This is a genomic window from Flavobacterium sp. DG1-102-2 (assembly GCF_033042555.1).
Classification (GTDB): Bacteria; Bacteroidota; Bacteroidia; order Flavobacteriales; family Flavobacteriaceae; genus Flavobacterium.
Map to the genome: position 1 here is coordinate 173,015 of NZ_JAWLIK010000002.1, position 115,343 is coordinate 288,357.

At 40.8% G+C, this 115,343-nt stretch carries 114 protein-coding genes and 2 tRNA genes; 62 read left to right on the top strand and 54 right to left on the bottom strand.

Annotated features, from left to right (window positions below):
• Positions 1-201 precede the first annotated feature (201 nt).
• From rseP to R1T16_RS04095, 7 genes are all read left to right on the top strand, one after another.
• Complete coding sequence (gene rseP / locus R1T16_RS04065) at positions 202-1,539, top strand: RIP metalloprotease RseP (RefSeq protein WP_317499798.1); 1,338 nt, start codon at positions 202-204, stop codon at positions 1,537-1,539.
• A 152-nt stretch (positions 1,540-1,691) separates the two neighbouring features.
• Positions 1,692-1,765, top strand: a tRNA-Asn gene (locus R1T16_RS04070).
• A 40-nt stretch (positions 1,766-1,805) separates the two neighbouring features.
• A tRNA-Arg gene (locus tag R1T16_RS04075) sits at positions 1,806-1,877 on the top strand.
• Positions 1,878-1,933: 56 nt separating this feature from the next.
• The gene (locus tag R1T16_RS04080) at positions 1,934-2,293 is read left to right on the top strand and encodes a hypothetical protein (protein ID WP_317499799.1); all 360 of its coding nucleotides are present in this window, start codon (positions 1,934-1,936) and stop codon (positions 2,291-2,293) included.
• A gap of 97 nt (positions 2,294-2,390) precedes the next feature.
• Positions 2,391-2,981, top strand: a complete 591-nt coding sequence (locus R1T16_RS04085; protein WP_317499800.1) for a hypothetical protein — start codon at positions 2,391-2,393, stop codon at positions 2,979-2,981.
• 69 nt (positions 2,982-3,050) lie between these two features.
• Positions 3,051-3,881, top strand: a complete 831-nt coding sequence (locus R1T16_RS04090) for an SDR family NAD(P)-dependent oxidoreductase (RefSeq protein ID WP_317499801.1) — start codon at positions 3,051-3,053, stop codon at positions 3,879-3,881.
• The gene (locus R1T16_RS04095; protein WP_317499802.1) at positions 3,881-5,341 is read left to right on the top strand and encodes a class I adenylate-forming enzyme family protein; all 1,461 of its coding nucleotides are present in this window, start codon (positions 3,881-3,883) and stop codon (positions 5,339-5,341) included. The genes R1T16_RS04090 and R1T16_RS04095 overlap by 1 nt, the downstream gene beginning before the upstream one ends.
• Positions 5,342-5,417: 76 nt before the next feature.
• Here the strand turns inward: R1T16_RS04095 and R1T16_RS04100 are convergent, their stop codons facing one another.
• Complete coding sequence (locus R1T16_RS04100; RefSeq protein WP_317499803.1) at positions 5,418-7,283, bottom strand: TonB-dependent receptor plug domain-containing protein; 1,866 nt, start codon at positions 7,281-7,283, stop codon at positions 5,418-5,420.
• A gap of 64 nt (positions 7,284-7,347) precedes the next feature.
• Between R1T16_RS04100 and R1T16_RS04105 the strand changes: the two genes are divergently transcribed.
• Complete coding sequence (locus R1T16_RS04105; RefSeq protein WP_317499804.1) at positions 7,348-8,862, top strand: PLP-dependent aminotransferase family protein; 1,515 nt, start codon at positions 7,348-7,350, stop codon at positions 8,860-8,862.
• Positions 8,863-8,918: 56 nt separating this feature from the next.
• Here R1T16_RS04105 and R1T16_RS04110 read toward each other — a convergent pair whose 3' ends face one another.
• Complete coding sequence (locus R1T16_RS04110) at positions 8,919-9,299, bottom strand: YegP family protein (RefSeq protein WP_317499805.1); 381 nt, start codon at positions 9,297-9,299, stop codon at positions 8,919-8,921.
• A gap of 187 nt (positions 9,300-9,486) precedes the next feature.
• On the bottom strand, positions 9,487-9,696 hold the full coding sequence (locus R1T16_RS04115) for a hypothetical protein (RefSeq protein WP_317499806.1): 210 nt from the start codon (positions 9,694-9,696) through the stop codon (positions 9,487-9,489).
• Positions 9,697-9,926: 230 nt separating this feature from the next.
• Between R1T16_RS04115 and R1T16_RS04120 the strand changes: the two genes are divergently transcribed.
• Positions 9,927-10,499, top strand: coding sequence for a hypothetical protein (locus R1T16_RS04120; RefSeq protein ID WP_317499807.1), 573 nt, complete (start codon positions 9,927-9,929; stop codon positions 10,497-10,499).
• Between the two features lie 21 nt (positions 10,500-10,520).
• Here the strand turns inward: R1T16_RS04120 and R1T16_RS04125 are convergent, their stop codons facing one another.
• The 6 genes from R1T16_RS04125 to R1T16_RS04150 all read right to left on the bottom strand — a co-directional run bounded on the left by R1T16_RS04125 (position 10,521) and on the right by R1T16_RS04150 (position 14,099).
• Entirely contained in the window at positions 10,521-11,468 is a 948-nt protein-coding gene (locus tag R1T16_RS04125; protein WP_317499808.1) for a GNAT family N-acetyltransferase, read from the bottom strand.
• Positions 11,469-11,573: 105 nt separating this feature from the next.
• Positions 11,574-11,912, bottom strand: coding sequence for a hypothetical protein (locus tag R1T16_RS04130; protein ID WP_317499809.1), 339 nt, complete (start codon positions 11,910-11,912; stop codon positions 11,574-11,576).
• A gap of 351 nt (positions 11,913-12,263) precedes the next feature.
• Complete coding sequence (locus R1T16_RS04135; RefSeq protein WP_317499810.1) at positions 12,264-12,437, bottom strand: hypothetical protein; 174 nt, start codon at positions 12,435-12,437, stop codon at positions 12,264-12,266.
• Between the two features lie 98 nt (positions 12,438-12,535).
• Complete coding sequence (locus R1T16_RS04140; protein WP_317499811.1) at positions 12,536-12,829, bottom strand: hypothetical protein; 294 nt, start codon at positions 12,827-12,829, stop codon at positions 12,536-12,538.
• A gap of 82 nt (positions 12,830-12,911) precedes the next feature.
• A complete protein-coding gene (locus R1T16_RS04145; RefSeq protein ID WP_317499812.1) occupies positions 12,912-13,505 on the bottom strand; it encodes a Crp/Fnr family transcriptional regulator in 594 nt (197 codons plus the stop codon).
• Positions 13,506-13,592: 87 nt separating this feature from the next.
• On the bottom strand, positions 13,593-14,099 hold the full coding sequence (locus R1T16_RS04150) for a DinB family protein (protein WP_317499813.1): 507 nt from the start codon (positions 14,097-14,099) through the stop codon (positions 13,593-13,595).
• A 230-nt stretch (positions 14,100-14,329) separates the two neighbouring features.
• On the opposite strand from R1T16_RS04150, the gene R1T16_RS04155 reads away from it, so the two are divergent.
• On the top strand, positions 14,330-15,964 hold the full coding sequence (locus R1T16_RS04155; RefSeq protein ID WP_317499814.1) for an aldehyde dehydrogenase family protein: 1,635 nt from the start codon (positions 14,330-14,332) through the stop codon (positions 15,962-15,964).
• A gap of 436 nt (positions 15,965-16,400) precedes the next feature.
• Positions 16,401-16,577: a hypothetical protein gene (locus R1T16_RS04160; protein ID WP_317499815.1), complete on the top strand. Its 177-nt coding sequence runs from the start codon at positions 16,401-16,403 to the stop codon at positions 16,575-16,577.
• Positions 16,578-17,066: 489 nt separating this feature from the next.
• Here the strand turns inward: R1T16_RS04160 and pdeM are convergent, their stop codons facing one another.
• The 4 genes from pdeM to R1T16_RS04180 form a co-directional block, all read right to left on the bottom strand.
• Positions 17,067-17,717, bottom strand: coding sequence for a ligase-associated DNA damage response endonuclease PdeM (gene pdeM, locus R1T16_RS04165; protein ID WP_317499816.1), 651 nt, complete (start codon positions 17,715-17,717; stop codon positions 17,067-17,069).
• Between the two features lie 107 nt (positions 17,718-17,824).
• Positions 17,825-20,290: a ligase-associated DNA damage response DEXH box helicase gene (locus tag R1T16_RS04170; protein ID WP_317499817.1), complete on the bottom strand. Its 2,466-nt coding sequence runs from the start codon at positions 20,288-20,290 to the stop codon at positions 17,825-17,827.
• A 44-nt stretch (positions 20,291-20,334) separates the two neighbouring features.
• On the bottom strand, positions 20,335-21,939 hold the full coding sequence (locus R1T16_RS04175; RefSeq protein ID WP_317499818.1) for an ATP-dependent DNA ligase: 1,605 nt from the start codon (positions 21,937-21,939) through the stop codon (positions 20,335-20,337).
• 43 nt (positions 21,940-21,982) lie between these two features.
• Positions 21,983-23,029, bottom strand: a complete 1,047-nt coding sequence (locus R1T16_RS04180; RefSeq protein WP_317499819.1) for a ligase-associated DNA damage response exonuclease — start codon at positions 23,027-23,029, stop codon at positions 21,983-21,985.
• Positions 23,030-23,192: 163 nt separating this feature from the next.
• Here R1T16_RS04180 and R1T16_RS04185 point away from each other — a divergent pair, with 163 nt between their 5' ends.
• Positions 23,193-24,683 carry a tetratricopeptide repeat protein gene (locus R1T16_RS04185; RefSeq protein ID WP_317499820.1) on the top strand — a complete coding sequence of 497 codons (1,491 nt, stop codon included), beginning with the start codon at positions 23,193-23,195 and terminating at the stop codon, positions 24,681-24,683.
• A 7-nt stretch (positions 24,684-24,690) separates the two neighbouring features.
• Here R1T16_RS04185 and R1T16_RS04190 read toward each other — a convergent pair whose 3' ends face one another.
• Positions 24,691-24,906, bottom strand: coding sequence for a hypothetical protein (locus R1T16_RS04190; protein WP_317499821.1), 216 nt, complete (start codon positions 24,904-24,906; stop codon positions 24,691-24,693).
• A 145-nt stretch (positions 24,907-25,051) separates the two neighbouring features.
• On the opposite strand from R1T16_RS04190, the gene R1T16_RS04195 reads away from it, so the two are divergent.
• The 7 genes from R1T16_RS04195 (at position 25,052) to R1T16_RS04225 (ending at position 31,878) form a co-directional block, all read left to right on the top strand.
• Positions 25,052-25,522, top strand: coding sequence for a hypothetical protein (locus tag R1T16_RS04195; RefSeq protein WP_317499822.1), 471 nt, complete (start codon positions 25,052-25,054; stop codon positions 25,520-25,522).
• A 185-nt stretch (positions 25,523-25,707) separates the two neighbouring features.
• The gene (locus R1T16_RS04200) at positions 25,708-26,148 is read left to right on the top strand and encodes a hypothetical protein (protein WP_317499823.1); all 441 of its coding nucleotides are present in this window, start codon (positions 25,708-25,710) and stop codon (positions 26,146-26,148) included.
• 169 nt (positions 26,149-26,317) lie between these two features.
• Positions 26,318-26,539 (top strand): helix-turn-helix transcriptional regulator, encoded by a 222-nt coding sequence (locus tag R1T16_RS04205; protein WP_317499824.1) that lies wholly within the window; start codon positions 26,318-26,320, stop codon positions 26,537-26,539.
• A complete protein-coding gene (locus R1T16_RS04210; RefSeq protein WP_317499825.1) occupies positions 26,536-27,798 on the top strand; it encodes a DNA cytosine methyltransferase in 1,263 nt (420 codons plus the stop codon). The genes R1T16_RS04205 and R1T16_RS04210 overlap by 4 nt, the downstream gene beginning before the upstream one ends.
• Positions 27,798-29,762: an McrB family protein gene (locus R1T16_RS04215; RefSeq protein WP_317499826.1), complete on the top strand. Its 1,965-nt coding sequence runs from the start codon at positions 27,798-27,800 to the stop codon at positions 29,760-29,762. The genes R1T16_RS04210 and R1T16_RS04215 overlap by 1 nt, the downstream gene beginning before the upstream one ends.
• Positions 29,759-31,423 carry a hypothetical protein gene (locus R1T16_RS04220; RefSeq protein ID WP_317499827.1) on the top strand — a complete coding sequence of 555 codons (1,665 nt, stop codon included), beginning with the start codon at positions 29,759-29,761 and terminating at the stop codon, positions 31,421-31,423. Before R1T16_RS04215 ends, R1T16_RS04220 begins: the two co-directional genes overlap by 4 nt.
• Positions 31,423-31,878: a very short patch repair endonuclease gene (locus R1T16_RS04225; protein WP_317499828.1), complete on the top strand. Its 456-nt coding sequence runs from the start codon at positions 31,423-31,425 to the stop codon at positions 31,876-31,878. The genes R1T16_RS04220 and R1T16_RS04225 overlap by 1 nt, the downstream gene beginning before the upstream one ends.
• Here R1T16_RS04225 and R1T16_RS04230 read toward each other — a convergent pair.
• Positions 31,859-32,098, bottom strand: coding sequence for a hypothetical protein (locus R1T16_RS04230; RefSeq protein ID WP_317499829.1), 240 nt, complete (start codon positions 32,096-32,098; stop codon positions 31,859-31,861). The genes R1T16_RS04225 and R1T16_RS04230 overlap by 20 nt on opposite strands.
• 468 nt (positions 32,099-32,566) lie before the next feature.
• Here R1T16_RS04230 and R1T16_RS04235 point away from each other — a divergent pair, with 468 nt between their 5' ends.
• The gene (locus tag R1T16_RS04235; protein ID WP_317499830.1) at positions 32,567-33,916 is read left to right on the top strand and encodes an ammonium transporter; all 1,350 of its coding nucleotides are present in this window, start codon (positions 32,567-32,569) and stop codon (positions 33,914-33,916) included.
• An 81-nt stretch (positions 33,917-33,997) separates the two neighbouring features.
• Positions 33,998-34,522 carry a nuclear transport factor 2 family protein gene (locus R1T16_RS04240; protein WP_317499831.1) on the top strand — a complete coding sequence of 175 codons (525 nt, stop codon included), beginning with the start codon at positions 33,998-34,000 and terminating at the stop codon, positions 34,520-34,522.
• Between the two features lie 102 nt (positions 34,523-34,624).
• Here R1T16_RS04240 and R1T16_RS04245 read toward each other — a convergent pair whose 3' ends face one another.
• Positions 34,625-35,575, bottom strand: coding sequence for an L-threonine 3-dehydrogenase (locus R1T16_RS04245; RefSeq protein ID WP_317500046.1), 951 nt, complete (start codon positions 35,573-35,575; stop codon positions 34,625-34,627).
• 258 nt (positions 35,576-35,833) lie between these two features.
• Between R1T16_RS04245 and R1T16_RS04250 the strand changes: the two genes are divergently transcribed.
• The 3 genes from R1T16_RS04250 to R1T16_RS04260 all read left to right on the top strand — a co-directional run bounded on the left by R1T16_RS04250 (position 35,834) and on the right by R1T16_RS04260 (position 40,444).
• The gene (locus R1T16_RS04250; RefSeq protein ID WP_317499832.1) at positions 35,834-36,481 is read left to right on the top strand and encodes a hypothetical protein; all 648 of its coding nucleotides are present in this window, start codon (positions 35,834-35,836) and stop codon (positions 36,479-36,481) included.
• Positions 36,482-36,489: 8 nt separating this feature from the next.
• On the top strand, positions 36,490-39,849 hold the full coding sequence (gene mfd / locus R1T16_RS04255; RefSeq protein ID WP_317499833.1) for a transcription-repair coupling factor: 3,360 nt from the start codon (positions 36,490-36,492) through the stop codon (positions 39,847-39,849).
• Positions 39,850-40,054: 205 nt separating this feature from the next.
• Positions 40,055-40,444, top strand: a complete 390-nt coding sequence (locus R1T16_RS04260; RefSeq protein WP_317499834.1) for a hypothetical protein — start codon at positions 40,055-40,057, stop codon at positions 40,442-40,444.
• Between the two features lie 55 nt (positions 40,445-40,499).
• Here the strand turns inward: R1T16_RS04260 and R1T16_RS04265 are convergent, their stop codons facing one another.
• From R1T16_RS04265 to R1T16_RS04285, 5 genes are all read right to left on the bottom strand, one after another.
• Positions 40,500-41,618, bottom strand: coding sequence for an MBL fold metallo-hydrolase (locus R1T16_RS04265; RefSeq protein ID WP_317499835.1), 1,119 nt, complete (start codon positions 41,616-41,618; stop codon positions 40,500-40,502).
• Positions 41,619-41,674: 56 nt separating this feature from the next.
• Positions 41,675-42,253, bottom strand: a complete 579-nt coding sequence (locus R1T16_RS04270) for a TetR/AcrR family transcriptional regulator (RefSeq protein ID WP_317499836.1) — start codon at positions 42,251-42,253, stop codon at positions 41,675-41,677.
• Between the two features lie 100 nt (positions 42,254-42,353).
• A complete protein-coding gene (locus tag R1T16_RS04275) occupies positions 42,354-43,013 on the bottom strand; it encodes an aspartate kinase (RefSeq protein WP_317499837.1) in 660 nt (219 codons plus the stop codon).
• 231 nt (positions 43,014-43,244) lie between these two features.
• On the bottom strand, positions 43,245-43,604 hold the full coding sequence (locus R1T16_RS04280; RefSeq protein WP_317499838.1) for a YraN family protein: 360 nt from the start codon (positions 43,602-43,604) through the stop codon (positions 43,245-43,247).
• On the bottom strand, positions 43,604-44,563 hold the full coding sequence (locus R1T16_RS04285; protein ID WP_317499839.1) for an LD-carboxypeptidase: 960 nt from the start codon (positions 44,561-44,563) through the stop codon (positions 43,604-43,606). The genes R1T16_RS04280 and R1T16_RS04285 overlap by 1 nt, the downstream gene beginning before the upstream one ends.
• A 317-nt stretch (positions 44,564-44,880) precedes the next feature.
• On the opposite strand from R1T16_RS04285, the gene metG reads away from it, so the two are divergent.
• From metG to R1T16_RS04310, 5 genes are all read left to right on the top strand, one after another.
• Positions 44,881-46,944 (top strand): methionine--tRNA ligase, encoded by a 2,064-nt coding sequence (metG, locus tag R1T16_RS04290; RefSeq protein WP_317499840.1) that lies wholly within the window; start codon positions 44,881-44,883, stop codon positions 46,942-46,944.
• Between the two features lie 150 nt (positions 46,945-47,094).
• Positions 47,095-48,453, top strand: coding sequence for an AAA family ATPase (locus R1T16_RS04295; RefSeq protein WP_411162016.1), 1,359 nt, complete (start codon positions 47,095-47,097; stop codon positions 48,451-48,453).
• Complete coding sequence (locus tag R1T16_RS04300) at positions 48,453-49,139, top strand: RloB family protein (RefSeq protein ID WP_317499842.1); 687 nt, start codon at positions 48,453-48,455, stop codon at positions 49,137-49,139. The genes R1T16_RS04295 and R1T16_RS04300 overlap by 1 nt, the downstream gene beginning before the upstream one ends.
• An 87-nt stretch (positions 49,140-49,226) precedes the next feature.
• Positions 49,227-49,547 (top strand): hypothetical protein, encoded by a 321-nt coding sequence (locus R1T16_RS04305; RefSeq protein WP_317499843.1) that lies wholly within the window; start codon positions 49,227-49,229, stop codon positions 49,545-49,547.
• Positions 49,547-50,446: a histone deacetylase gene (locus R1T16_RS04310; RefSeq protein WP_317499844.1), complete on the top strand. Its 900-nt coding sequence runs from the start codon at positions 49,547-49,549 to the stop codon at positions 50,444-50,446. The genes R1T16_RS04305 and R1T16_RS04310 overlap by 1 nt, the downstream gene beginning before the upstream one ends.
• 96 nt (positions 50,447-50,542) lie before the next feature.
• Here the strand turns inward: R1T16_RS04310 and R1T16_RS04315 are convergent, their stop codons facing one another.
• Complete coding sequence (locus R1T16_RS04315) at positions 50,543-50,875, bottom strand: single-stranded DNA-binding protein (RefSeq protein ID WP_317499845.1); 333 nt, start codon at positions 50,873-50,875, stop codon at positions 50,543-50,545.
• Between the two features lie 327 nt (positions 50,876-51,202).
• On the opposite strand from R1T16_RS04315, the gene R1T16_RS04320 reads away from it, so the two are divergent.
• Genes R1T16_RS04320 through R1T16_RS04330 form a run of 3 tightly spaced genes read left to right on the top strand, consistent with a single transcriptional unit; the run spans position 51,203 to position 54,078 of the window.
• Entirely contained in the window at positions 51,203-52,915 is a 1,713-nt protein-coding gene (locus R1T16_RS04320) for a bifunctional GNAT family N-acetyltransferase/carbon-nitrogen hydrolase family protein (protein WP_317499846.1), read from the top strand.
• Between the two features lie 6 nt (positions 52,916-52,921).
• A complete protein-coding gene (locus tag R1T16_RS04325) occupies positions 52,922-53,275 on the top strand; it encodes a hypothetical protein (protein ID WP_317499847.1) in 354 nt (117 codons plus the stop codon).
• Positions 53,275-54,078, top strand: a complete 804-nt coding sequence (locus R1T16_RS04330) for an SDR family NAD(P)-dependent oxidoreductase (protein WP_317499848.1) — start codon at positions 53,275-53,277, stop codon at positions 54,076-54,078. Before R1T16_RS04325 ends, R1T16_RS04330 begins: the two co-directional genes overlap by 1 nt.
• 407 nt (positions 54,079-54,485) lie before the next feature.
• Here R1T16_RS04330 and R1T16_RS04335 read toward each other — a convergent pair whose 3' ends face one another.
• Both R1T16_RS04335 and R1T16_RS04340 read right to left on the bottom strand, forming a co-directional pair.
• Positions 54,486-55,151, bottom strand: a complete 666-nt coding sequence (locus R1T16_RS04335) for a response regulator (protein WP_317499849.1) — start codon at positions 55,149-55,151, stop codon at positions 54,486-54,488.
• A 147-nt stretch (positions 55,152-55,298) separates the two neighbouring features.
• Positions 55,299-57,365 carry a M13 family metallopeptidase gene (locus R1T16_RS04340; protein WP_411162017.1) on the bottom strand — a complete coding sequence of 689 codons (2,067 nt, stop codon included), beginning with the start codon at positions 57,363-57,365 and terminating at the stop codon, positions 55,299-55,301.
• 165 nt (positions 57,366-57,530) lie between these two features.
• On the opposite strand from R1T16_RS04340, the gene R1T16_RS04345 reads away from it, so the two are divergent.
• Genes R1T16_RS04345 through R1T16_RS04360 form a run of 4 tightly spaced genes read left to right on the top strand, consistent with a single transcriptional unit; the run spans position 57,531 to position 60,761 of the window.
• The gene (locus tag R1T16_RS04345) at positions 57,531-58,223 is read left to right on the top strand and encodes an SCO family protein (protein ID WP_317499850.1); all 693 of its coding nucleotides are present in this window, start codon (positions 57,531-57,533) and stop codon (positions 58,221-58,223) included.
• 54 nt (positions 58,224-58,277) lie between these two features.
• A complete protein-coding gene (locus tag R1T16_RS04350; protein ID WP_317499851.1) occupies positions 58,278-58,517 on the top strand; it encodes a FeoA family protein in 240 nt (79 codons plus the stop codon).
• A complete protein-coding gene (feoB, locus tag R1T16_RS04355) occupies positions 58,517-60,634 on the top strand; it encodes a ferrous iron transport protein B (RefSeq protein WP_317499852.1) in 2,118 nt (705 codons plus the stop codon). The genes R1T16_RS04350 and feoB overlap by 1 nt, the downstream gene beginning before the upstream one ends.
• Before the next feature lie 4 nt (positions 60,635-60,638).
• Positions 60,639-60,761 carry a FeoB-associated Cys-rich membrane protein gene (locus R1T16_RS04360; protein WP_317499853.1) on the top strand — a complete coding sequence of 41 codons (123 nt, stop codon included), beginning with the start codon at positions 60,639-60,641 and terminating at the stop codon, positions 60,759-60,761.
• A gap of 29 nt (positions 60,762-60,790) precedes the next feature.
• On the opposite strand, the gene R1T16_RS04365 is transcribed toward R1T16_RS04360, so the two are convergent.
• The 4 genes from R1T16_RS04365 to R1T16_RS04380 all read right to left on the bottom strand — a co-directional run bounded on the left by R1T16_RS04365 (position 60,791) and on the right by R1T16_RS04380 (position 65,754).
• On the bottom strand, positions 60,791-61,588 hold the full coding sequence (locus R1T16_RS04365; RefSeq protein ID WP_317499854.1) for an AraC family transcriptional regulator: 798 nt from the start codon (positions 61,586-61,588) through the stop codon (positions 60,791-60,793).
• A gap of 102 nt (positions 61,589-61,690) precedes the next feature.
• Complete coding sequence (locus R1T16_RS04370) at positions 61,691-63,001, bottom strand: aldehyde dehydrogenase family protein (RefSeq protein ID WP_317499855.1); 1,311 nt, start codon at positions 62,999-63,001, stop codon at positions 61,691-61,693.
• Between the two features lie 200 nt (positions 63,002-63,201).
• Complete coding sequence (locus R1T16_RS04375; protein WP_317499856.1) at positions 63,202-65,097, bottom strand: Nramp family divalent metal transporter; 1,896 nt, start codon at positions 65,095-65,097, stop codon at positions 63,202-63,204.
• Positions 65,098-65,100: 3 nt separating this feature from the next.
• Positions 65,101-65,754 (bottom strand): metal-dependent transcriptional regulator, encoded by a 654-nt coding sequence (locus R1T16_RS04380; RefSeq protein ID WP_317499857.1) that lies wholly within the window; start codon positions 65,752-65,754, stop codon positions 65,101-65,103.
• A gap of 116 nt (positions 65,755-65,870) precedes the next feature.
• On the opposite strand from R1T16_RS04380, the gene R1T16_RS04385 reads away from it, so the two are divergent.
• From R1T16_RS04385 to R1T16_RS04405, 5 genes are all read left to right on the top strand, one after another.
• Positions 65,871-67,016 carry a lycopene cyclase family protein gene (locus R1T16_RS04385; RefSeq protein WP_317499858.1) on the top strand — a complete coding sequence of 382 codons (1,146 nt, stop codon included), beginning with the start codon at positions 65,871-65,873 and terminating at the stop codon, positions 67,014-67,016.
• Between the two features lie 83 nt (positions 67,017-67,099).
• A complete protein-coding gene (locus R1T16_RS04390) occupies positions 67,100-67,510 on the top strand; it encodes a BrxA/BrxB family bacilliredoxin (protein ID WP_317499859.1) in 411 nt (136 codons plus the stop codon).
• A gap of 134 nt (positions 67,511-67,644) precedes the next feature.
• A complete protein-coding gene (locus tag R1T16_RS04395; RefSeq protein ID WP_317499860.1) occupies positions 67,645-68,379 on the top strand; it encodes a lysophospholipid acyltransferase family protein in 735 nt (244 codons plus the stop codon).
• 7 nt (positions 68,380-68,386) lie between these two features.
• A complete protein-coding gene (locus R1T16_RS04400; protein WP_317499861.1) occupies positions 68,387-69,382 on the top strand; it encodes an acyl-ACP desaturase in 996 nt (331 codons plus the stop codon).
• Between the two features lie 193 nt (positions 69,383-69,575).
• The gene (locus tag R1T16_RS04405) at positions 69,576-70,223 is read left to right on the top strand and encodes an HD domain-containing protein (RefSeq protein ID WP_317499862.1); all 648 of its coding nucleotides are present in this window, start codon (positions 69,576-69,578) and stop codon (positions 70,221-70,223) included.
• Here R1T16_RS04405 and R1T16_RS04410 read toward each other — a convergent pair.
• The gene (locus tag R1T16_RS04410) at positions 70,196-71,716 is read right to left on the bottom strand and encodes a hypothetical protein (RefSeq protein ID WP_317499863.1); all 1,521 of its coding nucleotides are present in this window, start codon (positions 71,714-71,716) and stop codon (positions 70,196-70,198) included. The genes R1T16_RS04405 and R1T16_RS04410 overlap by 28 nt on opposite strands.
• Before the next feature lie 128 nt (positions 71,717-71,844).
• Here R1T16_RS04410 and yiaA point away from each other — a divergent pair, with 128 nt between their 5' ends.
• From yiaA to R1T16_RS04430, 4 genes are all read left to right on the top strand, one after another.
• Positions 71,845-72,318 (top strand): inner membrane protein YiaA, encoded by a 474-nt coding sequence (yiaA, locus tag R1T16_RS04415; protein WP_317499864.1) that lies wholly within the window; start codon positions 71,845-71,847, stop codon positions 72,316-72,318.
• Between the two features lie 74 nt (positions 72,319-72,392).
• Complete coding sequence (locus tag R1T16_RS04420) at positions 72,393-72,710, top strand: hypothetical protein (RefSeq protein ID WP_317499865.1); 318 nt, start codon at positions 72,393-72,395, stop codon at positions 72,708-72,710.
• A gap of 53 nt (positions 72,711-72,763) precedes the next feature.
• Positions 72,764-74,038, top strand: a complete 1,275-nt coding sequence (locus R1T16_RS04425; protein ID WP_317499866.1) for a DUF2157 domain-containing protein — start codon at positions 72,764-72,766, stop codon at positions 74,036-74,038.
• Positions 74,028-74,585 (top strand): GDYXXLXY domain-containing protein, encoded by a 558-nt coding sequence (locus R1T16_RS04430; protein WP_317499867.1) that lies wholly within the window; start codon positions 74,028-74,030, stop codon positions 74,583-74,585. The genes R1T16_RS04425 and R1T16_RS04430 overlap by 11 nt, the downstream gene beginning before the upstream one ends.
• Before the next feature lie 54 nt (positions 74,586-74,639).
• On the opposite strand, the gene R1T16_RS04435 is transcribed toward R1T16_RS04430, so the two are convergent.
• The 7 genes from R1T16_RS04435 to R1T16_RS04465 all read right to left on the bottom strand — a co-directional run bounded on the left by R1T16_RS04435 (position 74,640) and on the right by R1T16_RS04465 (position 81,317).
• Positions 74,640-75,422: an enoyl-CoA hydratase/isomerase family protein gene (locus R1T16_RS04435; RefSeq protein WP_317499868.1), complete on the bottom strand. Its 783-nt coding sequence runs from the start codon at positions 75,420-75,422 to the stop codon at positions 74,640-74,642.
• A complete protein-coding gene (locus R1T16_RS04440; protein WP_317499869.1) occupies positions 75,419-76,939 on the bottom strand; it encodes an ATP-binding protein in 1,521 nt (506 codons plus the stop codon). The genes R1T16_RS04435 and R1T16_RS04440 overlap by 4 nt, the downstream gene beginning before the upstream one ends.
• Complete coding sequence (locus R1T16_RS04445; RefSeq protein ID WP_317499870.1) at positions 76,940-77,485, bottom strand: CopD family protein; 546 nt, start codon at positions 77,483-77,485, stop codon at positions 76,940-76,942.
• Positions 77,485-78,825 (bottom strand): MATE family efflux transporter, encoded by a 1,341-nt coding sequence (locus R1T16_RS04450; protein WP_317499871.1) that lies wholly within the window; start codon positions 78,823-78,825, stop codon positions 77,485-77,487. The genes R1T16_RS04445 and R1T16_RS04450 overlap by 1 nt, the downstream gene beginning before the upstream one ends.
• Positions 78,825-79,856 (bottom strand): ferrochelatase, encoded by a 1,032-nt coding sequence (gene hemH / locus R1T16_RS04455; RefSeq protein ID WP_317499872.1) that lies wholly within the window; start codon positions 79,854-79,856, stop codon positions 78,825-78,827. The genes R1T16_RS04450 and hemH overlap by 1 nt, the downstream gene beginning before the upstream one ends.
• Positions 79,857-79,950: 94 nt before the next feature.
• Positions 79,951-80,316 (bottom strand): hypothetical protein, encoded by a 366-nt coding sequence (locus R1T16_RS04460; RefSeq protein ID WP_317499873.1) that lies wholly within the window; start codon positions 80,314-80,316, stop codon positions 79,951-79,953.
• A 128-nt stretch (positions 80,317-80,444) separates the two neighbouring features.
• Positions 80,445-81,317, bottom strand: a complete 873-nt coding sequence (locus R1T16_RS04465) for an AraC family transcriptional regulator (RefSeq protein ID WP_317499874.1) — start codon at positions 81,315-81,317, stop codon at positions 80,445-80,447.
• 229 nt (positions 81,318-81,546) lie between these two features.
• Here R1T16_RS04465 and hemA point away from each other — a divergent pair, with 229 nt between their 5' ends.
• The 10 genes from hemA (at position 81,547) to R1T16_RS04515 (ending at position 89,978) form a co-directional block, all read left to right on the top strand.
• On the top strand, positions 81,547-82,803 hold the full coding sequence (hemA, locus tag R1T16_RS04470; RefSeq protein WP_317499875.1) for a glutamyl-tRNA reductase: 1,257 nt from the start codon (positions 81,547-81,549) through the stop codon (positions 82,801-82,803).
• Positions 82,800-83,720, top strand: a complete 921-nt coding sequence (hemC, locus tag R1T16_RS04475) for a hydroxymethylbilane synthase (protein WP_317499876.1) — start codon at positions 82,800-82,802, stop codon at positions 83,718-83,720. The genes hemA and hemC overlap by 4 nt, the downstream gene beginning before the upstream one ends.
• A 5-nt stretch (positions 83,721-83,725) precedes the next feature.
• Positions 83,726-84,391, top strand: a complete 666-nt coding sequence (locus tag R1T16_RS04480) for a uroporphyrinogen-III synthase (protein WP_317499877.1) — start codon at positions 83,726-83,728, stop codon at positions 84,389-84,391.
• 117 nt (positions 84,392-84,508) lie between these two features.
• Positions 84,509-85,534, top strand: coding sequence for a uroporphyrinogen decarboxylase (gene hemE, locus R1T16_RS04485; RefSeq protein WP_317499878.1), 1,026 nt, complete (start codon positions 84,509-84,511; stop codon positions 85,532-85,534).
• 77 nt (positions 85,535-85,611) lie between these two features.
• The gene (locus R1T16_RS04490; protein WP_317499879.1) at positions 85,612-85,962 is read left to right on the top strand and encodes a hypothetical protein; all 351 of its coding nucleotides are present in this window, start codon (positions 85,612-85,614) and stop codon (positions 85,960-85,962) included.
• Between the two features lie 59 nt (positions 85,963-86,021).
• Positions 86,022-86,561: a GNAT family protein gene (locus R1T16_RS04495; protein WP_317499880.1), complete on the top strand. Its 540-nt coding sequence runs from the start codon at positions 86,022-86,024 to the stop codon at positions 86,559-86,561.
• On the top strand, positions 86,558-87,460 hold the full coding sequence (gene hemF / locus R1T16_RS04500) for an oxygen-dependent coproporphyrinogen oxidase (RefSeq protein WP_317499881.1): 903 nt from the start codon (positions 86,558-86,560) through the stop codon (positions 87,458-87,460). Before R1T16_RS04495 ends, hemF begins: the two co-directional genes overlap by 4 nt.
• Positions 87,461-87,477: 17 nt before the next feature.
• Complete coding sequence (locus R1T16_RS04505; protein WP_317499882.1) at positions 87,478-88,395, top strand: DUF4421 domain-containing protein; 918 nt, start codon at positions 87,478-87,480, stop codon at positions 88,393-88,395.
• Positions 88,396-88,519: 124 nt separating this feature from the next.
• Positions 88,520-89,515, top strand: a complete 996-nt coding sequence (hemB, locus tag R1T16_RS04510) for a porphobilinogen synthase (protein ID WP_317499883.1) — start codon at positions 88,520-88,522, stop codon at positions 89,513-89,515.
• Positions 89,516-89,573: 58 nt separating this feature from the next.
• The gene (locus R1T16_RS04515; protein ID WP_317499884.1) at positions 89,574-89,978 is read left to right on the top strand and encodes a c-type cytochrome; all 405 of its coding nucleotides are present in this window, start codon (positions 89,574-89,576) and stop codon (positions 89,976-89,978) included.
• Positions 89,979-90,105: 127 nt separating this feature from the next.
• On the opposite strand, the gene R1T16_RS04520 is transcribed toward R1T16_RS04515, so the two are convergent.
• The 9 genes from R1T16_RS04520 to R1T16_RS04560 all read right to left on the bottom strand — a co-directional run bounded on the left by R1T16_RS04520 (position 90,106) and on the right by R1T16_RS04560 (position 99,041).
• On the bottom strand, positions 90,106-90,765 hold the full coding sequence (locus tag R1T16_RS04520) for a 3-oxoacid CoA-transferase subunit B (protein WP_317499885.1): 660 nt from the start codon (positions 90,763-90,765) through the stop codon (positions 90,106-90,108).
• A gap of 2 nt (positions 90,766-90,767) precedes the next feature.
• Positions 90,768-91,469, bottom strand: a complete 702-nt coding sequence (locus R1T16_RS04525) for a CoA transferase subunit A (protein WP_317499886.1) — start codon at positions 91,467-91,469, stop codon at positions 90,768-90,770.
• Positions 91,470-91,534: 65 nt separating this feature from the next.
• Entirely contained in the window at positions 91,535-93,859 is a 2,325-nt protein-coding gene (locus tag R1T16_RS04530) for a penicillin-binding protein 1A (RefSeq protein ID WP_317499887.1), read from the bottom strand.
• Positions 93,860-93,868: 9 nt separating this feature from the next.
• The gene (locus R1T16_RS04535) at positions 93,869-94,378 is read right to left on the bottom strand and encodes a gliding motility lipoprotein GldH (RefSeq protein WP_317499888.1); all 510 of its coding nucleotides are present in this window, start codon (positions 94,376-94,378) and stop codon (positions 93,869-93,871) included.
• The gene (gene ricT, locus R1T16_RS04540; protein WP_317499889.1) at positions 94,341-95,909 is read right to left on the bottom strand and encodes a regulatory iron-sulfur-containing complex subunit RicT; all 1,569 of its coding nucleotides are present in this window, start codon (positions 95,907-95,909) and stop codon (positions 94,341-94,343) included. The genes R1T16_RS04535 and ricT overlap by 38 nt, the downstream gene beginning before the upstream one ends.
• 443 nt (positions 95,910-96,352) lie before the next feature.
• Positions 96,353-97,708: a rhodanese-related sulfurtransferase gene (locus tag R1T16_RS04545; protein WP_317499890.1), complete on the bottom strand. Its 1,356-nt coding sequence runs from the start codon at positions 97,706-97,708 to the stop codon at positions 96,353-96,355.
• 96 nt (positions 97,709-97,804) lie between these two features.
• A complete protein-coding gene (locus R1T16_RS04550) occupies positions 97,805-98,110 on the bottom strand; it encodes a type II toxin-antitoxin system RelE/ParE family toxin (protein WP_317499891.1) in 306 nt (101 codons plus the stop codon).
• The gene (locus tag R1T16_RS04555) at positions 98,101-98,331 is read right to left on the bottom strand and encodes a hypothetical protein (protein WP_317499892.1); all 231 of its coding nucleotides are present in this window, start codon (positions 98,329-98,331) and stop codon (positions 98,101-98,103) included. The genes R1T16_RS04550 and R1T16_RS04555 overlap by 10 nt, the downstream gene beginning before the upstream one ends.
• A 68-nt stretch (positions 98,332-98,399) precedes the next feature.
• Positions 98,400-99,041 carry a hypothetical protein gene (locus R1T16_RS04560; RefSeq protein WP_317499893.1) on the bottom strand — a complete coding sequence of 214 codons (642 nt, stop codon included), beginning with the start codon at positions 99,039-99,041 and terminating at the stop codon, positions 98,400-98,402.
• 141 nt (positions 99,042-99,182) lie between these two features.
• Between R1T16_RS04560 and recA the strand changes: the two genes are divergently transcribed.
• From recA to R1T16_RS04580, 4 genes are all read left to right on the top strand, one after another.
• A complete protein-coding gene (recA, locus tag R1T16_RS04565; protein ID WP_317499894.1) occupies positions 99,183-100,187 on the top strand; it encodes a recombinase RecA in 1,005 nt (334 codons plus the stop codon).
• Positions 100,188-100,290: 103 nt separating this feature from the next.
• On the top strand, positions 100,291-100,716 hold the full coding sequence (locus R1T16_RS04570; RefSeq protein ID WP_317499895.1) for a hypothetical protein: 426 nt from the start codon (positions 100,291-100,293) through the stop codon (positions 100,714-100,716).
• Positions 100,717-100,726: 10 nt separating this feature from the next.
• Complete coding sequence (locus tag R1T16_RS04575) at positions 100,727-101,269, top strand: sigma-70 family RNA polymerase sigma factor (RefSeq protein ID WP_317499896.1); 543 nt, start codon at positions 100,727-100,729, stop codon at positions 101,267-101,269.
• The gene (locus R1T16_RS04580; protein ID WP_317499897.1) at positions 101,266-103,164 is read left to right on the top strand and encodes a hypothetical protein; all 1,899 of its coding nucleotides are present in this window, start codon (positions 101,266-101,268) and stop codon (positions 103,162-103,164) included. The genes R1T16_RS04575 and R1T16_RS04580 overlap by 4 nt, the downstream gene beginning before the upstream one ends.
• Positions 103,165-103,213: 49 nt before the next feature.
• On the opposite strand, the gene R1T16_RS04585 is transcribed toward R1T16_RS04580, so the two are convergent.
• Positions 103,214-103,966 carry a lysophospholipid acyltransferase family protein gene (locus R1T16_RS04585; protein ID WP_317499898.1) on the bottom strand — a complete coding sequence of 251 codons (753 nt, stop codon included), beginning with the start codon at positions 103,964-103,966 and terminating at the stop codon, positions 103,214-103,216.
• 76 nt (positions 103,967-104,042) lie between these two features.
• On the opposite strand from R1T16_RS04585, the gene trpS reads away from it, so the two are divergent.
• On the top strand, positions 104,043-105,014 hold the full coding sequence (gene trpS / locus R1T16_RS04590; protein ID WP_317499899.1) for a tryptophan--tRNA ligase: 972 nt from the start codon (positions 104,043-104,045) through the stop codon (positions 105,012-105,014).
• 96 nt (positions 105,015-105,110) lie between these two features.
• Here the strand turns inward: trpS and dprA are convergent, their stop codons facing one another.
• Positions 105,111-106,214, bottom strand: coding sequence for a DNA-processing protein DprA (gene dprA / locus R1T16_RS04595; protein WP_317499900.1), 1,104 nt, complete (start codon positions 106,212-106,214; stop codon positions 105,111-105,113).
• 100 nt (positions 106,215-106,314) lie between these two features.
• On the opposite strand from dprA, the gene R1T16_RS04600 reads away from it, so the two are divergent.
• Both R1T16_RS04600 and R1T16_RS04605 read left to right on the top strand, forming a co-directional pair.
• Entirely contained in the window at positions 106,315-107,256 is a 942-nt protein-coding gene (locus R1T16_RS04600; RefSeq protein WP_317499901.1) for an SPOR domain-containing protein, read from the top strand.
• A gap of 67 nt (positions 107,257-107,323) precedes the next feature.
• Positions 107,324-107,836 (top strand): acyl-CoA thioesterase, encoded by a 513-nt coding sequence (locus tag R1T16_RS04605; protein ID WP_317499902.1) that lies wholly within the window; start codon positions 107,324-107,326, stop codon positions 107,834-107,836.
• A gap of 32 nt (positions 107,837-107,868) precedes the next feature.
• Here R1T16_RS04605 and R1T16_RS04610 read toward each other — a convergent pair whose 3' ends face one another.
• The 7 genes from R1T16_RS04610 to R1T16_RS04640 form a co-directional block, all read right to left on the bottom strand.
• Positions 107,869-109,125: a murein hydrolase activator EnvC family protein gene (locus R1T16_RS04610; protein WP_317499903.1), complete on the bottom strand. Its 1,257-nt coding sequence runs from the start codon at positions 109,123-109,125 to the stop codon at positions 107,869-107,871.
• 18 nt (positions 109,126-109,143) lie between these two features.
• Positions 109,144-109,920, bottom strand: coding sequence for a DUF4292 domain-containing protein (locus R1T16_RS04615; protein WP_317499904.1), 777 nt, complete (start codon positions 109,918-109,920; stop codon positions 109,144-109,146).
• Entirely contained in the window at positions 109,920-111,284 is a 1,365-nt protein-coding gene (locus tag R1T16_RS04620) for a tetratricopeptide repeat protein (RefSeq protein ID WP_317499905.1), read from the bottom strand. The genes R1T16_RS04615 and R1T16_RS04620 overlap by 1 nt, the downstream gene beginning before the upstream one ends.
• 4 nt (positions 111,285-111,288) lie before the next feature.
• Positions 111,289-112,299, bottom strand: a complete 1,011-nt coding sequence (locus R1T16_RS04625; protein WP_317499907.1) for a sugar phosphate nucleotidyltransferase — start codon at positions 112,297-112,299, stop codon at positions 111,289-111,291.
• Positions 112,300-112,382: 83 nt separating this feature from the next.
• Complete coding sequence (locus R1T16_RS04630) at positions 112,383-113,345, bottom strand: tetratricopeptide repeat protein (RefSeq protein WP_317499908.1); 963 nt, start codon at positions 113,343-113,345, stop codon at positions 112,383-112,385.
• A gap of 19 nt (positions 113,346-113,364) precedes the next feature.
• A complete protein-coding gene (dut, locus tag R1T16_RS04635) occupies positions 113,365-113,799 on the bottom strand; it encodes a dUTP diphosphatase (RefSeq protein WP_317499909.1) in 435 nt (144 codons plus the stop codon).
• A 16-nt stretch (positions 113,800-113,815) separates the two neighbouring features.
• A complete protein-coding gene (locus R1T16_RS04640; protein ID WP_317499910.1) occupies positions 113,816-115,276 on the bottom strand; it encodes an oligosaccharide flippase family protein in 1,461 nt (486 codons plus the stop codon).
• Positions 115,277-115,343 lie beyond the last annotated feature (67 nt).

Genomic DNA, 115,343 nt, shown 5'->3' on the forward strand with positions numbered 1-115,343 from the left:
TATCTTGATGCAATTTAAACATTATTGCTTTAATGAGAAACAATAATGCTTTGCTATGTAAATTTACCTTACAAAATTTAAACCGCACGCCTATTTTTAATTATTAACATACATTTAAACCCACACCTAAAATTAAAATAACGCGTAGTAAACAGAAAACACTATTTTTGTGCGTTTATCAAAGGAAACTAAAACTCTATAATGGATACACTTGTACAGATTGCCCAGTTAGTTCTCATGTTGTCAATACTTGTAATACTACATGAATTTGGGCATTATATAACCGCTAAAATGTTTAAGGTAAGGGTAGAAAAATTCTATCTTTTTATGGATGCCGGATTCTCTCTTTTCAAAAAGAAGATAGGTGAGACCGAGTGGGGCATCGGGTGGCTGCCGGTAGGTGGTTATGTTAAGCTATCCGGAATGATAGATGAAAGCATGGATACCGACCAGATGAAAAGCGAACCAAAACCATGGGAATTCCGTTCTAAACCGGCATGGCAGAGGCTTATCATTATGTTAGGCGGTATCATTGTAAATATTATCCTGGCGTGGTTTATTTATACCGTTGTATACTCTAGTTATGGAAAAAAATATGTAGGTACTGAAAAAGTTCAGCAGAACGGACTTGCCTTTGGCGAAACCGGACTTAACGTTGGTTTCAGGAACGGAGATAAGATACTTAGCGTAGACGGTAAATACCAGCAGCGTTTTGACAGGCTTGTACTTGATGTACTTCTTGGTGATGACATTAAAATACTTCGCGACGGTAAAGAGATGGACATTCGCCTGACCGATGCCAATAAAAAAGAAATTTTAGATAAAGAGGGCAGGGATTTCATAAATCCTATGGTTACTTCTACAGTGGTAGATTCTTTTCCTCAAAAATCATATGCTGCCGAGGCAGGATTAATGCTGGGTGACGTAATTGTTGGCGTAAACGGTAAAAAACTAACGTACAGGGCGCAGGTATCTGAAGCGGCTTACAAAAACAAGGGCGGTTTTATTACGCTTGACATTGAGCGTAACGGAGTACCTCACGAAATTAAAACACAGGTTGACAAGGAAGACGGGACTGTAGGTGTATTCCATAGTCCTGCAGGCAACCCTAAATATACCACGACAGAGCATTACAATTTCTTTACAGCCATTCCTAAGGCGATGGAAGAATCGTACAGCCTGATCGTTTACAATGTTAAGCAGTTTAAGCTTATTCTTCGTCCTTCTACCGGTGCTTACAAGCATGTAAAAAGCGTAGTGGGTATTGCCAGCAATATGCCAACATCGTGGGATTGGGAGTTTTTCTGGAAATTTACAGCGCTGTTTTCAATAGGCCTTGCCTTTATGAATATCCTGCCAATACCGGGATTAGACGGGGGTCATGCCATATTTACAATCGCTGAAATGATAACAGGAAAAAAATTAAATGATAAAGCGGCAAGCATAGTGCAGACTGTAGGTATGGTTATATTATTAAGTCTCATGGTGTTAACTTTCGGTAAAGATATCTATGATATTATAGCTCGAAAATTCTTTTAAATTTTTTCTGTTTTTGTTTGCAAAAACTAAAAATGGTTATATATTTGCACCGCAATAAAGGCAATACGCCAGCAACCAAAACAAGTTCTTTTAGATACATTTTGTAACAACGCTAACAAGAGTTAGAAAAATTACAACAACAATATACAGTTTCCTCCTTAGCTCAGTTGGTTAGAGCATCTGACTGTTAATCAGAGGGTCCTTGGTTCGAGCCCAAGAGGGGGAGCTTCAAAAGGCTATCAGAAATGATGGCCTTTTTTTTTAATGGCCTCGTAGTTCAACGGATAGAATGGGAGTTTCCTAAACTTTTGATCCAAGTTCGATTCTTGGCGAGGCTACAACAAAAAGCAGTACAGCAATGTGCTGCTTTTTTTAGTTAATAAACATCCATATCATGTCGATACACAGGAATTATATTAAGTCATCCAATTTTATGCTTATTTCAGCTGGGTTAGGGGTTATAAATCTTTCACTTATACCTGGAATTTTCGTTAATCCTCCGGCAATTACAGAAGGTTTTTTTGTACTTCTGTTCCTTGTGGGATTAGCTTTCGTAATCCGGAAAGGAATTAGCTGGATTAAATATCTTTTATTAGCTATGATACTAATTGGAGTTATTGCGATACCTGCCATTATAAAAAATCTAAAACAAAATCCAGCCGTTGGAGTTATAAATATAATCCAGACCGTATTTCAGGTTTGGGCTTTAATATTATTGTTTAAAATCCCAAAAGAAAAAGCACAAAACCTCTAAACTTTTGATCAAAATTTTCCCGATAGTTATCGGGATTTGCAAGGCTACAACAAAAAGCAGTACAGCAATGTGCTGCTTTTTTTGTTTATATTCGTTTATGGCAAATAAAATCATGAATCAAAAAAACATCTGTTCAATAGGGCTATTATTTTTTGTTGTAAGCTATATACTGTTTTCGATGGGTTCTAAAGCGGCATGCTTTCAGAAGCCAATAGATTTTGCGCACTGGCTAAATTTAATCGGCGCAGTGTTACTGTTTTCGTTTAACAGGGTATTTCCAAAAAATTCTATTGGCATTGCGTCTTCTTTAGTAACAACTTTAGGTTGTATTGCACATGTAGGGCTCTGTACCATAGATTTTATTATGTGGAGCTATGGGGATAATGATGAAGCCAAAACTGCATTAAGCGAACACATAAGCAATACCCCGTCTATTTTATACCCTTTTATAATTATTGGCCCGTCTTTTCTTTTTACAGGATTAGCCATGCACGCTTTAAACTTTATAAAAACGAATACGGCAAGCGCTTTAATGGTTATAGTGGGAGCTCCCGCAATAGGTTTTTCTTTCTTCATCCTGAAGAACGGGCTATATATGGTGCTAAGCTGCCTGTTGTTTGCCCTTGGATTAACATTACTCCTTTACAGGAAAGAAAATCCAAAGACACTATCGGAGATAACAGATTAGAATGGGACATAATAACAGCACCACTTAGTCAAATTCTTTTTATATTGTTGCATACTAAACAAGACTCCATTGAAATCATTTACAGAACGAGTACTATTTCCGAATGTAAGTATCAATCCTAAAAAATTAGCAAATGCGATCTCCGGAAAGACAATCGTAATAACCGGAGCAAGCTATGGCATTGGAGAAGAGCTGGCATTACTTTTTTCGGGTTATAATGCGCATTTGATACTAGTTGCCCGCACGCAGCAGAAGCTGCAGGCTGTTGCCGATACTGTAATGCAAAACGGGTCTGCGTGCACAATTATTTCTGCCGACCTGTATCTGGAAAATGAAGTGGACAGGGTAATTGAAATACTTAAAGCCCTACCGGGCGGAATTGACATCTTTATATCTAATGCCGGGAAATCTATTACGCGATCTCTTGGCGACTCTTTAGACCGTTATCATGATTTTACCCGAACCAATGCGCTTAACTATCTCGCTCCGGTAAAACTGCTGCTGGCAGCTACGCCTTTATTAAAAGCCGCTAACGGAAAAATTATCAATGTCTCCGCCATTAACGTATTGCTTTTGCCTGCTCCAAAATGGGCCGCTTATCAGGCATCTAAAACGGCGTTTGACCAATGGTTCAGGAGTAATGCCGCCGAATGGAAAATTATGGGTGTACGCATTGCTACGATCTACCTGCCATTAGTCCGTACCCGAATGATGGCGCCTAATAAAAATTATAAGAACTATCCGGCGATGCAGCCAGAACAGGCAGCACTTAGAATTGCGAAGCTTTTATATTCCACAAGATCTTATACCAAACCATGGTGGACAGTTTTTCCCCAAACGGGAAGTTTCTTTGGGCGGTATGTCTGGGAAAAAATATCATTTCTTTACCTTAAGAGATAATGACAGGAACCGTATTCAAATTATGGCATTTTGGCCTTCGTAAAATTATACAGACAATCGCATCTGTAAATAAACACGGATTTACGTTACTGGCACTGCTGGATTCTGTAAGGAATACAAATAGCGGCGAAGCCTGCTTACAGGACGAACATGAGCAATTGACATACAGCGGCCTTTATGCACAGTCAGTCTCAACAGCCGCGTTTATACACAATAAATATAGCATTGCATCAAAAAGTAAAGTTGCCATTATAAGTGCAAACTCTCTCCCTTTTATTAAATCCTTATTTGCGGCATCGGGCCTGGGAGCCGATATTTTTTTACTAAACCCTAACCAAAATAAAGAATATTACAGTCACTTCTTCGGCACACAAAAAATTGACCTTATCATTAGCAAATCCTCCATTGCCGAACATTTTACAGCTTACAAGATTCCATTTTTAAGTTTTAATACAATTCCGAAATACTACTCAGAGATAGCTGCGCCAAACATCACTAGGAGAAAGAAGAGCGCGGTAATTATTTTATCAAGCGGCTCAAAAGGGAAGCCCAAGCCCGAAAAAAGAAAACTTGCCGCCCTTAAATACTTAAATCCTTTATTGGATATTATAGAAAAACTGGAATTGAGAAAACACAGGTCGGTACTGATATCTGTACCCATATTTCATGGGTATGGCTTTGCTGCGCTATTACTATCGGTCTTTATGGGCAAAAAAATATACTTAACCAACAAATTTGACGCACAAAAAACAGCAGCTATTGCTGCAAAAAATGATATTGACTGCTGGATTGCCGTACCGTTGATGATACAAAAAGTACTCGGCTTAAAAGAAACTATCAATATAAAAAGCATTATTTCAGGGGGTGATACACTATCCGCTGCTCTAATAAAAAACATTCAACAAACCGAAGGAATAAAAATATTTAACCTGTATGGGACTTCGGAAACCGGAGTATGCACGATTGCAACCGATGAAGACCTAAGAAAACACCCTAATACAATAGGCAAGGTAATAACAGGCGTTAAAACAAGGTTGGCTGATAATGACGGGAGTATAAATATGTCTGACAAAACAGGTTTGCTATCTATTAAATGCAGCTGGTCGTCAGACGATAAAAACGGCTATGTTGCAACAGGAGATTTGGTTTCAAAAAATAGCGATGGCTACTACTTTTATAAAGGCAGGAACGATGATATGATTATCATTGGCGGCGAGAACGTGTATCCTGTAGAATTGGAAAATAGTATTTACAAGCATCCAGCCATTGCATGGGTAAAAGCAAGCAGTACAATAGATGAATATCGGTCAGTTAAAATGCACGTTGATATTGTAATACATTCCAATTCTTCCTTAGAAACTGAAGAATTTCTAAGCTGGTTATCGGGCAGGGTACCTAATTACATGATCCCAAAGTCGGTAAACTTTCTTGATCAAGTCCGGGTTTCAAAACTTATGTAACGAATACCTGTTAATTATAAATGAAAAAGCCCAACAGCAGTACTGTCGGGCTTCTTCATTATATCGGGGGGAACTATTAAAAACTTACAAACTTTGCTCCTACGCTGAACCATCTTGCCGGCAGCGGGATAGCCCCTGCTTCAAAATAAGTCGTGTTAAAGATGTTTTGTGCATCGGCAAAAATCGTGAACTTATTGATCTTCTGGCTTATCCTGAAATCATTGATCCAGTACGATGCTCCTGTTGCCCTTTCATTATATCGGGTTGCAAAAAGTACCGAGAATTTATTGTACTGGAAATCTACTGTATTTGTTACCTGATTTCTTAGCGACGAAATAAGATATTTAGAATCTACATCTAGCTGTATGTCTTTAAATTCTGATTCAAGGTAAGTATAAGCAAGGCTAATATTTAATTTTGCCTGGTTAGAAAACTCAAAGCCATACGCCGACCTCATGTTTACACCATTCGTATTAAGGTTACCAAAGTTCTGGCTCTGCCACGGTTCTGTTGTAACGGCACGGGTCCAGTCGATAAAATTAGTAATTGTCCTGTAAAAATAATTGGCGTTAAAGCTAAAGGCTTTCTTTGTGTATTTGAATCCGGCTTCGCTTTGAAAAGCGTTTTCTGACTTAAGGTCAGGATTTCCAATATTACCCGGGCGCTGGTCAAGGTACAGGTCTGTAAAAGACGGTATACGCTGGCTTGTGCCAATGTTTGCAATGATCTTGAAAGCATCGTTTACGGCATAGCTGGCATCAAGTCCGGGATATACCTGCCACTTATAGTCTGAATTGTAGTTAAGGTATGAGCCTATGTTTACATTAAACTTGTCTGAAAACTGAGTCCGGTACTCTACATACATGCCTATGTTGCTTCGGTTATGCTCGCCTATGCTCGATGAATTTATATCTTCATTACGGGCTTCAGCGCCAAAACCAAGCTCTCCCTTATTCATTTTATACGTTGTGTTTATTTCTGCCGCAATTGAGTTTGTGTAGTGCTGGCTTCTGCCTGAATTTAGGTTAGCAATACCAAAATAACGGTAATCATCATAGTTATACCTATAGCTTACACGCGGCGCAAGTGACCATTTTTCTGAAACATTATGTTTAGATTGTACAGAGGCAAATGTAGTCTGGACCACCTCGCTAGAATTTCTGTCGCCCGGTGATGCGTAGAACCCATTGGCGCCAAATCCGTTATTAATATAGCCAAATGAGCTTAATATCTCATTACGGTCGTTTATCTGGATATTACCCTGGTAAAACAATTTATTATTTTCAAAACCGGTATTATAGCGGTACCCATTGCTTTTGTCGTGCGATGCAAAGATGGAATGCTGGTGTTTGCCTTTAGCAATAACGCCGCCAGCCTGAATTCCCCTGCCGTAAAAGGTGTCGCCGGTATCCTGTGTGTCCTTCTCAAAGTTTGAACCTGCATAGGTACTAACCAAAAATCCTGAATCTGTTGGCTTTTTGGTAATAATATTGATAGCTCCAGTTAGGCTGTTGATACCATATATCCTTGCTGCAGGACCGCGAATGATCTCTATCCTTTCTATAACCTCAACAGGTAATGGCAGGTTTAGCATATTGTGCGCAGTTTGCGAATCTATTATTTTTGCACCGTTCAGTAGAACAACCGTCTGCTCAAAACTGCCTCCGTCTATGCTTATGTCTGCCTGACTGCCAAAAGGCCCTCTCTGTCTTACGTCAACGCCGTTAGCATATTGCAGCACCTCGTTAATTGTCCTGGCAGGCAGTTTTTCAATTACCGCCTTATCAATAATGTATACATTCCTGTTTTGTTTAGATATAGGCGTGCTAAAGCGGTTCTCGCTAATTATAACCTCATTTATTGTAGTTGTGCTGTCTTGCTCGGTTTGTGCATATAAGCTTATACCGGTTAACAACAGTGACGCAAAATAAAATTTTTTCATCGTTTAAAATTTTTATCAAAAGTAGTACCTTGCCGTACCACTAAAGTATACCAGTTTTATAATAATGGATAGTCCGGTTCAAATTCCTTTTAAAAGTTTTATTATCCTCAAACCGCAGGATGCTACTGCACTGTATCTCCAGATCGTATTTGAATTTATCAAGGCCATACAAATGGGGCTGCTACCCGAAGGCACAAAACTTCCGGGGACACGAGAGTTATGCAAGGTATTGGCGGTAAACAGGAATACGCTTATCAAGTCATTCCAGGATTTAGAATCGCAGGGATGGATAGAGATCATTGCTAATAAAGGTACTTTCATTCTATCGCAGGCAAATCACAACCCCAGGGCAGAAGTAGATCATCGTACTGAAAGGAAAACACCGAAAGTTACTCCAAGTTTTGATTTTTCAAGGTCAACAATTCTTGAAAATCCTGTTGAAAGCACTACTATGCCCTACCGCTTTAATGACGGCCTGCCCGATATAAGGCTTATACAGACTGATGTGCTGGCAAGGCTGTATGTTGCTAAACTTAAAAGGCAGAGCAGCACAAAAACCTGGGAACAGATGCAAAACAAGTCCCACCAAAATTTCAAGACCACATTCTCTAATTATCTAAATCTTACACGCGGTATCCGTATTGGTACGGCCAATCTGCTTACCACCGCGAGCCACGAAATAAGCCTGTATCTAGTTGCCAAAGTGCTCCTTGCTCAAGGCGATAAAGTTGTGGTAGCTTCACCAGGGTACTACAAATCTACCATGACGCTTTCTGATACAGGGGCGCACATCATACCGATACCCACCGATAAAGGCGGCATAAGCACCAAACATTTAAAAAACATCTGTCGAGAGAATACCATAAGGGCATTATACCTTACGTCAAACTATCATTATCCTACCACTACCCCGCTCAGCGCTAAACGCAGGATCGAGCTGTTTGAACTCGCAGATCAATATGGGTTTGTCGTTATAGAAGACGATTATGACTACGATTTTCATTACGATAACAACCCTGTGCTGCCTTTGGCTGCTTTTGACAGTAATGACAGGGTTATTTACATTGGGTCTTTTGGGCGGTCGTTACCGGCGGGGTTTGGCTACGGATTTGTGGCAGCGCCTGCAGGATTCATTACAGAGCTTGAAAAACATCTCAATATAATGGAACCGGGAATTGACGTAATAAAAGAACAGGCCCTGACCGACTGGATAAATAATGGAGAGGTGCATCGTTTGGCTAAAAAGAATAAAAAAGCGTACAGGGACCGCAGGGACTATTTTGCAGCACTATTAATCGAGAATCTGAAAGGGAAAATCAAATTCAGTATCCCTACACGGGGGCTTGCGATTTGGGTTGAATGGGTCAATATCTTTAACCTGATACAGCTTCAGAAGGAATGTGCTAAAAATGGTTTGTTCCTGCCGAAGACCATTTTGTACCAAACAAAAAATCTCACCGCTACCCGTCTTGGCTTTGGGCATTTAAATACGGAAGAAATGGCGCAGGCCATAGCTATCTTAAGCAGATCATTTGACGCTGTGATTGAGGAAAACAGTAAATTGCCAGATATATTTTGATATAGCACGATAACAAAAAAACAGTACCATTAAGTACTGCTTTTCAATTTGATATTCTATACCGTCTCCCGATCGGCAAACACAAGGCCGGCGTCAGGAAACACAAAGTCGTTTTCAGAAAAATCGAGGATTTCGGCTGTAAGTACATACTTTACAACCTCATTTATACCTTTGGCAAGCATAAGCTCAGTAGAATATTTTCGACTGGTGGCCAATACGAGTCCGCCTTTGGACAAACGGAAAAAGTATTTGCCCGATGGTGTACTGTTTCTCGTAAAGGCAAACAGGTCTATATTATCCCTAATTCCTGCAATTATAAGCTCACAGTCTGATTTTTGCTTACAGCTGAGGCTGGTAAAAATAGTTTTACCCTTTCTGGATGTAAAAACAAATTTATACTCCCCGTTAAATCGTTTGCTGATTACAAACATCCCCATAAGCCAGATCTCCTCTTTGTAAATTTAATTAAACACTAATCTTCCTTGAGGGAATATGGCAAAATTAAACGAATTAAATCCTCTTTAAGCAGCCACTGGGCAATACTTATCAAGAAAATAAACTGCCTTTCCTAACGATTTACACATCAGGAAAATACATGGCACGACATATAAATTGCCGGATTTATTAAGCGCTTAAAGGAATTTGAGGATAAATTGACTTCAGGTTTTTTTTGAAGTTTATCATTGCATCCTCTGTATCAGATAAGATCTTATAACGTGATCCGCCTTCATAAGACGTTCTTTCAAAAGTCAGGTTGTTTCTTTTTAGCAGGCGCTCAATTAGGTTATGGTCTATAACGTGCTTGTACAAAGTTCTAAAAATAGTGATATGCATGGCTGTAATATTTTTGGGTTATTATCTTATTTATCAGGCTCAATTGTCATCAATTATCGATGAAGTATCTAACCTGCTTTATAAAGGTAAAGAGAAACTTTTTTGTGAGGATAAGCCTTAATAAAATTTTAGCATAAATATAATCCCACCTTACATTATCATAACTATGACTCCCTTTTTGTACATTACAATTTATATTATATTTACATACTTAAACCAAACCACTACTAATGAAATCATTACCGCTTATATTTTTGTTGATAGTATCTTTATCCTGCAAAAAAGAAAATACAGCACAAGAAAAAATCGTTGCTACAGATACCATTACCACCAAACAGGAAGAAGTCATCACTGAACATGTAGTTGAAGAAAGTACATTTGACTTTGCAAAGGAAACTATAGGCGGGTGGCTTAGCATAGGCACTGACGAAGCTACCGTAAAAGAAAAACTGGGAACAGATTTTAAAACGTCGATCAATGAATATTCTCAGGTAACAGGATATTATGAACAGGAATGGTTATATGAAAAGCAGGGCATCAAAATAGTAATGGAAGCTGAGAATCCTGAAGCTAAAAAAACCGTTGCCCAGATAACCGTCCTTGCGGCATCAAAACTAAAAACATCTAAGAATATCGGCATCGGATCTGCCCAAAAGGACATTCTTAGCGCTTACCACGGCCACATAAATACCGAAGAAGCCACAGATAACACTATTATTGTGGGCTCTATATACGAAGGTTTGTTCTTTACACTAAAAAATAATAAAGTATCTGAAATTTTTATTGGCGCCATAGCGGAATAAAAAAAGAGGCCTAAGCCTCTCTTATAATTTAAGTCCCATTTGTATGTTGCAGCGTTCATAAGGCGTGGCATGGCCTACGGTCTTTTGAAATCCTAACTTATGATACAGGCTTATTGCCGGCTTAAGAATAGTATTACTTTCAAGATAAATAGCAGATGCGCCCAATGACCTGGCTTTCTCTATAACAGCCTGCCCCAGCAGCGAACCAATACTCTTGCCCTGTGCCTTTGGCGATACAGCCATTTTAGCCAACTCAAAATCATACTGCGGATCATCCATTTTTATAAGGGCACATACCCCTACAGGCTCATTTTTATAAAGGGCTACAAAAATATACCCGCCTTTACTCAATATATACCCTTCAGGATCATCAAGCGCCTTGTAATCGGTTTCCTCCATTGTAAAGTAAGACGATATCCACTCCTCGTTCAACTGCCTGAATGCCGATGCATATCGTGGTGTATAGGCAACGATGGCAACATCCTTAGCTTCGCGGATTTTCTTTTGCTCCTCTACGCGTTTTAAAAGTGACTTTTGGCCCAGTACAAATTCCCATTCCTCTATGGCTTTCCAAAGGTCATTACGCGTTACAAAAAGTATATCTTCTACCGCCGCATTTACATCTGTGTACTGATCCTTCACGATTGCAGCCATCTTTTTTCCCTTGGCAGTTAAGCTCACAACATTGCGCCTTCCGTCTGCTTTATCTTTCTTTTCAGCAGCGATTCCTGCTTTAGCCATTTCACCAACTATTTTGCTTACGGATGGGTGTGAATGCCCAATATGCTGTGCTATGGCTGTAACTGTATTATCGGCCTGCGATAGCGCATGGAATACCGGAAACCATTTCGGCTGAAGTTCAACACCGTACAATTTGTAAATGTTTGCGGCATCTTCGGTCACTTTATCAGTAAGCATCCTTAGCCTGCTGCCTATTGCCATCTTACCCGTCTCTTCAAAAAAATCCATTGTAAAATAAATTACGTAATTAGTTACGCAAAAGTAATGAAAAATATATAAAATAAAAAAAGAGGCCTAAGCCTCTCTCTTCGTATAAAAAATGTTTGTAGTTTATTAAGCTGCGACTTCTTTAATGAATTCGCCGGTACTTTTAAAGTAAGCAGCTACATCTTTACCATCTTTAGTAAGAACCAGTTTATATTCTGATCCGTCTGTAGCTTTAAGCGCTTCTACAAGTTCATAGCCTTTGTATTTACCTACCGCTTCCTTAAGTACATCCGGAGAAATCTCAGATTGCTGTACTTTAGTATAATCTTTGTCCTGGTTTTGTGCTGCAGGTGTTATCTGAGTTGTAGCAGGAGCCGTTGTAGGTGGTGTAGTTACTGTCGTTTCTGTTTGCGCGTTAGCTGCGAGTCCTAAAACCAAAGCAGCTGCTAAAAATAAATTTTTCATGGTATATATTTTTTCGTTGTTATCTGTTTAAGATTAAGAAAGAACTATACCACACAAGCTAAAAAATAACAAAACCCTAATTATCAGTAACTTAAATATTTTTGAAGCATAAATATCTGTGAGGAATTCTACAAAAGTTTGTGGAAGGTCTACAAAAAAAGTCTGAGCTAAATGGTCTCATATTCAAAAACAAAGGGACAACCTATTAAGATTGCCCCTTTCCCCCGGATTAATGCAGTGTATTAATGTATAAAAAACATATTAGCTATAATGACAGATATATTAAAGAGAACCGTAAAGATCAGCATATTGAAAACTGCCTTTGGCTTTAATTGCGCCAGCACCGTTCCGTTAAATATACTGGATTACAAAGAAAAGCTGGATCATTTGGTATAAAGAGTTTCCATGAAACAATACAAGCATCGCTGTAAATCCGCCCAACGAGCTTTGGAATAATATTGCCAGGGTATTAAACCCCATAAAACCTCTTGTGTATCCGTCTAAATATTTTTGATAAGTGCTCATAACTAAGTGTATTTAAATTTACCTACACAAATTTATACCACTATGTATCATAGAATTATGACATTTATCATGTTATGGAATTTTTGTTTGCAGTATATTTAGTTACCTATAAACAAGGTGTTAAGCATAAGTATAAATGCATTTACAGCCACACTGGCGAGCAGCAGGTTAAAAACGGTCTTTGGCATTTGCTGAGAGAGCACGCTGGCGTTAAACACCATACATAATATAACTACAAAAAAAAGCTGTGCCATTTGCAAAGGTGCGGTTCCGTTTTGAAGGACTACCATAGCAGCGGCAGACCCGAAACAACTCTGGAATAAAATTGCAATCGTGTTAAAGCCTATATAACCTCTTGCATAACTGTCTACATATTTCTGATAAGTGCTCATGACTACGTGTATTATGATTTATATACACAAAGTTATGGCGGGTGCAAGGCTTGGATTTATGACCTAAATCATAAGAGCGGAATTATCTGAAAATTTTTCCTGCAGTAATTTTTAGCAAATCTTTTTTCTCTAAGTTCTTGATAGCGCGTATAACGGTTTCTACACGTAGCCCCGTAAGATCGGCAATTTGCTGACGTGTGAGCAATACCTTATAATGTTCATTTGGTGTAAGCCCCACAATCTCTTTAAAATAATCAATGAGTTTAATGATGCGGTGTTCTGCATCCTGCGAAGAAATTTCAGAAGCCATGATAGACTTAAAATACAAACGTTGCGAAAGCGTAACGCTTAGTGCGAGATTTACATCCGGATTTTTGCGAAGCAGGTCAAAAAATACACCTTTAGGCAGCGCATAAACCCAGGCATCGGTTAAGGCTTCGGCATTTGCCGGATAGGGCTTGCCTATAAATAGCGGCGGTTCGCCAAAGCTCATTCCTGCGGTAAATATGCCCTGAATGAATTCTTTGCCTTCATCGTTAAAATTGTTCATTTTAAGTTCGCCCTCTGCTATCTGAAAAAAATATTTAGGCATATCTCCTGCATAAAAGAGGTTTTCGCCTTTTTTAAGGTTCAGTTTATTAGCACCAAATTCAAGTAGAAGCGATTCACTTATCATAGGAGGTAAATTGATAAAACAAAGGTAAAACAAAAAGCCGCAAACAGTTGCGGCTTTTACTATGTGATTGATTGATGATGAACCTGTTTAGCGCTGCCAAAAGTACGGTGGCTCAATGCCCAGTGCACGCAGGTAAACATAACCCTGACCGCGGTGGTGTATCTCATTGTCTACAAAATAGAATAATGTGCTTGCAACTTTACCTTCGTACGTTCCAAAAGCAAGAACCTTATCTTCAAAACGATCAGGGGTAAACTTTGCCCAATACCTTTCCAGCTGCTGGGTAGTTTCGTCCCAAAGGACTAAAAGCTCCTCTTTTGTTGTCGGCACCCCCTCACCTGAACTGTGTGGCAGCTCATTCATGTTTTTCCATTCGTTTGTAACCAGCCCCACGATTCCGGGATTGGTAAGGTCTATGATCTCCATGGCGAGCTGTACAAAAGGCCTCATGCCGCCAATGGAATAAAGGAACAGGTCTTTTTCCGGGAAAGCCTCAATCACCCTGCGGGTAAGACCCCTGTGTGCCTGCCAGTGTTTTAAAAATGCTTCCGAATTAATTACTGCTGTTTGTGCTGCTGCTGTTTTCGTTTCCATGATATAAAATTTAAATTAATGGTTATTGTCTTATTCTGAAACAAAATTAGCAGGGCATTGTGACAACCGTATGTCAGCAGGATTCAGGAAAAAATATTTTTTTTCAAACGAAAACGATTTTATGTAAATTCGGACACAACATTCGTTGATTTGTACAAGTAATTGTTTGTTAATCTCAACCCGTTGTAAGAATATTTTGTTGAAATTTGTGTATCTAAAATTCTCTATTTATGCAAACATTAAATGACTTACAGCAGGCATTTCCGCAGGAGAACGATATTCCGGAAAGCATTAGGCTCGCGCAGCCCCTGCATCAAAAACGTATTTTAATAAACGGTGAGTTCATAGACTGGACTGGGCCGGTACACACTGTATATTCGCAAATATTCGTAAAGAAAGATGGGCAGGAAGCTGCCCCGTTAGAGATAGGCAGCTATCCGCTGGCTACCGACAAAGAAGCCGAACTTGCACTTAAGGCTGCCCTTGCCGCACACGACTTTGGACGTGGCGAATGGCCATCAATGGGTGTGGATGGGCGTGTTAAAGCTATGGAAGGTTTTACAAAAGGCCTTAAAGAACACCGCGAAGAGATCGTAAAACTAATTGTATGGGAAATAGCCAAAAGCGTTCCTGACGCCGAGAAGGAGTTTGACCGTACTATTGAGTACATTGAAGAAACAATCAAGACGGTAAAACAGCTGCACAATGAGTCTTCCATGTTCAGGGTTACAGGTGGGTTCATAGGCCAGATGAAGAAACTGCCTTACGGGGTAGTGCTATGTATGGGTCCGTTTAACTATCCGCTAAACGAAACCTTTACTATGCTGATACCTGCGCTTATCAACGGAAACTCGATACTGTTCAAACCACCCAAATATGGTACGCTTTTATTCAATCCTCTGCTGGACCTGTTCAAAGAACATTTCCCTAAAGGGGTTGTAAACACTGTATATGGACGCGGGCGTGATATTGTTCCTTACCTTATGGAATCGGGCAGTGTAGATGTACTGGCACTTATAGGCTCAAGCCGTGTGGCCGACAGCCTTAAGAAGATGCACCCTAAATCTAACCGCCTTCATGCTGTATTAGGGCTTGATGCAAAAAATGCTGCCATCATCCTTCCTGATGCCAATCTTGAGGCAACTGTGAAAGAAGTGGTAACGGGAACATTGTCTTTTAACGGCCAGCGTTGTACCGCACTTAAAATACTTTTTGTACATTCTTCTATTGTAGATAAATTCAATACCATGCTTGCCGCAGCAGTAGACAAGCTGCCACTGGGTATGCCGTGGGATAAAGGCGTAGCAATTACTCCGCTTGCAGAACCCGAAAAGCCGGGATATCTTAAAGAATGCATAGACGATGCCATTGCACATGGGGCAAAAATCATTAATGATGCAGACGGCGGGGGCAACCAGGGATATTCTCTTATGAAGCCCGCTATATTGTACCCAACTAACCGCGATATGAAAATTTATTGGGAAGAGCAGTTTGGCCCGGTAATACCGGTAGTTGCCTTTGACGACCCTTCTGCTCCGGTAGATTATGTTACCGAATCTAAATACGGAATGCAGGCCAGCGTTTTTAGCGAAGACCCAAAAGCGATCTCATTTTATATCGATCAGCTGGCAGGACAATTAGGGCGTATCAATATAAACGCACAATGCCAGCGCGGTCCCGATACGTTCCCTTTTAACGGGCGTAAAGATTCTGCAGAAAATACACTGTCGGTTTTTGAAGCCCTAACGGCATTCTCGGTAGACTCGGTTGTCGTTACAAAACAGACGCCTTCTAACGAAGCTTTGCTGCACGAAATACTAACATCTGAAAGCTCAAAACGGCTTAACAACAGGGTTATTTTCTAAGCTAAATAGCCTGTTATATACAAAGCGCGCTGTAAACAACAGCGCGCTTTTATTTTTTCTTCTATCTTGACCCATTTCATAAAACCTTGTAAAACAGCGCTAACCAAAATAAAAAATCGTTGTCAACACGCTTGTCAACGCATTATTATTGGCATTTAAGGGCTACTAGGATATTTTTACTAAGTATTAAATTAAAAGCATTTGCTGTGCTTTTGCTGTGGGGGCAGCACTAAGCCGCAATAAAAATAAACGCAGTTAATTTAGGTTCAGCGGGGTCCTTTGAAAGTAATTTTAAGGGACCTAATTTTTTAAAAAACTGAAACGCGGTTTGGTTGGATGCCTTGCGTTTCATAACCTGCAGGGTTCCTTATACCCCTGCAGGTTTTTAATTTTTATATAAAAAATGAAATTCAAAGCGAAATCTTAAATTACCGCTATGAAAATACTAATCTGGAATATTGAGCGCCTTCCATTTTCTAAAAAGGAAAACATTACCGCAGTCCTTACCAAATTTGAAGCTGATATTGTTATACTTACAGAAACCACAGAAGTGCTTGATTACGGTAGAAACATGTATACGGCAAACACGGTTTTACTCCCCCAATTTTCATGATGGCCAACAGTATAAAACAGGCGAAAATCGTGTAACACTATTTAGCAGGTATCCAATAGTTAAAACACATGCGACAAAAGATTTATACACGAATATCTGTGCCGATGTATTGACCAATAGGGACATTAAGAATTTACGGAACAATCACGGGAGTTTTTGGCGGAATAGGTAATAGGTTTGTATCAGATCTGGCAGATCAGATTGATGATTTTAACAGCTTGCTGACCGGAACAAACTGTTGCATAGCAGGAGACCTTAATACCTTTTTTTCGGGATATGCCTATCCAAGCCATAAAGCGCGAAATGCTTTCAACGATAGTTTTCAAAAATTAAACTTAAAGAATCTGACCGCAGACCTTAAAGACAATGTAGACCACATCGTCATTAGTGAATCTTTTATAAAAGATAGAAAAATAAAAATTTCCGTTTTAACGAGGACAAATCTCTTAGTGATCATGTAGGCATCTGTGCAGAAATTCTATAGCTTAGTTATCGGCGGTCTTTCCGCGCCACCTCAACTACATCTTCTTTTGTTATCACATATACTTTATCGTCCTCTTGCGGTTCCATTACATAGGTGCCTGTAAATTCGCCAAAGGCAGGCAGTATGAGTTGGTTTGGTGTACGGAAGAAACACGGAAGCTTCAAAAACTGCCTGCCTTTACCGGCCAGCAATACTGCGGGATGTATATGCCCTGACAACGTGTAATAATCTTCGCGTTCCTGCGGGTCATGAATAAGCAGGAAACCGTCAAGCGTCCATTCGCTTACTACGGTTATACCCAGCTCTTCGTATTTATGCGGCTCAATAATATCGTGATTACCGGCAACTAATATAATAGGCAGTTGGGTTCGCTCTACCCATTCGGTAAAAAGGTTCCATTCGTTGTTAAGCGTGCTATGAAAAAGGTCACCCAAAAAACAGATGCTTTCGGGGTTAAAATATTCAACGGTGTTATCCAGTTTTATAAAATTCTGAAATATGGCATTACCCGGCAACGCCGAACCAAATTTCCTAAAGTGCGAAATCTTACCCAGATGCACATCGCTTATTAAAAGCATGCGTTTTTCTACCCAGTACATGGCGCCAGAGCAGTGCAGAACAAATGTGTGATTGTTAATGGTGGTTTCTAATGTCATTTTTAGCCTCACCCCCAGCCCCTCTCCAAAAGAGAGGGAGCATGCAGGAATCTATTATCTATTGTATATAATCTTAAATCTATTATCTCAATACCCACTCCTAAAATCTAAATTCCCTTCATATAACTCGCGGTCATTTTTTTTATCCTTTCGGCTAATGTTTCGCTTGTTAACCTTTCGCGCAGGCGGTCAGTTATGATCGGGAAGCTGAAAGGTGTAGGCTTTTCGCACTGCTTCCACACTATTTCCTGTTGTTTTATACGTTCCAGAGCCATAAGCAATCGCCCTTCTTCGAGCTGGTGCTCAAAGGTTTCGCGATAGGCCTGCTGAAACAACAGGTTGTCAGGCTCATAATCACGGAATACCTCAAAGATAAGCTGCGAACTGCTTTGCAGGTGCTTAGTCTTCACAATCTTTCCTGGGTAGCCTGTAAACACCAGCCCGGCGATTACAGCAATATCACGAAATTTTCGCCTTGCCATCTCGGTAGCATTCAGGCTGGCCTGTAAATCGTGATGCAGGTGCAGCGGCGTGAACAATTCGTTATCCAGTACCTGCTGCATATCTATTTCTTTATCCGATAATAATTCGAATCCATAATCATTGTAAGCAAGCGAGAAGGTTATCGGCGACAGCAGACTTATCCTGTAAGCCATTAAACTTGCGAGTGCCTCATGCACATACCGCCCTTCAAACGGATAAAATATGGCGTGGAATCCTTCGCGCGTTTTAAATGTTTCTATTAAAAATTCGTTGGCCTGCGGCACTATAGATTCTTTACGCTGGCGTCTGAACATTGGCGACAGTGATTGCAGTTCCTTAGACATGTTCTCACCATTGGCAGCATACAACTCTTCGCGCAGCAGCTCACTCATCTGGGCCGATAAGGTCATCCTGCCTCCCATCCAGCTGGCGTGTTTTGCCTTGGCTCCGGGGTCGGCACGGCTTACCAAAACTTCTGTATTTTTTATACGGCGCAGTTCCAGTTTTCGCCCCGCAAAAATAAACACGTCACCCGGGTTGAGTTTGGAAATGAACCATTCCTCAATAGTACCTATGTGACCGCCGCTAAAGTATTTAACATTCATAACGGCATCGCCTACAATGGTTCCCATCTGCATACGGTGCCGCAGTGCTACGGCTTTACTATTTACCTTAAATTTTCCGTCGCCTTCTATTTCTACTTTTTTATACTCATCATATGCTTGCAGGCTCTGGCTGCCTTTTGCTATAAAGTTAAGGCAGAATTGAAAGTCGTCTCCTGTAATTCCCTGAAAGCAAAAAGTGCTTTTTACTTCATTAAATATCACATCAGGATAAAATCCGTCAGATACCGCCAGGGTTACGAGGTACTGCACCAAAACATCCCAACTATTCAGGTACGGCACGCGGTCTTCCACAACTGTCTCCTGTACTGCCCTTTTTAAAGCAGAGGCTTCTACCAATTCAATGGCATGGGTTGCCAGAAAGTAAATATTGCTCTCCTCTCCCGGCCTGTGCCCGCTTCGGCCTGCCCGCTGCAGGAACCGCGCAACGCCTTTAGGTCCGCCTATTTGTATAACGGTTTCTACAGGCGCAAAGTCAACACCCAGGTCAAGGCTCGACGTACAAACCACAGCCCGCAGCTGCTCATCGCGTATGGCCTGCTCCACCCATTGCCGTGTCTCCCGGCTTATGCTGCCGTGATGCATGGCCATATCTCCTGCAAACTCAGGATATTTCTCCAGCAGCGCCTGAAACCATAACTCGCATTGGGCACGCACATTGGTAAACACCAGCGTCGTGCGGCTTTGCTTGATTATTTTTGCAACCTCATCTATAAGATGCAGCCCCATGTGCCCGCGCCATGGGTAAGCATCCATCTTATCGGGGATTATGGAGAGTACGTTTATCTTTTTATTGATGTGCGCCCTAATAAGCGTTGAATTTTGCAGTGCTTCCGACTCTGGCCCAAGCAGCACCTCCATTGCCTGTTGCAGGTTACCAATAGTTGCGGAAATACCCCAAATGCGCATTTTTGGTGCTATAGCTTTTAACCGTGACAGTGCCAACTCAACCTGAACGCCACGCTTAGTACCCAACAATTCGTGCCATTCATCTATTATAATGGCCTGGCACCCCTTAAATACTGCATCATAACCTTTTGCAGCCAGTAATAACTGAAGGCTTTCGGGAGTTGTAATAAGCAGGTCGGGCATAGTTTTTTTCTGGCGGCTGCGTTCTGCAGCTGTAGTATCGCCTGTTCGCACACCAACGGTTAGCTGCGTACCCAGATCATTGGCTACACGTTCGGCTGCCTGCTTAATTTCGATGGATAAAGCGCGTAGTGGCGTAATCCATATGGCTTTGAGTCCGGGTTTGTGTTTTGTCTTATATTCAGGGTTACTTTTAATATAGTTCAGCACAACAGGAAACCATAGGGCATAAGTCTTTCCGCTCCCTGTAGGGGCGTTAAGCAGGCCGTGTTTGCCTTGCAGGAAAGCGGTCCAGGTTTGGGTCTGGAACGGAAAAGGTTTCCATCCACGCCCTTCAAACCAGCCTGCTGCTATATCGTAAAGTTGTTCCCTGTTCATTCCGAGTATTTATTTCTTTTCTTTGCCTGAATTCGTCGCTAATTTTACTTCGGTATCATGTCTTTTAAATCATCAATAGTATTGGCTTCTTCCATGGTTTTGTCATGTCGCCATCGCAGTATTCGCGGAAAGCGTGTTGCTACCCCGCTCTTGTGCCTGCCCGAAAGCGATATACCCTCAAAGCCTATCTCAAAAACCAGTTTGGGCACTACGCTGCGTACGGGCCCAAAACGCTCCAGCGTGTTCTTTTTTATGTAATCATCTACCTGACGGAATTCGGCATCTGTCAATCCGGAATAGGCTTTAGCAAAAGTGACCAATTCCTTTGTTCCATCTTCATTGGTTTGCCAGAGGGCAAAAGTATAATCGGTAAAAAGGTTAGAACGGCGGCCGCTGCCACGCATAGCATAGGTAAGTACCGCATCTATAGCAAAGGGATCGAGTTTCCATTTCCACCAGTCGCCTTTTTTACGGCCTACGAGATAGGGCGAATCTTTTCGCTTGAACATTAGTCCTTCACTTCTTAGTTCGCGCGCCTTCTGCTTTTCGATCTGGGCTTCGTTCCAATCATTAAATGTTATCCGTTCTGACAATTTTAGCGGAAGAGCAAATGTTTTTACCTGTTCGTATAATTGTTCAAGTAAATGCCTGCGCTCTTCAAAAGGTTTTTGGCGGATGTCCTCCCCCTTCCATTCTAATAGGTCATAAGCCTTAATAATGACCGGCGTTTTTTTAAGCAGGGCGGCTGAAACGGTTTTTCGCCCTATACGTGTCTGCAGGTCGTTAAAGCTGCCTATGTTGCCCTCTACCCATGGGAGTATCTCTCCATCTATCACAGTACCATCGGGAATTATACCCAGAAAGCTATTGAATTCAGGGTACTTATCGGTTACCAGTTCTTCGCCCCTACTCCATACGTACATGTGTCCATTTCTAATGATCGTCTGCGAGCGGATGCCGTCCCATTTGTGTTCGGCGCTCCATTGCGACACATCACCTAACGATTCGGGTTCGCCCTCTATGGCATACGCCAAATAAAATGGATAGGGTTTCGACTGGAAGTCCTGCGCTTTTTCTTCGACCACCAGATCGTGAAAACTGATGCGATCGGGGTTCCATTCACCCATGAGTTTATAGGCCAGTATATCTTCATCTACCCCTGTAGCTTTAGAAAGTGCACGGGTCATTAATTTTTGGCTTACGCCAATACGGAAGCTGCCTGTAATAAGCTTGGTAAAAACAAATCGTTCGTAATAGTTCAGTGCAAGCCAGTTGGTATGCAGGTAGTCGCGTTTCTCTTCATCAGTCTTCTTTTTAAGTGCTATCATATCCTGCACATATTCGGTCAGGCTCTTGTCAGAATGGTCTTTTGCTGTTGGAATGATAAGCGCAATGGTCTCGGCAAGGTCGCCCACAATATGGTAGGACTCTTCAAACAGCCAAAGCGGAATATTAGCCAGTTCGGTAGCCCACATTCGCAACAGCGTAGTATTAACAGGCCTTGGCGGACGGCGGTGCGACAGGATGGCTATTGTCCATACCTTATCTTCATCGCCGGCATTGCGAAAGTACTCCGTTAAGGCATCTACCTTTACCGAAGTTTTGTTGGAACTATCCAGCGTTTTTATGAGTTCGGCAAAATTTTTCATCCCTGTTATTTGTTTGTTTTTTGAAGGATATAACCTATCGGTTTCATACTTCACCTCCTCTTTCTTCTTCGGCAATTTCTGCCGGTGTCCTGGTTTCTGTTTCGCCTTCGTCGCCTTCATACTGCGTTTGTTCAGTACGGGCGTCATAGCCCTGCTCCCGCAGGTAAGTAGAAAATATATCGCTATACCCGTGGGTGCATATTATCTTCTCTGCGCCAGTAGCTTTAATGCTTTCCAGCAGTCCCTGCCAGTCGCAATGGTCGCTCAGTACAAAACCTTTGTCAATGGCCCTGCGTCGGCGTGCACCCCGAAAAGCCATCCAGCCACTTGCCGACCCTGTTACAAACGGCGTCATTTTGCGTATCCATGTACTGCCGTGAGCACTTGGCGGCGCTAAAACAATACTGCCCAGTAAATCTTCTTTTTTTGTCTCGCGTGTTACAAGGGTTGTAGGTGGGAAATCAACCATGGTGCGCAATACGGCAGTCATATTCTCTACAGCCCCATGGGTGTATATTTTACCAATATCAGTATCAAGATATTTCAGGAGTCTTTGGGCTTTACCCAGTGTATAGCCAAAAAGTATAGAGGTTTTACCCTCTGCCCTGTTTTGCGCCCACCAGTTGTTTACATCAGTCATGACCTCCGCCTGCGGTGTCCATTTAAAAGCCGGAAGCCCAAAGGTGTTCTCCGTAATAAACGTATGGCATTTTACCACTTCATACGGAGTAGAAATTCCGTCATCTTCGGTTTTGTAGTCACCGGTAAATACCCAAACCTCACCTTTGTATTCCACCCGTACCTGTGCACTGCCAATGATATGGCCGGCAGGATGAAAGGAGAATTTCACGCTGTTTATCGTAAACGTTTCGCCCCAGTCTTTTCCCGTTACATTGATTTCTCCAAGGCGGTGCCTGATTATAGGCACATTCATATGATGGGTAATGTACTGCTTGTGTCCCCAGCGGGAGTGATCGCTGTGCCCATGGGTGATAATGGCGTTATCTACCGGACGCCAGGGATCCAGATACACATTTGCCTGGGCGCAGTATATGCCCTTATCATTAAAGGCCAGCAGGGGTTGTTTCATAGGGTTATTTTTGGAGACTAATAAAGTTACAAACACCCCTATGATTATAAAAACGAATTGAGGCAAGTTTAACGTTTACTAATACGTTTTAGGTGAAATTTTGTAGAAAATAGAGGCAAAAACTGCACTTTTAAGGGTGTTTGTATCTATATTTGGATTCTATATGCACCTGAAAAAATCAATAAAGAATGTCTTACAGATTGCAATTTTAGTATTGCTTTTGTGCCTCTGCTCGTGCCAACGGGACGGTAAGCCTGAGAGCGTGGCAAACCTGCCGATACCACCTGACAGCCTTACCACCCTGGGCGGTAAAGAATGGGAAACCGGCAACTACCAGAAGGCACTCGAATACTTTTCCACCGCATATAAAAAATACCAAAAATTAAAGGATGAAGAGCAGATGGCGAATCTGCTTAATAACATGGGACTCGTCAACTGGAGCCTGCGCCATAACAAGCAGGCCATGGAATATTACAGCCAGTCGGCAGAAATAGCCGAAAGGCTTAACCTTAAACGCCTTTTAGGACTTACTCACACCAACAGGGCTCTTTTATACAAGCAATCTGAAGAATTTGATAAGGCCTTTGATCACAACAATAAGGCCATTGCATTATTCAGAGAACTGAACAACCCTAAAGACCTCGCTATTGCTTATAACAACCAGGGACAATTTTACCGCCATACCAAGCAGTACGACAAGGCGCTAACGTATTATCAGCTGTCGTTAGGCGAATGTAAAAAAGCTAATTTTATAGTGGGCCAAGCCACCGCATGGCAAAATATTTCAACAACCTATTCGGCGAAAGGCAATAATAAGGAGGCTTTTAATGCTGCCAACAAAAGCCTTAATCTTAGTCTTGCATCAAAAAGCAAAGTCCGCATAAGCGAAGCCTATCTTGAAGTTTCCATTGCTTACGAAAATTTAGGCAAGCCTGATTCTGCATTGTTTTATTACAAAAAGCATTATGAGACCGACAGGGAAATAATGGAAGCTAATCAAAGCGAAAGCCTTTCAAGGAATTTGGCAGAACTAAGTATAGAAGCAAAAAACCTGCGTATAGAAAACCTTCAGAACGAGAAAGAGATTGCCAAAACCCAATTGATAATGACTACTTTTGGCATACTCGCCTTCCTGCTTATAGGAACGCTTATACTTTACAGCTATTTTTCTAAAATGAACTTCAGGAAACGCCAGCTGGAATCGGAACTATTCAACTCAAAACGGATATTAGAGATACGGGAAGAAGAATTGCGAACGTATATGATAGACCTTTCTGGGAAAAATGCCATTATAAATGCACTTCAGGATCATACAGTTCCGGATACCGTGCCTGCTGATGTAAGTGAAGACGAAATCGCCGATCTGTTAGAACAAAAAATACTGACCGATGATAACTGGGAGAACTTCAAACTCCGCTTTAAGGCCATCTATCCCACTTTTTTTACCCGTATAAAAGACAGCGGCATCCAACTGACCGAAGCCGAGACGCGCCTGCTTGCACTTATGCGCCTTGACCTTAACGGTAAAGACATGGCAAATATATTAGGCATTTCCCCACAAAGCGTGAGGGTATGCAAAATGAGGCTTAAAAAACGGCTGCCGACAGAAAAGTATCCATCTGTTGAAGATTTCCTTTCCGAAATAACCAGATAAGCTACTATTATTCTAATTCAGGGTGCTCTAAGAGGTAGTCCTTAAGCATTTCATCCAGGGTTTCGTAGTATTTAGATAATGCTGCGGCATCTACTTCAGGATGTTCAAATGTTGGAAGTGTTTCCTGAACCTCACTTAAATATTTTGATAGTTCAGGATATTTTTCCTGTATCAGGATCGTAATCTTAAGTATCTTTTCGGTAAGTTCTTTCTTTGATTCCATAATGCCTGAATTTATTGGTGTATATTGTAAAGTTAGCAATTATTTAGGGTTTTATATTGACGGGCAAATGCTAAAAATTTCTTAACAGAATTATATTGGCACAGCAGTTGGCTTTAATTTTATAGTAACAATAAATCCTTAGTATATGAAAACAATAAAATCAGTACTGATCGCAATTATATTTATTGCGGCAGCGGGTACAAATGCACAGGTGTCCGTAAATGTAAACATAGGAAATCCTCCTGCATGGGGACCTTCGGGCTATGAGACACAATATTATTATCTGCCCGACATTGAAACGTACTACGATGTTTCTACGAGTGAATACATTTACCTGACCAACGGAAGATGGGTAAGAACCGTAACAGTGCCTACACCTTACAAAAGCTATAACTTTTATAATGGATATAAAGTAGTCATGACCGATTACCACGGACGTGAGCCTTATGCAACTTATACTACCTACAAAGTAAAGTATCCAAAAGGATACAAGGGCAAATACCAAAAAACCGTTGGCGTACCTCCAGGGCAGGCTAAAAAGATGTCAGGAGATAAACATGGCGGCGGAAAAGGAAAAGGCCATGGCCATGGCCACGGAAAGGGTAAACATAAATAAAATCAACCGGTTTGAAGCCGGTTTTTTTATGCATGCATAAAAAAATTACATATTATAGTAGTTTGATTTACAATTAAATAGCACACCCCATGATACTTTTGATATGCTAAAAATTTCTTAACGAAAAAGTATTGGCACAGATGTTGGATTTAGCGTTTCAACTAATAATCTAAATCGACAAAATCATGAAAACAATCAAAACATTGCTGATCGCTATAACGCTTATGGCTTTTGGCAGCATACAGGCGCAGGTTTCGGTAGGACTTAATGTAAATATCGGTTCGCCGCCGGCATGGGCACCTCCTCCACCGGTTCATACAGAGGTTCGTTATTATTACCTGCCTGAGATTGAAACTTACTACGACGTTAGCACAAGAAATTACATATATATTGACAACGGCCGATGGGCACGACGCCCACACCTGCCGGCAGCCTACAGGAATTATGACCTGTACCGCGGACAAAAAGTAATCGTTAACAACTATTACGGCCCAACGCCTTACACGCACTACCGACCTGCAAGAAGGGTAGTTTACCAAAGACCTGTTAATCATTATCGACACCATGACCGTCACCACGGACATCATGGTCATAAAGGTAACAAAGGCCACCACGGAAGACATTAATAGAAAAACCAGCTGAGAGGCTGGTTTTTTTGTGGGCAGTACTATTTCAGTGCTGCCTTTTTCTTTTTAAAGGAGTACAAAACTTACAGAAAAAAACTTATCGAAAGTTATTAATACGAGGCCAATTGTAAGCGGGCCAATTGTCCGCACAGCTATAATTTTAAAGGTTATGAATTTCAAGGAAAAATTTGGTTTAAAAGTCAAATCTCTAAGGGAAGAAAAAGGTTTTTCCATAGAGTATCTGGCTAATATTTCGAATGTTGACAGAAATTATATTTCTGACATAGAAAAAGGCCAACGAAATGTTTCAATTGAAATAATTGAGAAAATCACAACCGCATTTGATATTGATATTGCAACTTTTTTTAATGATAAGATTTTTAAGCGATGATAAAGGAAACAATCAGTATCGAAGAGATTAACGGAGAATTGTTTAATATAAAATTGATTGAGCCTGAAAACAACGCTCCTGCAGCATATACTCATTATCTTCATTCAATAGACAATCATTATTCCGAAATTTTCAGAGATGATGCAATTGAATATGTGAAAACAGTTTTAGAGTATACGCAAAAAGACGAAATCCCACATTTGGTTGCAGAAGAAGCGTTACAATATCTTTTATTTAACTACCAAAATGATGTTCCTTTTCCTGCTCCTCAAAATCCCGAATTTCAATTTATAGATTTATTTGCAGGAATTGGTGGATTTAGAATTGCAGGGCAAGATAATCTCGGAGAATGTGTATTTTCATCTGAATGGGATATACATGCTAAAGCTACATATTTTGCAAATTTTGGAAAAATACCATTTGGAGATATTACTAAAGAAGAAACAAAAAGAAACATTCCATTTGGTTTTGATGTGCTATGCGGTGGATTTCCTTGTCAACCATTTTCAAATGCCGGATTAAGAAAAGGATTTGAAGACACTCGCGGCACATTGTTTTTTGATGTAGCTGACATACTTGATAGAAATATTCAAAACGGAACCCCAGTAAAGGTGGTATTTCTTGAAAATGTGAAAGGATTGAAAAATCATGACAAAGGCAGAACTTTAAAAACTATAGACAAAGTTTTAGATGATCTGGGTTATGAGATGAAATATGAAGTTTTAAGCTCCAAAAATTTCGGCGTCCCACAAAACAGAGAAAGAATCTTTATAGTAGCATATCTTAAAACCGAAAATAGAAATTTTACTTTCCCTCTTGGTCTGGATAGTCATGATAAAGCAATATTTGACAAAGAAAAACTATCAAATGTAAAGAGCACAAAGGTTGGTGATATACTGGAAATAAACACCGATAGTAAATACACTATATCAGATAAATTATATGCAGGCCATATCAGAAGAAAAAAGGAGCATCTTGAAAAAGGAAATGGTTTTGGCTTCTCGCTTTTTGATGAAAATTCACAATATACAAATACTATCTCTGCAAGATATTATAAAGACGGAAGTGAGATTCTTATAGTTCAAAAAGATGGAAATCCCCGTAAACTTACTCCTAGAGAGGCTGCTAATTTACAAGGGTATGACGAAAAATTTGTTATTCACAAATCAAATGTACAGGCATATAAACAATTTGGAAATAGTGTTTCAATACCTGTAATTAGAACAATTTTTAACGAAATCAAAAAACAACTTTTATAATGCTGACAGATTTCAGAGAATTAGCGGAAAAACTTGCCTTAAAATTTAATGACATAGATTATTGGCCAGAAATTGAATTTAATCATCAGGATATTCAATTTCTTAAAACAATCGAAGGCGTAAAATTTGTCAATAGACATTCTATACAGATTCAAATCGATAAAAATCATGCAATACTACCAAGTCAGTACATATTGTATTCAATATCTATAAAACCGTTAGCTGTGTTCGTCAAAGAATATCTTGATGTATTTGAAACTGCAAAAAATGGAAATTCGCAAAATTTTATTGGAGAAGCAATTTTAAACAGTAGTTTGGATTACTCTAATTTGGATATAGACGAATATAGCAAGACTATAGGCCCTAAAATATTTACAGATAAAAGTTTTAATCTCGAAGCTAAATCAATTGTTAACGGAACTCGAGGCAACTATAATATTAGAGGGATTACGGATTTTTATGGATCAATCATTCTTAAACCTATAAATATTCCTAATGCTAGCTCAACAATCCTTGGAAAATTTATTTATAAACTTGCAAGTAACAAGGACATATATGATTACTTAGAAAAAAGATTCCTACGAAATACGCCTTATATATTAAAAGACAAACATATAAAAACTTTTACTAAGAATGTTTTTCTTTTTTTATATCAATATGATAAATTAGAAAGATTAAAAAATTACATTGCGAGAAATGAAGATCCATCTTATAGCTCGATTAAATTTGAAGATAAATCTCTAACAAGTATATTTAAAACTTCTACTTCTCCTTTAGATAAAAAGGATTTAAAATTTAATGATGACAGGATAAGGTATTTCGAAGAGCCATTATTCATGTTAAATAATGAATATTATTATTTTTCAACTGAATGGACAAATAGAACGAATAGTCGATTAGATCTAAATTCACTTACATTTCTTTTAAGTAGACTCTATCCTGAGTTTAATATAAACTTTGAAAATGAATTTTACATTTTTAAATACTTCGAAGACAATTTGTCAAAGTCTTCTTCGAATCAAAAAAAGATTATCCAACAAATTTTTTATGGCGCACCAGGAACCGGCAAATCTCATAAAATTGAAAAAATTATAGAAGATGTCCCTCAAGATCAAAAAGAAAGAGTGACATTTCATCCAGAATATGATTACTCATCTTTTGTAGGAGGCTATCGCCCATATTCTGAGAAAAAGGGAGATGAATATGTGATAACTTATAGATTTATACCTCAGATATTTACCAATATTTATATAAAGGCATGGCAAAATCCAGGTAAAGATTATTATTTAGTTATTGAAGAAATAAACAGAGGGAACTGCGCAGAAATATTTGGAGATTTGTTTCAATTACTTGACAGAAATAGTAATTATAACATTAGCCCTTCAAAAGATTTACTCGACTACTTAAAACAACAATTAACTGGGGATGCAGTAAAGGGTATTGAGGGAGATAAAATGAGGTTACCATCAAATTTACATCTTCTCGCTTCTATGAATACATCTGATCAGTCACTTTTCCCAATGGATAGTGCATTTAAAAGAAGATGGTCTTGGGAGTATGTGCCAGTTAATTATGAAGAGAGTGCAAATGGAGTCGCTAATCCTTCATATAATTTTCAAGTAGAACTAGGGCCGGATAAACGTTTTAAATGGATTGATTTTATAAAGAAAGTTAATCAGATAATTAAATTGAATCCTAATTTAGGTCTTGATAAATGTTTGGGTAATTATTTTATAAAACCTTCTGAGAATATAATTACTCTGGAAGAGTTTGTTAATAAAGCTATGTTTTATTTATGGATTGATGTTTTCAAAGATGAGGAAGATTCAATCTTTAAATCTGGTAATGAAATTGTTACATACGAAGATTTTTTTCCAGTATCTACATTGGGAATTGAAAGAGTTAAGAACTTGCTTGATGATTTAGAGGTTTCCATTATAGACGCAGAAGAGGAACAGGCATGAGAGTTTTATTAGAAGGTAGCAAATACAATATTGAAGAACTTAAAGAGGTTTTTGATGACCCTAAGTTTTATACACAGGACGGTTTATCCGGAACTGTAAACAGTGTTGGTTACTATCACTCTTTTGTGAACAACACTTTAATATATATGCTTCCAAAAGTATTTTTGGGGTCTGATGGAATGATTCTAGGTTGTACTCCGGAGGAATTGTTCAGAAAAGATATGAACAGGTCTTTTAAACATTCAGGAGAAAATCTTTGGACAAGACAATTGCTTGTTTATTTCTATAATAGCTTGGCTGAATTCAGATCAAGGTATAAAAATTCAGGAATTATAGAAAATTCTGAGACGTTTGAATTAAACACGAATTTAGGGGTTTCAGAGTATTCATACATGGATTTGCTACTAAGCTTTATCAACTTTTATAAAAAAAATAAAAACACCATTCTTTATCATCATATAGAATATACTTCTAATATAGCTAGTAGATCCAAATGGGATAAAACAATAAGAAAAAGCATCCCTATTCTTTCTAACAATGTTCCTATATATCTACACATAAAGAATAAAAGCAAAACTATCAATGATGAGGAAGAATTATTGTGTTACTATTTTTCAATCCTAAATCATTTTAAAAAGGAGCACAATTTACCTATTGTCATTGATAAAAGTTATAAAACACTAACAGGACCTAAATTCAAAAAACTCGAAGATAAAGGCTTATCTCAACTAAGAAAAATTAAGCATCGATATTTTTCAGACACATTAAAAAGAATGTATAAGCTATGCGAACTTTATTTCAGCAAAACTGATAAAAGCAGCAAACTAAAAAAAAGAGAAGAATTCATTTCTGCCAGGAATTATAATATAGTGTTTGAAGACATGATTGATAAGATTTTCTCAACAGACATTTATAATGATAAAACCGTCGACGATATTACATTAGACAAACTAAAACACAATGCGGATGGTAAAATTATCGATCATATATATGATTACAAGTCTCTTATAGATAATACAAATATTTTCTATATTGGTGATTCAAAGTATTATAAACCTACACATCAGGCTGGCCGACTTTCTATATATAAACAGTTTACTTATGCGAAAAATGTAATTCAATTTAATATTGATCTATTAAACAGAAGTAAATCTTATGAGAATGTAAGATATAGGGACAGTATTACAGAAGGCTATAATATATCCCCAAATTTCTTTATTTATGGGTTTATCGATGACATGAAAAACTTTGATGAGCCTTTGTTGAAATCTACTGGCACCCCTCAACATTCATATCATTTTGAAGACAGGTTATTTGACAGAGATAGTTTATTTGTAATACATTACAGAATTAATTTTCTATATGTTTTAAAGGCCTATACCAGCGTCAATCATTTCGTTATTAAACAATTTAGAGCCAGTACCAAGGATAAATTCAGAAATGAATTTGTTAGCTTTTTTAATTCATCTCTTGAATGTCCTTTTAAGCTATATGAAAAAGAATTTTCAAAGAGGGATCTTAATAGCTTTATAAGTGATAATTTTAGAGCTTTAAATGGTAAATGCATAACCATTAATGACACGACCTTGCTCCTTGCAGAACATATAGATTATAAGCTAGAATCTTTAAGAGCAGGTTTTGAACCAAAAATACTAAGCTAATGGATGTCCACAACCCTGAACAACGCTCTAAAAACATGGCTGCTATTAAAAGTACAGCCACAAAAGCAGAAGTTGCTTTAGGCAAGGCACTGTGGCATGAGGGTCTAAGATATCGCAAAAACAACAAGACCGTTTTTGGTAAGCCCGATTTTACATTCAAAAAAGATAAAGTAGCTGTTTTTGTAGATAGCGAGTTCTTTCACGGCAAAGATTTTGAAACCAAAAAGAAACCGGCTACTAATCCTGAATTTTGGGAGAAGAAAATTTCCCGCAATATAGAACGCGATAAAGAAGTAAACGAATACCTAATCTCTAACGGCTGGACAGTAATACGTTTCTGGAGCAACGAGGTAAAGAAAAACATAAACGGCTGCGTTGTCATCATCAAAGAGGTAATAGACAAGGCAGCCGCTGAAAGTTTAAGCGCGTCTTCGCTTACTGAAGGTCAATCCTGAGTTTGTTACCTGTAAAAGCATCTATAGCTTCCTGGTAATCTACCTCATCCCAGTTTGTTTCCTCGTGCATGTCCTCAAATTCCTTAGCCCAGGTAATAAATTCGGCAATATCGGTTCTTGAATCACCAGAGAAAAATCCTTTTTGTCCTGCAATAAAAGCGATGTCCGCAATGGCTTCGAAGAGCTTAAAGTCCTCGACTGTGTGTTGAAGCGTGTTCATGTGATTGGATGGTATTGGTTGTTTTTATTATTACTGATTGGATGGTACAATGTTAAGAAAAACCAAAACAATATGTACTATAAAATCTATCTTTTTTTCAACATTAATTCGCTCTGACACAGTCAGTTGTCGAATGTTTCTTACATTTCACCGACTGCTTCAGTTTAGCAATTACTCTGCCAAAATTTTACGGAAAACCACATTAGAAATCCTTTTCCTACTTTACGATAACGATGTAAATTGTGATATAGTATTATATGCCTGCACAATATTTTAACATTCAGTTATTTAGACCAAGAATAAAAAAAGAGTAAAAATTTTAAAATGATTTCATAAATGGAGCTTTGCACAAAACGGAAAATTTTGAATAAAAATCCTGTTCAATATTATTAATCCCCTAAAACTTGCGTGAAACATAAAACCAAAAGATATATTTTATAATTTTACCCCCATAAATTATAGGGTATAATGGAAAAGAAAATAGAAAAACGCTGGATAGCTGCGTTTTTAATTACTGCTTCAGTAGCAATAACCGGTCTTTTTTGGGACCATGCTACAGTAAATGCAAATTCTGTACAATTTAATTCAACCGACGCCATCGTGCCCGCAGACGTTGCATGGCTCCTTACTGCATCATGCCTTGTTTTGCTTATGACACCAGGTCTTGCCTTCTTTTACGGAGGAATGGTTGGCAAAAAGAACGTTATCTCAACCATGCTTAAGAGCTTTATATGCCTTGGTGTAATAAGCCTGCTTTGGGTAGTAATAGGTTTTAGCCTGTCGTTTGGCAGCCCGCTGGGTATTGATATAGCCGGAACTCATTACGGACTCATTGGCAATCCATCTGATTTTGCCTTTTTCGATTTTGTAGATGAGCATCCCCACAAAAAACTGGCTACGACCATACCTTTTATATTATTTGCCCTGTTCCAGATGAAGTTTGCCATAATAACTCCTGCAATAATAACAGGTGCATTGGCAGAACGTATAAGGTTCATATCGTTCCTGCTATTCATCTGTTTGTTCTCCATATTTATATATGCGCCGCTATGCCACATGGTTTGGCACCCTAACGGATTGCTTGGCAGCTACTTTGGCGTGAAAGATTTTGCCGGAGGTACTGTAGTGCACATGAGTGCCGGTTTCGCAGCAATTGCAGGTGTGTTATCCCTTGGGAAACGTAAAAACCTTGAATACATACCTACTAACATTCCGTTTGTACTATTAGGAACAGGAATGCTTTGGTTTGGATGGTTTGGGTTTAATGCAGGATCTGCTCTTGCGGCAAACCATACTGCGGCAATGGCATTTGCTACGACAACTATTGCATCTGCTTCGGCAATGCTAACCTGGGCGTTCTTTGACCGTCTTAACGGACGAAAAGTGTCAGCTCTTGGCGCTTGTATTGGCGCGGTAGTTGGATTAGTTGCTATTACTCCCGCTGCAGGGTTTGTATCTGTACCTAAGAGCATTTTCTTTGGGTTTGCCGCGGCTATAGTATCTAATATGATGGTAAATTGGAAACCTCTTAAACGAATAGACGATACCTTGGACGTATTTGCCTGCCACGGTGTGGGCGGTATTATGGGGATGATATTAACAGCCATCTTTGCAGAAGGTGAGAACGCAAGCCTTATGCACGGCGGGTGGAATATCTTTGGCCACCACATGATCGCAATGGTACTTGTTGCAGCCTTCTCTTTCTTTGGAGCTATGCTGCTCTATAAAGTTACCAACTGGTTTATTCCGCTTCGAGTATCTGAAGAAGCAGAACAGCTTGGACTGGACTTGTCGCAGCACGACGAGATGCTGGGATAAAAAATAAATTGTAAAAAGAAGAGCGTTAATCATGTTATTAAGCCTCTTCTTTTTTATTTTAGCCTATACAAAAAACCAATTATGAAAAAATTTGCATTTATCTGCACACTGCTATCCTTATCTATAAGCACGTATCTATTTACAAAACCTACCCTAGTAGATACAGCCGATGAAACCAAAACTATCAATACGTTTTTAGACAGCTGGCATACCGCTGCCGCAAAAGCAGATTATAACGGTTACTTTGGCAAAATTGCTGAAGACGGAATTTACATTGGTACAGACGCTACCGAAAACTGGACCAAGAAAGAATTTGAAGCTTTCTCAAAACCATATTTTGAAAAGGGTAAAACATGGGATTTTAAAGCCCTGCAGCGTAATATATTCTTTAGCAAAGACGGCAAAACGGCTTGGTTCAATGAGCTACTGGATACCCACATGAAAGCCTGCCAGGGATCAGGAGTCTTAGAAAAAACAGGAAAAGAATGGAAGATAAAACAATATGTATTGTCTATGACTTTTCCTAACGAAGCCATAGATGACATCATACCTGTTAAGGCTAAATATGAAGATCCTTTACTGGAAAAGCTAAGGGGGAAAAAATAATTTTAAAGCCACGAAATTGTAACCATTAAAAAAAACCGCAAATGAATTGAACCATCTGCGGTTTTTTTTCTTTATAAAGTTTGAGATAACGAAACTTTAAACTTACTCTGCTTTTGCACTTAAATGTTCCAACATATCAGCCGTCATAGAAGTCAGGTCAAAATTATGTTTCCAGCCCCAGTCTTCCCTTGCGCTGCTGTCGTCTATGCTTTGCGGCCAGCTGTCGGCAATTTTTTGGCGGAAGTCCGGTGCATAATCTATGGTAAAATCTGGGATTTCTTTTTTAATCGCTTCAGCGATCTCTGTTGGTGTAAAGTCCATTGCAGAGAGATTGTACGATGAACGTATCTTAATATTTTCAGCAGGTGCCTGCATAATCTCGATAGTTGCGCGGATGGCATCATCCATGTACATCATTGGCAAACGTGTTTCTTCGCTTAGGAAACAGGTATATTTTCCGTCGCTTAACGCTTTGTGGTAAATATCTACAGCATAATCTGTAGTACCGCCACCAGGAAGCGTAGACCAGCTTATAAGGCCGGGGTAACGTATGCTTCTAATATCTACACCGTAAATGTTATGATAGTACTCTGCCCATCTTTCACCAGATTGTTTAGAGATGCCGTACACGGTAGACGGTTCCATAACCGTATACTGAGGCGTGTTTTGTTTAGGCGTTGTAGGGCCAAAAACAGCAATACTAGACGGCCAGAATATTTTTTTGATTTTGCCGGCTTTAGCGAGGTTAAGCACGTGGAAAAGTGAGTTCATGTTTAAGTCCCATGCAAAGGCCGGATTCTTTTCGGCAGTTGCCGAAAGCAGGGCAGCCATAAGGTAAACCTCTTCTACCCCATTTTGTTCAATTACAGTTTCTATCTGGTTAAAATCAAGGGCATTTATTACCTCAAATGGGCCCGAAGCCACAAATTCAGCATCGCCTTTTCGTATATCGGATGCTATTACTGCATCTTTTCCGTATACATCCCTAAGTTTTTTGGTAAGCTCGGTACCTATCTGGCCACATGCGCCTATGATTAAAATCTTTGCCATAATTGTTGTTTTAACGGCACAAATATAATGCTTTAAGATTATCATTTTCACTCTGTTTACCGCCTGTTGTAACATTTTTTTGGAAGATTGTGATTTTAAAGGCAGTCCCGGTGCATTATCCTGAAAAAATAATCATTTATTCGTTCTTTATGATAGTTAACAACACTGTGATTATCCACTATTAAATCTTTCTAAAGAAATACTTTACCGCAACTGCATATTGGCCTAACATTTGTAAATTTGCTCTTTCAACACTCAAACATGAAATACCTGAAACTCATTATGCTTTGCTGCTTTTCGGCAGTTCTTTTTTCGTGTAAGGACGACGACGCTAAACGCCAGGCAGAAAACATTAAGGCAGCAAAACAAAACGATTCCATATTAAAAGTAATAAGCGACAACTGGAAGTTTAATATTCCGCCGCTTAACCCAAAAGTAGGAGAAAAACTTTCGGGCTGGACAGAATGGGAACAGCTGAATAATGAATTAATGCAAAGGCCCGTAGGCTCGCTTAATGCTTACAGGCAAAAAACCAAAAGCCTGGTTACCAAAACAGAGATGTTACGTAACAACATACCTGAATTTTTTAATAGACCGCAGGTAAAAAGCCGTATAAGCGTATTGGATACGCGCGTAAAATCGCTGTCTACCTATATAAACCTTGAAGTGATACCTGCTAAGAGGGTAATTGAACTTATAAATAGCATTACACACGAGGTAACATCGCTTCAAAACCAGATGAACGAGCTTGTGATATTAAAAGAAGTGCCTAAAGAAACGGGCGAAGACGAAATGCTTAAAGCACTTGACACCATAAGAATGGCAAACCCGGATGCAATGCCACAGCCACAAAGCAGTACACCATCAACAAGGCCCGGATTCAGCATGCCGGGCGCAAACCGTAATTAAAGATACTATTGAAACCCGAAATTTTAGATAAATACAGCCATTCGGCCAAAGTAAAACAGATTGCTGCAGCCCTGCAGCAGCGCGAGAACAAGATCCACATAAAAGGATTGCTGGGCTCGTCGTTGTCTTTTGTAACCGATCCGCTCTTTAGGGAGGCAGAACTGCCTTTTCTTCTTATCCTTAAAGATAAGGAGGAGGCCGCCTATTATCTTAACGACCTTGAGCAGCTTATAGGCGATCAGGATGTGCTGTTCTATCCTGGATCGTACAGGCGTCCGTACCAGATTGAAGAAACGGATAATGCCAATATTCTTTTACGTGCCGAAGTTCTTAACCGCATAAACAGCCGTAAGAAACCGGCACTCATTGTTTCGTATCCTGATGCACTATTTGAGAAAGTAGTGACCCGTAAGGAACTCGAAAAAAACACTCTTAAAGTGGCTGTTGGCGACCAGATCTCCATTGACTTTATAAACGAAGTATTGTTTGAATATGAGTTTCGCCGTGTTGACTTTGTAACCGAACCGGGAGAATTTTCGGTACGCGGTGGTATTGTAGACGTGTTCTCGTTTTCTAACGACAACCCTTACCGTATAGAGTTCTTTGGCAATGAGGTGGACAGCATCCGTACGTTTGATGTGGCTTCCCAATTGTCATTGGATAAAAAAAATAAGATCACTGTTATTCCTAATGTTGAAAACAAGCAATTGCAGGAAAAGCGCGAGAGTTTCCTGGAATACATTAACGAGAAAACAGTACTCCTTATCCAGAATACTGATGCACTTCTTGCGCAGCTTGATGTGCTGTTTAAAAAAGCTACCGAAGCTTTTGACAAACTCTCAAAAGATATAAAACATGCTGCTCCCGAAGAACTGTTCCTTAACCAGCAAACCTTTGTAAAAAAAGCATTAGACTTTACCATTGCAGAGCTGGGCAGTAAGGCAGTCTTCAGGACACAAAAAACATTTGAATATTACATACAGCCGCAGCCCTCATTCAACAAGCAGTTTGATTTATTGCTTAACAACCTGAGCGATAACCACGGTAACGGTTTTAAAAACTATATCTTTTGCTCTAACGAGGCACAGGCAAAACGATTTCATGATATTTTTGAAAGCCTTGATGAAGCTAATCATGAAGACATCCGCAAGCAGTATAAGACCATCGTTTTCCCTATTTATGAGGGTTTTATAGACGAAGAAAACCAGATTGCCTGCTATACCGACCACCAGATATTTGAACGTTACCACAAGTTCAGCATCAAAAATGGCTATTCTAAAAAAGGGGCTATTACACTTAAAGAACTCAATTCGCTGTCAGTTGGCGATTATGTAACCCATATCGACCACGGTATCGGTAAATTTGGCGGACTGCAAAAAATACAGGTAGAAGGCAAAACACAGGAAGCTATAAAACTTGTGTATGCTGATAATGATATTGTATATGTAAGCATCCACTCGCTGCACAAAATATCAAAATACAACGGTAAAGATGGTGCGCCGCCTAAAATATACAAACTGGGCAGCAGCGCCTGGAAAACGCTTAAGCAAAAAACCAAGGCACGCGTTAAGCACATTGCATTCAACCTTATTCAGCTGTACGCAAAGCGAAGGCTTGAAAAAGGCTTCCAGTATGCGCCTGACAGCTACATGCAGGCCGAGCTGGAGTCTTCATTTATCTATGAAGATACGCCTGACCAGGTTACTGCTACACGCGATGTAAAGGCCGATATGGAAAGCGAGCGCCCCATGGACCGCCTTGTATGTGGTGATGTGGGCTTTGGCAAGACCGAAGTTGCCATACGTGCTGCCTTTAAAGCGGTTGACAATGGCAAACAGGTTGCCATACTCGTTCCTACCACCATACTGGCTTATCAGCATTACCGCACCTTTAGCGAAAGGCTTAAAGATATGCCGGTAAGCATAGGTTACCTGAATCGTTTCCGTACAGCAAAACAAAAATCAGATACACTAAAACAGCTTGCTGATGGCAAACTGGATATCCTTATAGGCACACACCAGTTGGTTAACAAAAACGTACAGTTTAGAGACCTTGGCCTTTTGATTGTAGACGAGGAACAAAAATTTGGTGTAAACGTAAAAGACAAGCTGAAGACCATAGCCCAAAATGTAGATACACTCACACTTACGGCAACCCCTATACCAAGAACGCTTCAGTTCTCACTTATGGCCGCGAGGGACCTTTCGGTCATTACCACGCCGCCGCCAAACCGTTATCCTATAGAAACACAGGTAGTAGGCTTTAATGAAGAAGTGATACGCGATGCCATTTCGTATGAGATACAGCGTGGCGGACAGGTATTTTTCATTAATAACCGAATTGAAAACATTAAAGAAGTTGCAGGAATGATACAGCGTCTTGTTCCCGGTGCAAGGGTTGGCGTAGGCCACGGCCAGATGGAAGGCAAGAAGCTGGAAGAACTTATGCTTGGCTTTATGGAAGGCGATTTTGATGTACTTGTAGCTACCACAATTATTGAAAGCGGACTTGATGTTCCTAATGCCAATACAATCTTCATCAATAATGCCAATAACTTTGGACTATCCGACCTTCACCAGATGCGCGGGCGTGTAGGCCGAAGCAACAAGAAAGCATTCTGTTATTTTATTACTCCCCCTTATTCTGCGATGACTGAAGATGCACGCAAGCGCATCCAGGCACTGGAGCAGTTTAGCGAACTGGGCAGCGGTTTCAATATTGCCATGAAAGACCTTGAGATACGGGGCGCTGGAGACCTTTTAGGTGGAGAGCAAAGCGGTTTTATTAATGAAATTGGTTTTGACACCTACCAAAAGATCATGAACGAGGCAATTGATGAGCTTAAGGAAAATGAGTTCAAAGACTTATACGATGACGAAGAGGGCGATAGCGAAAAAGAATATGTAAAAGACATACAGATAGACAGCGATTTTGAGCTGCTATTCCCTGACGAATATGTAAATAATATCACAGAGCGCCTTAACCTGTACAATGAACTTGGCGCTATTAAGGACGAAACCGGCCTCCAGGCCTTTGAAGCCAAGCTTATTGACCGTTTTGGGCCACTGCCTAAACAGGCCGAAGCCCTGCTTATAAGTATGCGCATAAAATGGATCGCTACAAAAATAGGGCTCGAAAAACTGGTACTTAAACAAGGCAAGATGGTAGGCTACTTTGTAGGCGATCAACAGTCAGATTACTATCAGTCGGTATCATTCAGAAGGGTGCTCCAATTTATACAAAAGCACCAGACTTTGGCAAAAATGAAAGAAAAGCAAACAAAGAGCGGACTTAGACTGCTGCTAACTTTTGAGAACGTAAAATCGCTCAAAAAAGCACTTGATCTGCTGGAAATGGTTTTCGAATAAGCTAACAGTTTCATAATTATTACGCAGGGAGAATTATTTGATTATTGATAATTCTCCCTTCGTATTTGTAAGTAATTTCTTTTAGTTAAAGATTTCTTAAAGATAATCACAAATAGGTTAAAATGAGGTTAAATCCTACATTTTGGCAATTTATAATTATGCATACATATATATTTGTGCCTTTAACACGAAAAAATATTTTAAGATGAAAAACCCATTTATTTACCTTTTTGCGCTGCTAACGAGCGTAGTATCGCTAACATCATGTTCAAGTGACGATGATAACGGATCTGTATCAAGAGAAATCAGGTATGAAATTACCGGAGATTTTTCTGGTGAGGAGCTGGATGTAACCTATACAGTTAACAATGGAGCTACTAATGCTGAAGTTACTTCACTTCCATGGAGCTACACATACACTGCAGAAGGGAATACAGCAGGAGGAGCATCGTTATCTGCGGGAGGATTTGGAGCGGTACCGGGAGAAAAAATTACTATTAAAATCTTCCAGGGCAATACTCAAAAAGCATCTGTTGAAGGAACAGCAAATTCTGACGGAATAGTGGCTGTTGTAGCAAACGCTTATTTCAACTAAGAAACAAACAATCATAATAACGGGCGGTTAAGATATCTTAGCCGCCCTTTTATATTTATTCAAGCCCTTTCCACCATTCGGTAAATACCTCATCGTTGGTAAGCGATGCCTTTTGTCCTATCATTGGTGTCATGATCGGCATGGCTTGTTTCTTGGCTTCCGCAGTAACACGCAGTATGGGTTCATCCCAATCGTGAAGCGCAAGCGAAAACTTTGCCCAGTGTACCGGCATAAGTTTTTTAGCCTTTAATTCCTGCGCAGCGGTAACAACCTGTTCCGGCATCATGTGTATGTATTTCCAATATTCGTTATATTGCCCACACTCCAGTATTGCAAGGTCAAACGGGCCGTATTGATCGCCTATTTCTTTATAATGTGTATCGTAACCGGAATCACCGCCAAGGTAAAGGTTAAGTGTTGGCGTTTTCACTACAAACGATGTCCACAGCGCTCCGTTGCGTTTTAATCCGCGGCCTGAGAAATGCCTTGCAGGTGTAGTATGTATTACAAACCCGCTGCCCAGGTCTATGGTTTCATTCCAGTTACGCTCTTCAACCGTAGCCATATCAAATTCCCATCGTTCAAAATGCTGCCCCGTGCCTAAGCCTGTAATTATTTTTTTTACTTTGTCTTTTAGTTTTAGTACCGTTTCATAATCAAGGTGATCCCAATGATCGTGCGATATAAAAAGGAAATCTATAGCGGGAAGGTCTTCTACGGCATATACGTCTGCCCCGGCAAATGCTCTTGTTGTAAAACTAACAGGCGATGCCGCACCGCTGAATACAGGGTCTACCAGCATAGTTTTACCATTGGCCTGTATAAAGTATGACGAATGCCCAAACCATACAATGACGTTCTCTGACGGGTCAAGATGCAGTAAGTCTATTTTTTGTGACGGAAGCGGCTGTGCCGGCTTACTCCTTTTGCTCTTGCCAAAGAAAAATTTATTCAAAACGGTAAGCATACTAACGCCTTCGGCAAGATCAGGCGTATGGTGCTGGTTTTGGAACTGACCGTCTTTATAGTTAGCCGCCTGTTCAATCTTTTTCAGGCGTTCTCCTTTTGGCTGGCTGCCAAACTTTGGGGTCTGCATAAATGTCCATATTCCAACTGCCATTATCAGCAGCACTACCGCTACAATCATAATTATTTTTTTAAATCTTTTTTTCATTTTTTGGCTACTCATCAATAATAGACTGACTAATCACTCTAAATTATCTAAAAAAATCAGGCTAACATGGTGCAGAGCATAGTAAAGCCATCATCTATAATTTTTTGTTGTACATCAACCGTAAACTTAGCTTTAGACAAATACTGGCTTATTCCATATATATGGCTGCTAAAAATGCTAAGTATAAATGCGGTGTCGCGTTTTTTAAAGAATTTATTCTTTATAGCTTCTTCAATTTCGTCACAGCTTTTTTGCAGTTGTTCTTTAATGACATCGGGGGAAAGCATTGCTGCAAACGGCGATGCATGAAATTGTTGGATAAAGTAGAATTCGTCCTTATTATCCATAGACCATAAAATAATCTGGGTAAACTGTATCCTGAATCTTTCTTCAGGAGTTGTCGCAAGAGTTGCCTTATGCTCTATATATTCTCCCATACGCTTTTTAACGTCTATGTAAAGGCTAATTATAAGGTCTTCTTTTGTGGGATAATAGTGAAACAGCGTTCCGTTTGCAACGCTGGCTTCTTTTGCAATCTTGCTTGTTGGGGTACCATGAAAGCCGTTCTGCACAAACAGCCTTAGGGCTGATGCAAGCAAATCTTTACGCTTATCATTTACAGATTGACTAATCACTCTACAAAGGTAGGTAAAATTTTATTCGCTCAACATACAGATGCAAAAATAAAAAACCCTTCCGTTGTGGGAAGGGTCAATATATCACGATAAGCCAATTCTAAAGGTTTTTAAGGTCTTTAACTACTTTAAAGGCAAGGTCTACTTCCTGCTCGCTTACCAATATGGTAAACTCATAAGACGTAGAAATCACCTCACTGATAATAATACCCTCCCATGCTAAACGCTGAAAGATATAATAGTACACACCCGGAGTGGTAATATTATCTTTAGGGAGCTTTATTGTTATGGATGCCAGGTTATCACTGCGCTCAATTTGTTTTTCGTCAGCAAAAAGGCGGTCAACCGTAGGATTAACCGATGAGCTGATTACTATATTGGTTTCGTTTACACCTCTTGAAGAAGTATAAAACACGTCTGGATTTGAATTTATGCTTGTTATAAGCTCTGCCTGTTTATTAAGTATAGTGTCAGAAACAGCAAAAGTATAATCAGTCAGGGAAGAACGTACTGTAATCTCGCCTATTCCTTTTAATACCTTAACTATCTTATGGTTCACACGGAAATCAAGATCTTCTGAAAGTCTTTTTAACGACATTACCACGGCGCCCTGTTTTACGTCTTTGCCCAGTTCCTGTTCAAGTTCCGGCATCATGTTCCGCGCAAGCGAGGTGAGATTTATAATTCCCTGAGAGAGTGCGCTCAGCAGGAATGGTTTTGTTTTAATGTAGTGTTCCACTACCGAAGAAATCGTCTTCATAGCCTAATTGGTTGAGTTGTAGTTAGTTTTGTTGGCAAATATAGAAAAAAAACATTTTGTTACAAATGTAACAACGGAAAATTACAAAAAACACAAAATTTGTATTGTTTGTGCATTAAATGCTTTTGACATGTACGGGGGCTATGTCAATGGCTAAAATAGGGATTTATTTAACACAAATATGGACTTTCTTAACATTTAACAAGTTTAAAAATCTATAGAAATTATAGATTAAAAGTGATAAAATGCATCTTCTATATGGTCGATTTCATAGTTTTTTCCATTTTTAAAAACTGAGATAATATCAAAACGAACATCGGCTTCCACATCATTTTGAGTTACATACTCATTTACAGCTTTCACCAGATGCTGAATCTTTTTTGGGTTTACAAAATCCTGCGGCAGCCCAAAATCTAAAGATGATCTTGTTTTTACCTCAACTATGGCAAGTACATTGCCTTTTTGGGCAATAATATCAATCTCTGCCTTAAGGTACATCCAGTTGGTTTGCAGTATGGCATAGCCATTTTTTTGAAGGTAATCGGCAGCCAATTCTTCGCCCAGCTTACCAAGGTCGTTATGCTCTGCCATTAGTCAAACGATATTTTTGTGCCCGATGCAGTTACATCAAACGCTACCTGTTTGCCAAATACCAATGCGCAGTTGTCTTTAATATGCCCTGACGGAAAGTTAAAGCAGATAGGAATATTATATTCTTTCGTGATATCCTGAATGATTTGCAGGGCATTATGCCCCCACGGAATGTCGTTATCGCGCATCTTGGTCATCCCTCCTATTATGATGCCTTTTACATCTTTAAAGTAACCATTGCGTTCCAGGTTCATCATCATGCGGTCTATATGGTATAGGTATTCGTCGAGGTCCTCAATAAAGATGATCTTGCCTTTATAATCAGCTTCAGATGACGATCCTATAATGCTATATAATACAGAGAGGTTTCCACCAACGAGTTCGCCATGCGCCTTACCTGTTTTATTGTAGGCATGAGCCGGGATGCTGTATTCTATCTTACCACCAAATAGTCCTTTCTTCAGCCCTTCAATAGCTTCGGGTGTCGCACCGGCAACGCTAATGCAGGCAATGGAATGCAGCGTGGCGATATCAAAATTGTTCACATGGCTGTGCATTACGGTAAAATCGCTAAAGCCAACGAGCCATTTAGGCTGCTGTTTAAATTTGGTAAAATTCAGCCTGTCGATCATCCGTACAGTACCATAGCCGCCTTTGGCTGTCCATATTGCTTTTATGGATGGGTTATCAAGCATCTGCTGAAAGTCCTGTGCCCTTTGCCAGTCCTGCCCTGCCAGCTGGTCGTTATCAAGCCCCACGGTTTTGCCTATCACTACATTCAGCCCCCAGCTTTTAAGCAGTTTTACGGCAGGCTCAAGCGGTGCCATATCCACTTTCCTGGCTGTTGCCAATATACCCACTGTGTCGCCCTTTTTGAGATACGGCGGAATTTTTACAGTATTCTGGGCTTGTAATGTTATGGATATAAGTAAGAGTAATGATAGAAAGATCCTTTGCATTGTTGCTTTTTGGTTTATAACAAACTTAAGGAAAATTACTTTTACCCACGGCTCTATTGTTCTTTTGTCCTGAAACAAAAGAACAAAAAATTCAAGGCTACAACTTCTTAGGCTACAAATCATAACTTTCGGCTAAAGTATTTGAACCCGCTTCGCTCAAACGGCAAATCCTTCTTAACGCCTCAAGTTAAGATTTGCTAAAGGCCACGAAGTTTAATGCCTTCAGCTTCACTGAAACGGATTGACATCATCTAATTTACAGCGAAAACTTTACCTAATAATTTCGTACTTTTGCATTTCTAAATTTACAAGACAAGATGTTACAAGATCCAAAAAGATATACTGTTACTGCGGCACTGCCTTATACTAACGGCCCTATACATATAGGCCACCTTGCAGGTGTTTATGTTCCCGGAGATATTTATTCACGTTTCCTGAGGCTTCAGGGCAAAGATGTGGCTTTTATCTGCGGCAGCGATGAGCACGGGGTTGCCATATCTATGAAGGCTAAAAAAGAAGGCATTACACCACAGGAAGTGATAGACAAGTACCACGCTATCATCAAACAGTCTTTTGAAGATTTTGGAATCTCTTTTGACAATTATTCACGTACTTCTGCAAAGATCCATCACGATACGGCTTCTGAATTCTTCAAAAAGCTGTACAACGAAGGTAAATTCATTGAAGAAGTTACAGAACAACTTTATGACGAACAGGCTGACCAGTTTCTGGCCGACCGCTTTGTAATTGGTACCTGCCCTAAGTGTGGTAACGAAGAGGCTTATGGTGACCAATGTGAACGATGTGGTTCGTCGCTTAACGCTACCGACCTTATTAATCCAAAATCGACAATTACAGGTTCTAAACCGATATTGAAATCAACTAAACACTGGTTCTTACCGCTGGATCGTTATGATGCATTTCTTCGTGAATGGATTCTTGAAGGTCATAAAAATGACTGGAAACCTAACGTATTCGGACAGGTAAAATCATGGCTGGATGACGGACTTAAACCACGTGCCGTAACCCGCGATCTTGACTGGGGTATTCCTGTACCTGTAGAAGGTGCCGAAGGCAAAGTGCTGTATGTGTGGTTTGATGCGCCTATTGGCTATATATCTTCTACTAAAGAATGGGCACAGCGCGAAGGTAAAGACTGGGAGCCTTACTGGAAAAGCGAGGATACTAAACTGGTACACTTTATTGGTAAAGACAATATTGTTTTCCATTGCATAATATTCCCTGCTATGCTTAAGGCAGAGGGTTCATACATAATGCCCGATAATGTTCCGGCAAATGAATTCCTGAACCTTGAAGGCAACAAACTGTCTACTTCTAAAAACTGGGCGGTATGGCTTCATGAATACCTTCAGGATTTCCCGGGCAAACAGGATGTATTGCGTTATGCGCTTACTTCTAACGCTCCCGAAACAAAAGACAACGACTTTACCTGGAAAGATTTTCAGGCAAGAAACAATAACGAACTTGTAGCCATCTTTGGTAACTTTATTAACCGTGTGGTGGTACTTACCAATAAATATTATGAAGGTGCGGTACCTGCGCCAAACGCTTACAGCGATGTAGACGAAGCGACCCTTACCGAAATGCGTGCCTACCCCGCCGTGATCGCTTCTTCAGTAGAACGTTACCGCTTTAGGGAAGCACTCTCTGAACTGATGAACCTTGCCCGCCTTGGTAACAAATACCTGGCGGACGAAGAGCCTTGGAAAGTTATTAAAGAAGACCCGGCACGTGTACAGACCCAAATGTATGTGGCACTTCAAATAGCAGCTGCACTTTCGGTTTTATCTGAACCGTTCTTGCCTTTTACGGCCGCCAAACTTAAGAAGATGCTGTCAATTAGCGAAGGCTCACTTTCGTGGAATGACATTACCCTTAAAGAAGACCTTCTTGTAGCAGGAAGCACTATAGGCCAGGCCGAATTGCTTTTTGCTAAAATAGAAGATGAAGAGATACAAAAACAGGTAGACCGCCTAGAGGCTACCAAAACAGCTAACATTGCTGAAAACAAAAAAGCCGAACCACAAAAAGACCTAATTACCTATGAGGATTTCTCTAAAATGGATATACGTACCGGAACCATTATTGAAGCTGAAAAAATGCCGAAAGCCAACAAGCTTTTAGTATTAAAAGTTGATACGGGTATTGATGTGCGTACCATAGTTTCGGGTATCGCAGAAAGCTTTACACCGGAAGAAGTAGTGGGCAAACGTGTCACTGTACTAGTTAACCTTGCCCCACGTAACCTGCGTGGTGTAGAGAGCAACGGTATGATACTAATGACCCAAAATGCCGAAGGCAAACTGGTATTCGTTAATCCTGATACCGATGGTGTAGGGAATGGCGAAATGATAAGTTAATTACTTTGTAAGATATATATTTAAACGGCTCCATATGGGGCCGTTTTGCTAATTTTTAAAGTTTGCCGATTTTTTCGTTAAACATATTGGATTACAAATTAAATTTTATTTAATTTTATACTCAAATAACTTTTTTAAACGAAAAAATCGATGTTAATACGTTTTACCGTTAGTAATTTCATGTCTTTTAAAGATGAGACAGAATTTAATATGCTGCCATCAAAGGGAAATGGTTCAAGAAAGCTTCAAGAACATATTCACAAAACAAATTCTGGAATTGAGGTTTTAAAAACTGCTGCAATTTATGGAGCCAATGCAGCTGGAAAAAGCAATTTGGTTAGAGCGATTGATTATTTAAAAGATGTAGTTTTTGGATTTGAAAATTTGCTCATGCCACAAAGTAAAAGATTTCGAAATAATAACTTATATAAAGATAAGCCTACAATATTTAGATTAGAATATGAATTTAAAGAAAAACACTATGATTACGCGATAGAAATTTTTAAAGGAAAAATTCAACAAGAGTGGCTTTATTTAATTGATTCTGTTTTACAGGAGAAAGAACAAGTATTGTATAGAAGAGAAAATAAGGAAGTTACCTTTGGGAATTATTTTGACAAATCAACAGATTTGTCATATATAAAAAAATACTTAAGTAAAGAATTAAAAGATTCACAGACTGTATTAGAAGCATGTTTCGGAAATATTGAAGACAATGATATTTTAGACAATTTTATGTATGCTTTTGGAAGATTAACGATAGTCACTCCGGATGCAAAGAGTGAGCTATATTCTGAATCAATCCTAATAGGTGATACATCTATAGATTTTGCAAAAAATTTATTAAAAAACAGCAAAACTGGAATAGAAGATTTAATTGTGAATGAAATAGAAGCTGATAATTTTTTTAGTTATTCAGATAGTGATTTAAAAAAAGAACTGATTGACGAACTTGAAAGTTATCTTGAATCTACCGAACAAAAAGAAGCATATGTTTCTTTTCAACAAAGTTCACAAATTAACGTATTAAGAAAAAAAGGAGATAAATATTTCGTTTCGTTTATAAATACTAAACATTATAATTCAGACAGCTTATACGATTTTGACGAAGAGTCAGATGGAACAAACAGGCTATTTGAATTATCACCTGCTTTTGACCAATTAATATTTGAAGGCGATGTAGTTTACATTATTGACGAATTGGAACGCAGTATGCATCCATTACTTGCTAAAGAATTATTAAGAATGTACTCATTGGCAGATACTAAAAACAGTCAATTAATTTTCACAACACATGAAAGTCATTTGCTCGACAATGACCTGCTAAGGAGAGATGAAATTTGGTTTACAGAAAAAAAGGAAGATGGCAGCACAGAATTTTATCCCTTAAGCAACTTTAATCCCCGTGGAGATAAAGTTTTAGAACGTGGATATTTAGAAGGACGTTATGGCGGAATTCCGTATTTAGGAGACTTTTCAAAATTAGTTATTGAAGAAAATCAAGATTAATGGATAGAAAAAGATATTCCTTAGCAGACTACAATAAAAAAGAGGCATCGGTTGATGCTACTAAATTTTTTATTATTTATGAGGGAGAACTAAAGGAACCTAAATATTTTGAAGCCTTTAATAACAATTTTCTAAATCCAAAAACGGCTTGTATTCTACATGTCTTTGAAAGTGATACTAAAATTGTAGGATCCCAACCAAAAAAATTAATTGAAAGGGCGGTGGAATTTATTGAAAACCCACCGACAGGATTAAAGGTAACTCCAACTTTAGAAGATAAATTTAGATTTGTATTAGATGTAGATGATCATCCGACAGCTCAATTTGACGAATTGAAAGATTACTGTAGAAGTTTACCAGATGCAAATTTATATATAAGCAATTATTGCTTTGAAGTTTGGCTATATTTTCATTTGGATGAACAGATAAATATGAGTTGTACTTCAAGCTCTGAAATGAAAACAGAATTAGGAGAAAAACACACCGAACACAAATTAAAAAACTATCCTAAAAGTTATCTAGATATCGAACTTATAAATAATGCAATTGATAGGGCCGATAAAGTTGATGTCGATAAAGAAAATTACTTCCCCGCTGAAAAGTCTTCTAAAGTCTATTTGTTAATGAAAGAATTACTTGAATATTCAATTGACAATAACAAAGTGAAAGACCCTGAAATTTTATAGAATGGCTCCCATCGGGAGCCGTTTTTGTTTGCCAACTTACCTATCTACTCATTTCAAATAAACATCATAATGCTTATCTTAGCATTTATGAAATTAGCCGACTTCTTATTTTACCTTGCCCTTTTCTTTATCGTAATTGTATTATCTGATCTGTTCCTATGGTTTGTGGTAACCACAAAAACTATTGATATTGAAGTGGGCCGCCTGAATTATTTGTCTTACTATCCATCGGCATTGCAAAACGGAAGGGTTCTTACAGTAATCTCTTTACTGATGCTATCTTTTTCAGGTTACATTTTCCTGAATGCATCAAAAAACAATAAGAACAGGAATGCTGCTATTATCTTAGGGTTAGTTTCAACCCTACTGTTAATGGCTAAAATATACTCGTTTACAAGACATTCATAATGCTCCCAATCGCTTATCACCCCATTTACAAACACCCGCTGCCGGAAGGCCATCGCTTCCCTATGATAAAGTACGAACTGCTGCCACAGCAGTTACTCCATGAGGGAACGGCTGTACCATCTGATTTTTATGAACCCGGACTGCCCGATATGGCAAATGTGCTTGCCGTACATCACAGAACATACGTAGAAGATTTACTCAACCTTACTCTTGATCCAAGGGCGGTGCGCAAGATCGGTTTTCCGCTCTCGGCAGACCTGGTGGAGCGCGAACTGCGTATTGCACAGGGCACTATTTGGGGCGTACATAAGGCTATGGAATATGGTATTGCCTTTAATATTGCCGGAGGAACGCACCACGCCTATAGCGATCATGGAGAGGCTTTTTGCCTGCTTAACGACCAGGCCATAGCAGCTCAGTACCTCATCAATAGTAAACTCGCAAAAAAAGTTTTGATTGTTGACCTCGATGTACACCAGGGGAATGGGACCGCCGAGATCTTTACCGGAAACAACAATGTGTTTACCTTCTCAATGCATGGAAAGACCAATTATCCATTTAAAAAAGAAATTTCAGATCTTGATATCGCCCTGCCGGATAACACTACCGATGAAGAATATCTTTCCATCCTCCGTGAAACATTACCAAAACTAATTGATGATCAAAAGCCTGATTTTATCTTTTACCTCAGCGGTGTAGATATACTGGCTTCTGATAAACTCGGCAAGCTTGGCTGCTCTTTAGATGGCTGTAAACAAAGAGATGAATTTGTGCTGTCGCTATGCCATAAATTAGAAATCCCGGTGCAGTGCAGTATGGGTGGCGGGTACAGTCCCGATATTAAAATTATTATTGAAGCGCATGCCAATACGTACAGGATTGCGAGACAGATTTATTAATCTCCCTGTCGTTTTTGCTAATTAATCAAACCTAAAAAAGCCCTTTCGCTGGGGACAGACGAAAAGGGCCAAAACCTCCTTTTAAAAAACCGGTTTTTATTTACCTAAAAGCAGCACGTCACTAACAACGACCTCTGTAATGTAGCGCTTGTCTCCATTTTTGTCGTCGTAGCTGCGATGCGTCAGCTTGCCCTCTATGGCGAGCTCTTTACCTTTGGTTACATACTTTTCGATAATTTCGGCAGTTTTTCCCCAAGCGGTTATGGTGTGCCATTGGGTATCGGTTACGCGTTCACCCTTATCGTTTGTGTAGCTCTCATTGGTTGCAAGAACTAAACGGGCAAGTTTTTTGCCGGCTTCAAAAATCTTGATCTCCGGGTCGGCTCCTGCGTTTCCTATCAGCTGTACTTTGTTTTTTAATGCGTTCATGGCGTGTAAATTTTTAATGTTGTTATCGTTATGTACTTTATAAGCTGCTGCCGAATCGTATCGAAAATTCAACGATGCAAAGTTGCGCAAGCTGCCATGGTTTATTCGGTTGGTAACTATTTATGGTCGGTTGTAGTTGCTTGTAACCGTTTACAAACGGAATTACCTTTTGATTATAAGCCTTTTACTAAAAACTATAACGTTTAAATTGATTTCGATTTTTAGCACTCTTTGCCATTATCCATCAGCTTTAACAACAACTTAACCAATTGCAAACGTTTACAAACGGAATGCTTTTCGTACATTTATAAAAAAGACAATAGTTTTATGCAGACCGAAATAAACAAAGTTGAGCTACGAAATTTAAGAATAGAAGATTATAAAGAACTGCGCATCTCCATGCAGCATGCCTACAAGGATGTTGACCTTGATATGGACGAGCCTTACTGGGCTGAAAAAGACATAAAAAAACTCTTAAACATATTCCCTGAGGGGCAGTTGGTGGTATTGGTAGATGATAAGGTGGTAGGCTCTGCCCTGTCGCTTATTGTAGACCATAAAAAAGCCACTACCAACCATACGTATGAAAAGATAATAGGCAACTATACCTTTGACACACACGATTATGAGGGTGAAGTTTTATATGGTATAGATGTTTTTATTGATCCAGAATATCGTGGCCTTCGCCTTGGCAGGCGTTTGTATGAAGCCCGTAAAGAGCTTTGCGAGCAGCTTAACCTGCGCTCCATAATATTTGCCGGAAGGATGCCCGGTTTTGAAGAACACGCCGATGAGCTTACGCCAAAAGAATACATAGAAAAGGTGCGCCTTAAAGAGATACACGATCCCGTACTGGCTTTTCAGCTGAGTAACGATTTTCACGTGATCAGGATCATGCGCAATTACCTTGAGGGCGATAAGAACTCTCAGGATTATGCCGTACTGATGGAGTGGAATAATATTTACTACGATAAAAGCCCGGTGCTTATTAATACCCGTAAGAGTATCATCCGCCTGGGGCTGGTGCAATGGCAGATGCGCCCCCTGCCCAATCTTGAAGCTCTTTTTGAACAGGCCGAGTTTTTTATTGACGCGGTTTCGGGCTACGGAAGCGACTTTGCCCTTTTCCCTGAGCTTTTTATCGCCCCTCTTATGGCCGATTTTAACCACCTTAACGAAGCCGATGCGATAAGGGAAATCGCGCGTTACAGCGAGCCTATACGCAAGCGCTTTCAGGAAATGGCAATATCGTACAACATAAACATCATTACCGGAAGCATGCCGCTTGTAGAAGACAGCAACCTGTATAACGTTGGTTTCCTGTGCAAACGTGACGGAACATCTGAAATGTATACCAAAATACATATCACCCCTAACGAAGTGAACTATTGGGGTATGGTAGGTGGTAACGAAATTCGTACATTTGACACCGATTGCGGAAAAATCGGTATCATGATATGCTATGATGTGGAATTCCCTGAGCTATCGCGCCTTATGGCAGATGAAGGTATGGAGATACTATTTGTACCTTTTCTTACCGATACGCAGAACGGATATACCCGCGTAAGGCACTGTGCCCAGGCACGCGCCATAGAGAATGAGTGCTATGTTGCCATTGCAGGCTGTATAGGCAACCTGCCGGGTGTTAACAACATGGATATCCAGTATGCACAAACGGCAGTGTTTACGCCATCAGATTTTTCATTCCCGAGTAATGGAATAAAGGCAGAAGCCACCCCGAATACGGAGATGACAATTATTGTAGACGTTGACCTTGACCTGCTTAAAGAGCTGCACGAATTTGGAAGCGTGCGTATATTAAAAGACCGCCGCCTTGATTTGTACAAGCTTAAGAAATCGGCTAAGGCAGAGGCTGAAACACCTGCTGAAGCTGAAGAGAAGGAATTACCCGCTACTACAGCAAAAGCCCCGAGGACTACGCTTAAAGCAACCGCCTCAAGGCCTCCTAAAATATCGGGCGCAAGCCCTGCAGCGGCCAAACCTGCTGCTAAAACCAGTACAAGAACTAAAAAGAGTTAGTAAGTTATGACACGTAACTGCCCCGAATGCGGCGAAAAGATAGTAGGACGCGAAGACAAGAAGTTTTGCAGTGATGCCTGCCGAAATGCCTGGAACAATAAAATAAACAAAGACAGCAACAACTACATGCGCAACATTAACAACCGTTTGCGCAAGAACAACCGTATACTGAGCGAGATAAACGTGGAGGGCAAGACCAAGACCACAAAATCCAAGCTAATGAGTAAAGGTTTTGACTTTGAACATTTTACTAACCTGCTGCTTACAAAAAACGGTAATACTTATTACTTTGTTTACGAACAAGGCTACATGCCTCTGGAAAACGATTATTACATACTGGTACGAAAAGACATTTCCTGATGAGACATATCTCTATTTTAGGATGCGGATGGCTGGGGCTGCCTCTTGCCATATCACTTATCGAAAAAGGATTTTCGGTTAACGGATCCACAACTTCTGATTCTAAACTTGAACTTTTGCAATCCAAAGGCATCAATCCGTTTCTTATCCGTCTGAATCATAATTCGATTGATGGCGATATTGAAGACTTTCTCTGCAACAGCGAAATACTGATTATTGATATTCCGCCTAAACTGAGGGGAGAAAACAGCGAGTCTTTTACCGATAAGATAAAAACCCTAATCCCCACAATAGAAGCTAGTAGATTGAAAAAAGTGCTTTTTGTAAGTTCTACTTCTGTTTATGCCGATGATAATTCAATCGTGACTGAAGAAACACCTGCTAAGCCGCAAACCGAAAGTGGAAGGCAGCTATTGGAATCGGAAGGGTTATTGCTATCTAACAGTAATTTTAAAACTACAGTCCTCCGTTTTGGCGGACTCGTAAGTGACGACCGCCAGCCAATACGATTTTTATCGGGCAGGGAAAATCTCGAAAATCCTGACGGACCAGTAAATCTTATTCGTCGTGACGATTGCATAGGTATAATTGAAGCCATAATAGAGCACGAAGCCTGGGGCGAAATCTTTAACGGTGTTACACCGCACTACCCTACCCGCGAAGACCACTACACAAAAAAAGCAAAGTCTTTAGGGCTCGAACTGCCAAAATTTAACCGTGCAAAACCATCTCAGGGTAAAACCGTGAGTTCGCAAAAAGTAATAGCTTATCTGGGATATAAGTTTAAATCAGGCGTGATTTAAATTGCTGTAAAAAGAGTATGGGGCGGGACTTTTAATCAAATCCACGCCCTTCTACCCACACACGTGAAGACTGTTTCAAGAACTATTCTCAACCTGCAAATGAATCTAGCAAAAACACAGGCAGGCGATGCAGTTATTGATGAATGAAAAAGAAAAACGGTTTAGTTATTCTTCAAACAATCTTATGCTATCTGTCATAAGTTTGGGAGCTTATTAGATTGCCATTAACAGGAGCAAAGTAATAGAATTATAAAATTTTGCCGTTGCGGGTTTTCCGCAGTTAACATAATTTTAACAATTATATAGAATGCTTGTCAGCGACGTAATTATTGGGCCAATGACATTGCATCTCAAAGATTTTGAAGTGTAATGGTATTGAGATGTAAGATTTTTTCTATATGAAAAATTTACACGTAACCCTGTTTCCTTGCTTCATTTACAAGGGCTTCATCATCGCCTGACACGTCGAGCATTTTTTTAAGCTTATACTTTCGTTTTTCAATGGCGCTGTCAGAAAGTGGAATGTATTTACTAAGATTCTTGTTTTTTATGCCTTTAGAAAGCAGCATGATGATCTTGGTATCTATATCGTCAAGTACAATGCCTTTTTCGAGTCGCTGTATATAGCCGGCTACTGTTTTAGAGTAATAGGTATTCCCTTCCAGTACATTCCTGAAACATTCGGCAATCTCTTCTGTATTACAATCGCTTTTATTTATAAAACCTTCGGGCTTTACATTATTCAGTATACTGTTCATGATTTCCACTTCTTTGTGCATGGTCATCATAATAATTTTACACTCCGGCATAACTTTTCTTAGGTATACTGCAACATCGTGTCCTGACGTAAGGTGCATTTCAGGAAAATCAGGGATACTGTAATCTATAACTGCGGCATCAAAAGGATTTTCCCTGTGTGCTTCTATAACTTTATGGGCAGATTTGCAGTCGCTAGCTTTAGCAATAGATAGATTGCTGAAGCTGCTGCCTTCAAGTGTTTTAAATATAGAATGGTATCCTTCCAGCACGACCATGTGGTCGTCTACAGCCAGCACGTTTAAGTTTTCTCTCAATCCCCCTAAAATTTTCTTCAAAAATAAGAAGGAAATATATAAAATAGGTTACGGAAAACCTCATTTACAGCAAATTAATATAAAAATAAAAAATCCCGCAATATAAATTGCAGGATTTAATAATATTATTAACTGATAACCAAAAGCTTACCAGATCTTAACTCTTTTGTCAGGCGCTACGTACATTCCATCGCCCGGTTTGATGCTGAATGCTTCATAAAAAGCATCAACATTTTGAAGTGGAACAAAGGCGCGGTACATGCCCGGCGAGTGCGGGTCTGTTTTAACCTGGTTTTTTATGGCCTCATCTCTTGCTTTAGTTCTCCAGATAGTAGCCCATGAAATAAAGAAGCGCTGCTCTGGCGTATAACCATCTATCAGGCCAGGGTTACCGTTTTGTTTTAGGTACAGCTGAAGTCCGTCATAAGCAGCATTAACACCGCCAAGATCGCCAATGTTTTCACCAAGCGTGAATTTACCGTCTACATAGATACCCGGTAGCGGCTGAAGCGCGCTGTACTGATCAGCAAGGCTTCCGCCAAGGCCTGTAAATTTGGCAAGGTCTTCATCACTCCACCAGTTTACAAGGTTACCATCAGAATTATAGCGTGACCCTGAATCGTCAAATCCGTGTGATATTTCGTGGCCGATAACAGCACCTATACCACCATAGTTAACCGCTTCATCTGCTTTATAATCATAAAATGGCGGCTGAAGGATAGCAGCAGGGAATACGATTTCATTATATGATGGGTTAAAGTAAGCATTAACCGTTTGCGGGCTCATGTGCCACTCAGTTTTATCTACCGGTTTGCCCAGTTTCTCAATATCTTCTTTAAATGCCCATCGTGATGCATTGTTCATATTATTAAAGAATGTTCCGCCTTCGGCAGGGCTCTGGATAGCAAGTTTAGAATAGTCTTTCCATTTATCAGGATAACCTATTTTCACGTTAAGCTTGCGCAGTTTTGTTACAGCATTCTCTCTTGTAGATTTAGCCATCCAAGGCAGGCGGTTAATGCGGTTCTCAAAAGCAAGCATTACATTTTTGATCATCGCTTCAGCTTTAGCCTTAGCTTCTGCAGGGAATTTTTTCTCAACATAAAGTTTACCTAAAGCCTCGCCCACAGTACCGTTTACAGTTTGCAGTGCATTTTTATCGCGTGATTCTTCTTTGATGGCTCCTCTAAGCGTTTTGCTGTAAAACTCCCAGTTAGCCGTTTCAAGATCTGTAGAAAGCACATCAGACGAATGGTTTAAAAGTGTCCATTTCATGTAAGCTTTCCAGTCTTCAACTTTGTTAGCTTTAAATATCTCCTGTAACGCTGCCATGTATTTAGGCTGCGATACATTTATAAGCTCACCGGCTTTTAGCTTAACGCCAAGGCTGGTAAAATAAGTCGTCCAGTTTATAGATGGCACCAGTTTTTGAAGCTCTGCAACCGTCATTGGGTTGTAAGTCTTTCTGCTGTCGCGGCGTTCTACCCTATCTAACCTTGGCTGAGCCATGGCTGTTTCAAGGGCAAGGATATTAGATGCAGTCTTAGTTGCATCTGCCTCTTTATAGCCAAGGTATTTAAGCATTCTTGCAACGTGCTTTACATAAAGCTCACGCTTTTCTTTAGAGTCAGCATCATCAGAAACGTAGTAATCCCTATCAGGTAATCCAAGGCTTCCCGGCCCGATATAAATGATGTTAGCATTACTGTCTTTAGCATCTGAGCCTACGCCCATGCCAAAAAAGCCCAGCCCGCCAACAGGCTCCATTTCTATAAGCAGTTTTTCAAGATCTTTTGCATTCTTAACCTTGTCTATTTTTGCCAAATACGGTTTAAGCGGTGCAATGCCTGCCTTGTTACGAGCAACAGTGTCCATAATAGTTTTATACAGGTTTGCGGCTTTGCCCTGGTCTGATGCAGATTTCAGGCTTTTGTTTGCAGCAGCCTCTTTAAGTATGGCAAGTGCGTCATTGTTTGTGTTTTCGCGAAGTTCGTCAAAGCTCCCCCAGCGTGTTTTGTCAGACGGGATCTGGGTATTGTCTACCCACGTACCGTTTACATACCTGAAGAAATCGTCGCTTGGCTTAACTTTCTTATCCATATAAGAAACATTAATGCCGGGCTTTTGCTGTGCATTAGCCATTTGAACACTGCAAAGAGTACCGGTAACAGCCAATGCTGCAACAGTATATTTTGCGTTGAAGGTTAATTTCATATAATTCGTGTTTTAATCCTTAAGGCTACAAAAATAAAAAGTTAGCTTAAACCGAAGGCCGTAAAGTTGTTAAATATGCAAAAAAGTGCCTTTTGTAACTATTTCGGGTACTATTACTTAAGTTTTATAGCCTGTTGTTTCTTAATTTTGCAAAAATTATTCCCAATGCTTCAGTTTTTCAAAAAATATAAGATATTAATCATTGTCCTCGTAGTGCTTTCTGCCGTTATACTTTTCCTTTTTAACGGAGCACTCACGCCAAAAAAATACCTGCAGGTATACAGCCCGGCCGATGTGAACCCTGAACTTGTTGACAGCACCGTACAGTATGTTGCCAAAAATCATAAAATAGCCAACTTCTCGTTTACCAACCAAAACGGAAAGACCATAACCCAAAACGATTACAAAGGCAAGATCTATGTAGCCGATTTCTTTTTTACCACGTGCCCATCCATCTGCCCCATAATGACCAAAAACATGGAGTGGCTGCAGTCGCAGATTAAAAACGATCCAAAGGTTATGCTGCTCTCGCACTCCGTAACGCCTGATATAGACAGTGTTCCTGTGCTGAAAAAATATGCCATTGAAAAAGGTGTTATAGACAGCAAATGGAATCTTGTTAGGGGTAAAAAAGAAGATATCTATTATATAGCCCGTAAATCATACCTGGCGGTAAAGACCACAAATTCAAGTGAATTGTATGATATGGTACATACCGAAAACTTTATACTGGTAGACACCAAAGGCCGCATTCGCGGATTTTACAATGGCACTAATTTAGATAAGGACGTAAAAGGAGAAAAAAACGTAAAGCAGCTGCTTGAAGATATTAAATGGCTATCGGATAACGAAAACTAAGGCCGTTTGGATATTAATTTATACTTTTGCAATCTAAATTGATTCTAAATAATATTGAAAACCACACTTGCAGCGCTTAAAAAAGGCCAAAAAGCCATAATAACCGATCTTAACATAGATGCGGTTCCGTTAAAGCTTCTTGAAATGGGATGCCTTCCCGGCAATACTGTGGAACTTCTTCAGGTTGCCCCCATGGGCGACCCTATCTATATCAACGTAAACGAAAGCCACGTGGCAATAAGGCTGGAAACTGCCCGTGAAATTGATGTAGAATTTATACCCAATTCTCTATAATGGCAGCTCACAATATCCTGAACATAAAAATTGCACTTATCGGTAACCCAAATACCGGAAAGACCTCGGTCTTTAACCATCTTACGGGCCTTAACCAGCAGGTGGGCAACTACCCGGGTATTACAGTAGAGCGCAAAACAGGATCGTGCAAACTACCTAACGGGACCAAAGGAACGGTTATGGACCTGCCCGGCACCTACAGCCTTAATGCAAGCTCCATGGATGAGAATGTGGTTATTGAGCTGCTGCTCAACAAAAACGACAAAGACTATCCTGATGTTGCCGTTGTAGTTACCGATGTAGAAAACCTGAAACGTAACCTGCTTCTTTTTACACAAATAAAAGACCTCGAACTGCCTACCATACTTGTTATCAACATGAGCGACAGGATGGAGAAAAAAGGCATTGCGCTGGACATACCGTATCTTGAAAAACTGCTTAAGACCCGCATTGCGCTTGTAAGCTCACGCAAAGGCACGGGCATAGATACCATAAAAGAATTAATCGTTAATTATGGCGCGCTGCCTACAGAGCCATGCCTTAATGCATCAGGCATAGATAACGAATATTTTAACGGATTGCGAAATGCTTTTCCTAACCAGCTGCTATACAAGCTGTGGTTAGTTATTACGCAGGATGTAAACTTTGGCCAGCTGGAGCGTAAGGAAATTGAACGCAATAGTTCTTTTGCAAAAAGCAAGGCCGAGCTGAAACGCATGCAGCAAAAGGAAACCATTAAGCGCTATCAGTTTATTAACGATGTGCTTAAAACGGGGCAGACCATAGATAATGCCAAGGCTAACGACATTCGTGCAAAACTGGACCGGGTACTTACACATAAGGTTTTTGGCTACGTTATTTTCCTTGGGATACTTATGCTAATATTCCAGTCGATATTCTCATGGTCAAGCATACCTATGGATTTTATCGATGAGAGCTTTGCAGCATTGGCATCGTATACCGATACTCATTTGCCTCCGGGTAAGCTGACCGACCTTATCTCGCAGGGTATCATACCGGGTATAGGCGGCGTTGTAATATTTATTCCGCAAATTGCCTTTTTGTTCCTGTTCATCTCCATACTCGAAGAAAGCGGCTACATGAGTCGTGTAGTTTTCCTTATGGACAAGATCATGAAACGCTTTGGCCTTAGCGGTAAAAGTGTTGTGCCGTTAATTTCGGGTACGGCATGTGCCATACCGGCAATCATGTCGGCACGAAACATTGAAAACTGGCGCGAAAGGCTTATTACTATACTGGTAACGCCATTTACCACCTGCTCGGCAAGGCTGCCTGTGTATACCATATTGATATCGCTTATCATTCCTGAGAAAATGGTGCTGGGTATCTTTAACCTTCAGGGGCTAACGCTTATGCTGCTGTACCTTTTAGGCTTTGGCGGTGCACTGCTGTCGGCATGGATATTAAACAAGATCCTGAAGCTAAAACACAAAAGCTTTTTTGTGGCAGAAATGCCTAATTATAAACTGCCGTTGTTTAAAAACGTAGGCCTCAACGTACTGGAAAAAACCAAGGCATTCGTTGCCGGTGCGGGTAAGATAATATTAGCCCTGTCAGTTATTATATGGTTCCTGGGTTCACACGGGCCGGGAGAAGCTTTCAGCAATGCTACAGAAATCGTTTCGCATCAGCCTGAAAACAAAACCTTGCCTGAGAACGAACTTAACGATAAGATCACTGCCTATCAGCTTGAGAATTCATATATAGGCATAATGGGTAAATCTATAGAACCTGTAATACGCCCGCTGGGCTACGACTGGAAAATAGGCGTTGCCATTGTATCATCGTTTGCAGCCCGTGAGGTGTTTGTAGGCACACTTGCCACTATTTATAACATAGGGAGCAGCGGCGAAGACGAGGCTACCATTAAACAGCGCATGGATAATGAGGTTGACCCTATTACCGGTAAAAAAATATTCAATTTTGCCACCGGGGCATCATTATTGTTGTTCTATGCTTTTGCAATGCAGTGCATAAGCACACTGGCTATTACTAAAAAGGAAACCAACTCCTGGAAATGGCCTATGATTCAGCTTATAGGAATGAGCGGTTTTGCTTATGTAGTGTCGTTGATAACGTACCAATTCTTAAAGTAAGGTTATGGACATCCAGAATATAATAGTACACATAATCGTTGCAGGCGCTGTGGCTTTTCTGGTAAAGAAATATTTCTTTAAAAAGAAAAAATCAGGCAATTGCGGCCCGGACTGCGGGTGCAGTTAAAAACTCTCTTTTGCAATTAACCACAAAAATTAAACCTGTGATGGCGCCATGCCATACTGCTTTTTAAAGGCAAAGGAGAAATGTGATAAATCTTCAAATCCCAGGTCGAGATATACATCACTTACTGCGCGCTTACGTTCCTTTAGCATAGTGTAGGCTTCCTTTAATCTTCTTTGCAACAACCATCTCCCCGGAGAGATAGTAAACACCTTTTCAAAGTCACGCTTAAATCCTGAAAGGCTTCTGCCAGTTAAGTAGGCAAATCGGTTAAGGTCCACATTAAAATGATAATTCTGCTGCATGAATGCCTCAAGGTCTATCTTGCCGGGATCAGAAAAATCAAACAATATATTAGCAAGTTCGGGGTATGTTTTCAGCAAAAGCAGAATAGCTTCTTCCTGTTTAATTTTGTAAAGAGGAGAGTCGGGCTGCTGGTTGAACAGCTCTTCATATTCTCTCAACGAATTCATGTAATTGGCTAAAACCGAGGTTGAATCCAATTGCAGATACGCCGGAATATCTAATTTTCCTGACATTGAATAGCTATATTTAATGCTAAATTCACGTAAAAGGTTTTGCGTAAAGAACATTGAGACAGAGCGGAATTCTCCCCCTTCTGGCGGATTCTTTACATACTTAAGCAATTGATTCCTGCGGCAAAAATAAATTTCGCCCGGGCCAAACGCTTGCTGGTTTATTCCGTCGTCTAAAGTATTGCTGCCCGATACCACAAAGCTAATAGCGTGTTCAGACACAAAGTTTTCCCCAATCCTGCTTCGGGAAAAATAACATGAAAATTGTATGGGTGACCTTTGTATTATTTCCATAAGAGTAAAAATACGATAATTTATTTCTGAATGTATTACAAGAATACAACCTGCAAGGTTTTAAAAACACCTTACAGGTTGTATAAATATAATTGGGATGTTTTAAACCAAAAGCGTTTTAGGCTCTACATATTCCTCAAGGCCAAATACCCCAAACTCACGACCTATACCCGATTGCTTGAATCCGCCGAATGGTGCCTGCGGGTCATGGCTAAGCGCATTGATCATAACACGGCCTGCAATAATTCTCGAAGCTACTCTTTTTGCCCTTGCATCATCTGAAGAGTTGACATACGCCTGAAGTCCGTAATCAGTATCATTAGCGATTGCAATAGCATCTTCCTCATCTTTATAGGCAATGATAGAAAGCACCGGGCCAAAAATTTCTTCGCGGGCAATACGCATGCTGTTCTTAACATTGGTAAACACGGTTGGCTTTACAAAGTTGCCTGCTTCCAAACCTTCAGGATGGCCTTCGCCACCGATAAGCAATTTGGCACCTTCTTCAAGTCCAAGTTTAATGTACCCCTGCACGCGTTCGTATTGTTTTTTGCTTACCATTGGCCCAACAGCAGTATCATGATCGGCAGGATTCCCCACTTTTACCTTTTCTACGGCGGCTTTAACAAGTGAATTTACCTCATCCAGTTTGTGTTCAGGAACCAATAATCGCGTTCCTGCAATACAGGCCTGCCCGCTGTTCATGTAAGCGGCCGCAACAGCCATAGGTATAGCTGTTTCAAGATTGGCATCGTCAAGGATTACGTTAGGCGATTTTCCGCCCAGTTCCAGTGTTACGCGTTTCAAAGTGTCAATTGCACCACGGGCTATGCTTTTACCCACAACGGTAGAACCTGTAAACGATATCTTGGCAATATCAGGGTGGTTGGTTATGGCATTACCCACAACAGTTCCCAATCCGTTTACTACATTAAATACCCCTTTAGGCAATCCTGCTTCGTGAAAACATTCCAGTAAAAGCTGGGTTTGCATGGCGCTCATTTCGCTTGGCTTGATAACCACAGTGCTTCCGGCAGAAATTGCCGTAGCCAGTTTGTTGCATATAAAACTGTTGCTGGAATTCCATGGTGTGATAAGCCCAACGACGCCCAGGGGCTGCATAAGTACTTTAGAGTTCCCTACTGTCCTTTCAAATTCAAAAGTGTTAAGCGTTGCCATCGCTGTCGTAAATGCACTAAGCATATTGTTGACACTGTTTTTGCAGAATTGATAGGTACCTCCATATTCAAGAACCATTACAGCAACAAGTTCATCCTGCCTTTTAGCAACGGCATCGTGCAGTTTTTGCAGGTAAGCAATACGTTCTTCTTTTGTAGTTTGGGAGAAGGTCTTGTAAGCTTCTTTAGCGGCGGCAACAGCAAGGTTTACATCGTGTTCATTGCCTAATACCACCTTGCCTATGAGTTGATTATTCGAAGGTTTATCAGGTCAAAAAGTTCGGTTCCGTTTGGTGTTGCAAATTCACCGTTTACATACATCTTATCTATCGTCTTCATCGTATTAATTGTTTTAGATTAACAAGACAAAGGTCGTGCAGATAACTGCCTTTCATTTTGTTGAAAAGCCCAAGTTTACTTTGTTGAAAAGTTCAGCTATAAATCCTTGATGATAAGTACGGGAATAGACACTTTATGCCTTACCGCATATACCGTTGTGCCTAAAATAATGTCCTTTATCCAGTTGTGGCCGTGGGCGCCAAGGATAAGAATATCAAAGTTTCCGGCTTCGTTAACGATAAGCGGAATTTGTTTCTTAGGGCTGCCAAAGCTAAGACGCGTATTAATTTTATACCCTTTTTCTTCAAGCGCCTGTTTGTATTTAGAAAGGTAATCTTTATCAGATGCAGTTTCAAAATCGCTCGCCTGGTCACCGTGAAGCATGGCGCCTACGGTTTCTACCACGTGTATTAGTGTATACGTTGCCTCCTTGCCGCCTAGCTGCATGGCACTGCCTATGCTTTTAACATCGGTCCTTGAAAAGTCCAGGGCGATAGCAATGTTGTTATATACAATCGTGCCCGACTGTTCCTGCACAATAACCTCATTAATATGCGGTACATGCGGCGCCGAAGCCCTGCTTTTCCTAACAAATGGATTGATGATGATATACAGCAGCACTGCTCCCGCTAATATGGCAACAGGAACTACAAATACGTAGATAAAGATTGGATTTTCAGATTCTGCCACCCATCCCTGTATCTCGTCATATACCAGTTTTGCATTAAGCGAAACAATAACAAGGGCTATTACCCACGATGCGATCTTAGTGGCGGTGCCAATGGCAAACTCGTTCATCTTAGACTTGTCGCTTACAAAATGGATAAGCGGAATAATTGCAAACCCTAACTGAAGGCTCAATACTACCTGGCTGAAAACAAGCAGTTTTCCGGTAGATTCTTCCCCAAAATACAGAATGGTAAAAAAGGCCGGTGCAATAGCAATAATACGGGTTATGATACGGCGTACCCACGGCTGAATGCGCAGGTTAAGGTAACCTTCCATAACAATTTGACCCGCAAGCGTACCCGTTATGGTAGAGCTCTGCCCTGCAGCAATAAGCGCCAGTGCAAATAATGTTGCCGCCCAGCCTGAGCCCAGCATAGGGGCAAGCAGCTGGTGTGCATCCTGAATATCAGCCACGTCATGCCTCCCTGCGGTGTAAAATGTTGCAGCGGCCAATATTAATATCGCGGCATTTACAAAAAATGCCATATTAAGCGCAATGATAGAATCTATAAAATTGTAGCGGATAGCTTGTTTAATACCTTTAAAAGTACGGTCAAACTTTCGCGTCTGTACAAGAGATGAATGCAGGTAAAGGTTGTGCGGCATTACCGTTGCCCCAATGATACCAATAGCGATATACAAAGCAGCCTCACTCGGGATAGAAGGTATAAGTCCGCTTGCCACGGCAGCCATATCAGGCTTTGCAAAGAACATCTCGGCTAAAAAAGAAAGTCCTATTATGGCAATAAGCCCAATGATAAACGCCTCCATTTTCTTGATGCCCTTATTCATAAGGAACAATAGCAGGAAGGTGTCAAACATCGTAATGCTTACACCCCAAAGCAACGGAAGATCAAACAATAATTTTAACCCGATAGCCATACCCAGCACCTCGGCAAGGTCGCAGGCAGCAATGGCTATTTCGGCAAGGCCGTATAAAAAATAGTTAATCCCTTTAGAATAGGTTTCGCGCGATGCCTGAGCCAGGTCACGTCGGCTTACGATACCCAAACGGGCACTAAGGCTTTGCAGCAGCAGTGCCATGATGTTGCTCATAAGCAAAACCCACAGCAGCGAATACCCAAACCGGCTTCCTCCGGCAATATCGGTAGCCCAGTTCCCGGGATCCATGTAGCCAACGCTTATCATATAGGCCGGCCCAAAAAAGGCAAGCACCTTTTTCCATACCGATGTATTCTCACCTACGGAAACCGACTCATGTACTTCTTCCAGCGAATGGCTGTTGCTCTTATGCTTCTCCATAGTTTATACAGGTTTCACAAAAAGGTTGGCTGCAATTTTATTAGAAACCGTTACCTGTTTATCACCCAGTTTCAGGGTTAACGACATATCAAAATCTTCTTTGCTGATAACCTCTATGGCAGAGCCAAGGGCTATTTGCTGTTTGTCTAAATACTGTAAAAATGCCGACGAACTGTCTTTTACGCCCACACATATTACCTTTTTGCCTAATGCAGTTTCTGACAATAGTTTTTTGTCTACCTGTGCAATTTTACCTTTACGGTCAGGTATTGGGTCGCCATGCGGGTCTTCGGTAGGAAAATCAAGAAATTCTTCCAGTTTGTTTACCAGCTTCTCGCTTTTTATGTGTTCCAGCTGTTCGGCTACGTCGTGTACCTCATCCCAGGAAAAATCGAGCTTTTCCAGCAAAAAAACCTCCCAAAGGCGGTGTTTGCGCACAATCATAAGAGCTGTAAACATTCCCTCATCGGTAAGCGATACGCCCTGGTATTTTTTATAGATAACCAATCCTTTATCTGCAAGCTTCTGCACCATATCGGTAACCGATGATGGTTTGCTCTCCATTTCGTTAGCAATGGAATTGGTTGTTATCCCTTTATTTTGATTAAGGGATAAATGGTATATAACTTTAAGGTAATTTTCTTCAGAGTAGGTCATTCCCAACATAATAATAACCACAAATATAACGAAATTTGATTGGGTTAAAAAGTTTTTTAGGCAAGTCTAAATATTTAACCTGTCATTAACACTGTAAATACTTATTTTTGGGAGTAATGAAGCACTACAACTACATCTTTGCAGGAGCGGGACTGGCATCACTAATGACGGCATATCGCATTGCAGTAAGCGGTAATTTTAAGGAGAAATCAATACTGCTTATCGATACCGATGCCAAAAAAACCAATGATCGTACCTGGTGTTTTTGGGAAAAGAATGAAGGGTTTACAGATGAGATAGTTTACCGAAAATGGAGTACCGCACTATTTGCTAATAATAAAAAACGTATTGACCTGGAATTTAACGGTTATCAATACAAGATGATTCGCGGCGCCGACTTTTATAATTTTGTATTCGCAGAACTGCAAAAGCATCCAAATATTGAATTCGTTCAGCAGAAAGTAGTTGATTTTGTAGATTCGGGGTTTAATGTATTGGTAAAAACTGAGGCAGAAAACTATACTGCCAGCAAGCTATTCAACAACATTTACAACCCGTCATTGGCGGCATCGCAAAAAAAATATCCGGTACTGCAACAGCATTTTATCGGCTGGCACGTCAAGACTACAGAACCGGTCTTTAATGCCGAAAAACCTGTGTTTATGGATTTTAGCATCCCGCAAAAAGGCAATACACGATTTATGTATGTGCTACCCTTTAGCAATAAAGAAGCCATTGTAGAATATACTTTATTTTCGGCAGATCTTTTGGCTGATGCCGAATATGAGCAAGCTATTGAAGATTACCTGAAGAACCTTGGCATAAGCAGCTACGAGATCATCGCCGAAGAACGGGGCAGCATCCCTATGACCTCTTACCCATTCTGGAAACACAACACTAAGAACATACTCAACATAGGTACAGCCGGAGGATGGACAAAAGCCAGCACGGGCTATACCTTTAAGAACGCCGACAGGTTATCGGCAAAACTGGTGCAGTTCTTATCTACGGGGAGCGATTTTACCAAATTTCATAAAAAGAGCCGTTTTTGGTTTTACGACCTGCTGTTGCTGGATATACTGGACCGAACCAACCAAAATGGGTCGCAGATTTTCTCGGCGATGTTTAAAACAGGTAAGGCCGCACCAATATTTAAATTCCTTGATGAGGAGACTACTTTTAGCGAAGACATTGGCGTAATATCTAAATGCCCAAAGGGTTTATTCCTCGCTTCACTATTCAGGCGGAGTGTTAATCTGTAACAAAAAAGTTTGCGGTTTTATGTTTGGCATAAAAAATGCGTATCTTTGTAGCAGTTAATTAACATATTAAAGAGTACCATATTATGTATCCAGAAGAATTAGTAAAGCCAATGCGCGCAGAACTATCTGACGCAGGTTTTGAAGACCTATATACAGCCGATGCGGTAAAAGACGCTATATCTAAAGAAGGAACTACGCTTGTAGTAGTAAATTCTGTATGCGGTTGTGCAGCACGTAACGCAAGGCCGGGCGCTAAAATGAGCCTTGATAATGCAAAAAAACCGGATAACCTTATTACGGTATTTGCAGGTGTAGACAAGGAAGCAGTAGATGAAGCAAGGGCAAGTATGTTCCCTTTTCCTCCATCGTCTCCAAGTATGGCTTTATTTAAAAACGGCGAGCTTGTACACATGCTTGAGCGTCACCACATTGAAGGAAGACCTGCCGACATGATCGCAGAGAACCTTAAAGATGCTTACGACGAGTTTTGCTAAATCGTATACAACAAAATACTGCAAGCCACGCCACAAGCGTGGCTTTGTTTTTACAAACAACTATGCAGGCATACTAAAACTTTTTAGAATTAACTAAAAAGGTACTACTTTTACGCGAATTTTTAGAAACATACATGGAAAAGATATTATCCTATCCCATATCCATAATTTACAGTCTGGTGTTTTTGCTGTTCCTGCTTATCTTTCATCCGGTGCAGTGGATATGCTTTAACCTGTTTGGATACCAGGCGCATAAAAAGAGCGTAGATCTATTAAATGCCTGCCTGGTAAGGACATCTCTTATATTGGGCACTACCTATAAGGTGGAAGGCCGCGAAAAGATACCTGCAGGTGTACCGCTTATCATAGTGGCAAACCACCAGAGTATGAACGATATACCGCCTATCATCTGGTTTCTGCGCAAATTTCACCCAAAATTTATTAGTAAGAAAGAGTTAGGCAAAGGAATACCAAGCGTTTCATACAATTTAAGGCACGGAGGTTCCGTTCTTATAGACAGGAAAGACCCGAGACAGTCACTTCCCGCAATTAAAGGTTTTGGAGAATATATCGAAAAATACAACCGGTCAGCAGTTATTTTTCCTGAAGGTACCCGAAGCAAGACCGGAATACCGAAAAAATTTAGTGAAACTGGACTTAAAATACTTTGTAAATCAGCCCCTTCTGCGTATATTGTACCTATAAGTATAAATAACTCATGGAGGCTTGACCGTTTCGGCAAGTTCCCGTTAGGTTTGGGCAATCGTTTAACGTTTACAATACAGGAACCTTTTGCCATCAAAAATATTCCTTTCGAAGAAGTGATGGAGAGAACTGAGAATGCAGTAATACAAGGAATAAAAAAATAAAGAAACTATGTCTACTAAAAACGTTCGCCTGGAAGTAATGAAATTCATGGAAAAGGACATCGATTCTTTCGTGGATAATTACCTTATACCAGTCGAAACCATATGGCAGCCAAGCGATCTGCTGCCAGACTCTAAAAACGATAACTTCTTAGAGGAGCTCAAGGAGATGCGCGAAATTGCCAAGGACCTTCCTTATGATTTTTGGGTAGTGCTTATTGGTGACACAATTACCGAAGAAGCCCTGCCTACCTATGAGTCATGGCTTATGGATGTTGAAGGTGTAGACCAGGTTAATAATGGCGGCAACGGATGGTCTAAATGGGTACGCCACTGGACAGGTGAAGAAAACCGTCACGGCGACCTGCTTAACAAATACCTTTACCTATCAGGACGTATCAACATGCGCGAAGTAGAAATTACTACGCAGCACCTTATCAATGACGGTTTTGATATTGGCACCGATCGTGACCCGTACAAAAACTTTGTATATACCAGCTTCCAGGAGCTTGCTACTTATGTATCGCACAACCGCGTATCGCAGATAGCAAAACAATATGGCGACAAGAAACTGTCTAAGATGTGTAAGCTTATTGCGGGCGACGAAATGCGCCACCACACAGCTTACAGTGAGTTTGTAAACCGTATCTTCCAGGTAGATCCAAGTGAAATGATGCTGGCTTTCCAGTACATGATGAAGCAAAAGATCGTTATGCCTGCACACTTCCTTAGGGAGTCAGGACAAAAGATAGGCGAAGCGTTTGAGTCGTTCTCTGATTCTGCACAGCGCATAGGTGTATACACCGCTCATGATTATGTGGATATAATGAGAAAGCTCATTGATAAATGGCAGATTGACAAGATTAACGGACTTACTGCTGAAGCAGAAAAAGCACGTGATTTCCTTATGAAGCTTCCGGACAGGATGGCAAGAATTTCAGACAGGCTTGTTATCCCTGAAGAATCGCACATATTTAAATGGGTTACACCTGCCCTTATAAAATAATACAGAAGCCGCTCGAAAGAGCGGTTTTTTTGTTGGCTATGGGGTTAGTTACAAATTTTCACAAAATCATTCAACACTTAGTAAAGGATTTATTACGCCAAAGCTTTTTAGACATTTAAATTCTTGATGTAAATTTCACATAAATCATTTGTAAAAATTCGTGTAATTCGTGGCTAAAAACTAAATTTACAGTATGAACAATCTCATCGATATTACCAAATCATTTGTAAAGGCACAACTTGCACACGCCGAAGGCGGCCACGACTGGTTTCATATTGAGCGCGTGTACAATAACGCAATGCTGATAGCCAAAGGCGAAGAATGCAGCCTGCTCATCGTTCAGCTGGGCGCGTTACTGCATGATATTGCCGACAGCAAGTTTCATAATGGTGATGAGACTGTTGGCCCATCTATGGCATGGCAGTTCCTTTCGGCTCAAAATGTACCGGAGGACATTATAATCCATGTGGTTAATATTATTGAGAATATTTCGTTTAAAGGCGGCAATCATGAAATGAAATTCCATTCTGTTGAGCTGGATATTGTTCAGGATGCCGACAGGCTGGATGCCCTGGGCGCCATAGGCATTGCCCGCACCTTTAATTATGGAGGTTTTAAGAACAGGGCTTTATATGACCCTGCCATTGCGCCTAACCTGAACATGAGCAAAGAGGAGTACAAAGCCACAACTGCCCCTACCCTTAATCATTTTTATGAAAAGCTGTTGCTGCTTAAAGACCGCATGAACACCCCTACCGGAAAAACCATAGCCGAAAGCCGCCACCAGTATATGGAAGGTTTCCTTTCACAATTCTATGCCGAATGGAATGGGGAAAAGTAATTCCCGAGCAGTTGCACTGTAGTATCATAAATTGTTTTTCGCCTTACCCTTGCCAGCAGCCACGCTAAAAAGCTAATAACAAAAATATCTTTAGGCCCTGATTGTGCTCCGGCCATAAATTGCTCCACCTGCTCCTGAAACTTAGGTGTCGCAGCGAGTTCCGGCTTCAGCACATACCGTTCTATAAGCGACAGGTACTGTGCGACACGCTCTTCGTTTACAGTTAACAGGTATTTTTTATAACGCCGCTTAAAGCTATTTATCCTTGATATAGCCAGCTCTATATTTTCCTGCTGGGTATGCAGCAGTATTTCCACCAGGCATTTCTTAATGGCCCAGTCCCTGCCCATTTTCTTTTCGTACCAGCTGTCAGAATGGCTGAGCTTTATCATTTCTTTTGCCGCATCGCGCCCTGCATCCTGCTGCATATAGAAAACGATAAGCGCCAGGCGAAGGTCATTTACATCGTTTGGATCAGCTTTTTTGTGCTGTAGTAATGCTCTTTCGGCTATATCTATTGCCTTTCCCGGGTTACCCGAATAATTCTCATTAAGTGCCATCAGCAAAAAATAGCGCAGGCAAAAACGGCTGAAATATTTACCGCCCTGCTTTTGCATCTCTGTAAGCATAGCATCCAGATAACTTAAAGACGCCGTAAACTCACCGTTCCTGAAATGAAAGTTGGCCATGAAATACAATATGTAGATATGGTAGTACAAATGTCTTCCTGCCAGGTCTGCCCTTCCTGTAATAAACTTGTAACTTTTAACTACAAAGGGCTGTATAAGCGAATAATCGCTATTGATAGAAGCATATTCATTGGCAATAAACAATATCTGGTACAGCGACTTAAAGGTAAGTGCCTGCTTTAGCGAAATGCCGTGTGCCTCAACAGTGTTTTTTATCAATACCTGGAAATCTACTATCCTGCCTTCATGGTAAATGGAGGCAAGCTCACGCCGAAGCACAGCATAGCCAAGGTTGAGCTGCTCCTCGTGCAAAAGTCTTTTTTTATTGGCAGTAAACTTCTTCATTACCTCATCCAGCGAAAGCGACAGATCGAGGTGGGCAAACTGTATCAGGGTATGGTAAATTTCGTTAAGCAGGCTAAAGTGTTCCAGCGCCGCAGCAATGCCCTCGGCTTTTGCAAGGCATTTAAAAGCGGCTTTGGTGAGCTTGTGCTCAAAGAAAAGTCGGCTTACTACTATAAGCCGCAGCACCGCATGCTCTTCTGATGTATCGCTCTCAAAACTACGGTTTGCCATAAACTCCACCATGCTGTCGTAAAGCCTTTTTCTGAGGGCATGATGGGCATCGGCACTTTTTTTATTGGAAAACACTTTCTTTTCAAAGTTTATATCGTCAGTTTTTAAAGAATTAAGCAGTTCAATATTACCCACATCCTTTCGCTTATTCTTTTTAGACAAATAAGCTGTAAATGCTTTAATATCATCATTATTCATTATAGCCGATATCTCCTGTAGCGCATTCATAAACGGTGTTTTTAGCAGCCATAAATATATAAAAATGCTATTTTATATCGTCAGTTTTTTGATGAAATTGATTTTCACAGCCGCCGTTTACTGCCGAGATTTGCCTCATAATTATAAAACATAAAATTATGGAACCGCTAAAACCAAATGAAGTTAACAACAATCAGGAATCAAAAAGTGCACGATTAAATAATGCACAAAATCCATTAAAACCAAGCGCCGCTTTTGTGGGTGCCTCATGGATGACACTGCTTTTAGGCATGGCATCATATTGTATCGGTCTATTCAATTCAGACATGGCATATAACGAAAAGGGCTACTACTTTACCATATTGCTTTTCGGTTTGTTCTCTGTAATATCGGTACAAAAAAGTGTGCGTGACAGGTTGGAAGGCATACCAGTAACCGACCTTTACTACGGCATAAGCTGGTTTAGTACCATCGCCGCACTAACCCTTTTGATAATAGGGCTATGGAATGCTGATTTACTGCTAAGCGAAAAAGGATTCTTCGGAATGTCGTTTGCCCTGGGGCTGTTCTCGGCCATAGCCGTACAGAAAAACACCCGTGACCTTAAGCAATTTGATGCTAACAATATATAACCCTTAGCGGTGCCTCATGGCTGTCACTATACTGTGGCGGCTGTGGGGCTTTTCTAATTTCAATCACTACTATTATGACATCTAAATACAGGTCGCCTATCTATGCCATTGGAATATTTTTAATTGCAGTTGTTGCAGTACACATGAGCTTCTGGATCTATATCACTACGCAGTATACTTCGTTTGAAGCTTCTAAGGAGGCATACCTCAACACTTTCCCTACGCCGCTTCAAAATGCGTTCTTGCTTACCGCTATAAACATTTACCTGCTTGGAGGAAGCATTATAATCTTTTTGCAGTCTATGAAAGTGAACTACCGCAAAAGATTATCTGCTGGTCTTTTAGTGTCGGCTGCTTTTCTTTCTGTGTGGAATATTTTTTCACTGATGTAATACAACCATTCAAAATGAAATCGTTTTCTTATATTTAGATAAATTTAAACATTATGGCATCAATCATAAAAGAGCTGAACGAGCTTGTAGCTAATAATGTCATCAGTCCGCAAACGGCACGTGACATTGAGGGTTATTATGCGATTAATAAAGAACCGCAGGGTAACGGGCTTCTAACCATATTCGGTTCGCTGGGAGCTGTGCTGGTAGGGCTGGGTATTATACTTATCTTTGCCCACAACTGGGATGATTTCTCCATTTCTACCAAAACTATTTTGGCATTCCTGCCACTTGTTGTGTCGCAGGGCTTAGCCGCCTTTAGTATCATAAAAGAAAAAAGCAGCGTTTGGAAAAATGCTTCGGGCGTGCTGGTATTTTTCTCTGTGGGCGCTGCCATATCGTTAGTGGCTCAGATCTATAATATACCAGGCAACCTGGGCAGTTTTCTTTTTGCATGGACACTGCTTTGTTCGCCGCTTATTTACCTGTTACGTTCTAATGCTGTTGCCGTTCTCCATATTGTTTTTGCAACCTATTTTGCTACCGAGGCAGGCTATTTTAATCCGCACCAGCCTTGGGGCTATATACTGCTGATTGCATTGTTGCTGCCTTATTACCTGCAGCAGCTTAAACAGGAGCGCAACAATACAACAGCGGCGCTCAACTGGCTTCTGCCCTTAAGCGGACTGATTGTGTTGGGTTCTTTTTTAGATGGTGCAGGCACTTTTGGCTTTTTAATCTATCTTGCATTTGCAGGTCTCTTACAAAGCATTGGCTTTATACCTCCTTTTAGCGATGAGCCAAGAAAAAATGGTTACTTAACATTAGGAGGGTTAAGCATTGCCATTATCCTTATCATGGCTTCTTTCCGCTGGGTTTGGAGAGAAGTTGTTACCGATGCGGTGCCCGGAATACCTTTTATCATAGCATGGCTTATGCTTTATGGAGCAGGAATATACTTTAGTTTTTTAAGAAAGGGTGCACCAAAAAGCTTTGAGCCTTTCAGGACAGCGGCATTTATCTTTCCGGTAATTTATCTTATCGGCAACTTTAATAGCCTTGTCCCTTCGATACTTACTAACCTGCTGGTGCTGGCCCTTGGCATCTCCATAATACGTGCCGGAGTAGCCAGGTTTGATTTTGCCACGCTTAATTTTGGGCTTACCATTACAACTGTACTTATTGCTTGCCGCTTTTTTGACGTAAACATGTCGTTTGTAGTGCGAGGACTGTTATTTATCGGGGTTGGCGTTGGATTTTTCCTGACTAACTACTTCCTGATCCAGAAAAAGAAAAGCAACCCAAAAACAACAAATTATGAAAACTAAGCATCTATTAATTGCCTTTGCTGTTACGGCGCTGATACAGCTTTCTGTGCCTGCAAAAATGATATACGACTGTGAGATAACTGCACGCCAGGGAACGGAATATAAATTTAAGGCAGAGCCAGTAGATCCTAACGACCCGTTTAGGGGAAAATATATTACATTATCCTTTAGCATGGAAAACCTCACCACAAAAGATACTACCTGGCTTGCCGGAGAAACAGCTTACATAGCCCTTGCAAAAGACAGCCTGGGGTTTGCAAAAGCCGCAGGATTAAGCCGGAAAAAACCGGAAACCGATTACATTACAACTGAAATATTTTATAAGATTACCGACACCGAAGTAAGGGTAAAACTGCCATTTGACCGCTATTACATGGAAGAAAGCAAAGCCCCTGAAGCTGAAATTGCCTATGGTGAATATGCAGGCAGGCAGGATTATAAACCGGTATATGCACTTGTAGGAGTTAAAGATGGCAACGCCGTTTTAAAAGATGTTATTATAGACGGAATGCCAATAAAGGACTATGTAGTTAAAAAGAGGAAATAAAAGATGGGCTGCCAATTTCTTGACAGCCCATCTTTTTATATGGTAACAGTTACCTTATTTCCCGGGAAAAGCAGCTTTTCTTTTTTCAAGGAAGGCTGTTGTTCCTTCTTTAAAATCTTCGGTCCCGAAAGATTCGCCAAAGGCAGTAACCTCTACATTATATCCATTTACGCCGTCTTCGTAGTTGGCGTTTATAGCTTCAATCGCGCGGCTTATGGCTACTGGAGAATTCTTGAGTATCTTCGCTGCTATGCCTTTGCAAAAATCTATAAGTTCTGCCTGAGGCACAACATGGTTAACCAGTCCGTACGCTTTAGCCTCGTCTGCAGTAACCATTCCGGCAGTCATGATCATTTCCATCGCACGGCCTTTGCCTACAAGCTGCGGCAGGCGCTGCGTGCCACCGTAACCCGGAATAACACCAAGCGAAACTTCAGGAAGACCCATCTTTGCATTATCTGACGCTACCCTGAAATGTGCCGCCATTGCAAGCTCAAGTCCTCCGCCTAACGCAAAACCGTTTACAGCCGCAATAACAGGAGTGCCCATGTTTTGTAAATAGTCAAACAATAGTTCCTGTCCAAGCGCTGCAAGCTTTTGTCCGTCTTCTACGTTAAAGTTGGCAAATTCTGCTATATCTGCACCGGCAACAAAAGCCTTGTCGCCTGTTCCCGTAACAATAATAACTCTTACTTCTCCACTGTTGTTAAGCAGTTTAAAAGCTTCATGAAGCTCTGTAATTGTAGCACGGTTAAGCGCATTAAGCTTTGTAGGCCTGTTAATCGTCACTACCGCAATGTTCTCGCTGGTTTCTACAAGTATGTTTTCGTAATTCATGGTTTTATATCTGTTTGTTGTTTGTCGTCTTCTTCGTTGCCCTGGGCAGAGGTAACAGGCAGTGTAACTATAAACTCTGTGCCTTTGCCCACCGTACTTTCAAAAGTAATGGTACCGTGATAGTTCTCTACAATGTTCCTTATGATACCAAGGCCAAGCCCCATACCACTCGTCTTGGTAGTAAACTTAGGTTCAAAAATACGGCTCTTATTTTCAATGCTGATACCTTTCCCGTTGTCTTTTACCGAAATTTTAGCCATTCCGCCTTCGCGGAAAACCCTAACTTCCACTAACGGATCAGGCTCTTCTTCCTCAATAGCCTGCGTAGCATTCTTAACCAGGTTAGTGATTATACGTATCAACTGCGTCCTGTCCATACGGGTAATGATATGGGTTTCATCGGCATGGTAGGTAATGTAATTTTCGTTGAATATCTCCAATGCCAGCTGCACGATCTTTACCACGTTAAGCGTTTCGTTTTGCTGCGCGGGCATGGAGGCAAAGCTGGAAAATGCCGATGCCACAGAACTCATCGTATCTATCTGCTGTATCAGTGTGCTGGAGTATTCCTCAAGTTTTTGTTTGATATCGGGATGCTGCGGGTCAAATTTTCGCTGAAAGCTCTGCACCGTAAGGCGCATAGGTGTAAGTGGGTTCTTAATTTCGTGGGCCACCTGTTTTGCCATTTCGCGCCACGCCTGTTCACGCTCGCTCTGGGCAAGCTTAGTGGCACTGGTATCAAGATCGTCTACAAGGTTATTGTAGGCGTCTACCAGCAGGCTAATTTCCTGAGGCGTGTCACCCATATCTATTTTTGCATTCATTTCGGCAAGGCGGGTTTCCTTTATCCTGTCTGACACCTCTTTAATAGACTTGGTAATATAACTCGACAGGAAGTACGCAATAATTACCGATATAAGCAGCATGAACGAATATACCTGCGCAAAGCGGATAAGGAAGTTATTTGTTTCTTTTTCGTAGTACCCGTCGTCTTCAATATACGGAAGGTTAAGTATGCCAAGCGGCTTAAATTTGGTGTCTTTTATATAGCTGTAGGATGATCTGAAACGTTTGTTGTCTTCGCTAAGCCTTAAGTCTACATATCTTTTTTCCGCAGTAGATCGTAGTACCTTAAGTATAGATTTTGGGATATTGCTGTTTATCGTATCTACAGAGAATGCCGCTTTAGACGATTTGAGCAAATGCCCATTTAGGTCGTAAATGTTGATTTCCATCCCGTGGATATTAGCCAGCTCGTGGATGCGTTCACGGAAGATAAGCGGAAGGTTTGCCGTATTAAGCGGATATGTAGTTGTAGAAAGTATGTAATTGATGTGTTCTTTAATGGCAGCCTCCTTACGCTCCAGCCTGTCCTGATGGTATACTTTTGCCTCTTTCTTAAACTGGTAGATACTTACGGCAGCAATAAGCAGCGATGCGATGAGTGTTATAAAAATCATCGACAGGAATATCCTGGTACGCAGTGACCACCGTTTTATCTTAAACTTTTCCTTCATTTACGACTGGTTTTTCTCCCTTATCCGTTTATAAAATTTGTAGCCCAGCATAAGCAGTATAGAAAATGCTATAATGCCCACTACACCAAATATCCAGTTGATGGCACTCTTTAAGATTACTAAAAACACTACTGCAAAAAGTATTATAGTAGCTCCCTCGTTCCACAGTCTCATAAATCCTGTGGTATATTTTACCTCATCCTTTTGCAATTGCTTAAAAATGCTATGGCATTTAAAATGGTATAAAGACAGCAGGAACACAAAGGCAAGCTTAACGTGCATCCACGGTTGTTTTAACCATTCCGGCATAAGGAACAATAACAGTGCCGCAAAAATAACAGCCAGCACTGCCGATGGCCATGTAATAATATACCAAAGCCTGTACGACATCAGCTTGTATTGTTTTATAAGAATCTCTTTTTCGGGCGATGGCTTGCTGTTAGCCTCTATATGATATACAAACAGCCGCACAATATAAAACAACCCGGCAAACCAGGTGATTACAAAAATGAGGTGGAGTGATTTTATGTAGTTGTAGTATTCCATTAGTCTTCGTTAAGATGTTCGGCCATTTCTTTCTTTAAAAATATTCCGGTTACTATTGTTGATAGTACATCGGCAATGGGAAATGCCACCCATACACCAAAAATACCAAAAAACCGTGGCAAAATAAGTATTAGCGGAATCAGGAAGAATCCCTGCTTGGACAGCGTAAGCAGTAATGCCCTTGTTGCCTTACCTGCAGCCTGAAAGTAAGCCGCACCTATTAGCTGTATGGCTATAATGGGCGATGCCGCAAATACCCAGCGCAGGGCTTTAGGTGTGTCGCGTATTACGTCCGCATCGGTAGTAAAAACAGCTGTTATAGGCCTGGCGAAAATAAGTATCACTATAAAGATAAGTATGGCGAGGCCTGTAGCATATTTTATAGCGACTGCTACCGTTTCGCGCACCCTTTTATGATTATTGGCACCATAATTATAACCTGCAATTGGTAAAAAGCCCTGTGTTATTCCGAGTACCGGAAACAGTGCAAACATGAGCATTCGGCTTATGATGCCATATACCGTTACGGCATGCTCTCCTCCCTGTGCAAATAGCGTATGATTCAGTAAAATAGCCAGTACGCTTATAACACCCTGACGGGCAAAGGTTACAAAACTAAGCGAGGTTATCTCGCCTGCTATCTTATTCTTCCATGAAAAATACTCCCATTTAAGGCGCAGTTCGCTTCGGTACACAAAGAACCAAAAGATATAGGCAAAGCATAAAAAGAACGAGATTGACGTTGCCAGCGCAGCGCCAAACACGCCCCAGCCTAATACTTTTATAAAAACAATGTCCAGTATAAGATTAGATATCGCCGATATGATCATGGATATCATGGAATGCCTTGATTTGTCTTCGGCACGTATCACATTATTACCCATCATGCATAATGCCTGAAACGGTACCGCCAGGAGTATGGGGAAAAAGAATTCCTGTGCCGGTTTCAATATATCGCCATTGGCACCAAAAACATAGAGTATCTCATCCCTGAAGAATAATCCCGCTGCCACAAAAACCGAAGATATCCCTAAGGTCATCATGATCTGGTGGGCAAAAGTAGTCAGTGCCTTTTCACGGTCTTTAGCACCCAGTGCACGCGAGAGTACCGATCCGCCTCCGGTACCTATGGCCATGCCCATAGAGGAAATAAAAAATGTAATAGGCGTTACTACCGATAGTGCTGCAATGGCAAGCGATCCTATCCAGCGGCCTACAAAAATGGTGTCTATAAGTATATTGACTGTCATAAACAATATACCTATAGAGGCAGGAACCGACTGTTTTAACAGCAGGCTCCGAACATCTTTTTTGGCGAGGTCGCGGGATGATAGCTCCATTAAACTACAGGTGTTTCAGCATGGGCCCACTCGTTAATCCAGTTGCTTACAACACCTATCCATTCTTCACCATCGTTCAGGCAGGGTACTGCAAGGAATTTTTCGCCGCCATGTTCCTGAAAATCTTCTTTGGCACGCATAGCGATCTCTTCGAGGGTTTCAAGACAGTCGGCTACAAAAGCAGGCGTTACCACAGCAAGGTTCTTGATCCCTTTTGTCGGCATTTTGTTGATCTCGATATCGGTATAAGGTTCAAGCCATTTGTCGCCGGCAAGGCGCGACTGGAAGGTAAGCGAATATTTATCTTTAGAGATACCCAGTTGCTCTACCACTAATCGTGTCGTTTCGTAACACTGGTGGCGGTAGCAGAATTTATGCGCCGCAGATGGCGTTACGCAGCAGGTATCGTTTATTTTACAATGCGATTTGGTTACATCGGTCTTGCGGATGTGGCGCTCAGGAATACCGTGGTAGGAAAACAGCAAATGATCGTAATCATATCCTTCCAGCGATTTTTTGATGGAATTGGCCAGCGCTTTAATATAATCAGGCTTATCGTAAAACGCAGGTACATCGGTAAAGGCCATATGCGGAAATTTCTTTTTCCTGATCTCTTCTGCCAATACCAATATGGTTAGCGTAGAAGCCATGGCATACTGCGGATACAATGGGAAAAGCAATACTTCGGTAACACCTTGGTCAGACAGTTCCTGAAGCCCTTTTTCTATAGAAGGCTGTCCGTAACGCATAGAAAGCGCCACAGGCATATCGGTTTTTTGCTGTACTTTTTTATGCATCCTTTGAGAGAGCACGATAAGCGGCGAACCTTCGTCCCACCAAATCTTCTGGTAGGCATGCGCCGATTCTTCAGGCCTCTTGCGAAGAATGATTCCCCTTACTAAAAGCGCCCTTAACAAAAAAGGAACGTCTATTACATACTTATCCATCAAAAACTCATCAAGATAAGGTTTTACATCTTTTGCTGTCGGGCTTTTTGGTGAACCCAGATTTACGAGTAGTACTCCTTTCATTACTTTTTCCTTTGTTTGCTGTTGCGCCTGCATTGGGTTCTCAAAAACCGTGCGAAAGGCGGTTTGTTTGTTGTTTTTTATTTTTAGAAAATCTTTAATCCAAGTCCATTTTTTCAGGCCCGGATAATTTCATTATGGGTTTGCCTGTCTTTACAGAATCAAACAATCGGTATATAATCCAGCTTATTTCATCCTTGTTACACCAGTAGTCGTTTATTTTGCCGTAAGTAGTATAATCAGAAACATTGAATCCATCTTCAATGTCATTGTACCAGATACACTGGTTTCCGAAGATACCTACGACCCAAAATCCACCACCTTCATCACCATATTGTGACTCTACCCATTTTTCAGGTTCGATTTTGATAAGCGACCAAAAGACCAAAAGTTCATCCTTAAGATCTGTCTCCGCTTTCTGGATCTCTAATTGTAATTCTTCTAAAGAAATTGGGTTCCACATAATTATATTGTTTTTGCCTCACCCCAGCTCTCTCCAAAGGAGAGGGAGCAGCTTCGCTCTTAATCAGCCTGAGTAAGCCGGCCTGAGTTCTCCTCTCCTTCGGAGAGGGGTTAGGGGTGAGGGATATGTTACACCTTCTCGTTCATGCTCATTAAATACTTCTTCGGTGTAGTGCCAAATTTTTTCTTGAATGCTGAAATGAAATGGCTTGCCGTGCTGTACCCTATCTTAAGTCCTACTTCGTTTACATTATACGATCCGCTGTCAAGCAGCTTACGCGCATAATCCATCTTATAATCAAAAAGGAAACTGTATACGCTATCGCCATAGATCTGCTTAAAGCCCATTTTGAGTCTTTTTAAACTTATACCTACCTGATCAGCCAGTTCTTCAAGTCCCGGCGGTTCAGCCATATTGGCAATTACAATATCCTTAGCCTTACGTATTTTTATTACGTTGTCCTCGTCTACGAGAAAAGGGCATGACTCTGTGTTGGTATCTTCGGCACGGTTAAAATAAAGACTGAGCAGTTCATACACCTTTCCCTTAAAGTACAGTTTCTTGATGGACTGGTGCAGGTTAAAATGAAACATTTGGCTAAGCACGACTGCCATAGACGGGTTTATCTTTTCGTCTTTATAATACTTTTTATCAATATTATCTGAACTCAGGAACGGGATATGATCTGCCTGTTCTGAAAAAAAACCATGAAACTTTTTGATAGATATCAGTACCGATACCACCCAGCTGTGCGGGGCGATTTCAAGATGTACCGGGAGCTCTTTTTGCGGATTGTATAAAAACAGAGAAACCTCCTCACGCAGGTCGAGCGCATAGCGGCCCTGGTTAAAGATAAACTTAGCCCTGCCCTTTATGCCAAAGTGAAATTGTATAAGGTCTACTCCTACTTCCCTTTCATAATGTGAGGTTTCATCGCTGTCGTTCTGGAAACGGAGCACAATGAAATCATCCTCAATCTTAATCTCTTCATGAGAACCCATAGCGGTACTTTTTTTATGCCGGATGCAAAATTATCACATAGCTTTATTTAGACTTGTTCTAAACTATGCTTTTGCAACGTGCTGATTTCATTGCAAATTTAGGCTATTTGGGCAAATAAATACATTTTCATGCCAAAATATCCCGTAGCGACATAAATAGGACTTTGAGCGTTACTTTTTAAAAAGCGTTCACAATACTTTTGTAGAACTTTTAGGATAAGTGTACACTATGGATAATAATAACGTATCAAGGCATCAGTACTTTTATGCGGTTGGACTGAGTTACAGGAAGGCCGATGCTGAGATAAGAGGAAAATTTAGTTTAGGGAACGACGCAAAAACAAACCTGCTGCAACAGGCAAAGCAGGAAGGCATAGAGAGCCTTGTAGTTGTATCTACCTGCAACAGGACCGAGATATACGGTTTTGCCCAACACCCTTTTCAGCTTATCAAATTACTTTGCGATAACAGTAACGGCACGGTTGAAGAATTTCAGCGCGTAGCTTTTGTATATAAAAATGCCGAAGCTATAGACCACGTGTTTCGCGTTGGTTCAGGGCTGGACAGCCAGATACTGGGCGATTTTGAGATCATCAGCCAGATAAAGAACGGTTTTAATGAATCTAAGTCATTCGGACTTACCAATGCTTATATGGAGCGACTGGTGAACTGCGTAATACAGGCCAGCAAACGAATTAAGAACGAAACCGAGCTGAGCTCCGGCGCAACATCGGTATCGTTTGCATCGGTACAATACATTATGAATAATGTAGCCGATATACAGAATAAGAACATACTGCTTTTTGGCACCGGCAAAATAGGCCGCAACACCTGCGAAAACCTTGTTAAGCATACCAAAAACGACCACATTATACTGGTAAACCGTACCCGTGAAAAAGCAGAGCAGGTTGCCGGAAAATTTAACCTTATCGTTAAAGATTACGACCTGCTTCCGTTAGAGCTGTCTAAAGCAGATGTGCTTGTGGTGGCAACAGGAGCACCAATGCCAACGATTGATAAGGACATCTTAAGCACCAATAAGCCTTTGCTTATACTTGATCTTTCCATCCCTAAAAATGTGCATGACAATGTGAGGGATCTTGAAGGTGTTACCGTGGTTCACTTAGACGACCTTTCTAAGATTACCGACAGCACCCTGGAGAACCGCAAAAAGCACATTCCGGCTGCCGAAGCGATTATTGAAGATATAAGCAGCGAATTTACAGAGTGGACCAGCGCCCGAAAATTTGCGCCTACTATAAACGCCCTTAAGGAAAAGCTTAACACCATAAAAGACACAGAACTAAACTTTCAACGCAAAAAAATAAGTAATTTTGATGAAGAGCAGGCAGAAATCATTAGCCAGCGTATCATTCATAAAATTACAACCCATTTTGCAAATCATCTTAAAGACCGCGACACCATGGTAGATGAAAGCATCGAATGGATAGAAAAGGTTTTTCAGATTGAAGCTTCTACCAAATGAGTAAAATCATACGAATAGGCACCCGCGACAGTGAACTTGCCCTTTGGCAGGCCCACACAGTAGAAAAAAAACTGAACGCACTGGGATATGCCACCGAAATTGTTGCCGTAAAATCTACGGGCGACCTGATATTAGACGTTCCGCTTTACGAGCTGGGCATAACAGGTATTTTTACAAAAACACTTGACGTTGCCATGATTCAGGGCCATGTAGATATTGCAGTGCACTCCATGAAAGACGTGCCTACTGCATTGCCTAAAGGCATAGTGCAGGCCGCTGTTTTAGAACGTGCCAATGTTCACGATATTCTTGTTCACAAAGGAAATCTTGATTTTTTGCACGACATAGGAACAATTGCTACTGGCAGCCTTCGCCGACAGGCACAATGGCTTAACCGCCACCCTAACCACAATGTAACCGACCTGCGAGGTAATGTGAACACCCGCCTTCAAAAGCTTAAAGATAACGAATGGAGCGGTGCCGTATTTGCTGCCGCCGGGCTGGAACGCATTAACCTGCTCCCGGAAAATCATTTAGAACTGGACTGGATGATACCTGCCCCTGCACAGGGTGCAATGTTAGTCGTTGCCATGGAAAACGACAGCTACTGCCTTGAAGCCGTTAGTAAACTGAACCATGCCGAAAGCGAACTATGCACACGTATTGAGCGCCAGTTCCTCCGCACGTTAGAGGGCGGCTGTACTGCTCCTATTGGTGCATTGGCAACCAGCGAAGATGGCGAGATCCGTTTTGAAGGGGTGCTGCTTAGTATTGATGGCAAGGAGCGCATACACATAGAAAAAGTAATGCACAAAGGACAGGATGCTATAACCTTTGGTAACGATTGTGCCAATGAAGTGCTTGCCAATGGCGGTGCCGAACTGATGAAGAAAATCAGGACAGAACTGAATACATAATACAAATGATACGAATACTGTCGACTAAAAAACTGCTGCCTAACCACAGGCAATTTTTGCTGAATGCAGGGCTGTCAGTCATGGAAGCCGACTTCATTTCGATACAATATACGCCCTTTAAATTTGTTACTATCCGCCAGAATTTATTGTTTACAAGCCAAAATGCCTTTGCAGGTTTCTTATTGAACGAAGAGAGCCCCAAGTATAAAGACAGGGCGATCTTCTGCGTAGGCAGGAAAACAAAAGAGGCAATTGAAAAGGCAGATTATACGGTTACGGCATCCGCCGATTATGCCGAAGCGCTTGCAGACATCATTATAAAAGAACATTCTGGAGAAGACTTTACATTCTTTTCGGGCAGCATGAGAAGGGACACGCTTCCTGATGCATTGGCTGCTGCCAAAATAGACTGTAACGAGATTGAAGTATATAAAACGGTACTATCACCGCATATTATAAACAGCAGGGTTGACGGATTGCTTTTTTTTAGCCCTAGTGGTATAGAAAGCTATCTAAACGCTAATGGCATAAGCAACGAAACCTGCTTTTGCATAGGCAATACAACAGCCGAAGCGCTTAAAGGCATAACTGAGGATATAATCATCGCCAAAAAGCCAACCGTTGAGAACGTGATAATACAATGTATTAATTATTATAAAGAACATATTTAACCACAAAGGACACAGGCGCAAAGAATCACAAAGCTTTGTGAGCTAAAGAACAGCAAATAATTCTTGTGGCCCTTGTGGAAAATCTTAGTGATCCTTGTGGTGAAAAACAAAAAACAAATGAGCATAAAAAACGACCTTTTCTTAAAAGCATTACGCAATGAGCCAGTAGAACGCCCACCGGTATGGATGATGCGCCAGGCAGGCAGGTATTTACCGGAATTCAGGGCGCTACGCGACAAGTATGATTTCTTTACCCGCTGCCAGACGCCGGAACTTGCGGCAGAAATCACCGTACAGCCTATCCGTATTGTACAGCCCGATGCTGCCATATTGTTCTCTGATATTCTTGTGGTACCACAGGCAATGGGCATTGAAGTGCTGATGAAAGAAAGTGTGGGTCCGTTTTTGCCAAACCCCATACGTACACCGCAGGATGTGGAGAAAGTGCGTGTACCGGATATTCACGAAACACTTGGTTACGTAATGGATGCCATTAAGCTGACCAAAGAGATGCTTAACGACGAAGTGCCGCTTATCGGTTTCGCCGGTTCGCCATGGACAATCTTTTGTTATGCGGTGGAAGGAAAGGGATCTAAAAGTTTTGATATTGCTAAAGGCTTTTGCTTTTCGCAGCCAGAAGCAGCGCATGTATTGCTTCAGAAAATAACCGATACCACTATTGCTTACCTTAAGGAAAAAGTAAAGGCAGGCGTTAATGCCGTACAGATATTTGACAGCTGGGGCGGTATGCTCTCTCCTGTAGATTATCAGGAATTTTCATGGAAATACATGAACCAGATCGTTGAGGCACTTGCTCCAGAAACGCACGTTATCGTGTTTGGTAAAGGCTGCTGGTTTGCCCTTGGCGATATGGCACAAAGCAAGGCATCGGCGCTTGGGGTAGACTGGACATGTTCTGCACGTAATGCACGCTACCTATCGGGCGGAAGGATAACCCTTCAGGGTAATTTTGACCCGTCACGATTATTATCGCCAATACCGGTCATCAAAAAGATGGTGCACCAGATGATAGACGAATTTGGAAAAGACAATTATATCGTAAACCTTGGCCACGGCATACTGCCACACATTCCTGTAGACCACGCCAAAGCGTTTATTGATGCAGTGAAAGAATATAAATAGTTGATGGTTATCGGTTGTCAGTTGTTGGATAGAACCAGCAACTGACAACTAACAACCGGCAACCAAACACCACAAAAATGCCACTAAGCTTTGGACTGCGTGATGAAGAAAATGAGAGGATAAACAACATCCTCAACAAGCTGCTGGAGCTCACTTTTGTTCCTGACGGCTGGCTAAACGATGATACACAGCCGCTACTGGCACAACTGGGACTTTCGGCAGAAAGCCTGCATGCCATGACGGGCAATGAATTGAACGAGCATGTTTCCAAAATGCATTTTGACTGGGCTAATATGGAACGCCTGGCTGATATGCTTGCACACAATACTGTCTATAAAGAAAAGGCTATAGCCTTATATAATTTTATACAGGCAGAAAGCAAAATGTTTTCGTTTGATATTTTTAATAAGATAAACGCACTTAAATAGTTTATGGTTGTCAGTTGCTGGCAGCTTCCGACAACCAAAACCAAAAACCGACAACCAAAATGATAACCTGGACTACAAACAGTGTACACAACATTCGTCCGGATGAGTTTTATAACCTCATCAGCAGGAATGCAGAGCACATTGAAAAAACGTTCCCGGTTACGCTTTCCGGCTGCCTTACGCTCGAGAAGACCATCGACTTTATTGCGTTGGCTATCGCCAGCCAGCTTAGAAAAGATACTTTTTATTATTATTTAAGGGATAATGAAACCCACACACTCATCGGTTACCTGTGCATAAAAAACATTAACCGTTCGCTTGGCAAATGTGAGCTTGCTTATTTTGTAGATAAAGACTTTGAAGGCAGGGGAATTATTACCAGGGCGGTTGCCAATGCATTATCTGTTTGCTTTAACAGGCTTGGCATGAATAAAGTGTACATCTGCACCTCGCCTGAAAATAGTGCCAGCCAAAGAATTGCATTAAAGCACGGTTTTATTCAGGAAGGTATTTTACGGTCTGAATTCAAAAATGGACAGGGCGGGCTTGAAGATATATTTTATTTTGGATTATTGAAATCTGACTACACAAAAAAATGAAAAATAAATTTTACCAATATATACAACAACTACAGGATACCATAACTACTAAACTGGAAGCGGTAGACGGCACAGCAAAGTTTCGTGAAGACGTTTGGGAACGCGCCGAAGGTGGCGGGGGCCGCACCCGCGTTATTGAGAATGGGGCCGTGTTTGAAAAAGGCGGCGTAAATATTTCTGCAGTACACGGACCGTTGCCAAAAGCAATGCAGGCTTACTTTAATGTAGGCGATGTAGACTTTTTTGCCTGCGGACTCAGCCTTGTTATACACCCGAAGAACCCTTTTGTACCCACAGTACATGCGAACTGGCGTTATTTTGAAATGTATGACAAAGAGAGCAATGTGGTAGACAGCTGGTTTGGCGGTGGTCAGGACCTTACCCCTTATTACCTGTTTGATGAAGATGCTAAACATTTTCACCAGACCTGTAAAGGAGCCTGCGACAAACACAACCCTGAATTTTATACCAAATTCAAAAAACAGTGCGATGAATATTTTTGGAATGCACACCGCGATGAATCACGTGGCGTAGGCGGCCTGTTCTTTGACCACTGCAAAGCTACCAACGATTTCAGTATGGATAACTGGTATGATTTTGTTACCGAAGTGGGCAACAGTTTCCTTGAAGCGTATGTGCCGATAGTGGAACGAAGAAAGGATATCCCGTACACTCAAGAGAACCGCATCTGGCAGGAAATTCGCCGTGGGCGTTATGTAGAGTTTAACCTTGTTCACGATAAGGGTACGCTGTTTGGGCTTAAGACCAATGGGCGTATGGAAAGTATATTGATGAGCCTTCCGCCGCATGTGCAGTGGGTATATGATCACCATCCGGTAGTGGGTAGCGAAGAAGAGCGATTGATAAACATATTAGCAAATCCGGTAGATTGGGTATAGTAAGATACATAGCAGCTATGTTATTTACAGGAGGCGGTTGTTTTGCACAAACAGACAGCCTTAGTAATCCGTATGTAGAAAAGTTTCCTGATAAAATTTCAACACAGCTGTTTGTACTGAATACCTCTAACGATTTTACCCTTGATTATAAAAACGAGGGGCTTACGGTAGACCTTGACCCTAACCGAAAGACAACGCTTGGAGTAGCGGTGCAGTATGATATCCTATATTTTAGTGTGGGCTTTGCACCAAAATTCTTTACCGATAATAAAAATAACGAGGATTCTAAGATGACCTCTTTTGGCCTTAGCCTCTTCCCGGGAAGATGGGCACAGCACTTTGATTATATCTATCAAAAAGGTATGACCCTGGAGACATCCGGCGCAAATGTGTACCTCCCAAAGATGAAGACCCTTAAATTGGGCGGGAGCACGGCTTACATTTTTAATAAAAACTTCTCTATTAATGCGCAAAGTTTTCAAAGTGAAAGGCAACTGAAAAGTGCGGGAAGTTTTATGCCTGCACTATCCTATTATTACACCGAACTGAAAGGCGATAAATCAGAAGGTATAGACGGAAAAGTTTATTTTATAGATATTGCGCTTGCACCCGGCTATAGTTATAATTGGGTAATCGCTAAAAAGTTTCTTGTAGCAGGCGCGTTTTCGCTTGGCGCTGGCTTTACAAAAACAGTTGACGACGATATAAACACCACCTCGCTTTTAACTCAGGCAACAGCCACGTTATCATTAGGCTATAACTCCGACACCTTTTATGGCGGGTTATTTTCTAAAGCGACAGCCTCGAGCCATACCGCCGATAGCAATGTAACTATGGGCGATGCCATAAGTTATGTCACTGCATTTTTCGGTTATCGGTTTGATGCACCGGAGTTTTTGAGAAAGGAGAAAGAAAAAATAAAAGAAAGGTTTTAAGTTGACAATTATAGTCCCCGAAGGGAAGGGCATATTTACAGCAATGACAAACTAGTATTAAAATAGCTCCTCAGGAGCGACTATAGATTAATAACCTCCTCGTAAGAGGAACAATATAAAAATTATGTTTCCACATCAAAGAAACCGCAGGCTACGTACTAACGACTCCATTCGTTCATTGGTTCGTGAAACGATACTTACACCAAACGACTTTATGTTCCCTATGTTTATTGCAGAAGGAACAAATGTAGAAGTACCTATCCCGTCTATGCCGGGTATCTTCCGCCGCTCTATAGACCTTACCGTTAAGGAGGTTAAGGAACTTTGGAGCCTTGGCATAAAAGCAGTAAACATCTATGTAAAGGTAGACGACAAGTTAAAAGACAACACCGGAAAAGAAGCCTGGAATCCTAATGGACTTATGCAGCAGGCCATTAAAGCCATTAAGGATGCTGTACCCGGAATGATCGTTATGCCCGATGTTGCCCTTGACCCCTACTCTATTTATGGCCACGACGGTATTATAGAAAATGGCGATATTGTTAACGATGCCACGGTAGACGCGCTAACACTTATGAGCCTTAGCCACGCTGCTGCCGGCGCCGACTTTGTTGCACCAAGCGATATGATGGACGGGCGTGTGCTTGCTATCCGTAAGGCGCTGGAAGAAAACGGATTCCCAAATGTTGGTATTATGAGCTATAGCGCTAAATATGCCTCGTCATTTTACGGGCCTTTTCGCGATGCGCTGGACAGTGCACCAAAAGAATCGGGGGTGGAAGTGCCAAAGGATAAAAAGACGTACCAAATGGACTATGCTAACCGTATTGAAGCCATTAGGGAAGCGTTACACGATGTGGAAGAAGGTGCTGATATTGTAATGGTAAAACCGGGCATCGCATATCTTGATATTGTTCGCGAAGTGAAGGATGCCGTAAATGTTCCTGTATCGGTGTACCAGGTATCAGGCGAATATGCCATGGTTAAGGCTGCAGCCGAAAGAGGATGGCTGGATCATGACAAGATTATGATTGAGCAGCTTCACTGTATTAAACGCGCAGGGGCAGACATCATTTCTACTTACTTTGCCAAAGAAGCTGCCATACTTTTAAATAAATAATTATCTGCCGCCTTTACATCTGTAAGGGCGGTTGTTTTTATCTTGCAAAAAATTTGTAATGAAACGAATAATCATACCCTTTGTAGCCCTGAGCCTTTTTTCCTGCAAGAAAGAGGAAGAAAAAAAAGAATCGCTTTATCCTTCGTCTGAAACTATTTCTGAAGGCGCTTCGTTAAACCTTACGCCATCGCAAAGAATTGGCGAAGAGATCTTTAATGGTAAAGGCAACTGCTTTTCCTGCCATAAGCCAGACCAGAAGATCATTGGGCCAAGTGCTATGGAAATCGCAGCTATTTATAAGGAGAAAAAAGGCGACATGGTACAATTCCTGAAAGGCGAAGGCGAGCCGTTAGTTGACCCGTCGCAGTATGAAGTGATGAAAACCAACTTTGCCATTACTAAAAATTTTACCGATGAGGAACTGAAAGGGCTGGAAGATTATTTCATGACATTCTCAAAATAGTTTTGGTTTCAAACCTGTAATTTTACGTTTGCATATAAGAATTAAATGGAAATTTCAGTTATATAGAACAACCCAAAGAAAAAGCCCTTTCTTTCGAAAGGGCCTTGTAATAAAATATAGTGGCGGATTAATCAATTACCATTTCAGGGATATCACCCTCAATGATAAGATTACCTTCTGTAGCATTTTTAATATCTTCGACTGTTACGCCCGGAGCGCGCTCTAATAATTTAAAGCCTTCAGGAACAACTTCTATAACAGCAAGCTCTGTAACAATCTTCTTAACGCAGCCTACGCCTGTAAGCGGCAGTGAGCAGCGTTTAAGCAGTTTGCTTTCGCCGGCTTTGTTTACGTGCATCATGGCAACGATAATGTTCTCGGCAGATGCTACAAGATCCATTGCGCCACCCATACCTTTTACCATTTTACCCGGAATTTTCCAGTTGGCAATATCCCCGTTCTCTGCTACTTCCATAGCGCCAAGAATGGTAAGGTCTACCTTTTGCGCCCTAATCATGCCAAAGCTAAGCGCCGAATCAAAAAATGATGCGCCGGCTAATGTGGTTATCGTTTGTTTACCGGCATTAATGATATCTGCATCTTCTTCGCCCTCAAACGGGAACGGACCCATGCCCAATACCCCATTCTCACTCTGGAATTCTACAGATATATCTTCCCTAACATAATTGGCAACAAGGGTTGGTATACCAATACCAAGGTTAACAAAGTAACCGTCTTTTACTTCTTTTGCTATCCTTTTAGCGATTTCTTCCTTTCCTAGTGCCATGATTAATTGCGTTTTCTTGTTGTTCGTTGTTCGATACGTTTTTCATATTTGGTGCCCTGGAAAATTCGCTGTACAAATATCCCGGGAATATGGATCTGGTTTGGGTCAAGCGTTCCTGCAGGAACAAGCTCTTCAACCTCAGCAATTGTAATTTTTGCAGCACCCGCCATGCAAGAATTAAAGTTACGCGCAGTCCCTTTAAATATAAGGTTGCCTGCTTCGTCTCCTTTCCACGCTTTTACAATAGCAAAATCAGCTTTAAACGCCTCTTCCATTATATGCATCTTGCCATTAAATTCACGTGCCTCTTTACCCTCAGCTACTTCTGTACCATAGCCTGCCGGTGTATAAAACGCAGGGATGCCCGCCTGTGCAGCACGGCATTTTTCTGCTAAAGTACCCTGAGGTGTAAGTTCCACTTCAAGTTCGCCGCTAAGCATCTGCCTTTCAAATTCGGCATTTTCGCCTACGTAAGACGATATCATTTTTTTGATCTGTTTCTTTTGAAGCAGCAGCCCAAGCCCAAAATCATCAACCCCAGCATTGTTAGAAATACAGGTAAGGTCTGTAGTGCCTTTAGTTACAAGTTCGGCAATACTATTCTCAGGAATACCGCAAAGGCCAAAACCGCCCAGCATAATAGTCATGCTATCTTTTATATCATGCAGCGCCTCGCTAACGTTTTGTACTTTTTTATTAATCATACAATATATTTTAGTTTTCGCGGATAAATATATAAAAAAACGCCTTCAAATGAAGGCGTTTTGTATTAAAAGTTGAATTCGCCCACAGCGAGGCTATCAATCTTGGCCGTGTCTTTTACAACAGCCCGTGCACAATCTACCGGAATGGAAAGATTAGACGGCCTTTCAAATGGCCTTTCGGATATTTTGAACGTCATAGTATCATCGGCATAACATTTTTTCATGAACAGACCCCAGATAGGAAGTGCCATTGTAGCACCCTGCCCGTATACCAAACTCTTAAAGTGAGCCGAACGGTCTTCGTTACCTACCCATACTCCTGTAGCTAGATTTGGCACCATACCTACAAACCAGCCATCCGACTGATTCTGTGTTGTACCTGTTTTACCTGCAACCGGGTTAATGATCTTATACGGATAGCCCGTCATACGGTTATAACCCGTACCTCCGGCACCGCCCCATTTAAGCCTTGCCCCCGATCCGCTTTCGGTTACACCTTCAAGCAGTTTTATAACGGCATAGGCAACGTCCTTACTCAACACGTCTTTGGTAACCATCTCTGCCTGATCTAGTATAATTCCACTCTTGTCTTCTATTTTTTTAACAACAATAGGTTTTATGTAAACACCCTGATTAGCAAATGTGCTGTAAGCCGCCACCATGTCGCTTACTGTAATCTCTACAGCTCCAAGTGCAATGGCCGGCTGCTCAGGAATCTTACTGCCTACACCCAGTTTTTTGGTAAGGTCTACCACGGCTTTTGGCCCTACCCTGTCAATTAACCTTGCCGATACGGTGTTTATAGAGAATGCAAGTGCCTTTTTAAGCGTAACCGGACCTAAGAACTGTCCGTTAGAGTTTTGCGGATGCCAGTCGGCGTCAATGCCATATTTACCTTTCGGCATACTGAACGGCGCATCATTAATAGTGTCGCATGGCGAAATGTGAAGCTGCTCAATTGCTGCTGCGTATACAAATGGCTTAAAGGTAGATCCTACCTGCCTTGCCCCCTGCTGCACGTGGTCGTACTGGAAATGCTTGTAATTGATTCCACCTACCCAGGCTTTGATGTGCCCGTCTGTAGGGTTCATAGACATTAATCCTGTCTGAAGGAAGTGCTTATAATAACGTATAGAATCTATGGGTGTCATTACCGTATCCCTTTCACCCTTCCAGGTAAATACAGTCATATCGGTCTTAACTTTGAACGACGCAATGATATCATCTTCATCTTTGCCTTCTTCAGACATTATCCTCCAGCGTTCAGAGTTACGCATTGCCCTGTCGATGATCTTATCTGTTTCTATTTTAGAAATATTAACAAACGGCGCATTGGTATTCTTCTTCTGCTGAATAAAAAATTCTTCCTGAAGGTTAGCCAAATGCTCGTCTACAGCCTCTTCGGCATAGCGCTGCATTTTAGAGTCTATCGTAGTATATATCTTTAGGCCATCACGGTAAATATCATATTCTCCTCCGTCATCTTTAGGATGGTCTTTAACCCATTTTTTCATATAGTCCCTTAAGTACTCCCTAAAATAGGTTGCCATACCTTCGTTATGGCTTTCAGGATTATAATTGGTCACCACGTCTTTTGCTGCCAGTTTTTCTTTAACGGTCTCATCAAGCTTGTCGTATTTAACCATTTGGCTTAACACTGTATTCCTGCGGTCTTTAACCAGCTGCTTCCTTTTTTCCCTCATTGGGTTAAAATAAGCAGGGTTTTTAAGCATACCCACAAGTACTGCTGCTTCTTCTACCTTTAGGTCTTTAGGCTCTTTACCAAAATATACTTTTGATGCCGAACGGATACCCACGGCATTATTTACAAAATCTACCGTGTTAAGGTACATTGCAATGATTTCTTCTTTAGTATACTGCCTTTCCAGTTTGGTGGCAATAATCCATTCTTTAGCTTTTTGTATTATCCTCATCAAAAGGTTTTTTGAACCTTCGCCATGAAAAAGGTTTTTAGCCAGCTGCTGGGTAATGGTACTCGCCCCACCGCTTGTTCCAAGAGAAGCAACAGCCCTTAGCGTACCTCTTGTATCTATCCCCGAGTGATCAAAGAAACGCTCATCTTCTGTAGCGATAAGTGCATCTACCAATGGTTTTGGAAGATCGGCAAACTTGACCGGTGTACGGTTCTCAAGATAGAATTTACCTATTGTTTCTCCGTCTTCTGATATGATCTCTGTGGCTACATTAGAGTCGGGATTCTCAAGCTGGTCAAAGCTTGGCATCTTTCCGAACACTCCCCATGAGGCCAAAAGGAAGAACAGGAATACCGATACCATGCCGATACCAAATATCTTCCAGAATTTTTTTACATAGTAAGATGCGTCGCGTGTTGCGGCCGGCTTAGCTTTACTCGTCTTTTTGACTGCCATTTTTAATTTTTATTCTGTTGATTCTATTCTTAAACCTACATCTGTAACACCATCAAGTTCTTCTACACCCGGCACCTCGCCGCCTTTTCTCACAGCATGCTGAATGCTCACGGTATATTTTCCTGCTTTAGGAAACCTTACGTTCTCCTTATACCACAACTTGCTCTCCTTAACATCAGTAAACCCATCGCCCATAAGAGATCCATCGGCATTTGCCATTGGATACTCCAGGGTGTCCACCTTGGTAAGTTTGCTTCCCGGTTCCTGCAGCTGCACTATGAGGTACAGGTTACTGTACGGGTAACTGTTGTTATTTCTAACGTTAACAAACATATTATATTTTGACACGGTGTCTTTCTGGTCAAAGCTAAAAGACAACACGTTATCTTTTTTCCACTTGCCATCAAGTTCCTTATACTCGTCAAACACCCTTTTTTTATCGCAGGAAGCCAGCAGAAAAACTAGGCTTAGTGCCACAATGCTATTCCGCACTGCCGCCGCCGGTAGGAGTTCCGCCATCCCCTTTGTCATTAGGATTCTTTTTATTGCCATTCCTGTTGTTATGGTTTCGGTTCTTATTCTGTTGTCTTCCTTCAGGCTTGCTTTCTCCTGCAGGCCTTTCGGAAGCATTGTTCCTGTCGTTATTTCTTGGCTGCCTGTTTTCATTCGGCTTTCTCTCAACCTGAGGCCTGTTCTCATTCGGTTTCCTTTCGCCTACCTGTCGGTTCTCATTCGGTTTTCTTTCACCTTGCGGCCTGCTGTTCCTTTCATTAGGCTTTCTTTCCGGCCTGTCGCCAGAATTCTGCCTTTCAGGACGATTCTCCCTTACAGGTCGTTCTCCGGCAGGCTTCTCACCTGCTGGTTTGATAAGGTTGCTTCCTGCCGGCCTGTCGGTTTTTTTATCAACTACATGCTCGCGTTTTTTATCCTTATTAATCGGCCTTTTCTTTTTCTTAGGCACATCAAAACGGGTAAGGCTGTCCTGGCCCATAGCATTCTGGAATGTTTTTTCAACTTCCGGAGCCGCCTCTTCCACAGCATAATCCTCTAACGCGGTTACACGCTGCTTTAGTTTATTAAGCTCCATGATTTCCTTTACCTGCTCTGCCTTAAGCACATGCCAGTGTGCCATGTTATTAGTATAGGCAAACCACATAAGCCCTTTAAAGATATCCATCTTCTGGCAGAAGGCGTCCCCTTTTTCGGTATATAGTTTGGTGTCCATATCCGGAAGGCCCTTAAGCGCATCAAGATAGGTATCAAGTTCATAGTTAAGGCAGCATTTAAGCTTACCGCACTGGCCTGCAAGCTTTTGCGGATTCAGTGACAATTGCTGGTAACGCGCCGCAGAAGTATTTACACTCCTAAAGTCGGTTAGCCATGTAGAGCAGCAAAGCTCGCGTCCGCATGAACCAATACCTCCAAGACGGGCAGCCTCCTGGCGGAAACCAACCTGCTTCATCTCGATACGGGTACTGAATTCGCGTGCAAAATCTTTGATCAGCTGTCGGAAATCAACCCTGTCATTAGCCGTATAGTAGAATGTTGCCTTAGAACCGTCTCCCTGGAATTCAATATCAGATATCTTCATTTCAAGAGCCAGTCGTATTGCTATTTCCCTTGCCACCACCTTCATAGGCTCTTCTTTAGCACGGGCTTCACTCCATATATCAATATCTTTTTGAGATGCTTTTCTGTATATTTTTGCTATTTCAGCATTGTTCTTTACATTCTTTTTCTTCATCTGAACCTTAACCAGCTCTCCTGTAAGTGTCACAATACCAATATCGTGTCCCGGAGATGCTTCAGTGGCAACAATGTCGCCCATGCTTAAAGTCAGTTTTTCACTATTCCTGTAAAATTCTTTTCGTCCGTTCTTAAAGCGCACCTCAACACAGTCAAAAGGCGCTTCGCCTCCCGGAAGGCTCATATTAGATAACCAGTCGAAAACCGTTAGTTTATTACAACTGTCCGTCCCGCAGGTCCCGTTATTTTTACATCCTCTGGGTTGTCCGTCTTTGGATCCCGTAGAACAGCTTGTACATGCCATAATTAGTCTTTATATATATAGATCGCGGCGAGCCGCTACTGGTTCGTAAAAAGTTTTTGCGGGTAAAGATAGTATTTTTTTGCGGGAATGATGTTAAACACCGTGATTGGGGTGTGAATGAGACAGAGTGAGGTAATTATCAGTGAACCTCACCCCCAACCCCTCTCCAAAGGAGAGAGGAGTAATTGCTGAAAAATAATGCTAAGACATGAGAGTGAAGTTAGGGCCTTAAACTTTGTGGCGTTAAGCAAATTATCTGAATGAGCGTTAAGAAGCATTCGCTGTTTGAGCGAAGCGAGTTCGAATGGTTTAGCTGATGATGGTAATTTGTAGCCTAAGAAGTTAGAGCCTGAATTTTTTGTTCTTTTGTTTCAAGACAAAAGAACAAAACAAAAAAACCTGCACTCTCATGCAGGTTTCGTTTACTTATATATAATAAGGTGTTACCCTATCACTTTAAACAATTTGTCTGAAAGGCGTATCCTAAACGGAAGGCTGAAGGTAACTTTATCGCCTTTTACTGCAACAGTACCATCCTGGCCGTTAACGCGCATTTTCTCGATAACGATCTGTTCTTCGCCGGTAGTCGGACCCGAAATGATAACAGTATCACCTACATGAAGCTCCTGGTTATCTATGATAAACTGGCCTACTTGTGCTTTTGGGAAATAATGCTCGCCTTTACCTACCAGTGTTTTCCTGATCCTTGGACGCACCGTTTTTGTTTTTGGAGCTGATGCCAATGCAACATCTGTGTTTTCGTCACCCGATTTTTTATAGGTCAAACGGTCTGATTTTCCCTTTTTAAAGATCATATTACCATTCATAGTACCACGGCGCAATGCAATCTGCTCCTCTTTTGGCATGTGGAAAATATCCTGGCACGCTTCAGAACAGCAATTGTCAGACGCTGTCTTACACTCATCACACTGAATGAACAACAGGTGACAGCCCTCGTTAGCACAATTGGTATGGTTATCACACGGTTTACCGCACTGATGGCATTGCGAAACGATATCTTCCGTAATACGTTCACCAAGCCTTGCATCAAAAACAAAGTTTTTGCCTATGAATTTACTTTCAAGTCCTTCTGCTTTTACCTGGCGGGTGTATTCTATGATACCGCCTTCAAGCTGGTACACATTCTTAAAGCCTTTGTGCTTAAAGAATGCCGAAGCCTTCTCGCAACGGATACCTCCTGTGCAGTACATCAACAGGTTTTTATCGTCTTTATGGTCGGCCAGCTGGTCTTCAATGATAGGCAACGATTCACGGAATGTATCAACATCCGGAGTAATTGCGCCCCTAAAGTGACCTATCTCGCTCTCGTAATGGTTACGCATATCCACTACAATAGTGTTAGGATCTTCAAGCATCTTGTTGAAGTCGTTCGCGCCAAGGTGCGTGCCGCCGTCCATAACGTTGAACGTATCATCGTTAAGTCCGTCAGCAACGATTTTATCGCGCACTTTAATGGTAAGCTTCAGGAACGACAGGTCGTCGTGTTCCACAGCCACATTAAGGCGGATGCCGTTAAGGAACGGTATAGTATCTAAGTGGTCTTTAAAAGTGTAGAAATTATCTGCCGGCAGCGAAAGCTGGGCGTTGATGCCTTCGTGGGCAACGTATATCCTTCCTAAAACCTCAAGCGGGTTCCAGGCCAGGAAAAGAGAATTACGAAATTCTTTTGGGTCAGAGATTTTAGCGTAGGCATAGAAAGACAGCGTAAGGCGTTGTTTTCCGCTTTCCTCAATAAGGGCGGTTCTTTCTTCTGCGCTTAAAGTGTTGAACAGTTGCATGCTATACAATTTTAAGTGAGATATTCAGTATATACCGGTTCACAATGGCGGAACCGGGTGCAAAGGTAGGAATTTTTGGGGAGTGGACAAATGTAATTATCTTCTGAGAAATTTTAATAATTTTCCAGGTTCTTGTCGATTATCCCAAAAAGCAGTAATAATTATTCTCGAAGTATCATGTTGATAAAATATGCTATAATGCCCTAAAGAAATCGCTCGCATATTTTTATTATCAGCCTTTTTTCCAATTTCAGGACTTTCTTTCAGAATATCTGTACGCTCTTTAATTTTTGCGAATAACTTTAATGAATAGGAAACGCTTCCATTTCTCTCATTCCAATATTCAAAAATTAAGTTTCTTTGACGAATTGCTGTTTCAGTCCAAAATACTTTTAACGCCATCCGGAGTCCAATTTATCCAAATCATCTTCAGATATAAGTCTACCATTTGCAATATCGTCTTCACTCATTGCAAGCATTTCTAATTGCTCTGATGATAAAGAAACTTCCTCCTCAGCCTGAGCTGATTCAAATATTGTGCTGATTGCCTGAAGCAATTTTTCATTTTTGGTTGCAAGTATTCTGTCAATCAATCCGTTCTTTATGTTTTCTATTGCGGTCATATTCATCAGCATTTGCAATCCAAAGTTAATGAAAAACTACTTTAATAACATCCAAAATTGGAGATAACTTAATTAGCTTCAAAATTGAAGGTTAAAATCTCGTTTGTTTTGTACAACTCAATAATTATATCATCATCAGGTAAATTTCCCTTACAATATTTACAAATTTCCAAATCTTGGTTCTTTAATAATTTACCAGAATGCCTATCAATCACATCATTTATGAGAGAATTTGTAAATGTTAATTTATATTCATCAGTATCATTGACTAATATCCCGAAAAGAACTTGCTCCTCAATGGCCCGACAATTTATAGACATATGTAGCCTGGGTAAATTTTTAATGCCCTCTGTAAATACTTGAAAATTATTTATATAAATAAACCCAACCAAACAACTATTATCCTCTATAAAATAGCATCTCCCAAATTGATCTATTACTAACCTTAAATCAGTAAGCGCATCCGCTAAACTTATATTCCTACATATTTTATAACTCTTAACTCCATCTAGACTATCAATGTTAGGATTTAAATATTTCCATTGTATTTTATCTAAAAGATTTTCGGGAACATTTAAGATTTGTCCAGGTTTAAATGATTTTACTGTTACAATCCGAGCTATTTGTAATTTTAAATCAAAAAGCCTCCCTATCAAATTCTCATTCTCTTTCAAATCAGAATTTTGTGTACCTAAAATTCTATATTTCATAATTTCTTTATTTAATCCATAAATCTAAACTTACAAAAAAATCTTACCAATCACACATTAAATAAACTTATCCACAACCCTCAACCTCATGTTGCCACACCAAAAAAAAGCACTATTTTTACGGTCAAATCTATACAAAAAATGAGCGGAGATAAAGAAGCAAAATTAAAGGCATTACAGCTTACGCTGGATAAACTTGACAAGGCTTACGGTAAAGGAACGGTAATGAAACTGGGCGACCAGGCCGTGGAAGAAGTAGAGGCAATCCCTTCAGGATCGCTTGGCGTAGACCTTGCCCTTGGCGTTAACGGCTACCCTCGCGGAAGGATAATAGAAATATACGGACCTGAATCGTCAGGTAAAACAACACTTACGCTTCACGCTATTGCCGAAGCACAAAAAGCAGGCGGTATCGCTGCCTTTATTGATGCTGAGCACGCGTTTGACCGCGGCTATGCGGATAAACTTGGCGTGGATATAGAAAACCTGATCATATCACAGCCGGACAACGGTGAGCAGGCACTTGAGATCGCCGAGAACCTTATCCGTTCAGGCGCTATAGATATTGTAGTTATTGACTCGGTGGCGGCACTTACACCAAAAAGCGAGATAGAAGGCGAAATGGGAGATTCTAAAATGGGCCTTCACGCACGTTTAATGTCGCAGGCACTTAGAAAACTTACAGCTACGATCAGCAAGACTAACTGTACAGTATTCTTTATCAACCAGCTTCGTGAAAAGATCGGTGTTATGTTTGGTAACCCTGAAACTACTACGGGTGGTAACGCACTTAAATTTTACGCATCGGTAAGGATAGACATCCGCCGTGCTGCGCAGATCAAAGACGGTGACAATGTAATAGGTAACCGTACTAAAGTGAAGATCGTTAAAAACAAAGTGGCACCACCATTTAAAACTGCCGAATTTGACATCATGTATGGCGAAGGCGTTTCTAAAACAGGTGAGATACTTGACCTTGCCGTTGAGTTTGAGATCATCAAGAAATCGGGCTCATGGTTTAGCTACGGCGACACTAAATTAGGCCAGGGGCGCGATGCTGTCAAGGCACTGATAAAAGATAATCCTGAACTTGCTGAAGAACTGGAGATCAAGATAAAAGACATGATAAAAGAACAAGCTTCTTAAATCGCACAAGAAACCCGAAATTTTCGGGTTTTTTTATTGCCATTACGCAACCTTTTACTTTTTTTGCATCTATCTGGTAATGAGATTATGCCCGAAACGATTTATGAGAAAGATTTTACTTTTACTTACAACATTATTTATACTTAATTCCTGTACACTTGAGCCCGATCCGCAGCCGGATTATAACATCGAGTTTATAGCTGCTGATGGCGTGATAGTGCCTGCATCTGTAATAAAGGGAAGAACGTATGAAGTTACCGTTGCCTACACAAAACCTACAGGCTGCTACCTGTTTGACCGCTTTCATACCGAAAAAGATGGCGATGCCATACTTATTGCCGTGCAGGCAGCTGTAAGAAACGAATCTGAGTGCAAAAAATATGAGGTAGAGCAGCACGAGGAACAATCGTTTACCTTTACATGCCCTATAGATTATGCGCTGGATTGCTATATCTTTAAATTTTACACCGGGTTAGACGATAACGGAATAAAAACATACGAACAGGTAAAAATTCCTGTGAGAAAATAACAAGGAACTATTGGGTTTAGGCCAACTCATACAGGATTGTCAGAAAAACAGCATTAAGGCTCAGGAACAGTTGTACCGACTGCTTGCGCCTAAGCTTTTTGCGGCTTGTTTAAAGTATTCGCGCAACAGGGCGGATGCCGAAGACAACCTGCAGGATGGTTTTCTGCTGATCTTCCAGAAGATTGGTCAGTTCCAGTTCAAGGGTTCTTTTGAGGGATGGGCAAAAAGGGTAATGATAAATAATGTCCTTCAGCGTTACCGCACAGAAGGGATTTTTGAACTGGTTAGCGAAAACATTCCTGATGTTGAAGATATAGAGATTGAAAGCGATAATATCTCTATGGATTACCTTATAGGCATAATACAACAACTTCCGGACAGGTACAGGATGGTTTTTAACCTCTATGTTATAGATGGCTATTCGCATAAAGAAATTGCAGAGATGCTGGGCATTACAGACGGCACCTCAAAATCCAACCTTGCCCGCGCAAGGATTATACTAAAAGAAAAAATTGAATCCCAACAGGGAAATAGCATACCGTCAGCAAGATGAATGAGAAGAAGAATTTAGACCGGCTATTCCAGGAAAAGTTTAAGGACTTTGAAGTAGCCCCTCCTGAATTTGTATGGGACAACATACAGGAGATACTCGAGGAAAAGAAGAAACGCAGGGTCATCCCGATATGGTTAAGACTATCGGGTGTGGCGGCACTATTGGTGCTGGGCGGACTTCTTGCCACACTATTTTTTAACGATGCCGAAAACCCTGCCGTTAACGCTCCGGCCGTAGTTATAGACAATACTACTCCTGCTGGCGCTGCAAAAGCTTCGCCTATGGCAGCACCTGCACAATCTGGCCCATCAGACGCAGGAAACACCAATGCACCACAAAAAACAACCAATACCGCTACTGCTGTGGCAGCCGGAGACGAAAAATCTGCTACGTCTAAAAATAACAATACAATCAGCGGCAGTTCATCTGTGGGCAGCGATGTAACACTGCCTGTTGCAAACAGCCGTAACAATGGCGTTGCTGTTCAGCAAAAATCAAACGGGAGGAGCAATGCAAACAGCAACGCATCTAACCAAAACAATATAATACCAAGCAAAACAAACAATGCTGTTGCGCAACAGGGCAGCACAATCATCAACAAATCAAACGTAAACGAAAATACAGCCGATCCGGCGTTCAACACCGCAGTTGCTGCTACCCAGTCTGTAAAAAGCCCAAATGGCACTACTGCTGTTTCATCAGTGGCAACAGTTCCTGCTAATAATAATGCTCCTGCTAACAGCAATGCCGATGACGCACTTGCAGCCGCAAAACTTAGGGCAGGCGCAAAAGACTACGCCAAAAACCCTAATGAGAGCAGCCACAAAAACAAAAGCAATCTTGTTTCAGGACATAATCAGGGTATGGCAGGCGTAGAAAATACTGCTTCGAAAGCCAACGGCGAAAATAATAATGGTATTACCAACAGTAGTAATACAAATGGAATTGCCGCTGCCGGAACATATAACGCTTCCGGCAAAAATCCGGTGAATGCCAACATGAAAACAACAGATGCAGGAAATACTATCATCGATAAAAACATCCCTGTTACAGATGCAGTAGTACAAGCAGAAACGGATTCGACTAAAGTTGTCCCGGAAAACGAACTTGAAAAACGACTTCAGGAAATCCTTAAAGGAAACAAGGAAGAAGATAAATCTGTAGCCGAAACTAAGAGTAAACCACGCTGGAACGTAAAACCTCAGGTAGCACCTGTGTTTTATAATTCTATAGGGCAGGGCTCTCCTATCAACGAGCAGTTTTCTGCAAACAGCAAAAGTTATGACAATGACCTGAGTATAGGCCTTGGGGTAAATTATGCAGTAAACGACAGGATAACCATACGTTCAGGTGTTAACTCTGTAAACCTTAGCTACGCTACAAACGGTATAGCTTTCTACGCATCGTTAAATGACATTACAACAAACATTGGTACATCTAAAGCAGTAGGCAATATTGTTGTACAGAATCCAGGTGACATACCAAGTGACCCTTTACTTATAAACGGTGAGCAGAACCAGCTGATCAATGGATCTATGGTTCAAAAAACAGGCTACATAGAAGTACCGCTGGAAATGAGTTATGCTGTGTTGAACAATAAATTTGGTATTGATGTGATAGGTGGTGTAAGTACATTATTTCTGAGCCAGAACAGCGTAAACGTAGTTTCAGATACCGGCCTTACCACGCAGGTGGGTAATGGCGAAGCGCAAAACTTAAATAACGTACACTTTAGTACAAACGTAGGGCTTGGTTTTAAATACCGTTTCTGGGATTCGTTCCAGGCTAACTTTGAACCGATGTTCAAATATCAGGTAAATGCCTACAGCAGGGATTCGGGCAACTTTAAACCTTATTTTATAGGTTTATATACCGGCGTAAGCTTCAGCTTCTAAAAAAAAAACATTTATATATAACAAAACACTCCCATGACGGAGTGTTTTGTTATTTTTTAGAGAATCTAAGCAGGTCATCATAAATAAGCTGCCTTACTTTTTCCTTTAAGTCTTTAAGGTCGGTTTTATCTTCCATGGTCAGCCCGGTAGTGTCTACAAATGGGTGCACCTTTGCCCTCATAATACCGGGGCTTCCGCTAAAAAAACTGAAAGAGAATCGTTTCTTGTTGTCGTAAAAACTCATGGGTACTATAGGAATCTGATGTTCTATTGCCAGTCTGAAAGCGCCATCCTTAAATTCGTCCAGCAATACGTTTTCATCATCAGGCACACCGCCTTCAGGAAATATACAGATGCTTAATCCCTGGGCAAGCCTTTTCTGCGCACGCTGAAAAACCTCAAAACGGCTTTTAGAGCTGTTTCTGTCTACCAGTATGCAGGTACGTTTGTAAAAGAACCCAAATATCGGAATCTTAACCAGCTCCTTTTTGCCTACAAACACAAATGGGTTTTTAGACACGACAAGCATCAGCATAATATCGGTCATAGAAGTATGATTAGCCACAAGCATATAACTTTTATGCTTTTCCATTTGCTGCTCGCGGGTTATGCGGTACGGGAACCCCATGCCTAACAGGATGATCTTTGCCCAAAACCTGGCCAGCACAAAAAACTGCGGATAGGTCTTCTCAGACGATATTGTTATAATAAGCAGCGGCGACAAAATAATAATGGGCACACCCATAAGGATGTAAAACCATACGCGCCAAAGTGTCCACAAAAAATATTTCACTATTTTCATATTTTCAAATGTAAGAATTCAATCCTTATTATCTTGCCAAATCGTTTACCTTTGTAAAAATTTCAATTTTTGTATAATGGCAAGAATACTAACAGGGGTACAGAGTACAGGAACCCCACACCTTGGCAACCTTTTAGGCGCCATATTACCGGCCGTGGAAATGGCCAACAAACCCGAAAATGATTCGTTTCTATTTATAGCCGATCTGCATTCTATTACACAGATAAAAGACGGCACAACACTTCGCGCGAATACTTACAGCGTGGCAGCTACATGGCTTGCCTGCGGACTGGATATTAACAAAGTGGTTTTTTACCGCCAAAGCGATGTACCGCAAACAGCAGAGTTATCATGGTACCTTAGCTGCTTCTTTCCATTTCAGCGTTTAACGCTTGCGCATTCTTTTAAAGACAAGGCCGACAGGCTCGAAGATGTGAATGCAGGTTTGTTTACTTACCCAATGCTTATGGCTGCCGACATATTATTATATGACGCACAATTTGTACCGGTAGGAAAAGACCAGATCCAGCATATCGAGATTACACGTGATGTTGCGTCGCGCTTTAACCACCAGATGGGTGAAACATTTATACTCCCTGAAGCGGTTACCGGTGATGATACTAAAATTATACCTGGTACCGATGGTGAAAAGATGAGCAAATCGCGCAATAACTTTATCAATATATTCCAGGAAGACAAACCGCTTCGCAAACAGGTGATGAGCATTGAGACCGACAGCACGCCGCTTGAAGATCCTAAAAACCCTGATACCTGCAACGTGTTCGCACTATACAAATTATTGGCTACAGCCGAACAAATTGAAGCTATGAGAGCCAACTACCTTGGCGGCAACTATGGCTACGGTCATGCAAAACAAGCTTTGTTTGAACTGATAGTAGAAAAATTTGCACCCGTGAGGGAAAAATATACTTACTACATAAACAACCTGAATGAAGTGGATGCCTTATTAAAAGCAGGCGCCGAAAAAGCAGGCGCCGTTGCTAATGAAGTATTAGGTAGGGTAAGAATAAAACTAGGATACGAATAATCGTAGACAGTGGCCAGTATATAAAATGAAAAGCAGTACTTAAAAAGTACTGCTTTTCGTTTTTAAACAAACTTTACAGATTTATTGAACACTGTTCTATATCGCCTCAAAAAGTTTACCCGGCAGCGGCCTGATCACCCCTTTCAGTTCCATATTGAGGAGCAGTGACGAAATTCTGAAAATAGGCATGTCACATTCCAGGGCTATAACATCCATAAGTTCCTTGCCTTTCTTTTGCAGGTAATCATATACTTTTTGTTCGTCGTTATCAAGCACAACAAAAAGCTGTTTTTGCACAGGTTTCTTCTTTTCCTCTTCTAGCTGCCAGTTAAGCATATAGATCAGGTCAGCGGCACCTGTAAGTACATTAGCACGCTGGCTTTTTATAAGATTATTGCAGCCCATGCTGTATTTATCGGTAACACGACCCGGTACTGCAAACACATCGCGGTTGTAGTCGTTAGCTATATTTGCGGTAATAAGCGATCCGCCTTTATCGGCACTTTCTATAATAATTGTAGCTTCGCTAAGTCCTGCCACTATGCGGTTACGTTTCACGAAGTTTTCTTTATCCGGATTTGAAGTACTCCAAAACTCGGTCATAAAACCTCCATTCTCTTCCATTTTAGCCACATACTTTTTATGCACTTTAGGATAGATCTGGTTGAGCCCGTGCGCCACAACACCTATAGTCTGCAATCCCTGTTCCATGGCTATCGCATGGGCATGAATATCTACACCATAAGCAAAACCGCTTATGATAACCGGATTCAACGGGGCAAGGTCTTCAATAAGCTTACGGCAAAAATCGCCTCCATACGATGTCATTTGGCGTGTACCCACAATGCTGATGGTCTTTCGGTTTTCAAGATTTATATTTCCCGATGTAAATAATACCACAGGCCCGTCTATGCAGTGCTTAAGCCTGTCAGGGTAATTGCTGTCCTGGTAAAACAATGGTGTTATGTTATTTTGCCTTACAAATTTCACTTCCTCCTCGGCAAGTTTAAAGGCATTTGCATTTTTCAGCTTAGTGTACGCAATGTCACCTACACCTTCAATAGAAGTTATCTGCGATTTTTTAGCTTTAAAAACGTCTTCAGCAGATCCAATATGGTTAATCAGCCTTTTAGCCATTATATCGCCAACACCGTCTACACGCATCAGTGCCAGCGAATTAAATAATTCAGAATCAGTCATCAATCGAAGTTAATTGCCGTTTGTCGGATTTAGCGCACATTGTTAATAAAAATTGTGAATAAAATTTTGCAACTCATGTTGAATTGTTAATTTTGTTGTTATGATGATAGAAAAACACATATCGGCTTTATTGTATCGCTACCAGTGCGTTACCGTTCCGGGTTTTGGCGCGTTTCTTACAGAAACCCAACCGGCGCAGCTAAACAATGACACCTATACTTTCTACCCTCCTAAAAAACTGATTTCATTCAACGCGAATTTAAAAAATAATGACGGGCTTTTAGCCAATCATGTCGCTTTGCAGGAAAAAATTTCTTACGACCAGGCTGTAAACGCTATAAGCAAGGCAACAGAAGTATGGTTTGAAAAATTACAGGCCAGGGAAACACTTGTCCTTAAGAACATTGGAAACATTTCTTATAATGCAGAAGGCGGCCTCGTGTTTACTCCTGATACCCCTGTTAACTATCTTGCCGAAGCTTTTGGCCTTAGCATGGTAAAATCGCCTGCTGTAAAAAGGGAAGAATACAAAGAGATTGTTGAAGAAATTGAAGAAACAGTTCCGGTAGTATTTACTCCCGAAAGAAGACGAAATTACTCTTACCTTAAATATGCAGCCGTATTTGTTGTTATGGCAAGCGCAGGCGGTACAGGTTTTAAAATGTACCGCGACCACGAAATTGCAAGGCAGACATTGCTCGTAGAACAGTCTGTACAGGAAAAGATCCACGACAGGATCCAGCAGGCAACATTTTTTATAGAAAGCCCAATGCCAGCCGTTACTTTGCCGCTTAAGGAAGAAAAAGAAATAAAAATGCCGTACCATGTTGTAGCAGGTGCTTTCTCTACAGAAGCCAATGCTCAAAAAGCAGTAAAGGAACTTACTGCAAAAGGGTTTAAGGCAAGAAGGCTTGGAAAAAACAGAGGATTGTATGCCGTTGCTTACGGAAGCTACACCACTCACGCTGAAGCCAACGAAAGCATGCAGAAAATAAAACGTACAGAAAACCGCGATGCGTGGCTTTTAGTAAAAGAATTCTAAAATTTAATCTCCCTTAGCGGGAGATTTTTTTTGCACCTGCATCTACCCTATCTTTGCAAAAAAAAGCATGCAGCCAAAACATCCATCAGATTCTATTTGTATAATGACCGACCTGGTTTTACCAGGAGAGACTAATCCGCTTAATAACCTTTTTGGGGGCGAACTGCTGGCCCGTATGGACCGTGCTGCAAGCATAGCTGCAAGAAGGCATTCGCGCAGGATTGTTGTAACTGCATCTGTAAATCACGTAGCCTTTAACCGTGCCATTCCGTTGGGGAGTGTGGTTACTATAGAGGCTAAAATATCCAGAACATTCAAGACTTCTATGGAAGTGTTTATTGATGTATGGATTGAGGACCGTGAGAGCGGAATACGCACTAAGGCAAATGAGGCTATTTATACTTTTGTGGCTGTTGATGAAACCGGAAGGCCTGTAGAAGTACCTGTCGTTGAACCGGAGACAGAACTCGAGAAACAACGTTTTGATGCTGCACTACGAAGAAAACAGCTAAGCCTGGTATTGGCAGGCAAAATGAATCCGCATGACGCAACAGAGCTTAAAGCTTTATTCATATCATAAAAAATTCCCCGCCATGGCGGGGAATTTTTAGTTTATTGTGACACCCATGCTTCAGGGTTAAGGTATTTAGTGTTTTGGAGTACAAAGAACTTAAGCACCGTCCTGTTAGACTCAGGATAAGTATGTACAGTCCCTAAAGATTGTTTTGTGGTAACCTTATCACCTACACTTACATTTACCGAAGAAAGGTTAAAGTATAATGTAAAGTAATCACCATGCTGTACAGTAACCGCTTTAGTTCCTGATATGATATAGATAAAGGTAACCTTACCATCATATACCGCCCTTACCTGCGCACCGGGCTTCGTGGTAATCTCTATATTTTTGTTGTCTACCACCACTCCTTTTTCAAACGGGCTTTCGTGGTTACCAAATTTAGATGAAACATAACCTTCTGCTACCGGCCATGGAAGCCTTCCTTTATTGGCCACAAAATTGTTAGCCAAAAGTTTTTCCTCTTTAGTAAGTACAATTTTGTTAGGCTCTTTTTTAGCAGCCGCAGCAATCTCTTTTTTCTCTGCAGTAGTAGTTGCTTTTGCAGCCGCTTTTTTGTTGGCAGCAGCAATCGCATCCTTGATCATTTTGTCAATCTTCCTGTCTATATCTTTTGCTTCCTGCTGTTTCTTTTTAATTTGAGAAGCATATTTCTTTTTGTCCTTGCGGATAGTTTTTACCAGCACTTCCTGCTCGTCTTTGTCTTTCTCTAAGGTTTTCTTTTGTTTTTCGCTTTCGGCAAGGAGCTGCTGTTTTTCATGCTTTTGGTCATTCAGTTTCTTGTCAAGCTCTTCCAGCTTTGTCATTTTAGATCGTATCTCTTCTCCCTGCACTTTTCTAAAACTTGCATACTGTTTCATGTACTGCATGCGCTTATAAGCCTGAAGAAAATTCTCAGACGATAAGATAAACATGATCCTGCTCTGCTCAGACCTGCTTTTGTAGGCCTTAACAACCATGTTGGCATAATCTTCCTTAAGCACCTTAAGTTCTCTGTTTAGCTTATTCATGCCCAATTGATTAAGGTAAATATCATCTGTAAGCAAACGGGTTTGCTTGCTTGTAGTTGAAATAAGATTTTCGCTTAGCCTGATCTTTGCAGTGTTCTCTTCAATCTTTCCTAAAACCGATTTCTCTTTGTGTTGGGTTTGCGATTCAAGATTCTGCAATTCCTTCATTTCTTTTAAAAGCTGTGCTTTGCGCTGCTCCAGTTTTTTTTGCTGTGCGCTTTGGCTTTGGCTCCACCCAAATGTCGTAAAGCAAATAAGAAAAATAGTAAGGAATAATCTAGTCATGTTTTTATATGGCATGGTTTAGTCTATAAAAATCTGGTTGTAACCTTCAGGCACTTCATAAGGAAATGTAAGATTTTCGTCAAAGGTAACAGTATTATACTCAACATCTATGTTTACGACATCGTTTTGCTCTGCCTCAATTTTTATGGCTGCCGGCAGCATTGCTTTACTGTGCTGCTTATATGCCGGGTATTGGATATCAAGGCTGGTAGGTTCCTGCCCTGCCCTGCTTATGATTTCCTTTTTCAGTAGAAAATTTTCACCTTCAAAAAAGAACAGTTTGCTTATGGCAGATCGGTCCATAGATTTTAGAACATGCTGCCCGCCTTCAAGTGTCGCAGCATATTTACCCTGCTTCAGATCATATATGGCATTACCTAAAAGCATATTCTGTACTTTAGCATAATCCAGTTCTGTACCCAGCCATTTACTTAGCGCGGCATAATCACCATCAAAATAGGTGCTGCCTAATTTTTCATAATAGCTGACCCTTGTAGGGGTGATTATGGCTTTGGCCAGATTAAAACCAAGAGCACGCACACTTACGAGGATAATCTCATCTTTCTTTATCCTTATCTCAGCATTAACGTTTTGTTTAGTACGCTTGTCTTTATAACCTACCGACGCCTTTATAAGTACCGTTTTAAAATCTTTGACGTTTTTGTAATGACCGTCAACGATTTCTTTTACGGCTTTTTCCTCTCCGGCCGCCCCTTCAGACACAACTGCTTTTTGAGCCGTTTTACACGATACCATAGAAACCACGACAAGTAGTACAGCGATATATTTTTTCATTATTTGCTTTTGTTTTTTTCTAGTTTAGCCTGCCTTTGCAGCACCTGGTCTTTCTTTTTAGTATCGCCAAGGCCAGTGTAGGCTTCGGCAAGCTGTTTTGTAAACCACAATTCAAGATCCTGATCTTCTACTACAAAATCAATGCCTGTTTCAAGATAGTCCTTTGCTTTAGCAAATTGTTTCTCCTTATTAGCAGCAAGCCCTGCAAAATAATACAGCCGGGCATGTGTAGGGTAAAGGTCTATATATTCTGTTGCCTTTTTCTGAAGCTGGCTATACTGACCGCTGTCAGAGTAGGTATACAACAACAACTCAACTGTCTCGATATCATCCTGCTTTGCTGCAAGCGCTTTTTCAAAGTACTTTATGGCCTCAGGATATTTTGCCTTACTGAAAAAGAATTTACCAATCTCCTTTGGAACATTTACCTGCTTATCGTCTTCAAAATAATTTACCGCCTTTTCTAGGTCGCCCATGTATTGCGGATTGTTACTCGCAAAAATCAGGAATTCATTAAGCACACGGTGCTTTATCTTTCGGTCTATCTTTTTACTGTTCAAAACCCTGAACATCGATTCTGACGCTTTTTTGCCGTCATTACTGTTAAGGTTGAATTTAAAAAGGCTTACCTGACCCCAGTCTGACCCCGGAATCTCTTTTTCAAGTTTCTTAGCAACCTCCTGCGCTTTTTGCTCCTGATTACTTTCAGAATACAGGTAAATCAGCTCAAGATAATTTGCTTCCTCCTTTGGATTCTTTTTTATGGCATCTTCCAGCATTTCCTTTTGCGGTTTTTTGAAACGGTTGTCGCTAAGGATTTGCAGCTTGTACATTTCACGCTTTTCAGACATGCCTACAGTCTGTTCCATCTCATTTATAAGTGCAAGCGCCTTATCAAACTGCTGGGTATACATGTATAGCGAAACCAGGTCTTCCTGAAAAAATTCCTTTCTCCATTCTGTAAGCTTCTGCACTATCGGTATAGATTTATTAAAATCCTTCGTTTCGTAGTACACATCATAAAGGCTCTGCCAGTACCATCTGTTTGTAGGTTCAAGGTCGCGCGCTTTTATGAACGCTTTTTCGGCTTCGGCATACTTTTTAAGCGAAAGATAATTTTTACCCAGCTCGTGGTACAGTACAGGATTATCCTGTTCTTTAACAAGGCATTTTTCCAAAGCCTTTATCGCTTTGTCATAATTCTCAATCCCTTTTTGCTTAAGTGCTTCAAAAAAGTTGTTTTCAAATTCACTGTTGGCTAAAGCTACCTGGTCCGGCTCTTTAGGCTCCTGGGCATACAAAGCTGCTGGCCCTGATAAAGAGCCTGAAAGCAATACCCCGCAAAAAAGGATTTTAAATTTCATGTATTTATTCTATAACCGAATAGTCGCCTATACTTATGCTTGTAAACTTACCGTTAAAGGCAGCATGGTTACCCATCATGCCATTATCTAAAATAGCGTTATTAATAACCGCGTGCGTTTGCACAAGGCTGTTTTTTATAATTGTATTCTCTACATGAGAATTATCTCCCAATGATACGTACGGACCTACTGTAGAATTTCTAAGCACTACGTTCTCGCCTATAAAACACGGCGGAATAATTGTACTGTTTTCTAATTTTACTGATGCCGACACCAGGTTTTCCCCATCGTTATTAAGGAAACCCAGCATACGTGAGTTGGTCTCTACCGTAACATTCTTGTTACCGCAGTCCATCCATTCGTCTACTTTACCCGGTACAAATTTCATGCCCTTTACCTTCATGTTCTCAAGGCCGTCTGTAAGCTGATACTCTCCGCCTTTAACAACGTTGTTATCTAACAGGTACTGAAGTTCGTCACGAAGTGTTTCACCGCTCTTAAAATAATAAATGCCTATAATCGCAAGGTCAGACACAAAATCTTTTGGTTTCTCTACAAAATCAACGATCTCGTTTTTTTCATTCAGCTTCACTACACCAAAAGCGCTTGGGTCTTCTACCTGTTTTACCCAGATAACACTATCAGCAGTAGTATCTAACGTAAAATCGGCTCTGAAAAGTGTATCGGCATAAGCCACAACGATAGGACCTGTCATAGACTCTTTAGCACTCATAATGGCATGCGCAGTACCAAGAGGTTTATCCTGATAGTAAATCGTTCCTTTGGCGCCAAGTTTTTCGGCAATTGCAATAAGGTCGGTTTCTACCTGTGTTCCAAAATCCCTGCTTACAATAAAAGCGATTTCTTCTATATCCTGGTTAAGTACTCCGGCAATGTCTTCTACAAGTCTGTGTACTATCGGTTTTCCGGCAATAGGAATTAATGGTTTTGGTACTGTCAAAGTATGTGGGCGAAGGCGCGATCCGCGGCCAGCCATAGGAACAATAATCTTCATTTAGAAATGTGTGGTTTGTTGTTTGTATTAATTTCATTCAGCTGCAATGTCAATTCTCTTGGTTGCAGCCTTTATATCTCAGTTTATTTAATTTCAATATTATTTTTCTTTGCTACCGTTTCAAAAATATCTTTTTTACCTTTTGATTCAAGATCAGTATAAAACACCTCAATAAGCTTAGCTGCGTCATTTACATAAGGAGACCCCTGCTCATTATACATTCTATAGGCCATAAATATATTGTCGAGCCCTTTTTCATAATTTTCAGCCAAGTAATACGATTTACCAGCTCCATAGTAGCCTTCCGGGTTATCTGGGTTCAGAGTTATCAACTTTTCATAAGCTGATGCCGCCGACTTGTAATCTTTTAAAAGCGTATATGCCACACCCATGTTCATTATAGGCGTGGAGCCTTTAGGATCAATCGCGATTGATTTTTCATAGCAGCTTATTGCATCCTTGTATTTACCCATTTTTCGATAGCAGAGTCCAAGATTATCCCATGCAAAAGCAAATTTTGGATCGGCCTTAACAGCTTTCTTATAACTTTCAACTGCCTGAGCATACTGCTCGTGTCTTGCAAAATCTACACCCTGGCTGTAAAAGTCAAGAGCCTTCTTGTCTTTAGACATGGAGTTATCACGATACACATTATCCGTAGCCATAAGCGTTTTAACCCTTGCACAGTTATTGTGCAGATAACGTAATATTTGGTCAAAATCCTTATCTACTGTTATGGTAACACTTTCCCCAACGCCTACCACCGTATCTTTTTTTGCCGCGAGCGCAGTTTCCAGCATCTCCATCATTTTAGCATCTGCCCCTGCCGTCTGGTCTTCCATAACAGCTGCATATATACATCCTTTTATCCCCTGGACTATAGAGTCTTTGGGAATCCTTATACTTATTTCCCTCGTACATTCGCAGGCCTTATCTGCAATCTTTTTAACATGATCATCTGATGATGATTTCTCCTGAGCTGCAGCATTGGCGCAAAACACCAGTGCAATTGAGCAGCAAAAACTAAAAAAATAATTGTGCTTCATATAAGGCCTGTTTAAATGGTTACTTTACACCAGTGCTGCCAAAGCCCCCTTCTCCACGTGAGGTCTCTGTAAGCACTTCAACTTCCAGCCATTGGGCACGCTCATGTTTAGCGATAATTAGCTGGGCGATCCTTTCTCCATTCTCTACGGTAAAAGGCTCATTAGATAAATTTACTAAAATTACTCCGATTTCACCTCTGTAATCTGCATCAACTGTTCCGGGGCTGTTAAGAACGGTAACCCCTTTTTTAAATGCCAGTCCGCTTCTTGGTCGTACCTGTGCTTCATAGCCTATAGGCAATTCTATAAACAATCCCGTTTTTACCAATGCCCTGCCTAATGGCGAAAGCACAATTGGCTCATCTATGTTAGCCCTTAAGTCCATTCCTGCCGAAGCTATTGTTTCATAGTTAGGTAATGCGTGACCGGATTTGTTTATGATATTGATTGTCATTCTTAAAAATTCTATATTATTTTCTTTTTATTATTCTTCGCAATGTTTCTTTTTCTCCCCTGTAAATCATCAACATCAAAAATATAATCGATAAAATTCCGAATATATATGTCTCTCTAAAAATTGAAACATAAAACGATATAAATGAGAGTACTATAGAAAGACCAAGATAAAGGCATATCTTTTTCATATCATAAGGTATTGGATAATATTTGTTACCTAGATAATATGATATTAGCATCATTGCACTATATGCACCTATCGTAGCAAAGGCAGAGCCCATATAGCCCCAAACAGGTATAAGCGCAAAGTTAAAAGCAAGGGTAACAAATGCTCCTGCTATAGAAATATAAGCTCCCATCTTTGTTTTATCTGAAAGCTTATACCATACGGAGAGATTAGTATATATACCAAGAAAAAAATTTGCAAGTATAATTAATGGCACAACCTTCATTGCTACCCAATAACTTTCGTCTCTTATCAATATGATTTTTATTATGTCGGCAAATACCACAACGCCAAGTAATATAACCGACCCAAATATGATAAAATATTTGGTGATCGTAGCATATGTTTGTGTAGCATTCTCGTTTTTTGAATGGCTAAAGAAAAATGGCTCTATACCAAGTCTGAAGGCGGTTGTAAAAAGTGTCATGAACATTGCCAATCTATAACAAGCTGAATACGCTCCGATTTCTTCCATAGGGATTTTCATGAATTTAAGCAATGGCCTGTCAAACGTCTCATTTATTGCATAAGCAATACCGGCAAACATTACAGGAAGCGAATAGCGCATCATCGTTCTCCACAACTTAAAATCGAAGTGCCACGATAATTTAAAATAGTGTGGTAATAATATTAGCAATACAGATAAACTAGATATAACATTTGCAACAAATACATAACCAATTTCAAAATCCTTTACATATAAAGTAGCAATAAAACTATCAGGTTGCTCTACCGAAAGCATAGGCAGCCATAAAAGGAAAAAGAAATTTAGAAGCACATTAAGTGCTACACTTCCTATTTTTATAACTGCATAAAATATTGGTCTTCCATTTGCACGGAGTTTAGAAAAAGGCACTATAACAAGAGCATCCAGCGCAAGCACCCAAATTGTATAGGTAATATATTCAACATCAATCCCTGCAGCATCGGCAAGATATTGCCTGCCAACTAATGCAGCACATAAAAACAATGTAGATGACCAAAATAATGAAATGGTAGATGTGCTTAAAACTGATGCCTTATTCTCTGTATTATAAAATCTAAAAAAGGCTGTTTCCATTCCATAAGCAAGTATGACATTAAAAAACACAAGCCAGGAAAATATGATTGTGACCTCTCCAAACTTCTCCATGTCCATAACTCCCGGTGTAGTATACAATGGGGTAAGCACAAGGCTGAACATTCTTGGCACCACGGTGGCTATGCCATAAATAGCCGTTTGCTTAAAAAGATTTTTATAAAGGCTCAAAAGTTTGTTGTTTGTGTTTGTAAAACAAAAATAGCTATATAATTTACAGTAATAAAGAAAACGTGGC

Bases quoted from the DNA above. Each gene is read 5' to 3' on its own strand.
- rseP (WP_317499798.1), top strand. From the start codon at position 202: ATGGATACACTTGTACAGATTGCCCAGTTAGTTCTCATGTTGTCAATA.
- R1T16_RS04080 (WP_317499799.1), top strand. From the start codon at position 1,934: ATGTCGATACACAGGAATTATATTAAGTCATCCAATTTTATGCTTATT.
- R1T16_RS04085 (WP_317499800.1), top strand. From the start codon at position 2,391: ATGGCAAATAAAATCATGAATCAAAAAAACATCTGTTCAATAGGGCTA.
- R1T16_RS04095 (WP_317499802.1), top strand. From the start codon at position 3,881: ATGACAGGAACCGTATTCAAATTATGGCATTTTGGCCTTCGTAAAATT.
- R1T16_RS04100 (WP_317499803.1), bottom strand. From the start codon at position 7,283: ATGAAAAAATTTTATTTTGCGTCACTGTTGTTAACCGGTATAAGCTTA.
- R1T16_RS04105 (WP_317499804.1), top strand. From the start codon at position 7,348: ATGGATAGTCCGGTTCAAATTCCTTTTAAAAGTTTTATTATCCTCAAA.
- R1T16_RS04110 (WP_317499805.1), bottom strand. From the start codon at position 9,299: ATGGGGATGTTTGTAATCAGCAAACGATTTAACGGGGAGTATAAATTT.
- R1T16_RS04115 (WP_317499806.1), bottom strand. From the start codon at position 9,696: ATGCATATCACTATTTTTAGAACTTTGTACAAGCACGTTATAGACCAT.
- R1T16_RS04120 (WP_317499807.1), top strand. From the start codon at position 9,927: ATGAAATCATTACCGCTTATATTTTTGTTGATAGTATCTTTATCCTGC.
- R1T16_RS04125 (WP_317499808.1), bottom strand. From the start codon at position 11,468: ATGGATTTTTTTGAAGAGACGGGTAAGATGGCAATAGGCAGCAGGCTA.
- R1T16_RS04130 (WP_317499809.1), bottom strand. From the start codon at position 11,912: ATGAAAAATTTATTTTTAGCAGCTGCTTTGGTTTTAGGACTCGCAGCT.
- R1T16_RS04135 (WP_317499810.1), bottom strand. From the start codon at position 12,437: ATGAGCACTTATCAAAAATATTTAGACGGATACACAAGAGGTTTTATG.
- R1T16_RS04140 (WP_317499811.1), bottom strand. From the start codon at position 12,829: ATGAGCACTTATCAGAAATATGTAGACAGTTATGCAAGAGGTTATATA.
- R1T16_RS04145 (WP_317499812.1), bottom strand. From the start codon at position 13,505: ATGATAAGTGAATCGCTTCTACTTGAATTTGGTGCTAATAAACTGAAC.
- R1T16_RS04150 (WP_317499813.1), bottom strand. From the start codon at position 14,099: ATGGAAACGAAAACAGCAGCAGCACAAACAGCAGTAATTAATTCGGAA.
- R1T16_RS04155 (WP_317499814.1), top strand. From the start codon at position 14,330: ATGCAAACATTAAATGACTTACAGCAGGCATTTCCGCAGGAGAACGAT.
- R1T16_RS04160 (WP_317499815.1), top strand. From the start codon at position 16,401: ATGAAAATACTAATCTGGAATATTGAGCGCCTTCCATTTTCTAAAAAG.
- pdeM (WP_317499816.1), bottom strand. From the start codon at position 17,717: ATGACATTAGAAACCACCATTAACAATCACACATTTGTTCTGCACTGC.
- R1T16_RS04170 (WP_317499817.1), bottom strand. From the start codon at position 20,290: ATGAACAGGGAACAACTTTACGATATAGCAGCAGGCTGGTTTGAAGGG.
- R1T16_RS04175 (WP_317499818.1), bottom strand. From the start codon at position 21,939: ATGAAAAATTTTGCCGAACTCATAAAAACGCTGGATAGTTCCAACAAA.
- R1T16_RS04180 (WP_317499819.1), bottom strand. From the start codon at position 23,029: ATGAAACAACCCCTGCTGGCCTTTAATGATAAGGGCATATACTGCGCC.
- R1T16_RS04185 (WP_317499820.1), top strand. From the start codon at position 23,193: ATGCACCTGAAAAAATCAATAAAGAATGTCTTACAGATTGCAATTTTA.
- R1T16_RS04190 (WP_317499821.1), bottom strand. From the start codon at position 24,906: ATGGAATCAAAGAAAGAACTTACCGAAAAGATACTTAAGATTACGATC.
- R1T16_RS04195 (WP_317499822.1), top strand. From the start codon at position 25,052: ATGAAAACAATAAAATCAGTACTGATCGCAATTATATTTATTGCGGCA.
- R1T16_RS04200 (WP_317499823.1), top strand. From the start codon at position 25,708: ATGAAAACAATCAAAACATTGCTGATCGCTATAACGCTTATGGCTTTT.
- R1T16_RS04205 (WP_317499824.1), top strand. From the start codon at position 26,318: ATGAATTTCAAGGAAAAATTTGGTTTAAAAGTCAAATCTCTAAGGGAA.
- R1T16_RS04210 (WP_317499825.1), top strand. From the start codon at position 26,536: ATGATAAAGGAAACAATCAGTATCGAAGAGATTAACGGAGAATTGTTT.
- R1T16_RS04215 (WP_317499826.1), top strand. From the start codon at position 27,798: ATGCTGACAGATTTCAGAGAATTAGCGGAAAAACTTGCCTTAAAATTT.
- R1T16_RS04220 (WP_317499827.1), top strand. From the start codon at position 29,759: ATGAGAGTTTTATTAGAAGGTAGCAAATACAATATTGAAGAACTTAAA.
- R1T16_RS04225 (WP_317499828.1), top strand. From the start codon at position 31,423: ATGGATGTCCACAACCCTGAACAACGCTCTAAAAACATGGCTGCTATT.
- R1T16_RS04230 (WP_317499829.1), bottom strand. From the start codon at position 32,098: ATGAACACGCTTCAACACACAGTCGAGGACTTTAAGCTCTTCGAAGCC.
- R1T16_RS04235 (WP_317499830.1), top strand. From the start codon at position 32,567: ATGGAAAAGAAAATAGAAAAACGCTGGATAGCTGCGTTTTTAATTACT.
- R1T16_RS04240 (WP_317499831.1), top strand. From the start codon at position 33,998: ATGAAAAAATTTGCATTTATCTGCACACTGCTATCCTTATCTATAAGC.
- R1T16_RS04250 (WP_317499832.1), top strand. From the start codon at position 35,834: ATGAAATACCTGAAACTCATTATGCTTTGCTGCTTTTCGGCAGTTCTT.
- R1T16_RS04260 (WP_317499834.1), top strand. From the start codon at position 40,055: ATGAAAAACCCATTTATTTACCTTTTTGCGCTGCTAACGAGCGTAGTA.
- R1T16_RS04265 (WP_317499835.1), bottom strand. From the start codon at position 41,618: ATGAAAAAAAGATTTAAAAAAATAATTATGATTGTAGCGGTAGTGCTG.
- R1T16_RS04275 (WP_317499837.1), bottom strand. From the start codon at position 43,013: ATGAAGACGATTTCTTCGGTAGTGGAACACTACATTAAAACAAAACCA.
- R1T16_RS04280 (WP_317499838.1), bottom strand. From the start codon at position 43,604: ATGGCAGAGCATAACGACCTTGGTAAGCTGGGCGAAGAATTGGCTGCC.
- R1T16_RS04285 (WP_317499839.1), bottom strand. From the start codon at position 44,563: ATGCAAAGGATCTTTCTATCATTACTCTTACTTATATCCATAACATTA.
- metG (WP_317499840.1), top strand. From the start codon at position 44,881: ATGTTACAAGATCCAAAAAGATATACTGTTACTGCGGCACTGCCTTAT.
- R1T16_RS04295 (WP_411162016.1), top strand. From the start codon at position 47,095: ATGTTAATACGTTTTACCGTTAGTAATTTCATGTCTTTTAAAGATGAG.
- R1T16_RS04300 (WP_317499842.1), top strand. From the start codon at position 48,453: ATGGATAGAAAAAGATATTCCTTAGCAGACTACAATAAAAAAGAGGCA.
- R1T16_RS04305 (WP_317499843.1), top strand. From the start codon at position 49,227: ATGAAATTAGCCGACTTCTTATTTTACCTTGCCCTTTTCTTTATCGTA.
- R1T16_RS04310 (WP_317499844.1), top strand. From the start codon at position 49,547: ATGCTCCCAATCGCTTATCACCCCATTTACAAACACCCGCTGCCGGAA.
- R1T16_RS04315 (WP_317499845.1), bottom strand. From the start codon at position 50,875: ATGAACGCATTAAAAAACAAAGTACAGCTGATAGGAAACGCAGGAGCC.
- R1T16_RS04320 (WP_317499846.1), top strand. From the start codon at position 51,203: ATGCAGACCGAAATAAACAAAGTTGAGCTACGAAATTTAAGAATAGAA.
- R1T16_RS04325 (WP_317499847.1), top strand. From the start codon at position 52,922: ATGACACGTAACTGCCCCGAATGCGGCGAAAAGATAGTAGGACGCGAA.
- R1T16_RS04330 (WP_317499848.1), top strand. From the start codon at position 53,275: ATGAGACATATCTCTATTTTAGGATGCGGATGGCTGGGGCTGCCTCTT.
- R1T16_RS04340 (WP_411162017.1), bottom strand. From the start codon at position 57,365: ATGAAATTAACCTTCAACGCAAAATATACTGTTGCAGCATTGGCTGTT.
- R1T16_RS04345 (WP_317499850.1), top strand. From the start codon at position 57,531: ATGCTTCAGTTTTTCAAAAAATATAAGATATTAATCATTGTCCTCGTA.
- feoB (WP_317499852.1), top strand. From the start codon at position 58,517: ATGGCAGCTCACAATATCCTGAACATAAAAATTGCACTTATCGGTAAC.
- R1T16_RS04360 (WP_317499853.1), top strand. From the start codon at position 60,639: ATGGACATCCAGAATATAATAGTACACATAATCGTTGCAGGCGCTGTG.
- R1T16_RS04365 (WP_317499854.1), bottom strand. From the start codon at position 61,588: ATGGAAATAATACAAAGGTCACCCATACAATTTTCATGTTATTTTTCC.
- R1T16_RS04375 (WP_317499856.1), bottom strand. From the start codon at position 65,097: ATGGAGAAGCATAAGAGCAACAGCCATTCGCTGGAAGAAGTACATGAG.
- R1T16_RS04380 (WP_317499857.1), bottom strand. From the start codon at position 65,754: ATGACCTACTCTGAAGAAAATTACCTTAAAGTTATATACCATTTATCC.
- R1T16_RS04385 (WP_317499858.1), top strand. From the start codon at position 65,871: ATGAAGCACTACAACTACATCTTTGCAGGAGCGGGACTGGCATCACTA.
- R1T16_RS04390 (WP_317499859.1), top strand. From the start codon at position 67,100: ATGTATCCAGAAGAATTAGTAAAGCCAATGCGCGCAGAACTATCTGAC.
- R1T16_RS04395 (WP_317499860.1), top strand. From the start codon at position 67,645: ATGGAAAAGATATTATCCTATCCCATATCCATAATTTACAGTCTGGTG.
- R1T16_RS04400 (WP_317499861.1), top strand. From the start codon at position 68,387: ATGTCTACTAAAAACGTTCGCCTGGAAGTAATGAAATTCATGGAAAAG.
- R1T16_RS04405 (WP_317499862.1), top strand. From the start codon at position 69,576: ATGAACAATCTCATCGATATTACCAAATCATTTGTAAAGGCACAACTT.
- R1T16_RS04410 (WP_317499863.1), bottom strand. From the start codon at position 71,716: ATGAATGCGCTACAGGAGATATCGGCTATAATGAATAATGATGATATT.
- yiaA (WP_317499864.1), top strand. From the start codon at position 71,845: ATGGAACCGCTAAAACCAAATGAAGTTAACAACAATCAGGAATCAAAA.
- R1T16_RS04420 (WP_317499865.1), top strand. From the start codon at position 72,393: ATGACATCTAAATACAGGTCGCCTATCTATGCCATTGGAATATTTTTA.
- R1T16_RS04425 (WP_317499866.1), top strand. From the start codon at position 72,764: ATGGCATCAATCATAAAAGAGCTGAACGAGCTTGTAGCTAATAATGTC.
- R1T16_RS04430 (WP_317499867.1), top strand. From the start codon at position 74,028: ATGAAAACTAAGCATCTATTAATTGCCTTTGCTGTTACGGCGCTGATA.
- R1T16_RS04435 (WP_317499868.1), bottom strand. From the start codon at position 75,422: ATGAATTACGAAAACATACTTGTAGAAACCAGCGAGAACATTGCGGTA.
- R1T16_RS04440 (WP_317499869.1), bottom strand. From the start codon at position 76,939: ATGAAGGAAAAGTTTAAGATAAAACGGTGGTCACTGCGTACCAGGATA.
- R1T16_RS04445 (WP_317499870.1), bottom strand. From the start codon at position 77,485: ATGGAATACTACAACTACATAAAATCACTCCACCTCATTTTTGTAATC.
- R1T16_RS04450 (WP_317499871.1), bottom strand. From the start codon at position 78,825: ATGGAGCTATCATCCCGCGACCTCGCCAAAAAAGATGTTCGGAGCCTG.
- hemH (WP_317499872.1), bottom strand. From the start codon at position 79,856: ATGAAAGGAGTACTACTCGTAAATCTGGGTTCACCAAAAAGCCCGACA.
- R1T16_RS04460 (WP_317499873.1), bottom strand. From the start codon at position 80,316: ATGTGGAACCCAATTTCTTTAGAAGAATTACAATTAGAGATCCAGAAA.
- R1T16_RS04465 (WP_317499874.1), bottom strand. From the start codon at position 81,317: ATGGGTTCTCATGAAGAGATTAAGATTGAGGATGATTTCATTGTGCTC.
- hemA (WP_317499875.1), top strand. From the start codon at position 81,547: ATGGATAATAATAACGTATCAAGGCATCAGTACTTTTATGCGGTTGGA.
- hemC (WP_317499876.1), top strand. From the start codon at position 82,800: ATGAGTAAAATCATACGAATAGGCACCCGCGACAGTGAACTTGCCCTT.
- R1T16_RS04480 (WP_317499877.1), top strand. From the start codon at position 83,726: ATGATACGAATACTGTCGACTAAAAAACTGCTGCCTAACCACAGGCAA.
- hemE (WP_317499878.1), top strand. From the start codon at position 84,509: ATGAGCATAAAAAACGACCTTTTCTTAAAAGCATTACGCAATGAGCCA.
- R1T16_RS04490 (WP_317499879.1), top strand. From the start codon at position 85,612: ATGCCACTAAGCTTTGGACTGCGTGATGAAGAAAATGAGAGGATAAAC.
- R1T16_RS04495 (WP_317499880.1), top strand. From the start codon at position 86,022: ATGATAACCTGGACTACAAACAGTGTACACAACATTCGTCCGGATGAG.
- hemF (WP_317499881.1), top strand. From the start codon at position 86,558: ATGAAAAATAAATTTTACCAATATATACAACAACTACAGGATACCATA.
- R1T16_RS04505 (WP_317499882.1), top strand. From the start codon at position 87,478: ATGTTATTTACAGGAGGCGGTTGTTTTGCACAAACAGACAGCCTTAGT.
- hemB (WP_317499883.1), top strand. From the start codon at position 88,520: ATGTTTCCACATCAAAGAAACCGCAGGCTACGTACTAACGACTCCATT.
- R1T16_RS04515 (WP_317499884.1), top strand. From the start codon at position 89,574: ATGAAACGAATAATCATACCCTTTGTAGCCCTGAGCCTTTTTTCCTGC.
- R1T16_RS04520 (WP_317499885.1), bottom strand. From the start codon at position 90,765: ATGGCACTAGGAAAGGAAGAAATCGCTAAAAGGATAGCAAAAGAAGTA.
- R1T16_RS04525 (WP_317499886.1), bottom strand. From the start codon at position 91,469: ATGATTAATAAAAAAGTACAAAACGTTAGCGAGGCGCTGCATGATATA.
- R1T16_RS04530 (WP_317499887.1), bottom strand. From the start codon at position 93,859: ATGGCAGTCAAAAAGACGAGTAAAGCTAAGCCGGCCGCAACACGCGAC.
- R1T16_RS04535 (WP_317499888.1), bottom strand. From the start codon at position 94,378: ATGGCGGAACTCCTACCGGCGGCGGCAGTGCGGAATAGCATTGTGGCA.
- ricT (WP_317499889.1), bottom strand. From the start codon at position 95,909: ATGGCATGTACAAGCTGTTCTACGGGATCCAAAGACGGACAACCCAGA.
- R1T16_RS04545 (WP_317499890.1), bottom strand. From the start codon at position 97,708: ATGCAACTGTTCAACACTTTAAGCGCAGAAGAAAGAACCGCCCTTATT.
- R1T16_RS04550 (WP_317499891.1), bottom strand. From the start codon at position 98,110: ATGGCGTTAAAAGTATTTTGGACTGAAACAGCAATTCGTCAAAGAAAC.
- R1T16_RS04555 (WP_317499892.1), bottom strand. From the start codon at position 98,331: ATGACCGCAATAGAAAACATAAAGAACGGATTGATTGACAGAATACTT.
- R1T16_RS04560 (WP_317499893.1), bottom strand. From the start codon at position 99,041: ATGAAATATAGAATTTTAGGTACACAAAATTCTGATTTGAAAGAGAAT.
- recA (WP_317499894.1), top strand. From the start codon at position 99,183: ATGAGCGGAGATAAAGAAGCAAAATTAAAGGCATTACAGCTTACGCTG.
- R1T16_RS04570 (WP_317499895.1), top strand. From the start codon at position 100,291: ATGAGAAAGATTTTACTTTTACTTACAACATTATTTATACTTAATTCC.
- R1T16_RS04580 (WP_317499897.1), top strand. From the start codon at position 101,266: ATGAATGAGAAGAAGAATTTAGACCGGCTATTCCAGGAAAAGTTTAAG.
- R1T16_RS04585 (WP_317499898.1), bottom strand. From the start codon at position 103,966: ATGAAAATAGTGAAATATTTTTTGTGGACACTTTGGCGCGTATGGTTT.
- trpS (WP_317499899.1), top strand. From the start codon at position 104,043: ATGGCAAGAATACTAACAGGGGTACAGAGTACAGGAACCCCACACCTT.
- dprA (WP_317499900.1), bottom strand. From the start codon at position 106,214: ATGACTGATTCTGAATTATTTAATTCGCTGGCACTGATGCGTGTAGAC.
- R1T16_RS04600 (WP_317499901.1), top strand. From the start codon at position 106,315: ATGATGATAGAAAAACACATATCGGCTTTATTGTATCGCTACCAGTGC.
- R1T16_RS04605 (WP_317499902.1), top strand. From the start codon at position 107,324: ATGCAGCCAAAACATCCATCAGATTCTATTTGTATAATGACCGACCTG.
- R1T16_RS04610 (WP_317499903.1), bottom strand. From the start codon at position 109,125: ATGACTAGATTATTCCTTACTATTTTTCTTATTTGCTTTACGACATTT.
- R1T16_RS04615 (WP_317499904.1), bottom strand. From the start codon at position 109,920: ATGAAAAAATATATCGCTGTACTACTTGTCGTGGTTTCTATGGTATCG.
- R1T16_RS04620 (WP_317499905.1), bottom strand. From the start codon at position 111,284: ATGAAATTTAAAATCCTTTTTTGCGGGGTATTGCTTTCAGGCTCTTTA.
- R1T16_RS04625 (WP_317499907.1), bottom strand. From the start codon at position 112,299: ATGAAGATTATTGTTCCTATGGCTGGCCGCGGATCGCGCCTTCGCCCA.
- R1T16_RS04630 (WP_317499908.1), bottom strand. From the start codon at position 113,345: ATGAAGCACAATTATTTTTTTAGTTTTTGCTGCTCAATTGCACTGGTG.
- dut (WP_317499909.1), bottom strand. From the start codon at position 113,799: ATGACAATCAATATCATAAACAAATCCGGTCACGCATTACCTAACTAT.